This window comes from Nucisporomicrobium flavum (assembly GCF_016464385.1).
GTDB classification, from domain to species: Bacteria; Actinomycetota; Actinomycetes; order Mycobacteriales; family Micromonosporaceae; genus Actinoplanes; species Actinoplanes flavus_A.
Window position 1 is genome coordinate 1 of the sequence record NZ_JADMLH010000029.1, and the last position, 82,933, is coordinate 82,933.

Annotated in this window: 77 protein-coding genes; 40 read left to right on the forward strand and 37 right to left on the reverse strand. The window is 72.6% G+C overall.

Annotated features, from left to right (window positions below; all coding sequences use genetic code 11):
* The first annotated feature begins 179 nt into the window (after nt 1-179).
* Both IT780_RS38825 and IT780_RS38830 read left to right on the forward strand, forming a co-directional pair.
* Nucleotides 180-701: a TetR/AcrR family transcriptional regulator gene (locus IT780_RS38825; protein ID WP_199516880.1), complete on the forward strand. Its 522-nt coding sequence runs from the start codon at nt 180-182 to the stop codon at nt 699-701.
* 14 nt (nt 702-715) lie between these two features.
* A complete protein-coding gene (locus IT780_RS38830; protein WP_199516947.1) occupies nt 716-1,450 on the forward strand; it encodes a YlbL family protein in 735 nt (244 codons plus the stop codon).
* 39 nt (nt 1,451-1,489) lie between these two features.
* Here the strand turns inward: IT780_RS38830 and IT780_RS38835 are convergent, their stop codons facing one another.
* The 3 genes from IT780_RS38835 to IT780_RS38845 are packed head-to-tail and all read right to left on the reverse strand — an operon-like array spanning nt 1,490 to nt 5,541.
* Nucleotides 1,490-3,196: a glycerol-3-phosphate dehydrogenase/oxidase gene (locus tag IT780_RS38835; protein WP_199516881.1), complete on the reverse strand. Its 1,707-nt coding sequence runs from the start codon at nt 3,194-3,196 to the stop codon at nt 1,490-1,492.
* Nucleotides 3,189-4,706: a glycerol kinase GlpK gene (glpK, locus tag IT780_RS38840; RefSeq protein ID WP_199516882.1), complete on the reverse strand. Its 1,518-nt coding sequence runs from the start codon at nt 4,704-4,706 to the stop codon at nt 3,189-3,191. The genes IT780_RS38835 and glpK (IT780_RS38840) overlap by 8 nt, the downstream gene beginning before the upstream one ends.
* Nucleotides 4,699-5,541 (reverse strand): MIP/aquaporin family protein, encoded by an 843-nt coding sequence (locus IT780_RS38845; protein ID WP_199516883.1) that lies wholly within the window; start codon nt 5,539-5,541, stop codon nt 4,699-4,701. The genes glpK (IT780_RS38840) and IT780_RS38845 overlap by 8 nt, the downstream gene beginning before the upstream one ends.
* Nucleotides 5,542-5,647: 106 nt before the next feature.
* Here IT780_RS38845 and IT780_RS38850 point away from each other — a divergent pair, with 106 nt between their 5' ends.
* Together IT780_RS38850 and glpK (IT780_RS38855) are read left to right on the forward strand one after the other, a co-directional pair.
* On the forward strand, nt 5,648-6,403 hold the full coding sequence (locus IT780_RS38850) for an IclR family transcriptional regulator (RefSeq protein ID WP_199516884.1): 756 nt from the start codon (nt 5,648-5,650) through the stop codon (nt 6,401-6,403).
* Between the two features lie 25 nt (nt 6,404-6,428).
* A complete protein-coding gene (gene glpK / locus IT780_RS38855) occupies nt 6,429-7,922 on the forward strand; it encodes a glycerol kinase GlpK (RefSeq protein WP_199516885.1) in 1,494 nt (497 codons plus the stop codon).
* A 4-nt stretch (nt 7,923-7,926) separates the two neighbouring features.
* Here glpK (IT780_RS38855) and IT780_RS38860 read toward each other — a convergent pair whose 3' ends face one another.
* The 4 genes from IT780_RS38860 to IT780_RS38875 all read right to left on the reverse strand — a co-directional run bounded on the left by IT780_RS38860 (nt 7,927) and on the right by IT780_RS38875 (nt 12,341).
* Nucleotides 7,927-9,813: a hypothetical protein gene (locus IT780_RS38860; RefSeq protein ID WP_199516886.1), complete on the reverse strand. Its 1,887-nt coding sequence runs from the start codon at nt 9,811-9,813 to the stop codon at nt 7,927-7,929.
* A gap of 159 nt (nt 9,814-9,972) precedes the next feature.
* Nucleotides 9,973-10,485: a hypothetical protein gene (locus IT780_RS38865; RefSeq protein WP_199516887.1), complete on the reverse strand. Its 513-nt coding sequence runs from the start codon at nt 10,483-10,485 to the stop codon at nt 9,973-9,975.
* A gap of 78 nt (nt 10,486-10,563) precedes the next feature.
* The gene (locus IT780_RS38870; RefSeq protein ID WP_307831616.1) at nt 10,564-11,217 is read right to left on the reverse strand and encodes a response regulator; all 654 of its coding nucleotides are present in this window, start codon (nt 11,215-11,217) and stop codon (nt 10,564-10,566) included.
* Complete coding sequence (locus IT780_RS38875) at nt 11,211-12,341, reverse strand: sensor histidine kinase (RefSeq protein WP_199516889.1); 1,131 nt, start codon at nt 12,339-12,341, stop codon at nt 11,211-11,213. The genes IT780_RS38870 and IT780_RS38875 overlap by 7 nt, the downstream gene beginning before the upstream one ends.
* Before the next feature lie 104 nt (nt 12,342-12,445).
* Here IT780_RS38875 and IT780_RS38880 point away from each other — a divergent pair, with 104 nt between their 5' ends.
* Nucleotides 12,446-14,086, forward strand: coding sequence for a glycoside hydrolase family 27 protein (locus IT780_RS38880; RefSeq protein ID WP_199516890.1), 1,641 nt, complete (start codon nt 12,446-12,448; stop codon nt 14,084-14,086).
* A 14-nt stretch (nt 14,087-14,100) separates the two neighbouring features.
* On the opposite strand, the gene IT780_RS38885 is transcribed toward IT780_RS38880, so the two are convergent.
* Nucleotides 14,101-14,811, reverse strand: a complete 711-nt coding sequence (locus IT780_RS38885) for a hypothetical protein (protein WP_199516891.1) — start codon at nt 14,809-14,811, stop codon at nt 14,101-14,103.
* 118 nt (nt 14,812-14,929) lie between these two features.
* On the opposite strand from IT780_RS38885, the gene IT780_RS38890 reads away from it, so the two are divergent.
* From IT780_RS38890 to IT780_RS38900, 3 genes are all read left to right on the forward strand, one after another.
* Nucleotides 14,930-15,625, forward strand: a complete 696-nt coding sequence (locus IT780_RS38890) for a glycoside hydrolase family 16 protein (protein ID WP_199516892.1) — start codon at nt 14,930-14,932, stop codon at nt 15,623-15,625.
* A gap of 97 nt (nt 15,626-15,722) precedes the next feature.
* Nucleotides 15,723-16,094 carry a PRC-barrel domain-containing protein gene (locus IT780_RS38895; protein WP_199516893.1) on the forward strand — a complete coding sequence of 124 codons (372 nt, stop codon included), beginning with the start codon at nt 15,723-15,725 and terminating at the stop codon, nt 16,092-16,094.
* A 28-nt stretch (nt 16,095-16,122) separates the two neighbouring features.
* Complete coding sequence (locus IT780_RS38900) at nt 16,123-16,464, forward strand: cupin domain-containing protein (protein ID WP_199516894.1); 342 nt, start codon at nt 16,123-16,125, stop codon at nt 16,462-16,464.
* 12 nt (nt 16,465-16,476) lie between these two features.
* Here IT780_RS38900 and IT780_RS38905 read toward each other — a convergent pair whose 3' ends face one another.
* Nucleotides 16,477-17,628 carry an acyl-CoA dehydrogenase family protein gene (locus IT780_RS38905; RefSeq protein WP_233414233.1) on the reverse strand — a complete coding sequence of 384 codons (1,152 nt, stop codon included), beginning with the start codon at nt 17,626-17,628 and terminating at the stop codon, nt 16,477-16,479.
* Between the two features lie 44 nt (nt 17,629-17,672).
* On the opposite strand from IT780_RS38905, the gene IT780_RS38910 reads away from it, so the two are divergent.
* Nucleotides 17,673-20,636: a glycine--tRNA ligase gene (locus tag IT780_RS38910; RefSeq protein ID WP_199516895.1), complete on the forward strand. Its 2,964-nt coding sequence runs from the start codon at nt 17,673-17,675 to the stop codon at nt 20,634-20,636.
* Nucleotides 20,637-20,754: 118 nt separating this feature from the next.
* On the opposite strand, the gene IT780_RS38915 is transcribed toward IT780_RS38910, so the two are convergent.
* From IT780_RS38915 to IT780_RS38930, 4 genes are all read right to left on the reverse strand, one after another.
* Nucleotides 20,755-21,336: a hypothetical protein gene (locus IT780_RS38915; RefSeq protein WP_199516896.1), complete on the reverse strand. Its 582-nt coding sequence runs from the start codon at nt 21,334-21,336 to the stop codon at nt 20,755-20,757.
* A 177-nt stretch (nt 21,337-21,513) separates the two neighbouring features.
* Nucleotides 21,514-21,876 carry a carboxypeptidase-like regulatory domain-containing protein gene (locus tag IT780_RS38920; RefSeq protein WP_199516897.1) on the reverse strand — a complete coding sequence of 121 codons (363 nt, stop codon included), beginning with the start codon at nt 21,874-21,876 and terminating at the stop codon, nt 21,514-21,516.
* A gap of 74 nt (nt 21,877-21,950) precedes the next feature.
* Nucleotides 21,951-22,910 carry a trypsin-like serine peptidase gene (locus IT780_RS38925; protein ID WP_199516898.1) on the reverse strand — a complete coding sequence of 320 codons (960 nt, stop codon included), beginning with the start codon at nt 22,908-22,910 and terminating at the stop codon, nt 21,951-21,953.
* Nucleotides 22,911-23,163: 253 nt separating this feature from the next.
* A complete protein-coding gene (locus tag IT780_RS38930; protein WP_199516899.1) occupies nt 23,164-24,063 on the reverse strand; it encodes a hypothetical protein in 900 nt (299 codons plus the stop codon).
* Between the two features lie 198 nt (nt 24,064-24,261).
* Here IT780_RS38930 and IT780_RS38935 point away from each other — a divergent pair, with 198 nt between their 5' ends.
* The 4 genes from IT780_RS38935 to IT780_RS38950 are packed head-to-tail and all read left to right on the forward strand — an operon-like array spanning nt 24,262 to nt 26,975.
* On the forward strand, nt 24,262-25,215 hold the full coding sequence (locus IT780_RS38935; protein WP_443678603.1) for an RNA polymerase subunit sigma-70: 954 nt from the start codon (nt 24,262-24,264) through the stop codon (nt 25,213-25,215).
* The gene (locus IT780_RS38940) at nt 25,215-25,658 is read left to right on the forward strand and encodes a DUF6069 family protein (protein ID WP_233414234.1); all 444 of its coding nucleotides are present in this window, start codon (nt 25,215-25,217) and stop codon (nt 25,656-25,658) included. The genes IT780_RS38935 and IT780_RS38940 overlap by 1 nt, the downstream gene beginning before the upstream one ends.
* Before the next feature lie 20 nt (nt 25,659-25,678).
* Nucleotides 25,679-26,524, forward strand: coding sequence for an SAM-dependent methyltransferase (locus IT780_RS38945; protein WP_199516901.1), 846 nt, complete (start codon nt 25,679-25,681; stop codon nt 26,522-26,524).
* A 10-nt stretch (nt 26,525-26,534) separates the two neighbouring features.
* The gene (locus IT780_RS38950) at nt 26,535-26,975 is read left to right on the forward strand and encodes an SUKH-3 domain-containing protein (protein ID WP_199516902.1); all 441 of its coding nucleotides are present in this window, start codon (nt 26,535-26,537) and stop codon (nt 26,973-26,975) included.
* Nucleotides 26,976-27,068: 93 nt separating this feature from the next.
* Here IT780_RS38950 and IT780_RS38955 read toward each other — a convergent pair whose 3' ends face one another.
* Nucleotides 27,069-28,043, reverse strand: coding sequence for a carboxypeptidase-like regulatory domain-containing protein (locus tag IT780_RS38955; protein ID WP_199516903.1), 975 nt, complete (start codon nt 28,041-28,043; stop codon nt 27,069-27,071).
* Nucleotides 28,044-28,114: 71 nt separating this feature from the next.
* On the reverse strand, nt 28,115-28,759 hold the full coding sequence (locus tag IT780_RS38960; RefSeq protein ID WP_199516904.1) for a DUF6392 family protein: 645 nt from the start codon (nt 28,757-28,759) through the stop codon (nt 28,115-28,117).
* Between the two features lie 270 nt (nt 28,760-29,029).
* Between IT780_RS38960 and IT780_RS38965 the strand changes: the two genes are divergently transcribed.
* On the forward strand, nt 29,030-30,151 hold the full coding sequence (locus IT780_RS38965) for a glycerophosphodiester phosphodiesterase (RefSeq protein WP_199516905.1): 1,122 nt from the start codon (nt 29,030-29,032) through the stop codon (nt 30,149-30,151).
* Here the strand turns inward: IT780_RS38965 and IT780_RS38970 are convergent.
* Entirely contained in the window at nt 30,148-31,257 is a 1,110-nt protein-coding gene (locus IT780_RS38970) for a LuxR family transcriptional regulator (protein ID WP_199516906.1), read from the reverse strand. The genes IT780_RS38965 and IT780_RS38970 overlap by 4 nt on opposite strands.
* Before the next feature lie 35 nt (nt 31,258-31,292).
* On the opposite strand from IT780_RS38970, the gene IT780_RS38975 reads away from it, so the two are divergent.
* From IT780_RS38975 to IT780_RS38985, 3 genes are all read left to right on the forward strand, one after another.
* On the forward strand, nt 31,293-32,267 hold the full coding sequence (locus tag IT780_RS38975; RefSeq protein ID WP_199516907.1) for a hypothetical protein: 975 nt from the start codon (nt 31,293-31,295) through the stop codon (nt 32,265-32,267).
* A gap of 134 nt (nt 32,268-32,401) precedes the next feature.
* Entirely contained in the window at nt 32,402-33,058 is a 657-nt protein-coding gene (locus IT780_RS38980; protein WP_233414235.1) for an esterase/lipase family protein, read from the forward strand.
* A 59-nt stretch (nt 33,059-33,117) separates the two neighbouring features.
* Nucleotides 33,118-33,642, forward strand: a complete 525-nt coding sequence (locus tag IT780_RS38985) for a 2'-5' RNA ligase family protein (protein ID WP_199516909.1) — start codon at nt 33,118-33,120, stop codon at nt 33,640-33,642.
* A 94-nt stretch (nt 33,643-33,736) separates the two neighbouring features.
* On the opposite strand, the gene IT780_RS38990 is transcribed toward IT780_RS38985, so the two are convergent.
* Genes IT780_RS38990 through IT780_RS43370 form a run of 3 tightly spaced genes read right to left on the reverse strand, consistent with a single transcriptional unit; the run spans nt 33,737 to nt 37,122 of the window.
* Entirely contained in the window at nt 33,737-34,816 is a 1,080-nt protein-coding gene (locus tag IT780_RS38990; protein ID WP_199516910.1) for a Gfo/Idh/MocA family protein, read from the reverse strand.
* On the reverse strand, nt 34,816-35,544 hold the full coding sequence (locus IT780_RS38995) for a ThuA domain-containing protein (protein WP_199516911.1): 729 nt from the start codon (nt 35,542-35,544) through the stop codon (nt 34,816-34,818). Before IT780_RS38995 ends, IT780_RS38990 begins: the two co-directional genes overlap by 1 nt.
* Nucleotides 35,545-35,601: 57 nt before the next feature.
* Nucleotides 35,602-37,122 carry a diguanylate cyclase domain-containing protein gene (locus IT780_RS43370; RefSeq protein ID WP_307831620.1) on the reverse strand — a complete coding sequence of 507 codons (1,521 nt, stop codon included), beginning with the start codon at nt 37,120-37,122 and terminating at the stop codon, nt 35,602-35,604.
* Between the two features lie 128 nt (nt 37,123-37,250).
* Here IT780_RS43370 and IT780_RS39005 point away from each other — a divergent pair, with 128 nt between their 5' ends.
* Both IT780_RS39005 and IT780_RS39010 read left to right on the forward strand, forming a co-directional pair.
* Nucleotides 37,251-38,621, forward strand: a complete 1,371-nt coding sequence (locus tag IT780_RS39005) for a UDP-glucose dehydrogenase family protein (protein WP_199516912.1) — start codon at nt 37,251-37,253, stop codon at nt 38,619-38,621.
* A 51-nt stretch (nt 38,622-38,672) separates the two neighbouring features.
* Nucleotides 38,673-38,861 carry a hypothetical protein gene (locus IT780_RS39010; RefSeq protein WP_199516913.1) on the forward strand — a complete coding sequence of 63 codons (189 nt, stop codon included), beginning with the start codon at nt 38,673-38,675 and terminating at the stop codon, nt 38,859-38,861.
* On the opposite strand, the gene IT780_RS39015 is transcribed toward IT780_RS39010, so the two are convergent.
* Complete coding sequence (locus IT780_RS39015; RefSeq protein WP_307831621.1) at nt 38,833-39,501, reverse strand: copper homeostasis protein CutC; 669 nt, start codon at nt 39,499-39,501, stop codon at nt 38,833-38,835. The genes IT780_RS39010 and IT780_RS39015 overlap by 29 nt on opposite strands.
* Nucleotides 39,502-39,738: 237 nt before the next feature.
* Between IT780_RS39015 and IT780_RS39020 the strand changes: the two genes are divergently transcribed.
* Nucleotides 39,739-42,252, forward strand: coding sequence for a LamG-like jellyroll fold domain-containing protein (locus IT780_RS39020; protein ID WP_199516915.1), 2,514 nt, complete (start codon nt 39,739-39,741; stop codon nt 42,250-42,252).
* A gap of 7 nt (nt 42,253-42,259) precedes the next feature.
* On the opposite strand, the gene IT780_RS39025 is transcribed toward IT780_RS39020, so the two are convergent.
* Together IT780_RS39025 and IT780_RS39030 are read right to left on the reverse strand one after the other, a co-directional pair.
* Nucleotides 42,260-43,060 (reverse strand): hypothetical protein, encoded by an 801-nt coding sequence (locus IT780_RS39025; RefSeq protein WP_199516916.1) that lies wholly within the window; start codon nt 43,058-43,060, stop codon nt 42,260-42,262.
* A complete protein-coding gene (locus tag IT780_RS39030; protein WP_199516917.1) occupies nt 43,057-43,605 on the reverse strand; it encodes an RNA polymerase sigma factor in 549 nt (182 codons plus the stop codon). Before IT780_RS39030 ends, IT780_RS39025 begins: the two co-directional genes overlap by 4 nt.
* Nucleotides 43,606-43,707: 102 nt before the next feature.
* On the opposite strand from IT780_RS39030, the gene IT780_RS39035 reads away from it, so the two are divergent.
* Nucleotides 43,708-45,093 carry an OFA family MFS transporter gene (locus IT780_RS39035; RefSeq protein WP_199516918.1) on the forward strand — a complete coding sequence of 462 codons (1,386 nt, stop codon included), beginning with the start codon at nt 43,708-43,710 and terminating at the stop codon, nt 45,091-45,093.
* Complete coding sequence (locus IT780_RS43620) at nt 45,090-45,197, forward strand: MFS transporter small subunit (protein ID WP_423436694.1); 108 nt, start codon at nt 45,090-45,092, stop codon at nt 45,195-45,197. Before IT780_RS39035 ends, IT780_RS43620 begins: the two co-directional genes overlap by 4 nt.
* A 55-nt stretch (nt 45,198-45,252) precedes the next feature.
* Here the strand turns inward: IT780_RS43620 and IT780_RS39040 are convergent, their stop codons facing one another.
* Nucleotides 45,253-47,007, reverse strand: coding sequence for a glycoside hydrolase family 6 protein (locus IT780_RS39040; RefSeq protein WP_307831622.1), 1,755 nt, complete (start codon nt 47,005-47,007; stop codon nt 45,253-45,255).
* A gap of 206 nt (nt 47,008-47,213) precedes the next feature.
* On the opposite strand from IT780_RS39040, the gene IT780_RS39045 reads away from it, so the two are divergent.
* Genes IT780_RS39045 through IT780_RS39055 form a run of 3 tightly spaced genes read left to right on the forward strand, consistent with a single transcriptional unit; the run spans nt 47,214 to nt 49,377 of the window.
* Complete coding sequence (locus IT780_RS39045) at nt 47,214-48,062, forward strand: methyltransferase domain-containing protein (protein WP_199516919.1); 849 nt, start codon at nt 47,214-47,216, stop codon at nt 48,060-48,062.
* A gap of 40 nt (nt 48,063-48,102) precedes the next feature.
* Nucleotides 48,103-48,582, forward strand: coding sequence for a GNAT family N-acetyltransferase (locus IT780_RS39050; RefSeq protein WP_199516920.1), 480 nt, complete (start codon nt 48,103-48,105; stop codon nt 48,580-48,582).
* Nucleotides 48,583-48,591: 9 nt separating this feature from the next.
* Nucleotides 48,592-49,377 carry an arginase family protein gene (locus IT780_RS39055; protein ID WP_199516921.1) on the forward strand — a complete coding sequence of 262 codons (786 nt, stop codon included), beginning with the start codon at nt 48,592-48,594 and terminating at the stop codon, nt 49,375-49,377.
* 183 nt (nt 49,378-49,560) lie between these two features.
* Here IT780_RS39055 and IT780_RS39060 read toward each other — a convergent pair whose 3' ends face one another.
* Nucleotides 49,561-50,382 carry a hypothetical protein gene (locus IT780_RS39060; RefSeq protein WP_199516922.1) on the reverse strand — a complete coding sequence of 274 codons (822 nt, stop codon included), beginning with the start codon at nt 50,380-50,382 and terminating at the stop codon, nt 49,561-49,563.
* A gap of 455 nt (nt 50,383-50,837) precedes the next feature.
* Here IT780_RS39060 and IT780_RS39065 point away from each other — a divergent pair, with 455 nt between their 5' ends.
* From IT780_RS39065 to IT780_RS39090, 6 genes are all read left to right on the forward strand, one after another.
* The gene (locus IT780_RS39065) at nt 50,838-52,661 is read left to right on the forward strand and encodes a translation initiation factor III (RefSeq protein ID WP_233414236.1); all 1,824 of its coding nucleotides are present in this window, start codon (nt 50,838-50,840) and stop codon (nt 52,659-52,661) included.
* Entirely contained in the window at nt 52,658-54,130 is a 1,473-nt protein-coding gene (locus IT780_RS39070) for an NADH-quinone oxidoreductase subunit NuoF family protein (RefSeq protein WP_199516924.1), read from the forward strand. Before IT780_RS39065 ends, IT780_RS39070 begins: the two co-directional genes overlap by 4 nt.
* A 49-nt stretch (nt 54,131-54,179) precedes the next feature.
* Nucleotides 54,180-54,632, forward strand: coding sequence for a redoxin domain-containing protein (locus IT780_RS39075; RefSeq protein WP_199516925.1), 453 nt, complete (start codon nt 54,180-54,182; stop codon nt 54,630-54,632).
* Nucleotides 54,633-54,635: 3 nt separating this feature from the next.
* Nucleotides 54,636-55,502, forward strand: a complete 867-nt coding sequence (locus tag IT780_RS39080) for a cytochrome c biogenesis CcdA family protein (RefSeq protein ID WP_372443907.1) — start codon at nt 54,636-54,638, stop codon at nt 55,500-55,502.
* A gap of 2 nt (nt 55,503-55,504) precedes the next feature.
* Complete coding sequence (locus IT780_RS42415) at nt 55,505-57,406, forward strand: serine/threonine protein kinase (RefSeq protein WP_307831623.1); 1,902 nt, start codon at nt 55,505-55,507, stop codon at nt 57,404-57,406.
* A 157-nt stretch (nt 57,407-57,563) separates the two neighbouring features.
* Nucleotides 57,564-59,300 carry a serine/threonine protein kinase gene (locus IT780_RS39090; protein WP_199516926.1) on the forward strand — a complete coding sequence of 579 codons (1,737 nt, stop codon included), beginning with the start codon at nt 57,564-57,566 and terminating at the stop codon, nt 59,298-59,300.
* A gap of 7 nt (nt 59,301-59,307) precedes the next feature.
* Here IT780_RS39090 and IT780_RS39095 read toward each other — a convergent pair whose 3' ends face one another.
* The 3 genes from IT780_RS39095 to IT780_RS39105 all read right to left on the reverse strand — a co-directional run bounded on the left by IT780_RS39095 (nt 59,308) and on the right by IT780_RS39105 (nt 61,392).
* Nucleotides 59,308-60,012: a DUF427 domain-containing protein gene (locus tag IT780_RS39095; protein WP_199516927.1), complete on the reverse strand. Its 705-nt coding sequence runs from the start codon at nt 60,010-60,012 to the stop codon at nt 59,308-59,310.
* Between the two features lie 79 nt (nt 60,013-60,091).
* Nucleotides 60,092-61,033, reverse strand: a complete 942-nt coding sequence (locus tag IT780_RS39100) for a hypothetical protein (protein WP_199516928.1) — start codon at nt 61,031-61,033, stop codon at nt 60,092-60,094.
* A gap of 68 nt (nt 61,034-61,101) precedes the next feature.
* Nucleotides 61,102-61,392, reverse strand: a complete 291-nt coding sequence (locus IT780_RS39105) for a hypothetical protein (protein WP_199516929.1) — start codon at nt 61,390-61,392, stop codon at nt 61,102-61,104.
* Nucleotides 61,393-61,482: 90 nt separating this feature from the next.
* Between IT780_RS39105 and IT780_RS39110 the strand changes: the two genes are divergently transcribed.
* Nucleotides 61,483-62,310 (forward strand): pentapeptide repeat-containing protein, encoded by an 828-nt coding sequence (locus IT780_RS39110; protein WP_233414237.1) that lies wholly within the window; start codon nt 61,483-61,485, stop codon nt 62,308-62,310.
* A gap of 48 nt (nt 62,311-62,358) precedes the next feature.
* Here the strand turns inward: IT780_RS39110 and IT780_RS39115 are convergent, their stop codons facing one another.
* Entirely contained in the window at nt 62,359-64,944 is a 2,586-nt protein-coding gene (locus IT780_RS39115; protein WP_199516931.1) for a Tex family protein, read from the reverse strand.
* Between the two features lie 71 nt (nt 64,945-65,015).
* Entirely contained in the window at nt 65,016-65,972 is a 957-nt protein-coding gene (locus IT780_RS39120; RefSeq protein WP_233414252.1) for a helix-turn-helix transcriptional regulator, read from the reverse strand.
* 96 nt (nt 65,973-66,068) lie between these two features.
* Here IT780_RS39120 and IT780_RS39125 point away from each other — a divergent pair, with 96 nt between their 5' ends.
* The 3 genes from IT780_RS39125 to IT780_RS39135 all read left to right on the forward strand — a co-directional run bounded on the left by IT780_RS39125 (nt 66,069) and on the right by IT780_RS39135 (nt 68,017).
* Nucleotides 66,069-66,794, forward strand: coding sequence for a PP2C family protein-serine/threonine phosphatase (locus IT780_RS39125; RefSeq protein WP_199516933.1), 726 nt, complete (start codon nt 66,069-66,071; stop codon nt 66,792-66,794).
* Between the two features lie 2 nt (nt 66,795-66,796).
* Entirely contained in the window at nt 66,797-67,345 is a 549-nt protein-coding gene (locus IT780_RS39130) for a GNAT family N-acetyltransferase (protein ID WP_199516934.1), read from the forward strand.
* Between the two features lie 255 nt (nt 67,346-67,600).
* Nucleotides 67,601-68,017 carry a VOC family protein gene (locus tag IT780_RS39135; RefSeq protein WP_199516935.1) on the forward strand — a complete coding sequence of 139 codons (417 nt, stop codon included), beginning with the start codon at nt 67,601-67,603 and terminating at the stop codon, nt 68,015-68,017.
* A 210-nt stretch (nt 68,018-68,227) separates the two neighbouring features.
* Here the strand turns inward: IT780_RS39135 and glgB are convergent, their stop codons facing one another.
* The 5 genes from glgB to IT780_RS39160 all read right to left on the reverse strand — a co-directional run bounded on the left by glgB (nt 68,228) and on the right by IT780_RS39160 (nt 76,465).
* Nucleotides 68,228-70,393: a 1,4-alpha-glucan branching protein GlgB gene (gene glgB / locus IT780_RS39140; protein WP_233414238.1), complete on the reverse strand. Its 2,166-nt coding sequence runs from the start codon at nt 70,391-70,393 to the stop codon at nt 68,228-68,230.
* Between the two features lie 21 nt (nt 70,394-70,414).
* Nucleotides 70,415-71,725, reverse strand: coding sequence for a maltokinase N-terminal cap-like domain-containing protein (locus IT780_RS39145; protein ID WP_199516936.1), 1,311 nt, complete (start codon nt 71,723-71,725; stop codon nt 70,415-70,417).
* The gene (gene treS, locus IT780_RS39150) at nt 71,722-73,497 is read right to left on the reverse strand and encodes a maltose alpha-D-glucosyltransferase (RefSeq protein WP_199516937.1); all 1,776 of its coding nucleotides are present in this window, start codon (nt 73,495-73,497) and stop codon (nt 71,722-71,724) included. The genes IT780_RS39145 and treS overlap by 4 nt, the downstream gene beginning before the upstream one ends.
* 47 nt (nt 73,498-73,544) lie before the next feature.
* Nucleotides 73,545-75,512: an alpha-1,4-glucan--maltose-1-phosphate maltosyltransferase gene (locus tag IT780_RS39155; RefSeq protein ID WP_199516938.1), complete on the reverse strand. Its 1,968-nt coding sequence runs from the start codon at nt 75,510-75,512 to the stop codon at nt 73,545-73,547.
* 137 nt (nt 75,513-75,649) lie between these two features.
* Entirely contained in the window at nt 75,650-76,465 is an 816-nt protein-coding gene (locus IT780_RS39160) for a spermidine synthase (RefSeq protein WP_199516939.1), read from the reverse strand.
* 92 nt (nt 76,466-76,557) lie between these two features.
* On the opposite strand from IT780_RS39160, the gene IT780_RS39165 reads away from it, so the two are divergent.
* Entirely contained in the window at nt 76,558-77,130 is a 573-nt protein-coding gene (locus tag IT780_RS39165; RefSeq protein WP_199516940.1) for a hypothetical protein, read from the forward strand.
* Between the two features lie 3 nt (nt 77,131-77,133).
* Here IT780_RS39165 and IT780_RS39170 read toward each other — a convergent pair whose 3' ends face one another.
* Nucleotides 77,134-77,646: a DUF2231 domain-containing protein gene (locus IT780_RS39170; protein ID WP_199516941.1), complete on the reverse strand. Its 513-nt coding sequence runs from the start codon at nt 77,644-77,646 to the stop codon at nt 77,134-77,136.
* A 119-nt stretch (nt 77,647-77,765) separates the two neighbouring features.
* Between IT780_RS39170 and IT780_RS39175 the strand changes: the two genes are divergently transcribed.
* The 3 genes from IT780_RS39175 to IT780_RS39185 all read left to right on the forward strand — a co-directional run bounded on the left by IT780_RS39175 (nt 77,766) and on the right by IT780_RS39185 (nt 81,088).
* Nucleotides 77,766-78,443, forward strand: a complete 678-nt coding sequence (locus tag IT780_RS39175; protein WP_199516942.1) for a response regulator transcription factor — start codon at nt 77,766-77,768, stop codon at nt 78,441-78,443.
* The gene (locus tag IT780_RS39180; RefSeq protein ID WP_199516943.1) at nt 78,440-79,666 is read left to right on the forward strand and encodes a sensor histidine kinase; all 1,227 of its coding nucleotides are present in this window, start codon (nt 78,440-78,442) and stop codon (nt 79,664-79,666) included. Before IT780_RS39175 ends, IT780_RS39180 begins: the two co-directional genes overlap by 4 nt.
* A gap of 165 nt (nt 79,667-79,831) precedes the next feature.
* Nucleotides 79,832-81,088 carry a globin domain-containing protein gene (locus IT780_RS39185; protein WP_199516944.1) on the forward strand — a complete coding sequence of 419 codons (1,257 nt, stop codon included), beginning with the start codon at nt 79,832-79,834 and terminating at the stop codon, nt 81,086-81,088.
* Between the two features lie 8 nt (nt 81,089-81,096).
* Here the strand turns inward: IT780_RS39185 and IT780_RS39190 are convergent, their stop codons facing one another.
* On the reverse strand, nt 81,097-81,558 hold the full coding sequence (locus tag IT780_RS39190; protein ID WP_199516945.1) for a PPOX class F420-dependent oxidoreductase: 462 nt from the start codon (nt 81,556-81,558) through the stop codon (nt 81,097-81,099).
* Between the two features lie 4 nt (nt 81,559-81,562).
* Nucleotides 81,563-82,375 carry a polyphosphate--glucose phosphotransferase gene (gene ppgK / locus IT780_RS39195; RefSeq protein ID WP_199516946.1) on the reverse strand — a complete coding sequence of 271 codons (813 nt, stop codon included), beginning with the start codon at nt 82,373-82,375 and terminating at the stop codon, nt 81,563-81,565.
* Nucleotides 82,376-82,650: 275 nt separating this feature from the next.
* Between ppgK and IT780_RS39200 the strand changes: the two genes are divergently transcribed.
* The coding region (locus IT780_RS39200) for a sigma factor (protein WP_267910250.1) at nt 82,651-82,933 on the forward strand (283 nt) is incomplete at its 3' end.

The following is an 82,933-nucleotide window of genomic DNA, read 5'->3' on the forward strand; positions in this document are numbered from 1 at the left end:
CCAAGCGGTGATCGCCCTGGCCCGCCGCCTGATCGACGTTATTTGGGCCCTGCTGCGCGACGGCCGTGAGTTCCATCCCTCACCACCGCTCACCGCGAACGCGGCTTGACATGGTCATTGAAACTCCTCGGCTAAGATGAGTGGCGACTCAACTTGTACCACGGCGGATGGAGGCCGTCATGCGGGCGGACGCGGAGCGCAACCGCGCGCGCATCCTGGACGCCGCGGAGGAGGTCTTCGCCGCGCAGGGCGCCGCCGCCTCCACCGAGGAGGTCGCCCGCCGGGCCGGCGTCGCCGTCGGCACGGTGTTCCGGCACTTCCCGGCCAAGGACGACCTACTCACCGCCATCATGAAACGGATGCTCGCCGCGCTGGTCGAACAGGCCGGCACGCTCGGCGGCCCCGACGGGCTCTTCACGTTCTTCGCCGGGATCCTCGCCCGCGCGGCGGAGCAGCGGACCGTCATCACCCTCACCGGCGTCGACCTCGGCGCGGCCATGCAGGGCCTGGAGGGCCCGGTCGGTCAGCTGCTCGACGACGCCCGGGCGGCCGGGACCGTGCGCGCCGACGTCGCGCTGCCCGAGGTGCTCGCCCTGCTCACCGGCCTCTGTCACGGGGCGCTGCACGGCGGCTGGGACCCGGAACTGCAGGCGCGTACGTTGGCGGTCGTGTTCGCCGGCCTGAGAGGATCCACGCCGTGACGAGAAAACGGGCCATCGTGCTCCTGACCGGCGTCCTGGCCACGGCGCTGCTGGCCGGCGGGGTCGCGGCGTACCCGATCCCGTACGTCGTGCTGGAGCCCGGGCCGACGGTCGACACCCTGGGCAAGGACGTGATCAAAGTGACCGGCGCGGACACCTCGGCGTCGGCCGGGCAGCTGCGGCTCACCACCATCGGTGTCCGCACGGAGATCACGCTCCCCGAGGCGCTCGGCGCGTGGGCCGACGACGACCGCGCGCTCGTGCCGCGCACCGTGGTCTACCCGCCCGGCCTCAGCGACCAGCAGGTCGAGGACAAGAACGCGGAGTCCTTCAGCACCTCCCAGCGCAACGCGGAAGCGGTCGCCCGGCGCGAGGTCGGCCGCCCCTTCCAGGTGACGTTCGGCGCCGAGGACATCGGCGGTCCCAGCGCCGGCCTGATGTTCACCCTCGGGCTCATCGACAAGCTGACCCCGGCGGACCTGACCGGCGGGCGGATCATCGCGGGCACGGGCACCGTCGACGAGGCCGGCAAGGTCGGCCGGATCTCGGGCATCCCGCAGAAGCTCCTCGGCGCCAAGGCGGCCGGCGCGCAGATCTTCCTGGTGCCGGCGGACAACTGCGCGGAAGCGGTCCGCAACGCGGTGCCCGGCCTGCCGATGGCCAAGGTCGCCACGGTGGACGACGGGCTGGCCGCGCTCAGGACCTTCACCGCCGGCGGCACCCCGCCGCCGTGCCCGGGTTCCCCGTAGCGGGTTCCCCGGGCCGGCGGGCCGGTCACTGAAAAAGGTTCACTGCAGTTGCAGGGGTACGACGTCCGGGGCGCCCAGGCGCGCCGCGTCCGCCGTCTCGTCGTCCGGCTGTTCCTGGGAGGCGCGTTCCGCCTCCACGCGCAGCCGGTAGTGCTCGACCTCGCGTTCGCGCTGCTCCTTGGTCCAGCCCAGCACGTCTCCCATCAGGTCGGCGACCATCGGGGCCGCGCCGACGCCGCGGTCGAAGGTCTCGATGGAGATGCGGGTACGGCGGGTGAGCGCGTCCTCGAGGTGGCGGGCGCCCTCGCGTGCCGCCGCGTACGTGATCTCGGCGCGCAGGTGGTCCTCGGCGCCCTCGAGGGGACGGCCCAGGTCGGCGTCCTCGCGGATCAGGTCGAGGACCTCGTGGACCAGCGAGCCGTACCGGCCGAGCAGGTGCTCGACGCGGGCGACGTGCAGGCCCGACTCCTCGGCGAGGACCCGGCGGCGGTTCCACAGCGCCTGGTAGCCCTCCGCGCCGAGCAGCGGGACGCGGTCCGTGCACGAGCGGGGCACGGAACGGCCCAGCCCGTGCACCGCAGCGTCGATCGCGTCCTTGGCCATCACCCGGTACGTCGTGTACTTGCCGCCCGCCACCACGACCAGCCCCGGCACCGGGCTGGCGACAGTGTGCTCGCGGGACAGCTTCGAGGTCGACTCCGACTCGCCGGAGAGCAGGGGGCGCAGGCCCGCGTACACGCCCTGCACGTCGGCGCGGTCCAGGGGCGTCGCGAGGACGTGGTTGACCTGGCCCAGCAGGTAGTCGATGTCGGTGCTGGACGCCGCCGGGTGTGACTTGTCCAGCCGCCAGTCGGTGTCCGTGGTGCCGATGATCCAGTGCCGGCCCCACGGGATGACGAACAGCACGCTGCTGGGCGTACGCAGGATCAGGCCGGTGGACGACTGGATCCGGTCGCGCGGCACCACCAGGTGGATTCCCTTGCTCGCGCGGACGTGGAACTGCCCGCGCTCGCCGACCAGCGCCTGCGTGTCGTCGGTCCACACCCCGGTCGCGTTGACGACGAGCTGCGCGCGGACCTCGAACGTCCGGTCGTGCTCGAGGTCGTGCACGCGCACGCCGGTGACCCGTTCGCCCTCGCGCAGGAAGCCGACCACCTCCGCGCGGGAGGCGACGTGCGCGCCGTACGCGGCCGCGGTCCGGGCCAGGAACATGGTGTGGCGGGCGTCGTCGATCTGGGCGTCGTAGTACTGCAGCGCCCCGACCAGCGCGTCCTTCTTCAACGCCGGGCAGGCCCGCAGCGCGCCGCGGCGGGTCAGGTTCCGGTGCCGGGGCAGGCCGCCCTGCGTGGTCGCCATGAGGTCGTAGAGCTGCACGCCGGTGCCCGCGTACAGCCGTTCCCACACGCGGTGCTGCAGCGGGTAGAGGAACGGCACCGGGCGGGCCAGGTGCGGCGCGAGGCGTTGCAGGATCAGACCGCGTTCCCTGAGCGCCTCGCGGACCAGGGCGAAGTCCAGCATCTCCAGGTAGCGCAGGCCGCCGTGGATGAGCTTGCTGGAGCGGCTCGAGGTGCCCGAGGCGAAGTCGCGCGCCTCGAGCAGGCCCACGGACAGGCCGCGGGTGACGGCGTCGAGGGCACACCCGGTGCCCACCACGCCGCCGCCCACGACCAGCACGTCGACCTCGTGATCGGCCAGCGCGGCGAGCGCCGCGTCGCGGCCGGTGGGGGAGAGATCGGTGTCAGTCAACGTCAACCCAATCGAGAGTTCGCTCCACGGCCTTCTTCCACCGTCCGTACCCGTGTTCCCGCTGCTCGTCCGTCCACGCCGGCTGCCAGCGCTGGGACTCGTTCCAGTTCTCCCGCAGCTCGTCCGTGTTCTTCCAGAAGCCGACGGCCAGGCCGGCCGCGTACGCGGCGCCCAGCGCGGTCGTCTCCGCCACCACCGGGCGGCTCACGGCGACGCCGAGCACGTCCGCCTGGATCTGCATGCACAGGTTGTTGACGGTGATGCCGCCGTCCACCTTGAGCACGTCGAGCCGCACGCCGGAGTCCTGCGCCATCGCCTCGACGACGTCGCGGGTCTGGTAGCAGATCGATTCGAGGGTGGCCCGGGCCAGGTGCGCGTCGGTGTTGAAGCGGGACAGGCCGACGATCGCGCCGCGCGCGTCGGAACGCCAGTACGGCGCGAACAGGCCCGAGAACGCCGGGACGAAGTAGACGCCGCCGGTGTCCGGGACCGAGGCGGCCAGCGTCTCGCTGTCGGAGGCGGCCTTGATGATGTGCAGCTGGTCGCGCAGCCACTGCACGGCCGAGCCGGTCACCGCGATCGAGCCCTCGAGGGCGTACACGGGTGCGGCGTCGCCGAACTTGTAGCAGACCGTCGTCAGCAGGCCGTTCTCCGACCGTACGAGCTCCGTACCGGTGTTGAGCAGCATGAAGTTGCCGGTGCCGTACGTGTTCTTGGCCTCGCCGACGTTGAAGCAGACCTGCCCGACCGTGGCGGCCTGCTGGTCGCCGAGGTCGCCGGTGAGCGGGACCTCCCCGCCCAGCGTGCCCGGCCAGCGGGCCATGCCGTAGGTGTTCGGGTCGGACGACGGCCGGATCTCCGGCAGCATCTGCCGCGGGATGCCGAAGAAGCCGAGCAGCTCGTCGTCCCAGTCGAGGGTCTCGAGGTTCATCAGCATGGTGCGGCTGGCGTTGGTGACGTCGGTGATGTGGTTGCCGCCGTCGACGCCGCCGGTCATGTTCCACAGCAGCCAGCTGTCGGTGTTGCCGAAGATCGCGTCGCCGCGCTCGGCGGCCTCGCGCACCCCGTCGACGTTGTCCAGGATCCACTGGATCTTGCCGCCGGAGAAGTACGTGGCCGGCGGCAGCCCCGCCTTGCGCCGGATCACGTCGCCCCGGCCGTCGCGGTCCAGTGCGGAGGCGATCCGGTCGGTACGCGTGTCCTGCCAGACGATCGCGTTGTAGTACGGCCGCCCGCTGCGCCGGTCCCACACCACCGCGGTCTCGCGCTGGTTGGTGACGCCCAGCGCCGCCAGGTCGGTCGCACCCAGGTTCGCCTTCTGCATCGCCGTCCGCACGACCGAGACGGTCCGCTCCCAGATCTCGACCGGGTTGTGCTCCACCCAGCCGGCCTGCGGCAGGATCTGCTCGTGCTCCAGCTGGTGGCGGGCCACCTCGTTGCCGCCGTGATCGAAGATCATGAAACGGGTGCTGGTGGTGCCCTGGTCCACTGCGCCGACGAAGTCAGCCACGACGTGCCTCCATGGTCTCGGGGGTGTCCTGGGTGGGGATGCGGCCCGGCTCCGGCGGCTCCGCCACGGGCAGGAAGCGCCCGACCAGCACCTGGTAGAGCCCGGCGCCGAGGAGACCACCGAGGACCGGTGCCACGATCGGTATCCAGAAATACAGGTAGCCGGTCTGGTCGCGCCACGCCCCGCCGTACCCGGTGAAGAAGCTTGCCAGGCGGGGGCCGAAGTCGCGGGCCGGGTTGATGGCGTACCCGGCGTTGGTGCCCCACGCCATGCCGATCGCGACAACGATCAGGCCGATGATGAACGGCGCCATGTTCGCCGCCGGCGGCGTCCCGGCCACGTCCGTGATCGCCAGGATGAGGAACAGCAGGATGGCCGTGCCGATGATCTGGTCACGGAACGCCCCCCACTCGCCGACCGGCAAGGTCCCGTTGCCGGGCAGCGTGGAGAACACGCCCTGCGTCTTGACCGTCAGGTTCGGGTCGGCCTGGTGCAGGACCTCGGTGTAGTTCCACCGCACGAGCAGCGCGGCGACGAACGCGCCGAGCGTCTGCGCGATCGAGTAGGGGATCACCTTGCGCCACTCGAAGCCCTTGAAGGCGGCGAGCGCGATGGTGACGGCGGGGTTGAGGTGGGCGCCGCTGATGCGGCCGGCGACGTAGACGCCCAGCGTGACGCCCAGCCCCCACGCCCAGGCGATGGAGTCGTGATCGCCGATGCCGCCGCCGACCACCTGGGCGACGACACCCGTGCCGAAGAGGATGAGGATCATCGTCCCGGCGAACTCGGCGGCCAGCTCGGCCGCCAGCGGCGGGACTTTCCGTTGTGCTGCCATGACGCGACGCTATGGACGGCGGTCCGCCCGGACAATGAACGCCGTTCGGCATTGTCGAACACCGACGTCTGTGCCGGGCGTCACACGCTGGCATAGGCTCCGAAACATGCCCGGCACGGTGCAGTCGATCGAGCGGGCCGCGGCGATCCTGCGCATGCTGGCGGGCGGGCCCGGCCGGCTGGGCCTCGGCGAGATCGCCCGATCACTGGACCTGGCCAAGGGCACCGTGCACGGCATCCTGCGCACGCTGCAGCACGTCGGCTTCGTGGAGCAGGACCGGGTGTCGGGCCACTACCAGCTCGGCGCCGCCCTGCTGCACCTGGGCACCAGCTACCTCGACATCAACGACCTGCGGTCCCGCTCGATCAACTGGGCGGACCCGCTGGCCGCCCGCTCCGGCGAGGCGGTCCGGATCGGCACGGTCCTGCAGGGGCGGGTCCTGGTCGTGCACCACGTGTTCCGCCCCGACGACACCTTCCAGACCCTCGACATCGGCGCGCTGCTGCCGCTGCACGCCACCGCGCTCGGCAAGGTGCTGCTCGCGTACCGGGCGGCCCGGCCGGGCGCGTCGCTCGACCGCTTCACCCACCGCACCGTCGTCGGCGCCCGCGAGCTCGCCGCGGACCTGGACCGGGTCCGGGAGGCCGGCTGGGCCACCGACATCGAGGAGTACACCGTCGGCGAGGCGGCCGTGGCCGCGCCGATCCGCGGGTACGGCGGCCTCGTCGTCGGTGCCATCGGCATCTCCGGCCTGGTCGAACGCATCTGCGACAACCGGTACCGGCCGCACCCGCGGCTGGTCGGCTACGTCCGGGACGCCGCCCGGGCGGTCTCCCGCGACCTGGGGGCGGCCCGGCACTAGAGCACAGGCAGGGGAGGGACCGCCCATGACCGAGCGCTACGTGGTCGCCATCGACCAGGGAACGACATCGACGCGGTGCATCGTGTTCGACCGGCGCGGACAGCTCGTCTCCCTCGCCCAGCAGGAGCACAAGCAGTACTTCCCCAAGCCGGGCTGGGTGGAGCACGACGCGGCGGAGATCTGGCGCAACGTCGAACGCCTCGCGCCGCTGGCGCTGCGCCGCGCCGGCATCACCCTGGACCAGGTCTCCGCCGTCGGCATCGCCAACCAGCGGGAGACCACGGTCGTCTGGGACCGGCGTACGGGCGCCCCGGTCGGCCGCGCGCTGGTGTGGCAGGACACGCGTACGGACTCCCTGGTGCACCGGCTGCTCGAGGCCCCCGGCGCCGCCGAGGTGCAGGAACGCGCGGCGCTGCCGCTGGCCACGTACTTCTCCGGGCCGAGGCTGCGCTGGATGCTCGACCACACGCCGGGCCTGCAGGAGCGCGCGGAGCGCGGCGAGATCCTCTTCGGCACGATGGAGACCTGGCTGATCTGGAACCTCACCGGCGGCCTGCACGTCACCGACGTGACCAACGCGAGCCGCACCAACCTGCTCGACGTGCGCACCCTCGACTGGTCGCCGGAGTCGCTCGACTTCTTCGGCATCCCGCGGGCGATGCTGCCCGAGGTCCGGCCCTCGGTGTCGGTGCTGGGCACGGCGAAGGAGGCGTTCCCGGGCGTACGGATCGGCGCGGCGCTCGGCGATCAGCAGGCCGCGCTGTTCGGCCAGACCTGCTTCACCCCGGGCGAGGCGAAATGCACGTACGGCACCGGCAGCTTCCTGCTGCTCAACACCGGCGCCGACCTGATCCGCTCCGACAACGGGCTGCTCAGCACGGTCGCGTACCAGATCGAGGGGGAACCGGCCCAGTTCGCGCTCGAGGGCTCGATCGCGATCACCGGCTCGCTCGTGCAGTGGTTCCGCGACCAGCTCGAACTGATCACCACCGCGCCGGAGATCGAGACCCTCGCGCGGACGGTCTCCGACAACGGCGGCTGCTACATCGTCCCGGCCTTCTCCGGCCTGTACGCCCCGCACTGGCGCTCCGAGGCCCGCGGCGTGATCGTGGGGCTGACCTCGTACATCACGAAGGGTCACCTGGCCCGCGCGGTGCTGGAGGCGACGGCCTGGCAGACCCGCGAGGTCGTCGACGCGATGAACGCCAACTCGGGCCTGACCCTGAAAACCCTCAAGGTGGACGGCGGGATGACCGCGGACAACCTGCTCATGCAGTACGTCGCGGACGTCCTCGACGTGCCGGTCGTCCGGCCACTGGCGGCGGAGACGGTGTCGCTGGGGGCGGCGTACGCGGCGGGCCTCGCGGTGGGCCACTGGCCGGACCTCGAGGACCTGCGCCGCAACTGGCACCGCGCGGCGCAGTGGCTCCCGGCGATGGACCCCGGCCTGCGCGCCTCCGAGTACGGCAACTGGCGGCGCGCGGTCGAGCGGACCTTCGACTGGATCCAGCCCGCCTAGCCGGTCATCGCGTCCACTTCGACCGCACCTTGGCGATGACCCGGTCGACATCCTCCAGAGGCAGGCGCAGGTACACGTCGTCCCGCTTGCACCGGCCGATGTCGTCGATGATGAAGGTCCGCTCCCAGCCTCCCGACCGGTCCAGCTCTTCCTCGTCGTAGAAGCCGGCGGACACGCCCGACACACGAACCACCTGCCAGGCCTCGTCGATGGACGGGTGGTCGTCCGGCGCGATGGCGTAGTACCGGTAGATCCTCGGTGCGTCCGGGGCGAGGAGGCGCTGGGCGCGGGTGAGGTCAGCTGCCGCGGCCGCCCGTACGGTGTCCCACCGCCACCGCAGCGTGTCGCCGGCCACCGTCATGGCGGGCCACAGCGTCATTCCGGCATCCTCGATGATCGTCTCGAGGACGAAGGGCCGGTCGGCGACCTCGGCGGCGGTGGACGGCCTCGTGGTGAAGACCTCGAACTGCTCGGTCACCTCAACCGCGGTGGTGTTGTCGAGCGCCAGCTCCAGCAGCCGCCGGAAGGTCAGCCACCACCGGCGGGCAGAGCCCGGATCGAACTGCAGCGGACCGCCCGACCGTGGCGGGGCGGGGACCTGATCGATCCGGACGCCGCCGTCGCCGGGGGTCAGCGCGAGGAACGGTCCGGCCGGAGCGCCGGGCACCGGCCGGTCCAGGGCCAGCACCGTGTCGTCGGTCCAACCGGCCGCCACCGTGGCATCGCATGGCCACTCCGCGCACATCCACGGCGTGGGGTCCGCCTCCGCGGGGTCGGTCAGCACCAGCACCAGCCGGCCGGCCCGATCCAGGTACGCCTCGCGTACGGTCCCCGGGCGCTTGGAGACCGGGAACTCCAGGAGGCGGGCGACGCGCGGCAGCCGCAGTGTCGCAGGCAGGTCCGCCACCGGGGTCAGGGTGCGCTGCCACTCGCGGACCACCGGCCCGGCCCAGGTGGCGGTCACGGGGACGATCTCCGCCGCGTCCAGGTTCCCCACCGATGGGCGGGGCGCGTGCTGAGCCAGCTGCGCCATCTGCTCCTGCAGGGCCGACGTCGCGAGCTTCTCGGCGGCGCGGCGCAAGAGGTCGCGGAGTGGATCGTCACCGGCGACGGCCTCCGCGGCCGTCCGCAACGCGGCGACGTCGGCGACCGCCCGTTCGCCGTACCCGGACGGTGCCTGGGCCGCGGCGAGCAGCCGGCGCAGCGGCTCCGGGGGTTCCGGCGGCCGGGGCCGTGCCACCAGGTACCACCCGTCGCCGCTGTCGGTCAGCTCCGCGTGGGCGGCGACGAGCTCGTCGAGCTGCGCAGCGGCCTCCACCGCCAGCAGCGCCCACCCGAGCGGGTACCTCTGCGGGAACCCTGCACGCAGCGCCATCAGCAGCGACGCCTCCGTGCGCGGCCACCCGGTCGGGTCGGCGACGCTGAGGGTGCTGCCCGACTCGCCCGGCGCGACGGTGGCCGTCGCCACCGTCTCGGTGCCCCGGACCCAGACCGGCAGGACGGCCCGCAACGTCCGGGCGACCTCCGAGACCGGGTGGTCGTCGCCGCGCTTCAGGCGGGCCCGCGCCCGTGCCGGGTCCATGCTGGACTCTGCCGGGTGGACGCGTACGCGCGGGCCGCCGGCACCGGGAACCAGGTCGATCGGCACCGGCTCCAGCAGCAGCGCCCGCTTCCACTGCCCGGGATCGAGAAGCCGCTCGCACAGCTGCCGCACCAGGCTGTGCCGGCCCACGGACGGCGCCGGCTCCAGCGGCACGAAATACAGCACCGGTCCGGACGGGGTGTCCCACACGATGACGAAGACGGACACGGTCACGCCGTCGACCGTGACGTGCACCAGCTCCCGCACCCGCCGGCGAGGTGGCTCGGCCAGCCGTGCCCGCTTCGTCAACCACAGGTTCCGTCGCCCCGCCACCCGACCTCCGCCCACCGGACCACATTGTGAACCTGCATCATGTCCGCCGGAGTCCACCGGCGGTGGACCGGACTCCGGCGGGCGGTCAGCTCGGCGGGGGCGGGTCAGGTAGGTGAGGCGGACGTCCGCGGTCGCTCAGTGGCGGGGCGGGCCGGGGAAGGGGAACCATTCGACCGCGCGGAAGTCGCCCGTCTCGACGTACTCGTACGGCGCCCCGCTCACGCACTTCGGCACCGATTCCGTGCTGCCCGGGTCGAGCACCCAGCTGTAGCCGACGCGGTCCTTGCGGCCGTGGTCGTACACCGTCATGCCGCGGCGCACGCCGATCCATTGCGGCTGGCTGCTGTCGGTGATGACGCCCGTGACGACGGCGACGTCGCCGCCGACCACCAGGCAGTCGATGTTTCCTTTCATCCAGGCGCCCTCGCCGTTGAGGTAGTGGCTGACGGCGAAGGTGCCGCGCACGTCCAGGCCGAAGCCGTGCGCGTCGAAGGTGAAGCGGATGTCGTCGCCGGTGGCACGCCACAGGGTGGCTGTGCCGACGAGGCTGGCCTCGGTGGGTTCGGGGCGGGTGGCGGCGGCCGCCGGGGAGGCGGAGGCGGTCAGGACGGCGGTGGCGGCCGCGAGGGCCAGGATCGCTTTCTTCATGCGTTCAGCCTCGCCGCCGGCCCGCCGCGGCGGTTCCCGCCCGCGCGGGAACCGTTCTCCCTCGCGCGGGGGAGGGGCTCAGGACCCGGGGACGACGAAACCCGTCTCGTACGCGGCGATCACGGCCTGGGTCCGGTCGCGGGCGCCCAGCTTGGCCAGCACGTTGCCGACGTGCGTCTTGACGGTCTCCACGCCCAGCACCAGCCGGCCGGCGATCTCCGCGTTGGACAGTCCGTCGGCCATGAGCCGCAGGACCTCGCCCTCCCGCTCGGTCAGCGCGGCCGGTGGGGCGGGGCGGGCGTACGCGGCGGCGAGCCGGCGGATCGCGGCCGGGAACAGCAGCGACTCCCCGGCCGCCACGACTCGCACCGCCGCCAGGATCTCCTCCGGGCGGGAGCGTTTGAGCAGGAAGCCGCTCGCGCCGGCGTGCAGGGCGGCGTACACGTACTCGTCGTGCTCGAAGGTGGTGATCATCAGGATGCGCGGCGGGCTCGGTGAGGTCGCGAGCACGTGGCGGGTGGCCTGCAGCCCGTCGATGCGGGGCATCCGCACGTCCATGAGCAGCACGTCGGGCCGGGTACGGGCGAGCAGCGGCGGCACCTCCGCGCCGTCGGCCGCCTCGCCGACCACGGTCAGGTCGGCCGCCGTGGACAGGATCGCGGTCAGCCCCACCCGCACGAGCGCCTCGTCGTCGACGACGGCCACCCGGACCGGCGGCGCGGCGTTCACCACGGGAGCTCCGCGCGGACGCGCCATCTGTCCCCGTACGGTCCTGCGTCGAGCACGCCCCCCAGCAGGGTGACCCGTTCGCGCATGCCGGTGAGCCCGCGCGAGCCGCCCGGCTCGCCGCCGTCGCGCAGCGCGTTGCCGACCTCCAGGGTGACGCGCCGGGCCGCGACCGCGAGGCGCAGCTCGACCGGGCCGCCGGGGTCGTGGCGCAGCGCGTTCGTGACGGCCTCCTGCGCCAGCCGGTACGCCTCCCGCGACACCGCCGCCGGCACCTCGTGCAGCGGTCCGCTCGCCTCCAGGGTGACGGGCAGCCCGCTGGTCAGCTGATCCACGTCCGTCAGGCCGGGCCCGTGCGTACGGGTCAGCTCCCCGTCCCGCAGCACGCCCAGCACCCGGTCGAGGTCCTCCATCGCCGCCCGCCCGGTCTCCTCGATGCTGGTCAGCGCCCGCCGCACGAAGGCCTCGTCGCGCCCGAGCAGCCGGCCCGCGGCGCCCGCCTGCAGCACGGTCACGGTCAGCGCGTGTCCCACCGAGTCGTGCAGCTCGCGGGCGAGCCGGTTGCGGGCGGCCAGCAGCAGCGTCTCCGCCTCCAGCGCCGCGATCCGCTCCGCGCCCGAGGGGCCGAGCAGCACGGGAGCCATCACCGCGGCGAGCGCGCCGAGGCCGGCGATCGCGTACACCGTCGCGGGCAGCAGGATCAGGCCGAGCGGGATCAGCCGGCCGGGGCGGGTGACGAGCACGGCCGCCGCGGGCAGGGCCAGGAACAGCGCCGAGCCGACGACCGCGCCGACGGCGAGGTGCACGCCGAACCACAGGGCCGTCCGCAGCCGCGCCTCGCGCTCGATGCGGCCCGGCGGATCGGGCAGGTCCACGCCGAGCAGCCCGCGCACGGCCACGATCTCCAGGGTCCGGGTGCCGTGCAGGAACGGGGGTACGAGCCCGATCGCCGCCGCCGTGAGGATCAGCGGCACGACCACGGCCGCGGGGGTCGACCCCTCGCGCACCACGCGTGCCAGGCCGACGGTGACCAGTGCGTACGGCATCACGACCACCCCGCCGAGCAGCAGGTACGTCCCACGCCGATACGTCGTGGCGGCCACCAGGGGTCGCAGGAGCCGTACCGCCATGGTTCGGACCCTACCGTCCACGGTGCACTGTGAGGTTTCTTGTTTATTTCTGTGACATCATGCAGACTCACGGCTACATAGACGCCTGACGATGGATGGTCGCCATGTCGCCTCGTACCCGCCGTATGACCGCCGCCCTCCTCACCATGCTCACCCTGATCGCCACCGTCGCGGTGGACGCCCGGTTCCGGCCGGCCGCCGCGCTCGACAACGGCCTCGGCCGCACCCCCGTCATGGGGTGGAACAGCTGGAACCGCTACACGTGCGGCATCGACGAGGCGCTGATCCGCCGGCAGGCCGACGCCATGGTCAGCACCGGCATGCGCGACCTCGGCTACCGGTACATCAACCTGGACGACTGCTGGCAGACGAGCCGCGACAGCGCCGGGAACATCGTGGCCGACCCGGCCCGGTTCCCCAGCGGGATGAAGGCGCTCGGCGACTACCTGCACGCCCGCGGCCTCAAGTTCGGCGTCTACTCCGACCGCGGCACCCACACCTGCGCCGGCCGGCCCGGGTCCCAGGGGTACGAATACCAGGACGCGCGCTCGTACGCGTCATGGGGCGTCGACCTGCTCAAGTACGACAACTGCAACGCGACGCTCGACCAGCAGACCCAGTACGAGACCATGCGCGACGCGCTCGCCGCCTCCGGCCGGCAGATCCTCTTCAGCGTCTGCGCGTGGGAGTTCAAGCCGTGGGCGCCCAAGACCGGTAACCAGGCGCGCACCACCGGCGACATCGGCGACGACTACACGGTGGCCGCACCCGGGCTGCAGTCCGTCGAGCAGATCATCGACCGCAACAACGACTACGCGATGTACGCCCACCCGGGCTACTTCAACGACCCGGACATGCTGCAGGTCGGCAACTACGGCACCGGCGCCACGGCCGGCAACGGCATGACCGACACCGAATACCAGACCCACTTCAGCATGTGGGCGCTCATGTCGGCGCCGCTCATCGCCGGCAACGACCTCACCGCCATGAACGACGCCACCCGGCGGATCCTCACCAACCCCGAGGTGATCGCCGTCGACCAGGACCCGCTCGGATCGCAGGGCCGCCGGGTCCGCGACCTCGGCGACCGGGAGGTCTGGTCGAAGAAGGTCCAGGGATCGGGCGTACGGGTGGTCGCGCTGTGGAACCGCGGCGGGTCGGCGGCCTCGATCCGCGTGGACTGGCGTGACCTCGGGCTCGGCACGGGCGCGGCGACCGTACGCGACCTGCACGCCCGCGCCGACCGCGGCAGCTTCACCGGCGGCTACTCCACCACGGTCCCGGCCCACGGCGTCGCCCTGCTCCGGGTCGCCGGCACCGAGACGCCCGACGCCGTACGCATCGCCAAGACCGACCCCCGTGCCATCACCGACCTGCAGATCCGCACCGAGTTCCTGATCAACGACGAGTGGCACGACGACACCGAGGCGGTCGGCGCCTTCGACCGTACGGTGACGATGACCCTGGACGGCAACGGCGCGACCTGGAACGGCTCGCGGTGGGTCGGCGACCTGCTGCGTACCTCGGGCAGCACGGCCGGCTCCCCGGTGATCACCGTGAACCGCACCGACCCCCGGGCGATCTACGGCATCCGGGTGAACGCCACCTTCACCATCGACGGTCAGCCGCACCACGACTTCGAGGACCTCAACCTGCTGTCCGGCACGGTCAACCTGCAACTCGACGCGAACGGCGGCACCTGGAACGGAACCCAGTGGGTCGGCGACTTCCTGCGGGCCGGCTGACGCGCTTCAGGGCCTCACGCCAGGAGCTGCTCGCGCATCGTCCGGCCCGGGTTGAAGCCGCCGGCTACCCGGTTGGCCGTCAGGTCGTACACGTCGACGGTGTTGTTGCGCCGCATCAGTTCGCGGACCGGGGGCGGCAGCGGCGGCGGGTCGTCCATCGCCGCGCGGACGTCGCGTGCGGCGCCGATCAGCCCGGTTGCCAGGGCTGCGGCGTCGGCGTCCACCCGGACGAGGCCGAACTCCCAGCCGGCGATGGTCAGGTCGAGGACTTCGAACAGATGCCCGAGCAGCGGGTACGGATCGAGCACCCGTACCGTCCTCCGCGACTGCCCACCGACGGCCGTGACGGCCCCACGCACCTGGATGTACGGATGAAGCCGGCCGGGGAGCGCGAACAGCGGCCACCGCAGCGCGCTGCCGGCCTCCTTCCACAACGGCCGGTAGTTGCGCCGGTCCACGGTGACCGGCCGGCCGGTCCGCCGGTAGAGCTCAGCCGCCTGCGCCAGCAGGTCGGCATGGGCGGCGTCGGCGACCTCCCGCAGCGCTACGGCCGCGACCACCAGGCCGTCGTCGCCCTGCAGCTGCCCGGCGACGGCGGCGGCCTGTTCGTCGAACCGGGCCTGGACGTGCGGGCCGAAGCGCTGCCGGATGTCCAGCAGCAGAGCCTCCTGCCGGCCGGGATCGTGCTCCACCTGCCTGCCGGATCCCCGACGGAACCACCGCATGTCGCCTCATCTCAGCCGCCCGACGAACCCGGCCATGCTAATGGAGATCACCCCGCGGCGGCGTCCCGGTGGCGCCGCCGGGCTCGTTCCGCGCGGGCCCGGCGGGCACAATGGCGGCATGCCACAGGCCTGGTCGGACGAGTTCGACGGCCCGCTCGACCTCGGCGTCTGGACGCCGGAGACCGGGGGCGGCGGCTGGGGTGACGACCAGCTGCAGGTGTACGCCGCGGCCAACGCGTCGGTCACCGCCGACGGCCGCCTCGCCCTGGTCGCGCGGCGGGAGAACGGGACGATCACCTCGGCGCGCCTGATCACGAAGGACCGCGTGCACGTCCGCTACGGACGCGTGGAGGCCCGCATCAAGGTGCCGCCCGGGCCGGGTGTCTGGCCGGCCTTCTGGCTGCTCGGCGCGGACCTCGACCGGGTGGGCTGGCCGGCCTGCGGCGAGATCGACGTGATGGAGTACGTCGGTAGCCGGCCCACCACCGTCCACGGCACCCTGCACGGCCCCGGCTACGCGGGCCTCGGCGCCGGCATCGGCACGGCGTACGACCTGGGCCGGGACCTGAGCGCCGGCTTCCACGTGTACGGCGTGCAGTGGGCGCCGGACGAGATCCGCTGGCACGTCGACGGGGTGGAGTACCAGCGGCTGACCCCGGGCGACGTACCGGGGCCGTGGCCGTTCCGGCACCCGTTCTACCTGCTGATCAACCTCGCGGTGGGTGGCAGGTGGCCGGGGAACGACGCCCGCGGGATCCGGCTGCCGGCCACCGTGCTCGTCGACTGGGTCCGCATTCACGACGCCGAGATCTGAGGCGACCGCGCTTCGTGTCGCGGCCGCCGATGCGCGGCTCCTGTCGTTTGTCTCCCTCCGGCACGGGTAGCTGTTGATGTGACGAGGGGAGACGTTGATGACCCGCCGCACCGTCACGATGATCAGGTTGACCGAGACCGGTCACCGCACCGCCGCGCCCGGCCGCATCCTCGGCTGCCGGGTCACCGACCGCGACGGCAACCCGCTCGGCACGGTGGACGACCTGCTGGTCGACGCCGAGGCGCAGCGCCTGCGGCTGATCAGCGTCGAGCACGGCGGCGTGGTCGGCTTCGGTGCGACGCCCTCGTTCATCCCGGTCGAGGCCGTGGACGAGGTCACGGGCGAGGGAATCCGCATCGCGCTGCCGAGCGCCCAGGTCGCGGACGCGCCGCTCTACGACCCGACCGTCATGGAGCCGCGCGAGTTCTGCGAGAGCCTGTACGGCTACTACGGCTGCCGGGCGGCCTGAGCGTACGCCGGCCCCCTACTGTGCCGGGGTGGAGATCGTGTCGTTCGACGGGCCGGCAGCGCGGCCCATGGAGGCTTTCGGCAGCGTCGGCGTGACCGCGCAGGTGCTGTTCCAGGGCGACGCGGCGGTGGTCACCGTGCTGCGCGTGGCCGCCGGCGGCGAGATCGGCCGGCACCCCGCACCGGTGGATCAGCTTCTCGTGGTGACGCGGGGCCGCGGCGCCGTCCGGGCCGGCGATGGTGACTGGCAGAGCGTGCGCGCCGGGCAGGCGGTGGTGTGGCGCTCCGGTGAGGAGCACACCACCAGGGCCGACGAGGACATCGAGGCCGTGGTGGTGGAGGTGGCGGCCTCGCGATCAGCGCACGGGTAGCGGACGCGCCCGTCAGACGAAGGCGCTCAGGCCCGTCACCGCGCGCCCCACGATGAGGCTGTTGATCTCGCGGGTGCCCTCGTACGAGTACAGCGCCTCGGCGTCCGCCACGAAGCGGCCGATGTCGTAGTCGAGCACGATGCCGTTGCCCGCCAGCAGCTCCCGGGCCCAGCCGACCACCTCGCGCATGCGGGTCGTCGTGTACGCCTTCGCCAGCGCCGAGTGCTCGTCGCGGAACTCGCCCGCGTCCTGCAGCTGGGCCAGGCGTACGCACATGCCGAGCGAGCCCGTCACGTTGCCGAGCATGCGTACGAGCAGGTCCTGGACCAGCTGGAACTTGCCGATCGGGCGGCCGAACTGCTCGCGCTGCTTGGCGTACTCCAGCGCGATCTCGTACGCCGCGAGCATGACCCCGACCGCCTGCCAGGCCACGCCGCTGCGGGTCTGGCGCAGGATCTTCGCGGTGTCCTTGAACGTCCGGGCGTTCTGCAGCCGGTCGGACTCCGGCACCACGCAGCCGGTCAGCGTGATGTCGGCGTTCTGCACGATGCGCAACGCGATCTTGTTCTCGATCTTCGTGGCCGTGTACCCGGGATTGTCCTTGCCGACGACGAAGCCCTTGACCTGGTTGTCCTGCTCGTCGCGGGCCCAGACCACGATGAGGTCGGCGAACGTGGCGTTGCCGATCCAGCGCTTCTCGCCGTTGAGGACCCAGTGGTCGCCGTCGCGGCGGGCCGTGGTGCGCAGGCCGGCCGCCACGTCGGAGCCGCCCGTGGGTTCGGTGAGCGCGAACGCGCCGATCTGGTCGAACGTCGTCATCCGCGGCAGCCAGCGTTCCTGCTGCTCGGGGGAGCCGCACGTCTCGATGCTGCCCATCGCCAGGCCCGAGTGCACGCCGTAGAACGTGGCCATCGAGGCGTCCGCGTGGGCCATCTCCAGCGCGAGCCAGCCCGAGCACAGGTTGGAGTACGTCTTCCCGGCCAGCCCCAGGCCGGCGTACCCCTTGATCAGCTGGAACGGGAACTCGGCGCGCGCCCAATGGTCGTTGGCGATGGGGATCACCTCGGCCGCGAGGAAGTCGCGGACCCGGGCGACGGTGTCCGCCTCCTCCCGGCTCAACAGGTCCTGGAAGCGGTAGAGGTCACCCACGAGCAGCTCGGACATGATCGGGTCATACCCGCGCCGGGGGCTCATTAGACTTCCGCCTCATGCTCACCATGCAGGACGCGCTCGCCCGGCTCACCGCGTACTGGAGTGATCAGGGTTGCCTGGTCGTCCAGCCGATGAACACCGAGGTCGGGGCGGGCACCCTGAACCCGGCCACGTTCCTGCGCGTGCTGGGGCCCGAACCGTGGCGCGTGGTGTACCCCGAGCCGTCCGTGCGGCCCGACGACGCCCGCTACGGCGAGAACCCGAACCGCCTGCAGACCCACACGCAGCTCCAGGTCGTGCTCAAGCCCGACCCGGGCAACCCGCAGGAGCTGTACCTGGGGAGCCTGGCCGCGCTCGGCATCGACGTCGCCGCGCACGACGTGCGCTTCGTCGAGGACAACTGGGCCTCGCCGGCGCTCGGCGCGTGGGGGCTGGGCTGGGAGGTGTGGCTCGACGGCCTCGAGATCACCCAGTTCACGTACTTCCAGCAGGCCGGCGGGCTCGAGCTCGACCCGGTCTCGGTGGAGATCACGTACGGCGTGGAGCGCATCATCATGGCGCTGCAGGGCGTCACCCACTTCAAGGACATCGAGTACGCGCCCGGCGTCAGCTACGGCGAGGTGTTCGGCCAAGCGGAGTACGAGATGTCGCGCTACTACCTGGACGACGCGGACGTGACGGCCAACCGCCGGCTGCTCGAGCTGTACGCGGGCGAGGCACAGCGGATGATCGACGCCGGCCTGCCGGTGCCCGCGCACTCGTACGTCCTCAAGTGCTCGCAGGCGTTCAACGTGCTGGACGCCCGAGGCGCCGTCTCCACCGCCGACCGGGCCGCCGAGTTCGCCCGGATGCGCCGCCTCGCGGGTGACGTCGCCCGGCTGTGGAAGGCCCGCCGCGAGGAGCTCGGGCACCCGCTGGGCGAGGCGGAGCCGCTCCCGGAGGCCGCCGTGCCGCTGGCCGCGCCCGCCCTGTCCGGCGACGACCGCGCCCGGACGCTGGTGTTCGAGATCGGCACCGAGGAGATGCCGCCGTCCGAGGCCCGTACGGCCCGCGAGCAGCTCCGGCGCGACCTGACCGAGCAGCTCGGCCGGACCCGCCTCGCCCACGGCGACGTCCGCGTGCACGCCACCCCGCGCCGGCTCGTCGCCGTGGTCACGGGGGTGGCGGCGCGCGAGGAGGACTACACGCACACCGTGAAGGGACCGCGGGAGGGAGCGCCGGAGAAGGCCCGCGAAGGTTTCGCGCGTTCTCAGGGCGTACCCCTGGAGTCGCTGGAAACCGCTGACGTCGGCGGCGTCGCCCACCTGGTGGTCCGGCGGCACGTCGCGGGCGGCGCGGCGACCGCCGTGCTCGGCCCGGTGCTGGCCCGGGTCGTCGCCGGCCTGCGCTCGGCGAAGAACATGCGCTGGAACGACCCGCGCCTCGCCTTCACCCGGCCGGTCCGCTGGCTGGTCGCGCTCTGGGGAGACCAGGTCGTGCCGGTCGCGGTCGGCGCGCTCGAAGCCGGTCGCGAGACCCGCGTGCTGCGCACCGCGCAGGCGCCGCAGCTGCGCATCGCCTCCGCGGAGACGTTCATGGAGACCATCTCGGTCAACGGCATCGTCGCCGACCCGGACGACCGGCGCGAGCTGATCATCTCCGGCGCCCAGGACCTCGTGTACGGCGAGGGCCGCGTCGACGTGGTCGCCGAGGACGCGCTCATCGACCAGATCAGCTACCTCGTCGAGCAGCCCACCCCGCTGCTGGGCCGCTTCGACGACAGCTACCTGGACCTGCCCGGCGCGGTGCTCACGACGGTGATGCGCAAACACCAGAGATACCTTCCCGTACGCGACGACGCCGGCGCCCTGCTGCCGATGTTCGTGACCGTCGCCAACGGGCCCGTCGACGTGGACCTGGTCCGCGCCGGCAACGAGGCGGTGCTGCGCGCCCGCTACGAGGACGCGGCGTTCTTCTACCGCGCCGACCGCGACACACCGGTCGCCGAGATGCGGGAGAAGCTGCACCGGCTCACCTTCACCGACAAGCTCGGCTCGATGGCCGACCGCGCGACCCGCATCGCCACGCTGAGCGCTTTCCTCGCCACGGCCGCGGACGTGCCCGAGGCCGACACCGAGACCACCGCACGGGCCGGCGAGCTGGTCAAGTTCGACCTCGGCTCCCACCTGGTCACGGAGATGACGAGCCTGGCGGGCGTGATGGCCCGCGACTATGCCACCCACGCGGGCGAGTCCCCGGAAGTCGCGCAGGCGCTCCACGAGACGGAGCTGCCCCGCCAGACCGGCGACGACCTGCCGGAGTCCGTACCCGGTGCCCTGCTGTCGCTGGCCGACCGCCTCGACCTGATCGCGGGCCTGGCGGCGACGACCGGCCTGCCGACCGGCAGCAGCGACCCGTTCGCGGTACGCCGGGCCGTCCTCGGCCTGCTCGCCGTGCACCGCGCCCACCCGGACCTGTCGGCCATCGACCTCTTCGAAGCGCTGGACCGGGCGGCGTCGCTGCAGCCGGTCGAGGTCGATCCGGCGGTGAAGGCCGAGGTGCGGGAGTTCCTGACGCGCCGCCTCGAGCAGGTGCTGACCGAGGAGGGCCACCCGGTGGACCGGGTCCGCGCGGTGCTGCCCCACGCCGGCCGCCCCTCGGTGGCGGACCGCCTCCTGGCCCAGCTCGGCCGGCTGGTCGCCGACGGGACCTTCCGGGACCTGGCGGAGGCCATCCAGCGGGCCCGCCGCATCGTCCCGGCCGGCACGGCCGCCACGTACGACCCGGCGCAGCTGAAGGAACCGGCTGAGGTGGCGCTGCACGAGGCGGTGTCGCAGGTCCGTGAGCGGCTCGACGGGCGGCCCGACCTGGGCTGGTTCACGGAAGTCGCGGGCACGCTGACCGCGCCGATCAACACCTTCTTCGCGGAGGTGTACGTGATGGCCGACGAGCCCGCGGTCCGGGAGGCGCGCCTGGGGTTGCTGGCGGCGGTGCGGGATCTGGGGGAGGGGCTGCTGGACTGGGCCCAGCTGCGGCTCTGACCCTTGTTGCGATAGTCATCGGACTGCGCAGCCGACTATCGCCACGCCCGTCGGCACGCCCCGGCGGCGCCGCCCCGGCCGCGGCCGGGGCGCCGCCGGAGCGGGAGAAACTCGTCGACTAACGCCTGCCGTATTCGGTTCCCGTGTTCGCGTTGTGCGTTATGTCGATGGCGTAGACGACGACGGCGCCGATCCCACCGCGGCAACAGCTGCCGTCCAGGGTGAAGCCATTGAAGAAGTAGTCCGTCGAACCCTTACCCCGGGTATCCATGAGGAACGTCTTACTGTCCAGCAAGTTGTTCAGCTCGGGATCCGCATAGGCCGCGAAGAGGATTTCGCATTGGTGATTCGCTATGCAGTAACCGTGCGGACCGGCAACAGAAACGGAACGTTCCAGGAAGTTTCCGCTGGTCGTCACCTTGACGGCCAGTGCCCCTCCGGCGTGAGAATACGACACGGAGATAGGAAATGACGACGCCATGGCGGGCTGTGCGAAAACGAAGCTGCCGGAAAGTCCCAGGATGAGCGCCGCGAACCAAGCTGCGGCACGCCGCTTGGCATCGCCCCCGCGGGCCGCGCTCGACGTGCCCAGCGACCAGGACCGAGTAAATCCGATCACATGCGATTTCAGACGCCTTGACATATCACTCCCCGATTTGTAGATCACTGAGCCGCCATTGAACAGGGCTTGTCGACGCATGTCAATGAACCCATCCTGCGTAGCGGTTGGCGTCGACGTGGTGAAGGGCCGGGATGGCTCGCGCGACCGGCGTGGCTCGACGTGGGCGGCAGCGCGGCTTGGCGAGGGTCTTCGAGGTCTTCATGACGTCGTCCCGGCCACCACTTTCACGCTGTCGGCAGGAGCGCGATGGCCGGCTCAGTCGATGGTGAGGTCCGCGTACGCCCGCTGACCCGCCGTCACCGTCACCGTCACGCCCGCCGACGCCCGATCCGCGTGGCGGGCCACCATGACGTACCGGCCGGGCATCAGCTGCCACTGGTACCGGCCGGCGTCGTCGGTGAAGATCGCCTTCTCAGGCGCCGCAGGTGTGGACGCGTCGGCCGGCGCCGGCACCACGAGCACGCCGGGAGTAGGGCTGCCGGCGGTGTTGCGGACCGTGCCCGTGACGGTTCCCCACACCGCGCTGGCCGCCGGGGGCCGGGGCTGATCGGCCGTGCACGCGGCGAGTAAGGCGATCGTCAGCACGGCCACTGAGGTGCGTCCCGTCCAGGTCGCCATGGCGTCCCCCCATCAGCAGCGGAAACACTGCGGTGGGGACGGGCCGGGGCCCGCCCCCACCGGACCAACCGCCGCTACGGCTGGTTCACCCAGTAGTTGATGAAGGACATGACATCCGGGGTGAACCGGGTGCCGCTGTTCTGGTTGTTGACCGCTCCGTTGGTGTGGATGCCGGTCACGCACCAGCCGCCGCAGAGCCCGGCCGTGGTGGAGTTGTAGTGGTAGAGCGGCGAGCCGCTCTGGCCGTTGTAGGTGTCGATCTGGTACGACAGGCGGGTCGCGGACTGGCTGGAGATCGGGTCGCCGTCCCACCACATCGTCGCGTACGGCTTGTCGCCGGGGTAGCCCTCGACGTAGAAGTACTGCCCGGTCAGCGTCTCACCGGTGTTGTACCACCAGCCGAACCAGCCCACGGTGTTGCCGATGTCGCACGTCAGCTTGACCAGCCCGTAGTCGTAGTCCGGCGAACCCGTGGAGATCCAGTTCGAGGTGGTCCACACGTCGTTGATGCCGCCGCTGCACGACCCGTACGGCTGGCTGCTGCCGTTCTTGCCCGGGACCGCCGTGTACGAGGTCACCCAGCCGCCTTCGTACACGCAGTGGCCCGCGGTCACCACGACGTCGCGGCTGAGCATGAAGCCGGTGCACTGACCCTGGTTGGTCGACAGGTAGACGATCGAGCGCCACGGGTAGTCCCCCGGCACGCCCTCCCGCACCCGGTCATCGCCGCCGATCACCGAGCCGGCCATGCCGGGGTTCGGCTTGGTGGCACCGGCCCGGGCGCCCACCGCACGACCGGCCGCGCCGGCCGAGGACTTCGCCAGCGCCGCCGCGGCCAGCGACGGCGGGATGGTGATCGTCCTGCCGGCACCGTTGACCATGGTGACCGCGCCGTCCCCGGCCGGTGCCGGGGCTGCCGCTTCGGCGCCGGCCGGAGCGGCGGCCATGATCAGCGCGGTGGCGGCCGTCGCGGTCAGCGCGGCGATGCTCCCGCGACACCAGCGCGTCCACGTCTCACGGTTTCCCGATCGCATAGGAGCTCCCCTCGTTCGCCTCGTCCCGGATCCATTTCCGGGATCGCAGCCGTGGCTTTCGCCACGCGAATGAGGGAAGTCAACGATCAATGGCGTCGAGCAACAACCGCTATGTCGACAGCGAATCTTTCGTGACTGTTCGTATCAGCGGCCCGGAAACGGACTCCGCGCCCGATCTGCAGTGCCGAATTCGCGAGATGAATGATCCACGATTGATGTCCAGGCGGCCGGCGATCGGAAACAGCGGCAGGGATCAACGGAGGGTGGGTGCGGCCTTCGCGAGCTTGGGGGAGAGCTCCGCGCCGGAGCCGAGCACCCGCTTGATCGTCCGGCTGTTGTCCCTCAGGCAGGCGACGGTTTCCTCCACCCCGGGGCTGTCCGGGACCGTGGCCTCGCCGCTGTCGTAGATCTCGCTCCAGAAGTAGCCGTCGCCCTCGCGGAGCGAGAGCGGCAGGGTCACCACCGCGGTGCCGGCGGGAATTCTGGTCCTGCTGCCGTCGGCCTCGAGGTCGAAACGCAGGCGGTACAGGTGGACCGCGGTCGGGGTCGCGCGCTCGGAGGTGCCGAGGAGCAGGGCGAAGCGGTCCGCCTCGTCGGCCGCCTGCTGCTGGCTCACCGGGACCCGGAACACGTCGCCGGCGGCGGGGGCCGGGGGGAGGACGACGTCGTACGTCGCGGACACGGGTACGGAGTTGCCTTGCGCGCCGCATTGAGAGATCACCGCGGTGTCCTCGACGGTGATGCCCACGCGGGTGATCACGGATCGGCGGGTGCCGCTGTTGTGGACGGTGATCTCGACGGCGGGCGGCGTGAGGGGCGCGTCCGGGTCGTCGGGTTCGCCGGTGTGGAGCGGGTCGCGGACGACCAGGTCGAGGGCGCGGACAGCCGCGGTCTCCACGGGGTAGGAGGACGGTGCCTCCGGTCGCAGCGCCTGGACGGCGGGTGGTGGGTCCCCGCTCGAGAGCATGTCCCGCCAGTCGGGCACCGCGGCCAGCACGCCGACCCCCAGGGCGGCGAAGGACGCCAGGGCCACGAGGGCGGACAGGCCGGGGCGGTTCTCGAGCCGATGGAGAAAACCGCTGCGCGGCGGGGCCGGGCGGGCATCCTCGTCGGGGCCCGGCGGGGAGTCCTGCTCGTCTCCGTCGGCTCGCATCAGCACCACCCGTCCTCGTCGCCCCCGGCTACGACGCCACCAGGCTAGAGGACGGCATCGATCCCCGGGCACCCGGTTTCGCCGGTGGCCGGCGGTGATGAGTTCTGACGCCCGCGCCCGTCATACCAGGGACAGAGCATGGTGAGGCGGAAGGATGGCGCGATGGACACGGACCTGCGGGTGGGGGAGCTCGACGTGATGGGGTTGGATGAGCCGGGCTTCTCCGGGATGGCCGAGCGGCACCGGCGGGAGCTGCACGTGCACTGCTACCGGATGCTCGGGTCGTTCGAGGACGCCGAGGACGCCGTGCAGGAGACGTTCCTGCGGGCCTGGCGGCGCCGGGAGACCTTCGAGGGGCGGTCGACGTTCCGGGCCTGGCTGTACCGCATCGCCACGAACGCGTGCCTGGACCTGCTCGCCAAGCGGCGGCCGGAGCCCGCCACCGGGGGCGAGGTGCGGTGGCTGCAGCCGTACCCGGACCGGTTGCTCGACGAGGTGCCCGCGGGTGACGCGGACGCTCCGGAGGCCGTCGCCGTCGCGCGGGAGACGATCGAGCTGGCGTACCTGGTCGCGGTCCAGCATCTGGCGCCACGGCCGCGGGCCGCGCTGATCCTGCGGGACGTGCTCGGGTGGCCGGCGAAGGAGGTTGCGGAGCTGCTCGGGGACTCGGTCAACTCCGTGAACAGCGCGCTGCAGCGGGCCCGGGCCGGGATGCGGGAGCATCTGCCCGCCGAACGGCAGGACTGGACCGGCGGCGAGGAGGATGCCGGGACGCGGGAGCTGGTACGCCGCTTCACCGAGGCGAGCGTGGCCAAGGACGTCGGTGGGCTCGCCGCGCTGCTGCGGGACGACGTGCGCTGCTCGATGCCGCCCACACCGGGCCTGCACCTCGGCCGCGACGCGGTGGTGAACGACTGGATCCAGGACGGCTTCGAGAGCCTCGGGGCGCTGCGGGCCGTACCGGCCTCGGTGAACCGGCAGCCGGCCGTCGGCTTCTACCTGTGGCGGGAGGACGAGGGCGCGTACGTGCCACTGACGCTCGACGTCCTGCGCATCACCGGCGGGGCGATCACGGAGATCGTGACGTTCCACGCCGACCAGTTCCCGCGGCTCGGCCTTCCGGAGCGGCTGCCGGCGGAGGGTACGGCGTGATGCGCCGCCTCGTCGTCAGCGGCGTCGTCGCCACGCTCGCGGCCATGGCAGCCACCGTCCTCGCCGCAGCGCTCGCCCGGGCCGCCGGTGTGACCTTCGAGATGCCCGCCGGGGGCGAGCCGATCCCGTTGCCGGGGTTCGCGGTGGTGACCGGCTTCTTCTCCGTCGTGGGCCTCGTCATCGCCGGCGCCCTGCAGCGGTGGAGTGCCCGGCCGGTACGGCGGTTCCTGGGGACGGCGACGGCGCTGACGGCTCTCTCGCTGGTCCCGCCCGTACTGTCCGGGTCGGACGCCGCCACTGTCGCCGCACTGATCGGGCTGCACCTCGTCGCCGCGGCGGTGATGATCCCGGCCCTGACGCGCGGCCTGCGGCCGGCCCACGGGGGCGGCGCTCCCGCCATGGCCGTCGTCGATGCTTTCTGCGAAGATCAGGCCCGCACGTAGCGGCGAAGGGGGCTCCACGGATGGCCGAGCAGCGTGAGACGAACGGCGCCGGCGTCGACCTGGGCACCGATCGGCCGCACCCCGCCCGGGTGTACGACTACCTGCTCGGCGGCAAGGACAACTTCGCGGCCGATCGCGAGGCGGCCCAGCGGGGGTTGCAGGCCAACCCGGACAGCCGGATCCCGCCCCGGGAGAACCGGCTGTTCCTGCGCCGGGCCGTACGGTTCCTGGCCGAACAGGGCATCGATCAGTTCCTCGACATCGGCACCGGGATCCCCAGCGCGCCGAACGTCCACCACGTGGCGCAGGAGATCAATCCCCGGTCCCGCGTGGTCTATGTGGACAACGACCCGATCGTGCTGGCACACGCCCGCGCCCTGCTGACCAGCCACCCCGACGGCAGGACCGACTACATCGATGCGGACCTGCGCGACGTCGACACGATCCTCGGTTCGGCGACGCTGCGCGACACCCTCGATCTGGACCGGCCCGTGGGCCTGCTGCTCATCGCGATCCTCCACTTCATCGGCGACGAGCACGATCCGGGGGCGATCGTGGAGCGGCTCCTGGCGGCGCTCCCGCCCGGCAGCTACCTGGCCCTGTCGCACCTCACCGGGGACTTCCGGCCGGAGGCGTGGGAGCAGGTGGCGCAGATCTACCGCCGCCAGGGTGTCACCATGCAGGTCCGCCCGCGGCCGGTGATCGAGCGGTTCTTCACCGGCCTGGAGCTGGTCGATCCCGGGCTGCGGATCCTGCCCGCCTGGCGGCCCGACCTCGGCGACCCCCGTGACCAGCCGGCGCCGGCCGACGACCAGGTCTCCGTCTACGGTGGCGTCGCGCGCAAGCCCGTACCGGCCGCGGACTAGCAGCTCAGCCGTGCGTTGGCGGACCCGCCGCATCCTGACGAAGGCCGGATGGCACGCCGGGCGCTCCATCGACACGTCACCGTGGACGGAAGAATTGACTGCCGACGGATTCCCGCGGCCGCATCCCCTCGCGGTCGCCTTCCTGGCCGAATACGGTGGGCTGCGGATTCCGTACGGCGGGCCGGGGGTGACGCGCGCTCGCGAATCGGTGTCGCTGGTGCCGACGGACTGCACGGGCGAGGGCGACCGGTTCGTCGACTGGAGTCACAGCACCGGCCGCAGCATCGCTCCGATCGGGGTGCTCGCCGGTGACACCCACTCGTGGGCCAACCTCGGCCTCGACGAACACGGCGAGATGTACGCGGTGATCGACGGGCTCGCCACCTTCGGGCGCATGCCGGCGGCGCTCGACCGGCTCGTCCTCGGTTACATGCCCGCCGACATCGCCTGACGCCGCTCCACAGGCGGATGACCCGCGTCGTGCCGATGGCCGTGATCCCCGCCCCGGCGCGGAGCCTCCGGACCGGGGATCGTCGCGGGGTGATCAGTCGGCGGGGGTGAAGCGGGTCCGCCGCTGCCGTGCGAGCAGGAACGCCGCCGCTCCGGCCATCAGCAGTCCCACGCCCGTCACGGCGACCACCGTCGTGGCGGAGCCGGTGACCGGCAGGCCGCCGTCGTCGCCACCGCCGGAGCCGGTGCCGGGAGCGGGGGCCGACGCGGAGGGGCCGGCCGTGGCGCCCGGCTGGTCACCGCCGGCGGACGGGGACGGCGTCGGCGCGCTCGGTGCGGCCGTCGGCTCGCCGGTGCGCTCGAGCTTGAAGGTGAAGTCGTCCGGCTCCACCTTGACGTTGACCTGCGCGTGGGACACCTCGCCCGTCCGCCAGCCGGCGGGCGCGGTGACCTTCAGGTCGTACCGGCCGACCTGGGTGCCCGTCAGCCGGGCGTTGCCGGCGGCGTCGCTGGTGATCCGCGCCGAGACGTTGCCGGGGCTGTTGGAGAGCTCGGTGAACTCGACGACGGCCCCGGGGACGCCGGCGTTGGTCCCGGCGTCGACGACGTGGACCGTGTAGTCGCCGGCCCGGCCCGGGACCCGGATGCTGCGGTACGCGATGTTGTCGTTGATGTTCTTGTCGGTGTTGGCGGCGGCGAGGAAGTACAGCACCTGGATGTACCCGTCGGTGAGCGCCTTCTCCGGGATGGTGCCGGTGCGGGTGAGCACCTTGGACTCCCCGGCCGCGAGGTCGAAGGCGGGGCCGCCGGCGAGGGCGGGCGACGTCCAGGTCAGGGCGTCGTCCCATTCCCGCCGCACCGACACGTCCTCGGCCGTCGCGGTGCCGGTGTTGGACACCGTGACCGTGACCGTCACCGTGTCGCCGACCTTGCCGGTCTCCTGGCTGAACGCGACGGCGGTCCTGACGTCGGGCTGCGCCTCCGCCGCGCGTGCCGGCGAACCGAGCGCCACCGACGCGAGTCCGGCGGTCACGGCCAGCGCCGCTCCGGTCAACGTACGAACGGACATCCATTGCTCCCCGTGATCGATCGACGAACCGGTGCAGCGTAGACCAACCGCCGTCGATGGGGAGCCGGTGGTCAGGCGGCGCGGGGGAAGTGGTCCGGCGGAGAGACGGTGATCCGGTCCAGGGTCTCCGCGTCGGTCGCGTACTGGGCGTGGAGGGTGAAGCTGGTCAGGAGCCACCTGTCCCAGGGACCGTAGTCGCCGAGGAAGCGGTCGCGGTACGGGTCGCCCGTCTCGTCCGGGCGGCCGAGCATCGCCCACAGGCTGCTGCGCCGGGCCACGTGCCCGCCGCCGCCGGGAATCTCGCCCCGGTACGCCTCGAAGCCATCGTCGCCGTGGAAATGCAGGAACACGGTTGTCACCGTGCCGTGGGCGTCCGCCGCGAGCTCCACGCCGGTCTCACGGGCGAGGTACGAGCGGGAGAGCGCCGCCCCGGAGCTGGGCACGAGGCCGTACTCCGCACAGATCCGCTGGGTGCGGGCCTCGAGCACGCTGCGGCCCAGCAGCTGGGTGACATCGGTACGCCCGACCCGCCGCGCGGCGGCCGGAGCCGGAGCCGGGGTGGGGCGCTGGCTGGGGGCGTACAGGGGCTCGTTGGAGCAGCCGGAACGCGGGCCCGGCTTGGCGCCGTACCGGTCCTCGGAGCGCGAGGCCCGCGTCCCGTGCTGTTCGGCACGACGCTCGGAACCAGGCTCGGCTCGACGCTCGGGGAAACCCATGGTGACACTCCACGACGGTTGATCACGGTGAGCGTTCGGGCCACCACCGTAAGCCGCGTCCGGATCCGCCTCAACCGGACGAACGGGCGATGACCGCCATCATTTGGTTCCCCCTGGACGGCCGGCTCAACCGTGGCGTCCGGCCGCCGATTCCTTTCCGCGCCGTTCGCGTACCCGTCACGGCGTCGTCGCCACCCGGTCGCGGTGATCGTTTGGACTCCTGGCGGGAGGCTGGCGAACCGCGCCGGCGCCCGCGGACAGGAGGAGAACGTGGCAGACCGCCGACAGGTGCTGCGCTTGTCAGCGCTGGCCGCCGGAGCGCCCGCGGTGCTGGGAGCGACCGCGGCTCCCGCGCCGGCCGGACCGCACCCGCACGGGCCCGGCCACGGCCGGCAGCCGTCCCTGGTCATCGGGCACCGCGGCGCGTCCGGGTACCGGCCCGAGCACACGCTGGCCTCGTACGAGCTGGCCGCCCGCATGGGCGCGGACTTCATCGAACCGGACCTGGTGGCCACCAAGGACCACGTGCTGGTGGCCCGGCACGAGCCGGAGATCGGCGGTACGACCGACGTCGCGTCCCGCCCGGAGTTCGCGTCGCGGCGGCGCACGGTGGTGCTCGACGGCGTCACGACGACCGGCTGGTTCACCCACGACTTCACGCTCGCCGAGCTGAGGACGCTGCGGGCCACCGAGCGCATCCCCCAGGTGCGCCAGCACAACACCCTCTACGACGGGCTGTTCCGGGTGCCGACCTTCCAGGAGGTGCTGGACCTGCGCAAACGCCTCTCCCGCGAGCTGGACCGGGAGATCGGCGTGTACCCGGAGACCAAGCATCCGACGTACTTCCGCGGGCTCGGGCTGGAGCTGGAGACGCCGCTGGTGCGGACGCTGCGCCGCAACGGGCTGGACCGCCGCGACGCCCCGGTGTTCGTGCAGTCGTTCGAGGCGGGGAACCTGCGGCTGCTGCACGAGCAGTACAAGCTGCGCACGCCGATGGTGTTCCTGACCAGCGCGAGCGGTTCCCCGTACGGCGATCCGCGCAGTTACGCCGACTACCTCACCCCGGCGGGCCTGCGCGAGCTGGCCCGTTACGCGCACGGCATCGGGCCGGACAAGAACCAGGTGATCGGGCGCAACGCCGACGGCACCCTGGGTACGCCGACCAGCCTCGTCGGCGATGCGCACGCGGCCGGGCTGGTGGTGCACCCGTACACGTTTCGCGCGGAGAACCAGTTCCTGCCGGCTGACTACCGGGTGGGCACCGACCCCGCCGCGTACGGGCGCGCCATCGACGAGCAGGTCGCCTTCCTGCGTACCGGAATCGACGGCCTCTTCACCGACCAGGCCGACATCGGCGTCCTGGCCCGCAGCGTGGCGTTCCAGCCGGCCTAGGGCGAGAACCGCCTCGCCAGCTCGGTGCGGGAGCGGACGCCGAGCCGCGCGAACACGTTACGCAGGTGGTGGTCGACGGTCCGCGGGCTCAGGTAGAGCTGCTGGGCGATCTCCCGGTTGGTGGCCCCGCCGGCCACCAGCCGGGCGATCCGCTCCTGCTGGGCGGTGAGTTCCGCGGTCGGCGGCCGATCGGGTACGGGGGCCCCGGCCGCGCGCAGCTCCACATCGGCCTGTGCCGCCCACGGCCGCGCGTCGAGCAGGGTGAACGTCTCGGCCGCGCTGCGCAGGTGCTCCCGGGCGGCTCCCGGGCGTCGGCGGCGGCGCAGCTCCCGGCCGTAGAGCAGCTCGGTGTGGGCTCGCGCGAAGTCGCCGTCGCCGCGCAGGTGCTGGGCCAGCGCCTCCCGGAAGTGGCCGTCGGCGGTGTCGCCGTCCGCCGCGACCAGCGCCCGGCACCGCGACCGCAGCGCCAGCCACGGCGGCTGCCCGGTGCCGGTCGTCCACCGCTCGAACGGGACGAGGGCGGCCAGGATCCGCGGTCCGGGCCCGGGACGGCCGCCGCGCCACGCCGCCTCGACGAGGTGTGGGGTGGCCGCGACCTGCAGCACCGCGTTGCCGTGCCCGGACCGGGCGACCATGATCCGGTCGAGCCGCTCCACCGTGGCGGCGGGGCGTCCCTCGATGAGGTCCAGCAGGGCCAGCGCCCACTCGCACAGCGCCCGCGCCTGGCCCGGCCCGGCCGTGCTGTCGTGGGTGCCGGCCTGGCGTACCCGTAGCGTCGCGGTCTCCCGGTCGCCCAGCAGGGCGGCCAGTACGGCCAGGATGCCGAAGTGGACCTGCGCCGGCCCGGGCTGGCCGGTCGCCGCGGCCAGGGTGGCGCCCTCGGTGGCGTCGGCGGTCGCCGCGTCGTAGTGGCCGGCGGCCAGGCCCGCGAAGGCGGCGATCTCCAGGCCGTGCGGCACGAGCGCCAGCTCCCCTCGGGTACGGGCGATCCGCACGGCCCGCGCCGCCAGGGCGTGCGCGGCCGGGCCGTCACCGACGAGGATGCCGGCCGTGGCGGCCCGGACGAGCGCGGCCGGGTCGTCGACGCGGGTGGCGAGGCGCAGCACGTGCCGCAGGTGGCGAGGCGCAGCACGTGCCGCAGGTGGCCGAAGCCGGTCGCGTAGTCACCGGCGTACAGCTCGGACAGGCCGGCCACCTGGTCGAAGGCGAGTTCCAGCGCGGGCGGCTCGGTGCCGCGGCGCAGCGCGAGGACCCGCCGGGCCACCTCGGCGTACCGGGCGTGGTCGCCCGCGCGCTGCAGGGCCTCGCCGGCGAGCAGCAGGGCGTCCAGCGACGCGGCGATGTCGTCCGCGGCGAGCAGGGCCGCGGCCGTGAGCAGGTCGTCGAGGCCGTCGCCGGGGCCGCCCGCGCGGACCTCCATCTCGCCGGTCAGCCGCCGGGACCGGGCCTGCGTGCGCGGGACGTGGGCCACCTCGCGCAGCAGCGCCCCGGCCTCGTGCGGCCGGCCGGCCATCCAGGCCTGCCGGGCGGCCGCGACCAGGGCGTCCGCGGACACGTCCGGCGCGGTGGTCAGCCGGGCCGCGTGGCGCAGCGCCGTGGCCGCGTACGCCGGAGGGGCCGCGCGGGCGGCGGCCAGCAGCTCCCCGGCGAGCGCGTCGTCGCATCCCGGCGTGGCGGCGGCGCGGTGCAGCAGCGCGCGTGGACCGCCGGCGTGGGCCAGCCACGCGTGGACCGCGCGTCGCTCGTCCGCGGGAGCGTCGTAGTACACCACCCACCGCAGGACGGCCGGGACGAACTCCACCTCGTCGTCGTGCACCCGGACCAGCCCGGCGTCCTCGGCGAGGCGCAGCTCGCCGTCCGCGTGCTGCGGATCGGCCGCGGCGATCAGCAGTGCCGAGCGGACGGTCCCGGGCAGCGCGGCGAGGGCGGCCCGCAGCCGGCGGCCCAGGGCGCTCGCGGGCGGCAGGGTCACCGGCGGCGGCGCCTCGCCGCGGATCTGCTGCGGCGTGAGCGCCGCGGCCAGGTCGGCCAGCGCGGCCTCGTCCCCGCCGGCCAGTTCGAGCAGCGCGCCGGCCAGGTCCGGCGGCAGCGTCGCCGCCACAGATTCCTGCACTAGAGGTGCAAAGACCATGTCGACAAGTGTCGATGCTGCGAGGCCGGGCGGCAAGGCCGGTGATTTCACCGATGTGTCAAAACCATTGCCGCCGCAGGCTGCGAGGAACCCGATCCCCTGGAGGTTCCATGCGCCGGATGTTCGCTCTCGTGATCGCCGTCGTGGCCGCGCTCGCCGCCGTGCCGGCCACCCCGGCCGCCGCGGCCGCCCGTACGCCGGTCGTGTTCGTGCACGGCTACACCGGGAACGCCTCGAACTGGACCACGGCCGAATCGCTGTTCCGGGCGGCCGGCTACAGCAGCAGCGAGCTGTACGCGTACGAGTACAACTCCTACGGCGACAACGTCACCAACGCCCGCGGCCTCGCCACCTTCGTCAGCCAGGTCCGCAGCCGCACCGGGGCGGCCAAGGTCGACATCGTCAACCACTCGATGGGCGGCCTGGTCAGCCTCTGGTACGTCAAGCAGCTCGGCGGCGCCCAGTACGTGAGCCACCTGGCCTCGCTGGCCGGCGCCAACCACGGCACCACCTCGGCGGGCGCCTGCCTGATCTTCATCACCTGCCAGCAGATGTACCCGGGCTCCTCGTTCATCGCCACCCTCAGCGCGGGCGACGAGACGCCGGGCAGCACCCGCTACGCCACGTGGTACTCGCCCTGCGACGGCGTGATCATCCCGTACACCAGCACGGTCCTCAGCGGGGCGACGAACAACTACGTGCTCTGCGAGAACCACCTCACGTACCTGACCGACACCTCGATCCTCACCCAGGTCCGCACCTTCCTGGCCAGCTGAGCACCGCCGCCGGGCCGCGCGTCCTCACCGGGCGCGCGGCCCGCCGGTACGGTGTGGCGGTGGTCGCCGCACTCGAGCTCTACCTGGACGTCGACGCCACCCGGCGCATCCGCACGCTGTGGCAGGCCCTGGAATCCGAGGGCGTCCCGACCATGGCGTCGCTGCACGAGCGCCACCGCCCGCACGTGTCCCTCGCCGCCGCGCGCACGCTGCCGCCGGAGACCATCGCCGCCGCGCTGCGGGGCATGGAGGTCGGCCGCGGGCTGACCCTCGACCTGGACTTCGCCGGTCAGTTCGTCGGGCGCGTGCTGTGGCTGGGCGTCACCGTCACCGAGGAGCTGCTCGCGCATCACCGGGCGGTCCACGACCGGCTGGCCGCGGCCGGGGTCGAGGTCTGGGACCATTACCGGCCCGGGCGGTGGGTGCCGCACTGCACGGTCTCGATGCGCGTGCCCAACCCCGTGATGGGCGCGGCCGTCCGCCGCTGCCTGGAGATTCTTCCCGTACGCGCACAGGTCGTCGGCGCCGCCGTCACGGACCACGCGAACGACATCTCGCACCCGCTGCAGGCGGTGGCGCGGTGAGCGTACGGCGCACGTACGACACGGTGGCGCGGGCGTACGACGAGGCGCTGCGCGACGAGCTGGAGCACAAGCCGCGTACCTGGTCGCCCGCCGGTCAGCCGAGCCCTAGCCGGTCCCGGGCGGACGGCCAGCCGCGCAGTGCGGCCCGGACGTCCGGATGCTGCTCCCCGGTCACCGCCTGCGCGTACGCGTCGTCCAGCACCTCGCCGATCGTCACCGGGCGGCCGCGGTCGCTGGAGTGGATCGCCGCTTCCACCATCGCCAGGCTCGGCACGTTCTCGTGGATCTCGCCCATCGGGGTGGTCCCGGTCGCCAGCGCGTCGGCGAAGACCCGCAGCGCGCCCGCGATCCCCTCGTACGGCGGCACCGGCCCGTCCACCGCCGGCCCGGCCGGCTCGTCGGCCGCGGGCCCGGCCGGCTCGTTCTCGCCGTCCCACGTCGCCGTGCCGTGCTCGCCGTTGATCCGCCACATGCCGTTCCACGACGTCTCGGAGCCGGGCGTGCACCAGCTGCCGTGGTAAACGTAGCGGGCGCCGCCGGTCATCTCGAAGACGGCGGCCGCGCAGGCGTCCCCGGCGTACCAGCTCCACGACGGGTTCCAGGTCCGGCAGCTGACCTCGACCGGTTCGGCGGCGAGCACGAACCGGGCGGCGTCGAAGGCGTGGACGGCCATGTCGGTGAGCAGCGGCTGGGCCATCTGCTCGCGGAAGCCGCCGAAGTGCGGCGCGCGGAAGAAGTCCGTGCCGGCCGAGGCGACGCCGCCCAGCCGCGCGGTCATCGCGCGGAGCCGGAACAGCCGGGGGTTCCAGCGCCGGGACTGGCTGACCATGAACAGCTGCCCGCTCACCTCGGACGCCGCACACAGCGACAGGGCCCGGGCGAGCGTGTCGGCGGCGGGTTTCTCGCCGAGCACGGGGAGGCCGGCGAGGAGCGCGGCCGTGGTCACGGGGTGGTGCGCCTCCGGGACGGTCACGTCGATCACGGCCCGCGCGCCGGTCTGCGCGGCCAGCGCCACCACGTCGGTGCCGACCGGCAGGCCGGGGGCCGCGCGCCGGGCCGTGCCGAGGTCGAGGTCGGCCACGCCGGTGAGCTCGACGGCCGGGTCGGCGGCGATCGCGGCGAGCCACGCCCGGCCCATCGCGCCGGCGCCGGCCAGGACGACCGGGAGCGCCATCAGGTGAAGTCCCCGGTCGCGTGGCGGCGCAGCGCCGGCAGGTCGCGGCCGGGGCGGTCGCTGCGGGCCCACCGTACGCCGTTGGCGATGACCCGGCGCACGTCCGGATGGTGGTAGGTGGGGTAGTCCTGGTCACCGGGGCGGAAGTAGAAGATGCGGCCGTGCCCGCGGCGCCAGGTGCAGCCGCTGCGGAACACCTCGCCGCCGCTGAACGAGCTGATGAAGACGAGCTCGTCGGGCGGGGGAACGTCGAAGAACTCGCCGTACATCTCGTCCTCGTCGATGACCAGCGGCTGCGGGACGCCCTGCGCGATGGGATGGGTGGGGTCCACGGTCCAGATCAGCTCGCGGTCGTGCTCGTTGCGCCAGCGCAGGGTGCACGTGGTGCCCATGAGGCCGGTGAAGACCTTGGACCAGTGCGCGGAGTGCAGCGCGACCAGGCCCATGCCGGCGAGCACGTGCCGGCGTACCCGCTCGGCGACCTCGTCGGACACCTCGTCGTGCGCGGCGTGGCCCCACCAGGTCAGCACGTCCGTGGCGGCGAGCACGTCCTCGGTGAGGCCGTGCTCCGGCTCGTCGAGGGTGGCCGTACGGATCTCGCCGTCGAGGTGTTCGCGCAACCCGGCGGCGATCGTCTCGTGCATCCCGGCCGGATAGATCGCGCGGACGTGCTCCTCGGCGCGCTCGTGCCGGTTCTCGCCCCATACCGTGACCCGGATCGGCGGCACAGCAGTCTCCTCCCGTTCGATCGTCGAAGCGTATCGACGATTCCCGGGAGCGGCCCGTCAGGCGGCCAGGCGTACCCCGCCGCCGTTGCGCTTGGCCTGGTACATCGCCGCGTCGGCGCCGCGCATCAGGGTGGCCATGTCGCCGGCGTCGGACGGGAACAGCGCGATGCCGATGCTGGCGCCGACGTGCACCTTGCCGCCGTCGATGTCGTACGGCTGCCGCAGCCGCTCGTGGATGCGCCCGGCGATCGCGGCGGCCGACGTCTCGTCCGGGTTGCGGGTCAGCAGGATCGCGAACTCGTCCCCGCCCAGCCGCGCGACGACGTCGTTGTCCCGTACGGCCGCCTGCAGCCGCTGGCCGACGGCCTGCAGCAGGGCGTCGCCGGCGTGGTGCCCGACGGTGTCGTTGACCCGCTTGAAGCCGTCCAGGTCCAGCAGGAGCAGCGCGATCCGGCCGCCGGTGGCCATCGCGATGTCGACCTCCCGCTCGGCGCGGTCCAGCAGGTGGGTACGGTTCGGCAGCCCGGTGAGCGCGTCGTGGTACGCCTGCCGGGTCAGCTCGGCGACGTGCATCTGTTCCTGCTGGCGCATGCGGGCGCTGTCGACGATCAGCGCGCCCTCCATGGCGACCTGGCGGGCCAGCGTCTGGTCCCGGCTGGTCCACGCGCGCGGGCCGCTGGAGTCGCCGCACATCACCACGCCGACCGGTCCGGCCGCCGACAGCAGGGGCATGGACAGGAACGAGCGCAGCTGCAGCGTCTCGACGAAGCCGCCGTGGCGGAACTCGCCCTGGGTGGCGTCGCCGACGAGCACCGGCCCGTTGGTGGCCATCATCGCCTTCCACACCGGCGAGTCCGTGGCCAGCTTGCCCAGCAGGTTCCCGCGCAGCCGGGCGCTCACGTCCTCGTTCAGGCCGACCCCGCCGACGTACCGGATGGTGTTGTCGGGGCCGATGAGGTGCACGGCGGCGTACTCGGTACGGAACGCCTCCCCGGTGGCCTTGGCGAGCAGCATCCCGGCGGCCTCGACCGAGGTGGCCGTCGAGCCCTCCTCGAAGAGGCTGCGGATCGTGGCGTTGGCGCGGGTGGTGAACTGCTGGTGCACCTCCGCGGAGAGCACCTGGAGGGTGGCCGCGACCTGCAGGGCCGTACCGGCGGCGGTCTCCGGGCGCAGGTGCTCCAGGGCCGTGCCGGTGAGCACGAGCACGCCCACGGTCTGCCCGCCGATGCGCAGGCGGATGGCCGTACGATCGCCGACCTGCACGGGCGGGGCGCCGGCGGAGACCCGGAAGACCCGGCCCGCGATGCGCAGGTCGTCGCCGGCGGGCGAGCCGATGGTGGCGGCGGGGCGCAGGCTGCCGTCGTCGGGGTCGAGCGTGAAGACGGTCGCCGCGGTCATCCCGCACGGGTCGCTGAGCCGGCGGTCGATGATCCCCAGGATGTGGCCCAGCGAGGGGATGTCGCGGGTCATGACCTCCACGAGGTCGGCCAGCAGCCGGGTCTGCTCGTCGAGGGCGAGCGGGGATGCGGACAGGGTGAGGTCGCCACCACCCGTACGCATCTCGCTGCCGACCGTCACGGACCCAAGGATCGGCAGCCGGGCGACGCGCCTGAGCATCCGGGCGGCGCCGTGGTGCGAGACACGACGGATTACCGTTCCAGGATCCGGGCACGCGTGCGCCCGGCAACCACGAGAGGGAGTACGACATGAGGGTGTGCGTCGTCGGCACCGGCTATGTGGGCCTCACCACGGGTGTCTGCCTGGCGTTCCTCGGCCACGACGTCACCTGCGTCGACCTCGACCAGGCCAAGGTCGACCTGCTCGCCTCCGGGCGCTCGCCCATCTACGAGCCGCACATGGACGCGCTGCTGGTGGACTCGGCCGACCGGCTCACGTTCACGACCGACTACAGCGCGGCGGTGCCGGACGCCGACGTCGTGTTCATCGCCGTGCAGACCCCCTCGCTGCCCGACGGCAACCCGGATCTCACCTACCTGCGCTCGGCCGCGGAGAGCGTCGGGAAGCACATCGCCGGCGAGTTCACGGTCGTGGTGAACAAGTCGACCGTGCCGATCGGCAGCAGCAACTGGGTCGACTCGATCCTGCGGGAGTCGTTCGAGCGTACGCACGAGCGGCGCAGCGACGGCGAGTTCTCGGTCGCCTCGAACCCGGAGTTCCTGCGCCAGGGCGCCGCGATCCAGGACACCCTGTACCCCGACCGGGTGGTCGTGGGCTCGGACAACCCCCGCAGCCTCGACGTGCTCAACCGCCTCTACCGCACCCTGCTGAACCAGACTTTCACCCCGCCGACGTACCTGCCGCGCCCGGGCGAGCTGGGCGCGGTGCCGATGGTCTCCACCGACCTGGCCTCCGCCGAGCTGATCAAGTACGCGGCCAACGCCTTCCTCGCCCTCAAGATCAGCTTCGCGAACGAGATCGGCCAGCTCGCCGGCCGGGTCGGCGCGGACATCACCCAGGTCACCCGGGGCATCGGGCTGGACGCGCGGATCGGGCCGCGGTTCCTGCAACCGGGCATCGGCTGGGGCGGCTCGTGCTTCGGCAAGGACACCGCCGCGCTGATCGCCACGGCGGCCGAGTACCACCACGAGATGCCGATCGTGACCGCCGCCCGGCAGGTCAACCAGCTCCAGCGGCGCCTCGTCGTGGACCGGCTGCTCGAGGAGCTGCGCATTCTCAAGGGCCGCCGGATCGGGCTGCTCGGGCTCGCGTTCAAGCCGGACACCGACGACCTGCGCGACGCGCCGGCGCTGGACATCGCCCGGATGCTGCTGGACCGGGGCGCGCGGATCCGGGTGCACGACCCGGTGGCCGCCGAGCGGTTCCGGCGCGAGCAGCCGGACCTGGTGCCGTACCTGGCCGACGAGGTCGAGGACGTCTTCGACGACAGCGACGCGGTGGTGCTGGTGACCGAGTGGGCGCAGTACCAGGACCTGGACTGGGGCAAGTTCGCCGGGCTCATGCGGACGCCGGTCGTGCTGGACGGCCGGCACATCCTGGACCCGCAGCGGCTCACCCGGCTGGGTTACCGCTACCTGTCGGTCTCCGGCTCACACTGAGCCGGCCGGAACCGCACAGGTTCCTGACATCGCGGTGCCATTCTGCGCCGCATGCGATTCACCGTTCACGTCCTCACCGCGGGATTGGCGGCGTTGCTGCTCGCCGCCGGCCTCGTCGCCGTCCGGCTGCAGGCGTCGGCGCCGGAGATGCCGCAGGTCGTCGTGTACATCCCGCCGGCCGCCGGCGCCGCGGACGGACCCGGCGGCCCGGTCACGGCAGGAGGTCGCGCCACGCCCTGACCAGCGCCGCGTCCACCGGGGCGTCCCAGCGGCCGTCCGGGCGTACGGCGCCCCCGGTGTGGAAGGCGTCGACGCCGGCGGCGGCCAGCGGCGCGACGTGGTGCGGCCGCAATCCGCCCCCGGCCAGCACGCGCGGGGTGCGCCCGGCCTCGGCGCACAGCGTCGCGAGCCCGGCGCCGACGCCCCCGGGGCCGCCGCCGGTCAGCACGAAGTCGAGCCCGGGCAGACCCCGCAGCGCCTCCCACGCGGCGACGCGGTCGGCGGCGTGGTCCAGCGCCCGGTGGAACGTCCAGCGGCAGCCGTCGATCGCGCCGAGCACCGCCTCGACGGCGGCCACGTCGACCGCGCCGGCGGCGTCGAGGAACCCGAGCACGAACTCGTCCGCGCCGGCGTCGCGCAGCTCGGCCGCGGCCCGGGTGAGGGCGGGCGCGTCGCTGAGGGCGTACCCGTCGTGGCTGCGCAGCATGACCCGGACCGCGAGGCCGGCGACCTGCCGGACCTGCACGAAGGTCTCGACGGCGGGCGTGAGGCCCTGCCGGCTCATGTCGGCGACCAGCTCGACCCGGTCGGCGCCGCCGTCGCGCGCGGCCCGCGCGTCCACGACGTCGAGCGCGATGACTTCCAAGATCGATTCCGGCACGGCGGCATCGTCGCACACCGAGCTGAACGACGAACGCTCAGTGGTGCGCGTCCATGTTGGAAAGTGTCGAAGCATCGAAGTTCTTCGCACGAAATCTTGACGTTACCTGAGCAACCTTGTTGAAATGTGTGAGCTCATGGGTGGTCCACTGACACGCCTCGCGGTGATGCCCATCGTCCACCGTGGGGTGTCGATCTGCGCTGCCCGCGTCACTTCCGCTCCGAAGGGACCACGCGCGTGAACAGACCCCGGACCCGCCGGCGGCACGCCATAACAGTGGCAGCCGTCACCCTCCTGGCCGTGGGAGCCGCCGCACCCGGCGCCGCGCCCGCCGCCGCGGCCGCCGAGCCCACCTGGCACAAGGGCGTCCCGCCGATCGCCACCCCCTGGACCGCGGCCGTGGGTCCCGACAACGCCCTGCCCGAGTACCCGCGCCCGCAGCTGGTGCGCAGCCGCTGGCAGAACCTCAACGGCGTCTGGGAGTTCGCCAAGGCCGAGACCGGTCAGGCCGTACCCGCCGGCCAGTCGCTCGGCGAGCGCGTGCTGGTGCCGTACCCGATCGAGTCGGCGCTGTCCGGCATCGAGCGCCACGAGGACCGCATGTGGTACCGGCGCACGTTCACCGTCCCGTCGGACTGGAAGGTCGGCCGGGGGCAGCGCCTGCTGATGCACTTCGGCGCGATCGACTACGACTCGAAGATCTTCGTCAACGGCAAGCAGGTCGCGACCCACCGCGGCGGCTACGACGGCTTCGACGTCGACGTCACGGACGCGCTGGTCAAGACCGGCCCGCAGGAGCTCATCGTCTGGGCCGAGGACCTCACCGACGCCACCGGCCAGCCCATCGGCAAGCAGCGCCGGGTCGGCGACCGCGGCATCTTCTACCAGGGCAGCTCCGGCATCTGGCGCACGGTGTGGATGGAGCCCGTCGGCGCCTCCAGCATCGCCGACCTCAAGCTGACGCCGGACCTGTCCGCCTCGGCGCTCAAGCTCACCGCGAACACCCTCCGCGGCGAGGGCCTCAAGGTACGCGCGGTCGCGCGCAGCAAGGGCAAGGTCGTCGGCAAGGTCACCGGCGCCGCGGGTACGCAGCTCACGGTGCCCGTACCGAACGCCCACCCGTGGACGCCGGACGACCCGTACCTGTACGACCTCGAGGTGACGCTGCTCAACGGCACCCGCGTCCTCGACACCGTGCAGTCCTACTTCGGCATGCGCGAGATCGGCACGAAGAAGGGCGCGGACGGCAAGCTGCGGATCGCGCTCAACGGCAAGATCCTGTTCAACATGTCCACGCTGGACCAGGGCTTCTGGCCGGACGGCCTGAACACCGCCCCGACCGACGCGGCGCTCAAGTTCGACCTCGAGCAGCACAAGGTCATGGGCTTCAACACGGTCCGCAAGCACATCAAGGTCGAGCCCGACCGCTGGTACTACTGGGCCGACAAGCTGGGCCTGCTGGTCTGGCAGGACATGCCGGCCGCCAACACCGGCCCGATCCCGCCGGAGTGGCGCGACCAGTTCGAGGCCGAGCTGCACGAGATGGTCCGCGAGCACCAGAGCTGGACCTCGATCATCGCCTGGATCCCGTTCAACGAGGGCTGGGGCGAGTGGGACCGGACGGCCACCGGCCGCATCGCCGAGGACGTCAAGAAGCAGGACCCGAGCCGCCTGGTCAACGCGCACAGCGGCGTGAACTGCTGCAACTCCAAGGGTGACTCGGGCAAGGGCGACGTCATCGACTTCCACGAGTACAACAACGGCGGCCCGGCCTCCCCGTCGCCCGACGCCACCCGGGTGTCGATCGACGGCGAGCACGGCGGGTACGGCCTCAAGGTCTCCAACCACATGTGGTTCGGCACCGGGCAGGCGTACGAGATGGAGCCCGACTCCGAGACGCTGACCCGCAAGTACGTCGAGAACCAGCGCAAGGTCATCACGGCGGCGCAGTCGTGCGGTATCAGCGCGGCGATCTACACCCAGATCACCGACGTGGAGGGTGAGCTCAACGGGTTCTGGACGTACGACCGCCAGGTGCCCAAGATGGACTTCACCCAGGTCCGGGCGATCAACCAGGAGATCATCGCCAAGGCGGACGGCAGCGCGTCCAACGTGCCGCAGCCGCCGGCCGGCACGCCCGGCCTGACCGGCGTGTCGTTCTACCCGCTCGACGGCACCGCCGAGGACGCGGCCGGCGACCACGACGGCACCCTCGTCGGCGGCCCGCAGTACGTCGACGCGAAGAAGGGCCAGGGCCTCGACCTCAACGGCTCCTCGCAGTACGTCGACACCGGCGCGCCGATCCTCGACACCGCCTCGGACTACACCGCGTCGGCGTGGGTGAAGCTCGACAAGGCCGACGGCGCGTTCCAGACGATCGTCAGCCAGGACGGTCCCAGCACCAGCGACTTCTTCCTGCAGTACTCCGGCGCCGACCAGCGGTTCGCGATGAGCTTCGCCGGCGTCCGGGCGCTCGGCCCGGTCAAGCCGGAGGCCGGCCGCTGGTACCACCTCACCGGCGTGCGCGACTCGGTCAAGGGCGAGCTGCGCCTCTACGTCGACGGCGAGCTGGCCGGGCGCACCAGCGCCTGCCTGCCGCAGGCCGCGCCGACCGGCAACACGGTGATCGGCCGGGGCAAGTACGGCGGCAACCCCGTCGACTACCTCGACGGCACGGTCGACCAGGTCCACCTGTACGACCGCGCCCTGTCCGCCACCGAGATCAAGGCCCTGTACGACTCGGGCAACTGACCGCTCTCTAACGGTTCCAACGCTCGGCGGGACGACATGTCCCGCCGAGCGTTCCGTATATCACCGTGCCGGCCGGGTCGGTCCAGCAGTTCTCGTCCCGGCGGGGCCCGGGGAACAGCGGCCGCCGGTCTATCTCGCGGCCGGCGGCGTCATAGCTGACCAGCTCGGCGTCCTCGCGGACGTCCGAGGTGCGGGTGACGATGCCGAACGCGCCGTCGCGCAGCCGGGCGTCGGTGGTCCGCCCGCGGCCGTGCTCGAGCACGAGCCGGTGCACCCGGGCGCTGACCCGGCCCAGCACCGACACCGCCCCGCCGTCGGCCTCCGACGACGAGAGGCTCAGCCGCTGCACCGGCCCGGGCAGCCAGTCCCGGTGCTCCCACGGCTCGGCGTTGATCCCGCCGCTCGACTCCCGGTCGCCGAGCACGAAGTCGCAGGCCGCGTAGCCCGCGCCGGACAGGAACAGCACGGCGGCCCGGTCGCCCTGGCGGGCGCTCACGGCGAGATCACCCAAGCCGAGGCGTACGCGGAAGCCACCGTCCCGGCCGGCCCACCCCAGGCACTCGTCCGCGGCGCGGCGCAGCGTGCCGTCGAGCTCGCCGGGCCCCATCGCGAGCACCTGTACCCCGGGCTCGTCGCGGACGTGGGCGACGACGGCGCCGGCCGCCACCAGCGTGAGAACCGTGGCGACGGCGGCGCCCATCCACCGGCGGGCGCGGCGGGGCCGCTCGCGGGTGGCGCGCAGCAGGTCGTCGCGCATCCGATCCGCGCGGCCCGGCGGCAGGTCGCGTTCTGCGGGCAGGTCGCTCATCGCTCCTCCTGGAGGTCGAGGAATCCGGTGAGGCGCGACCGGGCGCGGCTGACCCGCGAGCGGACGGCCGCCTCCGTGATGCCGAGGACGGCGGCGGCCTCGGCGTACGAGACGCCGGACCAGAGACACAGGGCGACGGCCTCCCGCTCGGCGCGGGGCAGCTTGCGGACGGCCGCGAGCACCTCGCGCATCCGGCGCTCGTCGTCGAGGCGGCCGGCCACATCGTCGGCCGGGTCGCGTTCGTCCTCGTACGGCACCCGGTGCAGCAGCGCGCGGCGCCGGCGGGCAGACCGGTGTTCCGTACGGGCACAGTTGCCGGCGACGACCAGCAGCCACGGCAGGGCGGAGCCGTCGACGAGCCGTACGGCGCCGCGTTTGCGCCACGCGAGCAGGAACGTGGCCTGGGTGACGTCCTCGGCCACGCTCCACGAGCCGGTGAGCCGGAACGCGTGGTTGTACACGGCCCGGCAGTGCCGGTCGAACGCGGCGGCGAAGCCGGCCTCGTCGCCGAGGTCGTCGTCGCGCCGTTCGGTCTGCGCTGTCACGTCTGCTTATGTCCGCCCGCCCGCTATTTGTTGCGGCAATATTTGCGTGGGTTGATGATGGCGTCCTATCGATCACCGTGATCGGCCCAGGGAGGCGCCGTCATGCTGTCCGCGCTCGACCGCAAGCACTCCGTGGCGCCGCCCGGCTTCAGCCGCTGGCTGATCCCGCCGGCCGCCCTGTCGGTGCACCTGTGCATCGGCCAGGTGTACGCCACCAGCGTCTACAAGAACTCCTTCGTGCAGCACTTCGACGCCGGCCAGACCGCGGTCGGCGTGATCTTCAGCATCGCCATCGTCATGCTCGGCCTGTCCGCGGCGGTCGGCGGCACCTGGGTCGAGGCGAACGGCCCGCGCAAGGCGATGTTCGTGTCCGCCTGCTTCTGGACCGCCGGCTTCCTGGTCGCCGCGCTCGGCATCAGCACGAAGCAGTTGTGGCTGGTCTACCTCGGGTACGGCGTGCTCGGCGGCATCGGCCTGGGCATCGGCTACATCTCCCCGGTGTCCACGCTGATCAAGTGGTTCCCGGACCGCCCCGGCCTCGCGACCGGCCTGGCCATCATGGGCTTCGGCGGCGGCGCGCTGATCGCCAGCCCGCTGTCGCGGCAGCTGCTGTCGTACTACGACGCGGGCTACGACCCCAACGTGTCGACGTCGGTGGCCTCCGGCGGCGCGCTCGTGGCGCTGTTCCTGACACTGGGCATCGGCTACTTCGTCGTCATGATGTTCGGCGTGCTCAACATGCGCGTACCCGCCGACGGCTGGCTGCCGGACGGCTTCCACCCGGCCTCGGTCAAGGAGAAGGCGCTGATCACCACCGCCAGCGTGTCGGCCGCCAACGCGATCAGGACGCGCAGCTTCTGGCTGCTGTGGGTCGTGCTGTTCTGCAACGTGACCGCCGGGATCGGCATCCTCGAGCAGGCCAGCCCGATGATCCAGGACTTCTTCCGCGGCTCGGACGGCAAGTCGGCGGTGGCCGTGGCGGCCGCGTCGGGCTTCGTCGGGGTGCTCTCGCTGTTCAACATGGCCGGGCGCTTCGTCTGGTCGACGACCTCCGACGTCCTCGGCCGCAAGCGCATCTACCTGCTCTACCTGGGCGTCGGCATGATCCTGTACGCGCTGCTGGCCAGCGTCGGGCACACCGCGGTCGGCCTGTTCGTGGTGCTGGCCGGCGTGATCCTGTCCTTCTACGGCGGCGGGTTCGCGACCGTGCCGGCGTACCTGCGGGACCTGTTCGGCACGTACCAGGTGGGCGCCATCCACGGCCGCCTGCTCACCGCCTGGTCCGCCGCGGGCGTCGCCGGCCCGCTGATCGTCAACGGCTTCCTCGACGCGCAGGGCAAGCCGGGCACGCTCACCTCGTCGGCGTACCAGCCGGCGCTGTTCACGATGGTCGCGATCCTGGCCGTCGGATTCGTCGCCAACCTGCTCGTGCAGCCGGTGCCCGCCCGCTTCCACGAGCAGCCGGAGAAGGAGGAGGCGGTCGCATGAAGACCTCGCCGGTCCGCATCGCGCTCTCCTGGGCGCTGGTCACCGTGCTTCTCGGGTACGGCGTGATCCAGACGGCGATCACCGCCGCCAAGCTGTTCCAGTAGGCACACGCAAAGGCGGCCCGGCGTGATGCCGGGCCGCCTCTTCGTGCTCAGTCGATCAGGAGAGCGGCGGGTACGCGTTCGCCATCAGCTGGCGGAACTGCGCGGAGAACCACGCTCCGGAGATCGGCGCGTTGGGCAGGGCGCCCGTCGCGTTGTTGCCGTTGCGCTCGTTGCCGGTGTAGGTCGGGTCGCACATCCGGTCGAAGCCCTTGCCCTCGTCGTTCGGGATCAGGCTGCTCGAGCCGTCCGACTCGCCCGGGGGCTTGACCCAGACGTAGGCGTCGATGCCGGTGGCCGGGTTGGCCCGCGGCCGCTCGCCGAGGCCCGCGCCGTCCTGGTTGCACCAGTTGCCGGCGTGGATCCGGCGGTCGATGCGCGACTGGTTGACGAAGGTGTCGACGTTGGTGGAGGTGCTCGCCGCGGCGGGCCGGTTGGCGCCGCCCCAGCCGTTGCGGGAGGTGTCGATCAGCATGCCGATGCCGGAGTCGAAGCCGACCTGGACCAGCTTCTGCCGGAACGCCTGGGCGAACGTCAGCTCGTCGACGTAGTAGTTCCAGTCGACCCACTTGGACTGCCGCACCGAGGTGCCGTTCACGTTGGTGTTGATCGTGAAGTACGGCTCGGTGAGCGCCGAGTAGTTGGCCGTGTTGGTGATGAAGCCGGTCACGTTCTTCACGTTGCCGGAGGCCTTGGCGGCTTCGAGCATGATGTCCGCGGTCGGACCGAAGTTCGTGTCCCAGCCGATCCAGCCGTGGTGCGCGGCGTCGACGTAGTTGTAGACGTTGGAGATCGCGCCGAGCTTGTTCAGCGCGTACCCGACGCCCTGCACGTAGCCGCCGTTGGACTTCATCGTGGCGCAGGTGGCCACGTTGGTGTTGGTCACCAGGTTCGGCAGCGAGTCGATCTCGACCACGTTGATGATGCGCAGGTTCTTGTACTTCGCGTCGCCCTCGATCGCGGCGATCGGGTCGATGTACTCCGACTTGTACCGCGGCAGGTCGTTGACGCCCAGCTCGCCGTTGGAGGCCAGCGCCGAGCAGTCACGGCCGGGCAGGTTGTAGATGACCAGCTGGATGTAGCCGGCGCCCTGGGCAAGGGCGGCGTCCAGGTGGTCGCGCAGGCCCATCGCGCCGTTGGAGCTCGAGTCGCTGGTGCCCTCGATCGCGGCGATCCGGTCCAGCCACACGGCGGTCGGGTTGCTGGAGACCCGGCTGCCGCCCGGCTCCGCGTCCGCCTTGGCCTTCCACTCCGGGTTGACGTAGCCCTTGGCACCCGCGTACGGGTTGTCGACCTTGGTGCCGGCCGGCGGCGGGCTGGTCGGGCCGCTGGGCGGCGTGCTCGGGTTGGACGGCGGCGTGCTCGGGTTCGACGGCGTGCCGGGCGAGGTGGGAACCTGTCCCGTGCACTGCGTGCCGTTGAGCGTGAACACCGTCGGCGCGGCGTTGGTGCCCGAGTAGTCGGCGTTGAAGCCGAACGAGGCCGACGCGTTCGTGGCGAGGTTGTTCGCGTACGACGGGCTGGCGACGCTCACGTGCTGGCCGGACTGGGTGAAGGTGCCGCTCCAGCCCTGGGTCACGCGCTGGTTGCCGGCGAAGTCCCAGGCGAGGTTCCAGCCGCCGGAGATCGGGTCGCCGAGGTTGGTCACCGAGACGTTGGCGGTGAACCCGGTGTTCCACTGGTTGACCGAGTAAGTCACCCGGCATCCGGCCGCGGCGCTGGCTTGGCTGGCGACGGCTATACCGGCGCCGGTGAGGAGGGTGACGGCGGCGGCGGCTGTCAGGCCGCGCACCATGTGGGGACGAGGTCTCATGCGCGAGCGCTCCTGGGAGACGTGGCTGTGCCCGGGGCAGGCACGGCCTCAGGGATCGCCGGATCGAAGTGTGTCACTGACCCGTCGACGGCTTCAGAGTATGGGAGCGCTCCCATGACATCAATACGTAATGGCAGCGAAACTTTTTGGCGTCGATGCCGGTGCGGGCGGGATCCGGGTCCCGGCCCTGGTCGTAGCGTGGTCCGATGACGACGGACAAGTGGGCCGCCTGGCTGCAGCACCGGCGCGACGGGGGTGACGCCGGGCTCCGCGCCGGGTTCGCGCCGGCGCTGGCCGCGTACCGCGACGGGGTGCTGGACCGGGCCCGCATCGCCGCCGGCGACACCGTGCTGGACGTGGGCACCGGGACGGGCCTGCTGGGTTTCGGCGCGCTCGAGCGGGTGGGCGCGAACGGCCGGGTCGTCTTCAGCGACATCTCCGCCGACGTGCTGGAGGCGTGCCGCAGCGCCGCGGCGGGCGACGACCGGTGCTCCTTCGTGGTCGCCGCCGCGGACGACCTGAGCGCCGTGCCGGACGCGTCGGTCGACGTGGTCATGACCCGGTCCGTGCTGATCTACGTGCCGGGCAAGGCCGCTGCCTTCGCCGAGATGCTGCGGGTCCTGCGCGCCGGCGGACGGCTGTCCATCTTCGAGCCGATCAACCGGTTCGGCGTCGGCGGGCGCCTGTTCGGGCTGGACCTGACGCCCGTGGCGGAGCTGGCGGCCCGGGTCGTCGCGGCGTACCCGGTGGTCGAGGCCATGGTGGACTTCGACGAGCGGGACCTGCTGCGGCTGGTCCGGGAGGCGGGGTTCCGCGACGTCGTCATGGACTACCGCGCGGAGGCCGACGTGGCAGGGCCGCCGATCGCCGACTGGGAGGCGCTGCGGCACACCGCGCCCAACCCGCTGGCGCCCACGTACGCCGAGGCGATGGCGGCCGCGCTCACGCCGGAGGAACAGCGGCGGCTGGAGGCGTACATCCGGGAGCTGGTCGCCCGCAGAGAGCCGACGCGCCGCACCTCCGCGTACGTTCACCTGGCCGCCGTCCGCCCCTGAGGAACGGTAGGCTGCCGCCACATCATGGACGGGGGAGCACATGGCGGAGATCGAGCTGCGTCCGGTACGCGACGACGACCTCGACAGCCTCTTCGACCAGATGCGTGATCCCGTGGCCGTGCGGATGGCCGCCTTCACCGCCGACGACCCCGACGACCGGGCCGAGTTCGACGCGCACATGCGCCGGCTGCGCACCTCGCCCGAGATCGACCTGTGGGCCGTCACGGCCGGCGGCGAGCTGGCCGGGACCATCGCCAGCTTCCCCGTCGGCGCCGACACCGAGATCACGTACTGGATCGGCCGGTCCTGGTGGGGGCGGGGCGTGGCCACCGCCGCGCTGCGCCTGTACCTGGGCAGGCTCGCCGTACGCCCGATCACCGCCCGGGCGGCCAGCGACAACGCCGGCTCGCTCGCGGTGCTGCGCAAGGCCGGCTTCCGCAAGGTCGGCACCGAGGTGGCGTACGCGACGGGCCGCGGTACGGAGATCGAGGAGACGGTGCTGCGCCTCGACGGCCCGTAGGCTGGCGCGATGGCGACGACGATCGTGGTCCCGTACCACCATGACGACCGGCTCCCGGACGGCCTGGTCCCGGCGCCCGGCACCGAGCCGCCCACGGTGGTCGACCCGGAGCTGCCCACCGGCGACCGCTGGACCCGGATGGCGGCCCTGCACGAGGCGGTGGCCGCGACGGTGGCGAGCTCGCCGCTGCCGGTGACCGTCCTGTCCGGTGACTGCCTGGTGGCTCCGGCCGTGCTGACCGGGGCCCAGCGGGCCGGGCTCGACCCGGCCCTGATCTGGTTCGACGCCCACGGCGACGTGCACACGCTCGAGACCACCACGTCGGGCTACCTGGGCGGGCTGTCGCTGCGGCTCGCCATGGGCGCGCACCCGGAGCTGCTCGCGGAGCGTTCGGGCATGCGGCCCGTCCCGGAGGACCGCGTCGTGCTGGTCGGTGCGCGCGACCTCGACCCGCCCGAGACTGCGTATCTGGAGGCAAGCCGCGTACGCCGGTCCCCTGTCGCCGACCTGTCGGCCGCCGACCTGCCGGAAGGGCCGCTGATCGTGCACGTGGACGTCGACGTGGTGGACTCGGGTGAGCTGCCCGGCCTGCTCTTCCCGGCACCGGACGGCCCGGCCGGGCCGGAGGTGGCGGCCGCGGGCGCCCCGATCCCGGCGACCGGCCGCCGGGCGGCCGGGCGGGGGGGGTGGGGGCGGCGGCGGCCGCCCGGCCCCGGCCCCCCGGCCGCGTGGCCATGCTCGACATCGCGTGCACGTGGCGGCCGGCGGGGGAGCCGCACGAGCGGGCGGAGCTGATCGCGGCGCTGCTGGGGACGGGCGGCTGAGATGAAGATGCCGGCACCCCGCCGCATCGGCGGGGCACCGGCATCCGGCCCCTCGGAAAGGTCTCGGGTAGCGCTCGACCCACCCTAGGGCTACGTTCCGCGACGGTCTCTTAACTCTGCATGAAGTCTTCCGCAGGTTTACCCCAAGCCGGGGTCATCGGCCGGCGGGGAAACCGGTGGGCAGGGCGCCGTGCCGCGAGGTCCCGCGGCCACGCATCCGCAGGCGGAGCAGCAGCCCCACGCCCAGGAAGACCAGCACCGCGCCCACGATCAGGCCGGGGCCCAGCAGGCTCGGCCCGTCCCCGTCCCCGCTCGCGGACGCGGGCACCGCGCCGAGGTCGTCGGACTCGGCCGGGCCGGGCGTGGCGGTGGCCTCGCCGCCGCCGTCGATCGCCTCGTCACCGGAGTCCCGCGTCTCCTCCGCGGTCGGCGTGGGCGTCGGCTCGGCCGTCTCGGTGGGCGCCCCGGTGGCGGCGGGTTGCTGGCCGACGACCGGGCTCTGCCCCGAGGCCTGCTGCAACAGGGTGCCGGCCGCGTCGAACGCCTGCGGCTGGAACTCGACCCGGCCGGTGCCGGCGTCGTCGTCGAAGCCGATCCGGTAGCGGGCGGTCACCGTACGGCCCCGGCACAGCTGACCGGGGTCGACGTTCACGTCGGTGATGCGGGCGGTGTTCCCGTTGCTCTGCACGCGTACGGGGAAAGCGCCGTTCTCCTCGACCCGCTCCACCTCGATCTGGTCGAGGGCGGAACCCTCGGCCCGCAGCACGAGCGACCACCGCACCTTCAGGCAGCGGACCCGATCGGTGGACGCGACGACCGTCAGCGTCCGGCTCTCGGCGCCCGCCCCGAAGGTCGCCGGCAGCTCGGTGATGCGTACCGCGAAGCCGGGCTCCACCGCGGAAGCCGGGCCCGGCAGGGCGAGCGTCGCCGCGGCCGCCGCCAGGGCGGTCGCCGCCAATGCAGCGCGATGCCGCACAGCAATCATCTCCTCACAGAATGTCACCGGAGTGCCCGCACGTGAGGTAGTTCGGCGCGCGGTCGCGAAAGGTTCACCGCTCGCACAGGATCACCGGCACGGGCCACATTATTTTTGCCTTAGCGCCCGGTTTCGAGACGGTGTCTTCCCTGGTCAAGACCGGTTTTTCGGGGTGGCGTAGCAGGGCGGCGCAAACTTCGCCGCAAAAGAGTGCCCGAACGTTCATCCGATCCGGCCCCCCGCACGTAGATGGGGGAGGGCAGGGACCGGGGACGACAGACCGTGATGGAGAGGAAGGCAGCACCGGACCGCCCGACAGTAACGAGCGCGGGGCATCCCCCACGGATGCCGGCGTCGGCGAATGCCCACGACGGACGCCAGACCGCTGCGGAGAACGAGGAGCCATGGCCCGGACGAAGACGAAAGAACGATCCGCCAGTCGTGTGGACGTCGAGATGGGTGCCACCGGTGGCCGGACACCACCGTCGAAGCTCACCATCGCCCTGTTCGCGGTGTCGATCCTGGCCGCCGTCTGGTCGGTGATGATGCTGATCCCGCAGGGCCGGGTCGCGTACGTCTACATCTTCTATTACCTCGAGTACTACATGGGCGTGCTCGCGCTCGTGTCGCTCTCGATCACGATCATGATCGGGCTGGTCTCCACCGACCGCCTCGTGCTCTCGATCCGCCAGCGCCTGCTGCTCCAGTCGGCGCACCGCACGACCGGCGTGATGGCCGTCTCCGCCCTGTTCATCCACCTCTGGACGAAGTTCGCCGAGAGCCACATCCGGCTGCTGGACGTGTTCATCCCGTTCCTGTACCCGGGCCTCAACAAGATGTTCGTCGGGTTCGGCACGATCTCCGCGTACGTCATGGTGATGACGATGTGGACCGGCATCATCCGGGCGCGGTTCATCGGCCGCGGCAAGCCGTGGATGTGGCGGGCCGTGCACAGCATCTCGTATCTGACGTGGCCGATCGCCCTGCTGCACGGCCTCAACGCCGGCCGCCCCGCCGCCGTCTGGGTCATCGTCAGCTACGTCGTCTGCGTGCTCGGCGTGCTCATCGGGCTCGCCGTACGCCTCGCGGTCAGCCTGAACCGCAAGAAGGACTTCGCCTCGCAGGCCGGCACCGCAGGCGGCACCGGCGGCATGAAGCCGGTCGGCAAGCTCGCCCCCACCACCGGCGTGATCGCCAAGGGCCGCGGCCGGGGCCGCAGCCGCGGCGAGGACCCGATCGTCTCGGACCGCGGCAACGCCGTCGAGCCGTGGCAGCCCGCCGCGCCCGCCCGGACCGCCGCGCCGGTCCTGGCCGAGCCGCCCGCCCGCCCGGTCAGCCCGGCCGCGCCCGCGCCGGTCAGCGCCGCCCCCGCGGCCGAGCGCCCCCTGCGCCGGCGCCCCGACGAGGACGAGCGGGCCCGCCGCCGCCGCGACTTCGACGACGCGCCGACCCAGCACTGGCAGTTCGAGGACGAGGACGACATGCCGGCCGCGCGGTCGCGCCGCTACGCCGAGGAGGAGGTGCCGGCTCCCCGCCAGCGCCGCGCCGAGCGGTTCGACGAACCCACCGGCGCCTACTCGCGCCGGGCCCTCGAGGACGGCCCGCGCCGCTACGACGACGAGGACGAGGTGCCCGCTCCCCGGGGCCGCCGCCGGGCGGAGGACGAGTACGAGGAGGCGCCGCGGCCCCGCTCCCGCCGCTACGCCGACACGGACCTGGACGACGAGCCGGCTCCCCGCCCCCGGGGCCGCCGGTACGCCGACGAGGACGAGGACGTCGTACCCGTCCCGCGTAGCCGCCGGGCCGCCGAGGACCTGCCGCTCTCCCGGTACGCCGACGACGAGCCGCCGGCCCCGCGCCAGCGCCGCTACGCCGACGACGACCGGTACGACGACGCCCCGCCGCGCCGCCGTGCCGCCCGGTACGCCGACGACGAGCCGCCGCGCCCGTCGCGCTCCTCCCGCTACGCCGAGGAGGACGAGGATGCGCCCCGGGCCCGGCGCGACCGGGGCGCCGACGTCGACCGCGCCGACTCGGGGCGGCACAGCCGCAGCGAATTCGTGGACCTGGCCGGCGCCGGCGCCGACCCGAACTACCTCGAGCCCGACGAGACGCCCACCCTCGTCGACATGGCCCAGCGCCGGGCCCGCAGGGCAGCACAGCAGGAACCCGTGCGTTCCGGATCGGGCCGGGGGGCCCGCAGGGGATCCCGGAGCCGCACGGCCGACGATGCAGCTGACGACATGTACTGGGCGCAGCTGCGAGGGGAAGCACAGTGACCTCGGCCAAAGTTCCACCGGTCACCGCCATCGGGACGCCGCGGATCACCGCGGGTTTCGATGAGTACGGGCGGCTCGACCTGCTCGCGCACCAGGAGGTGCACGGCGGGTTCGCGGCGCTGTCCAGCGGCGAGCTGATCGGGCTCGCCGACCGCATCGAGCTGCGCGGGCGCGGCGGGGCCGGGTTCCCGTTCGCCCGCAAGCTGCGCGCGGTGCTCGACTCGTGCCGCCGCCAGGACCTGCCGCCGATCATCGTGGTCAACGCCACCGAGGGTGAGCCGCCCTCGTGGAAGGACAAGGCGATCCTGACCCGCGGCCCGCACCTGATCCTCGACGGCGCCGCGCTGGCCGCGGCCGCGCTCGACGCCGAGGAGATCGTCATCGGCGTCGCCGACGACGGCATCGGGATGGACTCGCTGGCCGAGGCCCTCGCCGAGCGCCGGATGCCGGTGCCGACCCGGATCGTCACCGTGCCGCACCGCTTCATCTCCGGCGAGGGTGGTGCGCTCGTGCGCGGCATCAACGGCGAGGCGCACATCCCGCCTGGGCGCAAGGTGCGCTCCAGCGACAACGGCGTGGCAGGCCTGCCCACGCTGCTGTCCAACGCTGAGACGTACTCGCAGCTGGCGATCGCCGCCCGGCTGGGGCCGTGGGAGTACAACGCGGTCGGCATCCCGGAGGAGCCCGGCACGGTCATGCTGACCGTCGGCGGGTCGTCGACCGCGCCCGCCGTCGTGGAGGCGCCCACCGGCACCCCGCTGATGGAGGTGCTGGAGATGTGCGGCGCCGACATCGGCCCCGGCCTGCTGGTCGGCGGCTACCACGGCAAGTGGATCAGCGCCGAGGCGGCCAAGACCGTGACGATCTCCCGCAAGGGCTTCGCCAAGGTCGGCGGCACGCTGGGCGCCGGCATGCTGATCCCGATCGGCTCGCAGACCTGCCCGCTGGGCGAGGTGGCGCAGGTCGTGCAGTACCTCGCCGGCGAGTCCGCGGGGCAGTGCGGCCCGTGCCGGCTCGGCCTGCCCGACCTGGCCCGCGCGGTGACGCTGGTAGCGCTGGGCGGCAGCGCGCTGGAGAACGTGCGCCAGGCGGCCGGCGTGGTGAAGGGCCGCGGCGCGTGCAGCCACCCCGACGGCACCTCCCGCTTCGCGCTGTCCGCGCTGGAGGTCTTCGCCCGCGACGTCGAGCTGCACGCGAACGGCGAGGGCTGCGGCAAACAGGTACGCGGGATCCTCCCGCTGCCGTACCACCAGGCGCAGGGCGCCCGGAAGCTGGCGCTTGATTGGTCCCGCTGCGACGGCCACGGGCTCTGCTCGGCGGTCGCCCCGGAGATCATCCGGCTGGACGCGAACGGCTTCCCGGCGTTCCCGCAGACGCCGCTGCCGCCGTGGCTGGAGAACGGCGCCCGCAAGGCCGTGAACGTGTGCCCGGCCCTGGCCCTGCGGCTGACGGAGGCGGGCAAGAAGTGAGGGTCAAGGTCCTGCTCGCGACGATCGCCGCGGTGGCCCTCCTGACCGGGTGCGGGGTGCGACCCCCGCGACCCCCGCGGCGCCGGCGGCCGCTGCGGCTCCCGCGGCCCTGGCCTTCACGGGCAGGACCTTGGACGGTACGCAGTTCGACGCGGCCACGCTGGCCGGCAAGCCCGCGATCCTCTGGTTCTGGGCACCGTGGTGCGCCACCTGTGCCAGCGAGGCGATGTCCATCGCGGACATCCACGACGAGTACGGCGACCGCCTGAACATCGTCGGCATCGCGGGCATGGGCGGGAACAAGGAGATGCACGAGTTCGTCTCGGACCTGGAGGTCGGTGCCGTACCGCACCTCGACGACCAGCCCGGCGCGATCTGGAAGAAGTTCGGCGTCACCGAGCAGAGCACGTACGTGATCCTCGACCGGTCCGGCCGGGTGGTGGTCACGAGCTACCTCGACGACCTGCAGCTGACCACCCGGGTCAAGGCTCTGGTGGCCTGAGCCGTGCGGGCGCCGGTGCTGCTCGCGCTGACCGCCGGCATGCTCGGCGCCGTGAACCCGTGCGGCTTCGCGTTGCTGCCGGCGTACCTGTCGGTGCTGGTGGCGGGGGACCGCGCCGCTGATGAGGGGCCCCGGGCGAGCCTGGCGGCCGTCGGCCGGGCGCTGCGCTGCACGGCCGCGCTGACCCTCGGGTACGTCGCCGTCTTCGGTACGTTCGGCCTGGTCCTGGCGCCCCTGGCGGGCCGGCTCGTGCCGCGGCTGCCCTGGCTGACCGTGGTGTTCGGCCTGGCGCTGGCCCTGCTCGGCGGATGGCTGCTGGCCGGCCGGTCGCTGCCCGCGCCGGGGCGGGGCCTGCGGGCGCCCCGGCTGACCGGCTCGGCCACGTCGATGGTGCTGTTCGGCGCCGCGTACGCCGTCGCCTCGCTGGGCTGTGCGGTCGGACCGTTCCTGGCGATCGTGGTCTCCAGCCTGCGGGCCGGCTCCCTCACCGAAGGGCTGGCGCTCTTCGTGAGTTATGCCACGGGAATGGGTCTGGTCATCGGTGTCACGGCCACGGCGGTGGCGCTGGCGCGGCTCTCCGCAGTGGCGCGGTTGCGCAGGGCGGCCGTTCTGGTGCCCCGGGCGGGCGGTGCGATCCTCGTGCTCGCCGGAGCGTACGTGGCCTACTACGGATGGTATGAACTGCGGATTGTCAAGAATGTGAGGACTTCCGGGCAGGATCCTGTGGTGAATCTTGCCTCGAATCTCCAGCACGAGTTGAGTGGTCTGGTCGGACGGCTGGGCGCGAGCTGGTTCGGCCTGCTGCTGGTCGTCCTCATGCTGGCAGCGCTCCTGCTGTCCCGTCGCCGCCGTACCTCAGTGGGGAGTTGATCGTGGACACCGCGTACCGCGTGAGTCCACTACGCCGCGACGATCCGGAATGGCTGGGCCAGTACCGGCTGACCGGCCGGCTCGGATCCGGCGGCATGGGCGTGGTCTACCTGGCCCGCGACCGCGACGGCGGCTACGTGGCGATCAAGCTCGTGCACGCGACGCTCGTCAACGACCCCGAGTTCCGCGGCCGCTTCCGCAGCGAGGTGGACCGGGCCCGGCAGGTGCCGTCGTTCTGCACGGCCGAGGTGCTCGACGCCGACCTCGACCACTACCCGCCGTACCTCGTGGTCGAATACGTCGACGGGCCCAGCCTCGCCGAGGTGGTCGAGGACCGCGGGCCGCTGCGGGCCGCCGCGCTGCACTCGCTCGCCGTCGGCGTGGCCACCGCGCTGACCGGCATCCACGGCGCGGGCGTCATCCACCGCGACCTCAAGCCGGACAACGTGCTGCTCGCGCCCGGCAGCCCCAAGGTCATCGACTTCGGCATCGCGCGGGCGTTCGAGGCGACCAGCCAGCACACCCGTACGGACCAGATGGTCGGTACGGTCGCGTACATGGCGCCCGAGCGCTTCTCGTCCGAGCCGGGCACGCCGCTGACCGCCGCCGCCGACATCTTCGCCTGGGGCTGCGTGGTCGCGTACGCCGGAACCGGCCGCACCCCCTTCCACGGCGACTCGCCCCCGGCCACCGCCGCCCGCATCCTCACCCAGCCGCCGCACCTCACCGGCCTGCCCGAATCGCTGCGCGACGTCGTGGAGCTGGCGCTCGCCAAGGACCCCGACGACCGGCCCACCGCGCGGGAGCTGCTCGACATGCTCCTCGGTGACCGGCCCGCGCCGCGCCGCGCCCCGGCGGGCCCGCGGGTCCCGGCCGCGCCGCGCCGCGCCCCGGCGGGCCCGCGGGTCCCGGCCGGGCCGCCCGGCGCTTTCTCGTCCGGCGCTTACCCGTCTGGTGGTGCTTTCCCGGCCCGTCCGCTCACTTCGACCGGGCCCACCGGCCCGTTCCGCGACGATCTGCTGGTGGCGGCCGCCGCGGACGCCCGCTACGACGGGTACGACCCGGTGCCCGGGCGGGAGGCCCGCGCCCGCCGGCACAAGCTGCTCGCCGCGCTGGCGGTGCTGCTCGTCGTCGCCGGCCTCACCACGGTCGGCCTGGTGATCAACGCGCAGACGCAGCTGCGCGACTCGTTCACCGCGACCGCGCCGCCCGACGGGGGAGAAGCCGCCGGGCAGGCGGAACCGGACGTGGAGCCCACCGGCGCGACGGCCCAGCCCGAGGGGACCCGGCCGGCGTCCCCGAAGCCGAGCCGCACCCGCACCCCGACGCCCGTACCGCTCGAGCCGCGCGGCGGGGAGCCGATCATCCAGGACCCGCTCAGCGAGCCCGGCCAGTGGCTCGACAGCGAGATCCGCGAGCAGAACGCCCGCTGCTTCACCGACGGCGTCATGCGCGCCGAGCTGGCCGACCGCGGCACGTTCCGCTGCGCCGGGCCCCGCGAGGAGATCGAGGACGACTTCGGCGTCGAGGTCACCACGGCGCTGCAGACGGCCGGCAGCTGCGCGGGCATCTGGTTCCACTGGGACGACGAGCGCGGCGGCCAGGTGCTGCGGATCTGCCAGGACGACATCTCGATCGCCGCCGACACGCCCGGCGACCGCCGCATCTACGACCGGGTGGAGCTCGCCGACCGGATCCCGCTGCAGAAGCCCACCCGCGTGCACCTCGTCGTGCGCGAGGGGGAGGCGGAGGTGTTCCGCGGTGGCAAGTTCGCCGGCGAGATCGACCTGCCGGTCAAGGGGCCGCACGAGGGCGAGGTCCAGCTCGGCATCAGCGTCGACGCGCTCGACACCGACCCGCCGTACGCGGTGACGTTCGCCGATGTGGACATCCGCTCGTTGTAGGCGGTGGTGTCGGTTGGGCGGCAACCGGCGTACGGGGCTTCGCAGGCACTATGTCGCCCGATAGGGTGCCTTCCTGACGGGGGAAACGACCCGCGCCGTGACACCGGCGCGGGGACGGGCGGCGAACAGGCCGCCGGGGGGGCGTAGGAGCAGCGGCATGGCGGACGAGCGGACCAGCCCGCTGCGCCCGCGTGACCCGCGCCGGCTCGGCCCGTACGAGCTGCTCGGCCGGCTCGGCGAGGGCGGCATGGGCACCGTCTACCTGGCGCGCAGCGCCGCCGGGGTGCTGGTCGCCGTCAAGATGGTCCGCGCCGACCTCGCCCCCGACGACGCGTTCCGGCGCCGCTTCCGCAGCGAGGTCGCCCGGGTCCGGCAGGTCCCGCCGTTCTGCACCGCGGAGATCCTCGACGCCGACCCCGACCACGAGCACCCCTACCTCGTCGTCGAGTACGTCGACGGGCCCAGCCTCGCCCAAGTCGTCGACGAGCGCGGCCCGCTGACCGCCGCCAACCTGCACAGCGTGGCGATCGGCGTGGCCACCGCGCTCACCGCCATCCACGGCGCCGGGATCATCCACCGCGACCTGAAGCCGCGCAACGTGCTGCTCGCCCCCGGCAGCCCCAAGGTCATCGACTTCGGCATCGCGCGGGCCATGGAGTCCACCACCGGCCACACCCAGACCGACCAGATGGTGGGCACGGTCGCGTACATGGCGCCGGAACGCTTCGGCGACGACACCTCGGTGCTCACCCCGGCGGCCGACGTGTTCGCCTGGGGGGCTGTCGTCGCGTACGCCGGCAACGGCCGTACCCCCTTCCAGGCGGACTCCCCACCGGCGACCGCGGCCCGCATCCTGACCCGGCCGCCGGACCTCGGCGGCCTCAGCGGGCCGCTGCGCGACCTCGTCGCGCACGCCCTCGAGAAGGACCCGGCCGACCGGCCCACCGCCCGCGAGCTGCTCGACCTGCTGGTCACCGGCCCGCAGGAGACCGGACCGGCCGCGGCGGCGCTGGCACACCAGCCCGGCCTGCGGGTCGCCGCGGAGGAGGCGCAGGCCGCCACCGGCTACCACACCGGCCGTCAGCTGACCGCGCTCGCGCCGGCCGGCGACCTGGTCGGCTACGACGAGGACTCGATCGTCACCCAGCCGGTGTCCGTGCCCCCGGCGGGCCCGGCCACCCCGTTCAGCCACGACCCGCACCCGCGCCGCCCCTGGGTCCTGCCCGTCGCGGTGGCGCTGCTGGTGCTGGCGATCCTCGCGGTGGGCGGCCTCGCGGTGACGTTCTGGCCGCGCGGCGGCGACGACCCGGCGGTGCAGACCGAACCCGACGTGCCGCCGCTGATGGAGGACTCGCTGCGGCAGCAACGGCTGTGGAAGGCCTACTACGACCGCGACGAGCGCGCCGGTTGCTCGTTCTCCGACGGCCTGGTGGTGCGCCGCGAGACCAAGGGCGTCTACCGCTGCCGCGGCCCGGCCGACGCCGAACCCGACGACCTGCAGGCCCAGGTCGGGGTGCGGCTGCTGAGCCCGGACAGCTGCGCGTCCATCTGGCTGCGCTTCCGCGGCAACCAGGGCTACCAGGTACGCGTCTGCGAACGCAACGTGTACGTCGGCACGCACAAGAACTCGGACATCGAGGTCCTCAAGACGTTCCCGCTCGACGACGCCCCGATCGCGGTGGGCGCGCCCCCGACGACGATCACGGCCAGCGTGGACGGCACCACCCTCGAGGTGCTGCGCGACGGCGAACTGGTGGGCACGGTGCCGGTGCAGGACCCCGACATCCAGGGCGGCCGGGTGGCGCTGGGCATCTACACCGAGCAGTACGCGCCGGTGGACGGGCCGTACGAGGTGGCGTTCACCGACATCAAGATCTGGGGCATCAACCGCTGATCCGTGCTCAGAACGGCGACTCGGGCCGCTCCTGCCGCATCCCGTCCACCACGAGATCGACCCGCTCGTTGTAGAAGCAGATCAGGTCGCGGACCTTCGGCAGCTCCGGCACCGGGTCGGGGTAGCTCCACGCCACATCCGGCACGCGGGCGTGCGACCAGTACCGCGCCTGTCCCTTGTACGGGCATGCCGTGACGGTCTCGCTCGCGGTCAGCAGGTCGGTACGCACATCGGCGAACGGCAGGTAGTAGCGGGTCGGCAGGCTGGTCTCGTACAGCAGCACCGGGCGCACGCTGTGGGCCAGCCGCTCCCCGTCCACGAACACCTCCACCCGCCGCGACGCCCGTACGGTGTCGACGCGGTGGTGCGGGTCCCGGGCGTGGACGTGGACCGGCTCGTCCTCCTCGTACCAGTCGAGGGTGTCCCAGGAGAAGGTGACGTGGCCCTTGAGCTCGGCGAACCCGTCCTCGACGGTCGCGGCGGCCTCGGCGCGGCGCCCACCGGCCTCGACGGACCAGCCGTCCGGGGTCTCGTCGACGAGCACGCCGGGGCGGACGTCCTCGAGCGGGACGAAGTACGTGGGGAAACCCTGCGGGCCGTATCGGATCAGCAGCTGGGCGCGCTGGGTGTCGGCGACGACTGTGCCGCCGAGGCGGACGCGGACGCGGCGGGGGGAGGGCTCGACGGACGGCTGCGGCGGTGTCCAGACCATGGGGTCCGGTCTACACCGTCAGCGGGTGGTACGCGAGGGGCGGTCGCTGTCCGATGTCGGTCTCGCGAAGAATCTGTGCTCAGCCTGCCGGCGGTTGATCCACGCCGGGCACGGCCACCGGCTGGTTGCCCGGTGGATGCTTGAACGCCAGCTTCTGCAACGGCGTCAGGTCGTGCATCGGCTGGAGGCGCTCGTGCAGCCTCCGTTCCTCCAGAACGTTGTCCGGCAGATGGAGGCGCAACCGCTCGTAGAGCTTGAAGCGGTTCATGGCGATGACGTTGGCCATGGCGTTCCCGTAGTCGTGAGCTTGCACGACAGCGCCGCGGTACGACAGATACGACAGGGTGTAGGGGACGAGAGCCGCGAGGAGCCAGAGTCCGTCGTCCCAGAGGAAGACGACTGTCAGCAGGAAGGCGATTCCGAAGTTGGCGGCGGTGCGGACGGACAGGTCCATCGCCGACCGCCGGTCGTTCAGGTAGGTGAGCTCGTTGGCTGGTGCCACCAGCGCGACCAAGGGAAGAAGCGCCGTGGCGGGCAGGCCGAACGGTTCACCGGCACCGACCTCGTACCTGCGCAGGACGTTGCCGAGGCGGGTGGGCATCACGTCGTCGTCGGCCCCGGGATAGGACGCACTGAGCCGGGACGCCTCGTAGTGCAGGGTCAAGAGCCTTTGCTGCACTCGATCCTCCGGCGGATCGTCAGCGTCGTCGATCAACTCCCGCAGCTCGGCGGCGTCCTTCGCCAGGTTGACCACGGCGTCGCGCCTCCGGCGGTGCCGGTCGACCGCCAGCTCCCGCATGCGCCGCGACAGGTTCCCCAGCCCCCAGTAACCCTCCGCCCACTGCACGATCATGAACTGCAGTGGATGCGTGACGACGCCGACGACCATTGCCACAAGTGCGAGCAGGGCGGCTTCGCCGAAGTCGAGCCCGGACAATGCCGCCCGGACAGTGCCGAGATCGGGGGGCCCGGACAACGCGCCACTGCTGAACAGGACGAAGCAGTACGCCACCAGCAGCACCGACGGCAGGAGGCTGACGAGGCTGAAGTACCGTCCGATCGCCTGCCGGACCCCCGACAACAGGCCTGTCATGGCGCCAGCGGATTGCTGTCCGCTATCTCGTCGTTGCGTACGTAACGTTTGCAGCCGGGGCGGTCGCAGTAGTACCGGTTCCTCCGGATGGTCAGCAGGCGCTGGCACGAGGGAACGTTATGCCGCTTGCGCGGTCCGCCGATGCCCTTGCCGGGTGGGTGGATGCCCGGGGGCGGCAACGGCGGATCATTGGTCATGAGGTGGAATACCACCATGGCGAGCAGGACGGCACTCCACCCGAGAGGGCCCGCCGTCGCGGCGGGCGAAGGGGAAGAACCGGCGCGCATAGCGGCTCCTTCGGTCCGATGCATGGTAACCGGGCCGAGCGGGCTCCCTCACGACAATCCGGATGCCGCCGCCCGTCCCGGAGGCACCGGTTGACCGGGCCGGGCGCGGCCCCGGAGCCGCCCTGGCTGCAACGGCTGAACCGGTTCGCCGACGACAGCGTGAGATCCCGCTCCTGGTGGACCTGGGGTGTCGCCGCCGTGGTCGCAGCAGCGCTCGCCGGTGCCGTCTTCGGCGTGGTGGGGACACTCGTCATCATCGGGGTGATCGCCGCAGTGGGCACCGTTCGCCTGGGCGAGCTGTTGTACGCGGGCCGGGGACAGACCGTCCGCGGCCTGCTCGGCATCGGGGTGGGGTTCGTCGTCGCCGTAGGCCTCCTCGCCCTGGCCGGAGGGCTGCCGGACCACCCGCAGCCCGGTGCGGACCTCCGCGGCAAGGAGATCAAGGAGCTGAGCGGGAAGAACCTTCGAGGTGCGCGCCTGTCCGGCGCCACGCTGGAAGGCCTCACGCTGACCGGCCGCGACTTCTCGGGTGCCGTGGCGCAGGGGGCGTCGTTCCGCGGCTCGAAGCTGAGCGAGGCTGTCTTCCGCGGCGCCGATCTGCGCGGCGCGGACTTCACCAGGGCCTGCCTTCGCGGAACGGACTTCTCCGGCGCGAATCTCGACGGCGTGACGCTCACCGGGGCCGACGTCCGCGACGCGGTGCTTCCCGCTGACCTCCCATCGGCCGAGCCGTCGGAACGCCCGTCGGCCACGTCGGCGCCGTCCGCGGGCTCCGCCGGACCGGCGATCTCCGCGGCCCCTGCCGCACCGGCGGTGTCCGTGACGCCGGGATCTCAGCGGACTTCGCAGCCATCGGCGCCCGGTCCTGGTGGCGCGGGGCCCAGTCCGTCGACGTCACCGCCCACCGACGTCTGTTGATCGACGATCCGGGCGGCCGCGGGGAAGGGGCCGCCCGGATCGTGTGCGTCAGTCCTTGGTCAGCCCGGCCCGGCGTAGTGCGTCGGCCATCGCGCCGCCGTTGAAGCTGCCGCCGGACGAGCCCTGCCGCTGCTGGTCGCCCTGACGGGGCTGCCCGCCGCGCCGGTCACCACCGCCACCGCCGCCGCGTCGGTCACCAGCACCGCCACCACTGCCGCCGCCGCGCCGGTCTCCGCCACCGCCGGTGCCGGCGCCGCCGCCCTGCCGCGGCTGGCCGCCCCGCTGCCCGCCGTCACGCGCAGCGCCGTCACGCGGCGTGCCGCCGCGGGTGCCCGCGCCGTCGCGGCCGCCCTGGCGGGGCCGGTCTGCGCCGCCCTGCCCCTGCCGGTCGCCGGCAGCGCCGCCGGCGCCGCCCGGGCCGCGCCGATCGCCGCCGGCGCCGCGCCGATCGCCGCCGCCCTGGCGGGGCTCGTCGGTGAGGCGCATCGTCAGCGAGATGCGCTTGCGGGCCTCGTCGACCTCCACGACGCGGACCTTGACCACGTCGCCCGACTTGACCACCTCGCGTGGGTCCTTCACGTACGTGTTGGACAGCGCCGAGACGTGCACGAGACCGTCCTGGTGGACGCCGATGTCCACGAACGCGCCGAACGCCGCCACGTTGGTCACCACGCCCTCGAGGACCATGCCGGGCTGCAGGTCGGCGATCTTCTCGACGCCCTCGGCGAAGGTGGCGGTGGTGAAGGCGGGGCGGGGGTCGCGGCCCGGCTTCTCCAGTTCCTTGAGGATGTCGGTGATCGTGGGCAGGCCGACGGCGTCCGTGACGAACTGCTCGGGGCGCAGCGCGCGAAGGATCGGGCCGTTGCCCATGGCCGTCCGCAGGTCGGTGCCGGCCGTGGCGAGGATCGTGCGGACCACCGGGTACGACTCCGGGTGCACGCTGGAGGCGTCGAGCGGGTCGTCGCCGTCGGGGATGCGCAGGAAGCCCGCGCACTGCTCGAACGCCTTCGGGCCGAGCCGGGGCACCTTCTTGATCTCCGAGCGGCTGCGGAACGGGCCGTTGGCGTCGCGGTGCAGCACGATGTTCTCCGCCAGGCCCGCGCCGATGCCGGAGACGCGGGTGAGCAGGGGAGCGGACGCGGTGTTCACGTCGACGCCGACCGCGTTCACGCAGTCCTCCACCACCGCGTCGAGCGAGCGGGAGAGCTTCACTTCTGACAGGTCGTGCTGGTACTGCCCGACGCCGATCGAGCGCGGGTCGATCTTCACGAGCTCGGCGAGCGGGTCCTGCAGGCGGCGGGCGATGGAGACCGCGCCGCGTAGCGAGACGTCCATTCCGGGCAGTTCCTGCGATGCGTACGCCGAGGCCGAGTAGACCGACGCGCCGGCCTCCGACACCATGACCTTGGTGAGCTTCAGCTCGGGGTGCCGCTTGATGAGATCGGCGGCGAGCTTGTCCGTCTCCCGCGACGCCGTGCCGTTGCCGATCGCCACCAGGTCGACGTTGTGCTGTTTGGCCAGCTCCGCCAGCGTGTGGATCGACGTGTCCCACTTGTTCTGCGGCACGTGCGGGTAGATCGTCGACGTCGCGACGCACTTGCCCGTGGAGTCGACGACGGCCACCTTCACCCCCGTACGGAATCCGGGGTCGAGGCCCATCGTGGTGCGCGTGCCGGCGGGCGCGGCAAGGAGCAGGTCGCGCAGGTTGGCCGCGAAGACCCGCACGGCCTCGTCCTCGGCCGCCTGCCACAGCCGGACCCGCAGGTCGGCGCCGAGGTGGATGAGGATGCGCGTGCGCCACGCCCAGCGCACCGTGTCGGTCAGCCAGCGGTCGCCGGGGCGTCCCCCGTCGGAGATGCCGAAACGCCCGGCGATGGCGGCCTCGAACGACGGCGCGTCGGCCTCGTCGGCGGTCGGCTCCATCGTGAGGTCGAGGACCTCCTCCTTCTCCCCGCGGAACATGGCGAGGATCCGGTGCGAGGGCAGCTTCGTGTACGGCTCGGCGAAGTCGAAGTAGTCGGCGAACTTGGCGCCCTCGGTCTCCTTGCCCTCGCGGACCTTGGCGACCAGCCGGCCCCGCGTCCACATGCGCTCGCGCAGCTCACCGATCAGGTCGGCGTCCTCGGCGAAGCGTTCGATGAGGATGGCACGCGCGCCGTCCAGCGCCGCCTGGGCGTCCGCCACGCCCTTGCCGGCGTCGACGTAGGCCTCCGCCTCGGCGCGCGGATCCTTGCCCGGGTCACCGAGCAGCAGGTCGGCGAGCGGCTCGAGGCCGGCCTCGCGGGCGATCTGCGCCCGGGTCCGCCGCTTGGGCTTGAAGGGCAGGTAGATGTCCTCCAGCCGGGCCTTCGTCTCGGCGGCCATGATCTGGCCCTCGAGCGCCTCGTCGAGCTTGCCCTGCGACCGGATCGACTCCAGCACGGCGGTGCGCCGCTCCTCGAGCTCGCGCAGGTAGCCGAGCCGTTCCTCGAGGACGCGCAGCTGCTGGTCGTCGAGGGTGCCGGTCACCTCCTTGCGATACCGGGCGATGAAGGGCACGGTGGCGCCGCCGTCGAGCAGCTCGACGGCCGCGGCCACCTGGCCCTCACGGACCCCGAGCTCCTGGGCGATGCGCTGATGGATGGCTGTCGTCACCCGCACGATTGTGCCCGGGGGGTCCGACACTTGTCGCGGCACCCCGCTCACGGCGAGCCGATGATCACCCTTCAGAAGGCGGCGCTCCGCGGCTGGACGGCCCAGAGCGCGGCCTCCGTCCGCGACGCCGCACCGGTCTTGCGCAGCAGGTTGGAGACGTGGACTGTGACCGTGCGCACCGAAATGCCCAGGGCGCCCGCGATCTGCTTGTTGGACATGCCCTCGGCCAGGCAGCCGAGCACCTCGCGTTCCCGGGCGGTCAGTTCCACCGGCTCACGCAGCTCCCCGGCGAGCTGCTCCGGGTCACCGGCCACCGCCAGCAGCTCGGTCAGCCGGTACGGGTTGCCGCCGGTGCGCCGCCACACCGCCTCCGCGACGTCCCGGGACGGGGCGCTCCCGCCGTACACATGGTCGAGGATCTTGTGCACGTCGCCGGCGCCGAGCGGGCCCAGATGGCGTCGCACCGCACCCGGGGACCCGGCCAGCCGTTCCAGCGTGCGTACCGTCAGAGCCGGGTTGACGGCCGCGTCCGGCGGCCGTGAGGTGACCAGCAGCAGCGCGGGAAGATCCGCGCCGGCCAGCTCGGCGATCAGGCTCAGGCTCGCCGGGTCGAGCGCGTGGAGATCCTCGACCACGAGGACGGCGGGACGCCCGCCCACCAGTCCCCGCACGGTGGTGACGGCGAGGCGCAGCAACGCGTCGGGCGTGTACCGCTCCCGGGGGACATCCGGGTCCTGCGCGAGCCATGCCAGCGCGTCCGGCGGCACGGGAAGGTCCGGGCGCGGACCGATCGTGGCGAGCACCGCCGCGAGCCAGTCGTACGGTGCGGGCGAGTGCAGCCGCGCCGAACCGGCCAGCGTCACCTCCGGGGTCGCGACCTGCACCGCGGCGGCCGCGAGCGTGCTCTTCCCGGTGCCGGGCAGCCCCGTGACGACGGCGGGAACGCATCGACCGCCGCCGCGCACCCGCTCCCAGGCGTGCCGCAGCTCCTCCAGCGCGACCGCCCGGCCGACCATCGGTACCGGCATCACCGCTCAACACTACGTAGTACGTACTACAGACATGCCCGCCGCCCTTTGGCAGTCTTGTCGCATGACCTTCGTGCAACGCGGCAGTCTTGTGTCATGAGCTTCGTGCTACGTGCGGTCGCCGCCTCCGATCAAGGGCTGGTCCGGTCCAACAACGAGGACGCGGTCTTCGTCGGCGAGCGGCTGCTGGTGGTGGCCGACGGCATGGGCGGCCTGCCCGCCGGCGAGCTGGCCAGCGACATCCTCGTGAAGGCGGTCGCCGTCGTCGACGACATGCCCGACTCGGGAGAGCCGCTGCAGGACCTGGTCGCCGCCCTCGGCACGGCCAACCAGCGCATCGAGGAGGCGGTCGCCGACGACGACGCCCGCGACGGCATGGGCACGACGGTCACGGCGCTGCTGCTGACCGGCGACCGCGTGGCTGCGCTCAACGTCGGCGACTCCCGCTGCTACCTGCTGCGCGACGGGACGCTGACCCAGCTCACCCGCGACGACACGTACGTGCAGGCGCTTGTCGACCAGGGCGTCCTGACCCCCGACGACGCCCGCCGGCACCCGCAGCGCGCGCTGGTCACCCAGGCGGTGCAGGGCGGGCCGTTCCGCCCGGCGGGCCGGATGATCCCGGTACGGGCACAGGACCGGTTCCTGCTGTGCAGCGACGGCCTCAGCGACTACGTGGACGACGAGGTGATCGCCACGACGCTGCGCTCGTACGCGGACCGGCAGGTGTGCGCGGCGGAGCTGATCGCCCGTACGCTCGAGGCCGGCGCGCCGGACAACGTCACCGTGATCGTCGCCGACCTGGTGGCGGACGAGGACTGAGGGTGCTCATCACCACCGACCGGTTGGTGCTGCGGAGGTTCCGGCTCGAGGACGCGGCGGCGCTGGCGGCGTACCGGTCGATCCCCGAGGTCGCGCGCTACCAGTCCTGGTCCGCGCCGTACTCGCTGGACAAGGCCCGCTACTCGGTCCAGACGATGGTCGCATCCGACCCGGCGATGCCCGGCTGGTTCCAGTACGCCGTCGAGCTGGCCGCCGACGCGACGCTGATCGGCGACGTGGGCGTGAATCTGGCGGACAACCTGATGCAGGCCGAGATCGGCTACACGCTGCGGCCGGACCACCAGGGCCACGGGTACGCGACCGAGGCGGTGCGCGCGGTGCTCGACCACCTCTTCCGGGCCCGGCACCTGCACCGGGTGTCGGCGGAGTGTGACGCCCGGAACGTACGGTCGGCGCGCCTGCTGGAACGGGTCGGCTTCACCCGCGAGGGGCTGCGCCGGCAGCACACGTGGATGAAGCACGAGTGGACGGACGACCTCCTGTACGGCCTCCTCGCCGCCGAGTGGCCGCCACCGACCCGCTCGGGGTGATCGGGCGCTTTGCCATCCCGCTCTGCGGGCGTTGGCCGTCCTGCTCTGGGTGGCGGGCGCCGGGCCTTCCTGCTCTGGGGGTGGGCGGGCGCCGGGCCTTCCTGCTCCGGGAGTGGCCGGGTGCCCTCGGGCCGGGTTCCGGGGCGCGGCCCGGCGGTTGTCCACAGGCCTTGCCGGACGATCCCCGCGGGCCCGGCGCGAGCGCTATGGTGCGAGGGATCCATCGGCACCCTGACCTCGGCAAAGGAGCCGGTCATGACAGTCCGCCTCAACCCTTACATCGCCTTCACCGACGGCAACGCCCGCGAGGCGATGGAGTTCTACGAGTCTGTCTTCGGCGGCACCCTCACCATGAACACCTTCGGCGACTTCGGCGCGCCGGACCCGGCCATCGCCGACAAGATCATGCACGCCATGCTCGAGACCGGCGACGGCCTCGCGCTGATGGCCTCCGACCCGCCGCCGGACATGCCGGTGCAACCGGGCAGCAGCATCTCCATCAGCCTCAGCGGCGACGACGCGGAGCGGCTGCACGGCTACTGGGCCAAGCTCTCCGACGGCGGCACGGTGACGGTGCCCCTGGAGAAGCAGATGTGGGGCGACGAGTTCGGCACGTGCCGCGACCGGTTCGGCGTCGAGTGGATGGTCAACATCGCCTCACCCCAGCCGTAGGCCGGCGCGGCCGCCGGTCCGGGCGGCATCCGTCCGGCATTGCTGCAGCGGGCCCACGTGAGGGTTGATCCCGGCCGCCGGGCTTCGCTGCCCGCCGGCCAGGTCGGTCACCGCCGACCCGCGCCCAGGCACGGCAAAGCGGGCGCCCCCTTGCAGGGACCGCCCGCCCGAGCGATCGGACCTCAGCCCTCGGACCTCAGCCCTCGAACCTCAGCCCTCGAGCCGCAACCAGACCGCGCCCAGCGGCGGCACCCGCAGCGACGCCGACGCGTTCAGGCCGTGCCACGGGACGTCCTCGGCGTGCACCTCACCGAGGTTGCCCACGCCCGAGCCGCCGTACAGCGTGCTGTCGGTGTTGATGACCTCGCGCCAGACGCCTGCTCGGGGGAGGCCGATGCGGTAGCCCTCGTGCGGGACCGCCGCGAAGTTCACGATGCAGGCGAGGGTGTCCCCGTTGGGGGCGAAGCGCAGGAACGAGAACGTGTTGTGCTGCGAGTCCTCGGAGGTGATCCAGCGGAAGCCGCTCGAGTTCGTGTCCTGGGTCCAGATGGCCGGGGTCTCGCGGTAGGTGCGGTTGAGGTCCTTGACGAGGCGGTGGATGCCGCCGCCGCGGGACTCGTCGGCGAGGAGGTTCCAGTCGAGGCCGCGTTCCTCGCTCCACTCGCGTTCGTCGCCCATCTCGGCGCCCATGAACAGGAGCTGCTTGCCGGTGAAGGCCCACATGAAGCCGAGCAGCGCCCGGGTGTTGGCCAGTTTCTGCCAGAGGTCGCCGGGCATCTTGCCGGTGAGCGAGCCCTTGCCGTGCACGACCTCGTCGTGGCTGATCGGCAGGATGTAGTTCTCGCTCCAGGCGTACACGGTGGCGAAGGTCATCTGGTGGTGGTGCCACTGGCGGTAGACGGGCTCCTTCTCCATGTACGAGAGGGTGTCGTTCATCCAGCCCATGTTCCATTTGAAGCCGAAGCCCAGCCCGCCGAGGTGGGTGGGGCGGGTGACGCCCGGCCACGCGGTGGACTCCTCGGCGATGGTCACCACGCCGGGGTTGTTCTTGTAGACGGTCGCGTTCATCTCCTGCAGGAAGCTGATCGCGTCGAGGTTCTCGCGGCCGCCGTACTGGTTGGGCGTCCACTCGCCGTCCTTGCGGGAGTAGTCCAGGTACAGCATGGACGCGACCGCGTCGACCCGCAGGCCGTCGGCGTGGAACTCCTCGCACCAGTAGAGGGCGTTCGCGACCAGGAAGTTGCGGACCTCGCGGCGGCCGAAGTCGAAGACGTACGTGCCCCAGTCGGGGTGTTCGCCGCGGCGCCAGTCGCCGTGCTCGTAGAGCGGGGTGCCGTCGAAGCGCGCGAGGGCCCATTCGTCCTTGGGGAAGTGGGCCGGCACCCAGTCGAGGATCACGCCGATGCCCGCCTGGTGCAGCTTGTCGACCAGGTAGCGGAACTCGTCGGGCGTGCCGAAGCGGGACGTGGGCGCGAAGTAACCGGTGACCTGGTAGCCCCAGGAGCCGCCGAACGGGTGCTCCATCACGGGCATCAGCTCGACGTGCGTGAAGCCCGCGTCGACGACGTAGTCGACCAGCTGCTCGGCCAGCTCGGTGTACGAGAGCCCCGGCCGCCACGAGCCGAGATGCACCTCGTAGGCGCTCATCGGCTCCTGGTGCCATTCCTTCGTCGCCCGCGACGCCATCCAGTCGCCGTCCTGCCACTCGTACGAGGACTCGAAGACGACCGACGCCGTCGCCGGCGGCACCTCGGTGTGCTGGGCCAGCGGGTCCGCCTTCTCGCGCCACACGCCGTCGCGGCCGAGGATCTTGAACTTGTACTTGGTGCCGGAGGCCGCGCCGGGGATGAACAGCTCCCAGACGCCGCTGCTGCCGAGCGAGCGCATCGGCCAGCCGTCGTACGGGCCCCAGCCCGAGAAGTCGCCGATGACCTGCACGCCACGCGCGCCCGGCGCCCACACCGCGAACGCCACGCCATTGTCGCGGGGGTGCGCGCCGAGCACCGTCCACAGCTTCTCGTGCCGGCCCTCGCCGATGAGGTGCAGGTCCAGCTCGCCCAGCGTGGGCAGGTGCCGGTACGGGTCGTCGCAGACGGTGCCGTCCACGTCGATGCGGTAGTCGAGCACGGTCCCGGGCAGCTCGGCGGCGAAGATGCCGTCGGGGTGGACCTGCGTCATCTCCGTACGCTCGTCGCCGACCACCACCGCGACCGCCTTCGCGCCCTTGCGCATCGTGCGCACGACCGTGCGGTCACCCGAGGGGTGGGCGCCCAGCAGCGAGTGCGGGTCGTGGGTGTCGCCGGAGATCACGGCGTGCATGAGCCGCTGGTCGCCGCCCCCCACCGGGGACGACGCTGGCGTGGTCTGGCCGATCATGTGGATCTGTCCTCCGGGGTGTCAGCCGACGAGCCGGGCGATGGACCGCAGCGGGATCCGCAGCCATCCGGGCCGGTGCCGGGCCTCGTATGCGGCCTCGTAGACCGCCTTGTCCAGCTCGTACGCCGCGAGCAGTGCCCCGTGCTCGCGCGGGTCGGCGCCCGCGGCCGCCGCGTACCCGTCGCAGAACGAGGCGCGGTTGCGGTCGACCCATTCGCGGGCCCGCGCCGACAGGTGCTCGTCGTCGCCCTGGTCGACGAGCAGCTGGTACGCGGCGTACTCGTAGCTGCGCAGCACGCCGGCGACGTCGCGCAGCGGCGAGTCCGGCAGCCGGCGCTCGTCCAGCGGCTGGCCGGGCTCGCCCTCGAAGTCGATGAGCAGCCACGCCTGCGGGGTGCGCAGAACCTGGCCGAGGTGCAGGTCGCCGTGGACGCGCTGCACGGTCACCTGTTCGCCGGTGAGCTTGCGGAATCGTTCCTCGATCACCGCCACGTACTCGCGCAGCTCCGGCACGCCCGTGGCGGCGGTGTTGAGCCGCGCCACCACCGCGTCGACCGGGAACGGCGACGGGCCGCTGCCCAGTTCCTCGGCGAGGGTGCGGTGCACCGACGCGACGGCCTCGCCCAGCCGGTACGACTCGCCGGCGAAGTCGCCGCCCATCTCGTCGGCACGCAGGTCGGGGTCGGCGAACAGGTCGCGGGCGCTGGCCGTGGCCATCGCCCAGCCCTCGGCGGAGTTGGCCGCGTACGCGGTGACCATGCCGAGCGGGCACGGCTCGCCGTCCGAGGCGGTCTCGAACGAGCCGAGCAGCCGGGCCACGTGCGGGTTGCCGGCGCGGCCGAGGACCCGGTTGAGCTCGATGTCGGGGTTGATGCCGCAGTCCACCCGCCGGAAGATCTTGAGGATCGCCTGCTCCTCGAAGATCACGCTGGTGTTGCTCTGCTCGGCGTCGAAGACCCGCGGCCCCGCGTCCAGCGGCAGCACGGCGTCCGGCTCGCGGGTGAAGACGATGTCGCCCCGGGTCTGCGACTCGTCGATGAGGCTCAGCAGGAAGCGGGCGGCGCCGGCGTCGTACAGCGCGTCGTAGCCGGTGCGCTCGCCGTCGGTGCCGATCGTGGCCACCGTGCTGTACTCCGAGATCGGCCCGTCGTTCCATGCCACGACGACCTGGTAGCGCTCGGTGCTGCCGTCCTCGTACGCCGCGTCGACGAGCATCAGGTCCATGTCGTCGCGCAGCGGGGTCACCGAGGACGGCTCGGCGGAGACCAGGGTGCGGCTGCGGCCCGCGTACCAGCGTTGCTGGGGCAGCCATTCGGCGAAGGGCAGCGTCATTGCTTCTCCTCGGACCCGCACAGCTGGAACCAGTAGAACCCGTGCCCCGGCAGGGTCAGCAGGTACGGCAGCTGACCGATGCGCGGGAAGTTCACGTGGCCGGTCAGCTCGACCGGGGTGTACCCGTTCCAGTGCTGCAGGTTCAGCTCGATGGGCTGGGGGAAGCGCGAGAGGTTGTTGACGCAGAGCACCACGTCGTCCCCGGCCTCGCGCAGGTACGCCAGCACCGACGGGTTGGAGCCGCCGAGCTCGCGGAACGTGCCGACGGCGAACGCCTCGTGCCGCCGCCGGACGGCCAGCATCGTGCGGGTCCAGTTGAGCAGCGACGTCGCGCTGTCACGCTGGGCCTCCACGTTGACCGCCTGGTAGCCGTACACCGGGTCCTGGTTGGCGGGCAGGAAGAGCCGGCCCGGGTTGGCCGTGGAGAAGCCCGCGTTGCGGTCCGGCGTCCACTGCATCGGGGTGCGGACGCCGTCGCGGTCACCGAGCCAGATGTTGTCGCCCATGCCGATCTCGTCGCCGTAGTACAGCACCGGCGAGCCGGGCAGCGACAGCAGCATGGCGGTGAACAATTCCATCTGGTTGCGGTCGTTCTCCAGCAGCGGGGCCAGCCGGCGGCGGATGCCCACGTTGGCCTTCATCCGCGGGTCCTTGGCGTACTCGCCGTACATGTAGTCGCGCTCTTCGTCCGTGACCATCTCGAGCGTGAGCTCGTCGTGGTTGCGCAGGAAGATGCCCCACTGGGCCATGTCGGGGATCGCGGGCGTCTGGGCCAGGATCTCCGAGATGGGGAAGCGCGACTCGCGGCGTACCGCCATGAAGATGCGCGGCATCAGCGGGAAGTGGAACGCCATGTGGCACTCGTCGCCGCCGGTCTCCGCGTCGCCGAAGTACTCCACGACGTCCGCCGGCCACTGGTTGGCCTCGGCCAGCAGCACCCGGCCGGGGAACTCGTCGTCGATCACCTTGCGGCAGTGCTTGAGGAACGCGTGCGTCTCGGGCAGGTTCTCGCAGTTGGTGCCCTCGCGCTCGTACAGGTAGGGCACCGCGTCCAGCCGGAAACCGTCGATGCCCAGGTCCAGCCAGAACCGCAGGACGTCGAGCATCGCCTCCTGCACGGCCGGGTTGTCGTAGTTCAGGTCCGGCTGGTGGCTGAAGAACCGGTGCCAGTAGAACTGCCGGCGCACCGGGTCGAACGTCCAGTTCGACTCCTCGGTGTCGACGAAGATGACCCGCGCGTCCTTGTACTTCTCGCTGGTGTCGCTCCAGACGTAGAAGTCGCCGTACGGGCCGTCGGGGTCGCGCCGCGACTCCTGGAACCAGGCGTGCGAGTCCGAGGTGTGGTTCATGACCAGGTCGGTGATGACCCGGATGCCGCGCTTGTGCGCCGCGTCGAGCAGGGCCACGAAGTCCTCGACCGTGCCGAAGTCCGGCAGGACCTTGTAGAAGTCCCGGATGTCGTAGCCGCCGTCGCGCAGCGGGGAGTCGTAGAACGGCGGCAGCCAGAGGCAGTCCACGCCGAGCCACTGCAGGTAGTCCAGCCGCTCGATCAGGCCGCGCAGGTCGCCGGAGCCGTCCGCGCTGGAGTCGTAGAACGCCCGGACCAGCACCTCGTAGAAGACAGCGCGCTTGAACCAGGTCCGGTCCGCGGGCAGCGCGCGTGCGTGCCCGAAGTCGTCGGCGGTGGGGTGCTCCACCACACCGTCCTCGACGTGACTGCCCTCCGCGGGATCGTGCTCGACGCTTTCGCCGAGGTTGTTCGTCAACTCCATCAGACGTTCACCTACCCCACCCCGCAGGAACTGAATCGCATGCGCCGTCAGCGGCGCGGGTGCACCACGAAGATGTGCGCCGGCTCGACGTACGGGTCGATCCGGACCGCGTTGTGCTGCCCCCACTCGTACGATGCACCGCTGATCTGGTCCACCACGTCGAAACGCTCGTGCCAGTCCATCCCGAGCGCCGGCATGTCGAGCGTGGTGTTGCCCCACTGCACGTTCGCCGAGTCGAACGAGCAGATCACCAGAACGGTGTTGCCCGTCTCCGGGTCGCGCTTCGACCAGCACAGCAGCTCGTTGTTGTCGATCTCGTGGAATTCGGTGTTGCGCAGCCACTGCAGCGCCGGGTTCTCCCGCCGGATGGCGTTCAGGCGGGTGATGTACGGCGCCAGCGACCGTCCCGCCCGTTCCGCGCCGGCCCAGTCCCGCGGCTTGAGCTCGAACTTCTCGTTGTCGACGTACTCCTCGGAGCCCGGCCGCGGCACGTGCTCGAAGAGCTCCAGCCCGGAGTACATGCCCCAGGACGGCGACAGCATGCTCGCCAGCACCGTACGGATCTTGAACATCGGCGGGTCGCCGTGCCAGAGGTGCTCCGGCAGGATGTCCGGCGTGTTGGGCCAGAAGTTCGGGCGCATCCAGTCGATCGAGGACTTGAGCTGGTTGACGTACTCGCGCATCTCCCACGCGGTCGTGCGCCAGGTGAAGTACGTGTACGACTGGGTGAAGCCGATCTTGCCCAGGCCGTTCATCATCGCCGGGCGGGTGAACGCCTCGGCGAGGAACAGCACGTCCGGCTCCACCGCCTTCACCTTGGCGATGCACCACTGCCAGAAGTTCAGCGCCTTGGTGTGCGGGTTGTCCACGCGGAAGATCTTCACGCCCTGCTCGACCCAGTGCAGGACGATGCGCAGCACCTCCTCGCGCAGGCCCTTCGGGTCGTTGTCCCAGTTCAGCGGGTAGATGTCCTGGTACTTCTTGGGTGGGTTCTCGGCGTAGGCGATGGTGCCGTCGGCGCGGGTGGTGAACCACTCCGGGTGCTCGCGGACCCAGGGGTGGTCGGGTGCCGCCTGCAGCGCGAGGTCCATGGCGACCTCGAGCCCGTTCTCGTCGGCCGTACGGATGAAGGCCCGGAAGTCCTCCAGCGTGCCCAGCTGCGGGTGGATCGCGTCGTGACCGCCCTCGTCGGAGCCGATCGCCCAGGGCGAGCCGACGTCCTGCGGACGGGCCACCAGCGTGTTGTTGCGGCCCTTGCGGTTGATCTTGCCGATGGGGTGGATCGGCGGCAGGTACAGCACGTCGAAGCCCATCGCGGCGACGGCCGGGATGCGCTTCGCTGCGGTCTCGAAGGTGCCGTGCTTGATCGGGGTGGCGTCGGGGCCGATCTCGGCGCCCTCGGAGCGCGGGAAGAACTCGTACCAGGAGGAGAACAGCGCGCGCTTGCGGTCGACCCAGATCGAATACGAGCGCGTCGTCGTCACCAGCTGGCGTACGGGGTTGTGCCACAGCAGCGGCTGCAGGTCGAGCGCGGGGGAGACCCGGGAGAACAGCGAGCGGTTGTCGTCGCGCAGCGCGGCGGCGGCCGCGCGCACCCGCTCCTCGTCGGCCTGCGGCACGATCTTCGCGGCCAGGTCCAGGACCTCGGCGCCCTCGGCCAGGTCGTTCGCCAGGTCCTCCAGGCCCTGCCCGGCGCCGATCTTCTTGGTGACCGCGTTGTGCCAGGTCAGGTACGGATCGTCGAACGCCTCGACGGTGAACGTCCAGCGGCCGACCCGGTCCGGCTTGATCACGCCGTGCCACTGGTCCAGGCCGGGCTCGCCCGGATCGAGCCGGGTGAACGGCTCGGACTCGCCGTCGGGGCCCTGCCATACCACGTTCACGCCGAGCGCGTGGTGGCCTTCCCGATAGGACACCGCCGAGATCGGCACGAGCTCACCGACCACCGCCTTCGCGGGGTAGCGGCCGCAGGATACGGACGGTGTCACGTCTTCGATGGGAAAGCGACCGGTCATGATCTCCACCGTAGTCAGGTAGCGCGGGGGCGGGCTGGCGACGGGCGAAATGCAGCGGCCGTCCTCGCCAGTTTCTCCGCAATGGAGGAACCGCAAACGGCCTTGCACCCGGTGCCTCACAACCTACCGGAGCGGCTTCACGCGTACCCGTCGAGGCGCGCCTTTGCACCACCCAGAAATACGGTCAGCTCGTCGCCGTGCCAGACGCGGGCCGGCTCGGCGTCGCGCGCGACCGCGGCGGCCAGCCCGGCGACCGGCAACCCGCCGGGAACGGCCGCCGCGGCGAGCACCACGTTGCCCGCCTTGCGCCCGCGCAGCAGCCCCGGCGGCGCGATCATCGCGACCTCCCCGAACGCCGCCCGCAGCGTCGCCGCCTGGATGCGCGAATAGGCCAGCGGCGGCACGTCCGTGAGGTTCATCGCGAGCACGCCGCCGGGCCGCAGCAGCCGCGCCGCGGCCCGCGCGAAGCCCACCCCGGCCACGCTCGCCGGCATCGCCGCGCCCTCGAACACGTCCGTGACCACGACGTCGTAACTCTGCGGATCGCCGGCCTCCACGAACTCCCGCGCATCGGCCACCTCCACCCCCACCGATGCGGGCCATGGCAGGTGCTTCGCCACCACCGCCAGCAACAACGGATCGCGCTCCACCACCGTCTGCGACGACCCGGGCCGCGTCGCGGAGACCCAGCGGGGCAGCGTCAGCCCGCCGCCACCCAGATGCAGAACCCGCAACGGTACGGCCGCAGGAGCGCACAACCGCAGCACCGTGGCCAACCGGCGCACGTATTCGAACGCCAGCACCGTGGGATCGCCGAGATCGACGTACGACTGCGGCACCCCGTCCACGCACACGGTCCAGCCCTGCCCCCGGGCGGGATCCGGCTCGAGGGTCGCCGTCCCCGAGCTCACCCGCGCGAAGATCGTTGCCCGTCGGTTGCCGTGCGGTGCCATCCGGGGCAGGCTACTCAGGGCCCGCCGCGCCGCGCCGAGTGGTAGCGGTGACGCACCCCAGGCAGGGGAGCACCGATTCCTGGGGGAACACCATGGCGGGTCCGTCGACCGCGTTGTCGCCCGTCATCGCGGCCAGCACGCACTGGCTGGTCCGCGCGTACCCCTGCACCGGCCCGGACCCGGTGGCCGTGACCCTCAACGAGCTCCAGGCCCGGCAGGCCGTCACGGTCGCCGCCTGGCTGCGCTACCCGACACCCGTCGACGCCGAGCTGGTCGCCATCGCCGGGCCGGGCGGCTCGGCGACGCTGGACTGGCGGGTGGGCAGCGAGCCCGACGACGAGCTGGCCGAGGACGAGGGCTGGCGTACCTGGGTCGACGAGGTCGTGGTGAGCTGGGCCGCCTGCCTGCTCGCCGACCCGCTGCTGGCCGCGCGCGCCGTCGACGCGGTGGCCGCGGCCGTACCGGCGGGGCAGGACCCGGCCGGCGACCGCCCGCGCCCGCGCCGGCGTCCCGGCGACCTGCCGGCGGAGTTCCGCCGCCTGACCGCCCCTGACGAGCGCGAGCGCGCCGCCGCGGTGCTGCTGCGCCACCCCGACCTGCTGGAGGCGGTGGCGGAGCTGCACCGCGACGACCTCGTCTACCTGCTCCCGGGCGTCATCGCCTGAGCCTCAGTCCCCGTCCGGGCCCTCCGGTGCGGGGGTGGAGCTGACCTTGTCCGTCCACGCCGCCTTGGCCCCCGAGTCGCCGATCCGGTACGTGTCGACCGCGGCGAACCCGGCGATGAGCACGGCAAGCACGGCGACGATCCGGGTGACCGTGACCGACAGCGGCGCCAGGTACGTCCGCCGCCCGGTCGTGGTGGTCTCGCGGTGCCGCCACCAGATCACCAGGGCCAGCAGCGCCACCGGCAGTGCCGCGAAGACCGCGGTGTCGCCCAGTTCGGCGTGCTCGTGCAGCAGCTCCGTACGCGGAAGCCGTTCCTCCAGCCACTCGCCGGCGCTGGTCGTGAGCGGCACCAGCGCGAGCACGAGCACGGACAGGATCGCGTTCGGCCCGGCGAAGCGCCGTCGCGCCGCCGGCCAGACGGCGGTCAGCAGGAGCAGCAGCGCCGCGAGCGGCAGCAGAACCACGACGGCGTGCACGAGCAGGATGTGTGCCGGCAGCCCGTTGACGGTGCCCATGGGAGTCCTTCCGAACGACAGATGAGGACGAACGCCGCAAAGGCTAGGCCGGTGAATCTTCGAATCCTCCCATCTCTCCCGCGGACGCTCGGGCGGTGCGGGCCTGCGAGAGTGAACCCATGACCGATGCCGTCCCGGGCCCGGCCCGGGTGCTGGTGGTCGAGGACGACCGCGAGCTGGGCCCGCTGCTGACCCGCCTGTTCCGCGGGGCCGGCTACGAGGCCGACCTCGCCCCGGACGGCCAGGCGGGGCTGCACCTGGCGCTGACCCGCCGGTACGACGCGATGATCCTGGACCGGGGCCTGCCCGCCATCGAGGGCCTCGACCTGCTCGGCCGGCTGCGCCGCTCCGGAGTCACGGTCCCCGCCCTGGTGCTGACCGCGCTCGGCACCGTCGCCGACCGGGTGGCCGGGCTGGACGGCGGCGCCGAGGACTATCTCGTCAAGCCCTTCGAGGTCGACGAGCTCCTCGCCCGGGTACGCGTGCTGCTGCGCCGGCGCGGTACGGCGGGGGAGCGGCTGGCGGTCGGCGACGCCGAGTTCGACCTGATCAGCCGGACGGTGACCGGCCCGGACGGCTCGGTGGTGGCGCTGTCCGGGCGGGAGAGCGATCTGCTGCGGCTGCTGGCCCGCAACCCGTCGCGGGCGTACACCCGGGAACAGATCGTCGCGCAGGTGTTCCCCGACGCCACCACCGTCACGCTCGTCGACACGTACGTGCACTACCTGCGGCGCAAGCTCGGTGCGGCGGCGATCTCGACCGTCCGCGGCGTCGGCTACCGGCTCGGCCGCCCGTGAGGGCCGGGGGAGCGCAGCAGGACCCGGATCAGGTGCTGCTGCGCCGGGCCCGGCGGGTCATCGCGCTGCAGACGGCGGGCGCGATCACCGTCAGCCTGCTGGTGGTCGGCGTGCTGGCGCTGATCGTGGTGGCGCGCAGCCAGAACGCCGCCGCCACGGCGCTGCTGCGGGACACTGCGGCGGCCGCCGACGACGTGGAGGATCCGCCGCGGGGCGTGTGGATCTTCAGGCAGGGCGCCGGCGGCGCGGTCGAGGCCACCCCCGGCGGCCCCGGGGGCTTCCCTGATCGCGGCGCGCTCGACCGGGTCCGCGCGGGCGGCGCGAGCGAGACCACCCAGGTCGACGGGCGTGAGGGCGGCTACCTCGTGCTGACGCAGCGGCGGGACGGGCGGGCGGTGCAGGTCGTGATGAGCCGGCACGAGCAGCACGACGAGCGGGAACGGCTGGCCGGCGCGCTCGCCGCCGGGGAGGTGGTGGGCCTGCTCATCGCGCTGCTCTCCGCGACGCTGCTGGCCCGCCGGGCGACGGCCCCGCTGGCCGACGCCCTGGCCCGGCAACGCCGGTTCGTCGCCGACGCCAGCCACGAGCTGCGCACCCCGCTCACCCAGTTGCACACCCGCGCGCAGCTGCTCCGGATGGACCTGCAGGCCGGCGAGGGCGCGCCGAGCGTCGCCGACGACGTCGACCGGCTCGTCGCCGGGTCCCGGCATCTCGGCGAGGTCGTCGAGGACCTGCTGCTGTCCACCCAGCTCAGCCGGCGCGACGACGCGCGCGTACCGGTCGACCTGGGGGCGGTCGCCGCGGACGTGGTCGCCGAGCACGCCGACCGGGCCCGTGACCAGGGTGTGGAGCTCACCCTCGTCCCCGCCGCCGACGGACCCTCCGTGGTACGCGGCCACCGGGCCGCCCTCCGGCGCGTGCTCACGGCCCTGGTCGACAACGCGCTCAGTCACACGGCGAGCGGCGGGCACGTGAGCGTGAGCCTGGGCCGGGAGCACGCCGTGGTCACCGTCGTGGTGCGCGACGACGGCACCGGCTTCGACCCGGCCGACACCGAGCGGCTGTTCGCCCGCTTCGCCCGCGGCGGCCACGGCGACCAGCGCCGCTTCGGGCTCGGCCTGGCGCTGGCCCGCGAGGTCGTGACCGGCCACGGCGGGACGATCGAGGCGTGGGGACGCCCGGGCCAGGGCGCCGCCTTCACGATCAGCCTCTCCGCAGGCTGATCATTGCCGCGCCGCGCCCGGCTTCTCCACGCCCGGCGAGAGGTACATCACGGTCGAAAAGCCCCGGGCGGGACCTTCGGCACTCATCCGGTGCGTTCTGCGCCCATACGGTCGCCCGGGCGGTCGGTGATCCGGTCCGCCCGTCCGCGCGACCGAAGGAGAACCGTGCTCACACCGTCGTCGGCAGCCGTCGTGACAGCGACCCTGCCCGCAGTGCGCAGCCATGCCGAGGCCATCACCGGGGCCTTCTACCCCCGGATGTTCGCCGCCCACCCCGAGCTGCTGGACCTGTTCAACCGGGGCAACCAGGCGACCGGCAGACAGCGCCAGGCCCTCGCGGCGGCCGTCGTCGGGTACGCCGAGCACCTCGTCGGCGAATCCGGCGTCCCGTGGACCCCGATCTTCGAGCGGATCGCCCACAAGCACGCGTCGCTCGGCATCACGCCGGCGCAGTACCCCATCGTCGGGCGGCACCTGCTGGCCGCCGTGGGGGAGGTCCTCGGCGACGCGGTCACAGCCGAGGTGGCCGCCGCCTGGGACGAGGTGTACTGGCTGTTCGCCTGCGAGCTGGTCGCCCGGGAGGCCCGCCTCTACCAGCACGCCGGCGTCGGCGACCCGGCCGAGGTGTGGCGTTCCTGGCAAGTGGCCGACCGGGTGGCGGAAACCGACGACGTGGTGACGCTCGTGTTGGCGCCGGCGGACGGCCGGCCCGCCGGTGACTTCATCCCGGGCCAGTACGTCTCCGTCGTGGCCGAGCTGGGCGCGGGCTCAGCCTTCAGTCCGTTCGTGGGTGGCGGTGGGGTGGTCGGACGGGGTCGTCAGATCCGGCAGTACAGCCTCTCCGGCCGGCCCGGCGCCGGCACCTGGCAGATCACCGTCAAGCGGGTCCGGGCCCTGGACGGTGCCCCGGAGGGTGTCGTGTCGTCGTACCTGCACGAGCACGTCGCCGTCGGCGACCAGTTGCGCATCAGCCCGCCGTTCGGTGACGTCAGCAGCGTGCCGGGCGACGGCCCGCTGGTGCTGGTCAGCGCGGGCATCGGGGTGACGCCGGCGATGTCGGCGCTCGAGCACCTCGCCGAGCACGGGCCGGACCGGCCGGTCGTGCTCGTGCACGCCGACCGGGCCGGCTCCACCCACGCGCTGCGCCGGCACCTGCCACGGCTCAGCCGCAGCCTGCCCGGGCTGAGCGTCGACCTCTGGTACGAGCACAGCGCCGACCCCGAGCCGGTGGCCGTCGACCGGGCCCGGGTGAACGCCGGCCGGGTCGACCCCGACGCCATCCCGCTGCCGTCGGGCGCGTACGTGCACCTCTGCGGCCCGCTGCCGTTCATGAACCTCGTCCGGAGCACCCTGCTGCGCCGGGGCGTACCGGGCGACCGGATCGCGTACGAGGTGTTCGGTCCCGAGATGCTGCGGTCCTGACGCTCCGATCAGGCCAGCCGGGCCGGGAAGCCGCCGGTGGCGATCGGGCCCCACGACTCGATCGTCACCCGGATCAGCGACTTGCCCTGCTCGCGCATCGCCTGGCGGTACTCGTCCCAGTCCGGGTGCTCACCGGAGATCACCCGGAAGTACTCGACGAGCGGCTCCAGCGCCTCCGGCAGATCCAGCACCTCGGCCGTCCCGTCGACCTGCACCCAGGCGCCGCCGAAGTCGTCGGAGAGCACGCACACGCTCACCCGCGGGTCGCGGCGGATGTTGGCCGCCTTCGCGCGTTCCGGGTACGTGGAGATGACGATGCGGCCTTCCGCGTCGACGCCGCACGTGTTGGGCGACGACTGCGGGCGGCCGTCGCGACGGGTCGTCATGAGGATCGCGTGGTGCCGCGGGCGCAGGAACTCGAGCAGCTCCTCGCGGCTCACCTTCGTGTTCGTGGCGATCGTGCGGGGCATGCGCTCAGCCCTCCCCGCCCGCGAAGGCCGCGCCGGGGACGCCGGGCCGGTCCGCCCGCGTCTGCACCGCGCCCGGGTGCCCGGCGGCCTGCTCGGCGGTGACCGCCGCGCCGATGATGCCGGCGTTGTTGAGCAGCGTGGCGGGCACGATCGGGGTACGGATCTCGAGCAGCGGCAGCCACTTGTCCGACTTCTTGCTGACCCCGCCGCCGACGATGAACAGCCGCGGCGACAGCAGCATCTCCACGTGGCGCAGGTAGTCCTGGACCCGGCCGGCCCACTTCTCCCAGCTCAGGTCCTCCTGCTCGCGGGCGCGGTCGGAGGCGCGCAGCTCCGCGTCCTTGCCGTCGAGCTCGAGGTGGCCGAACTCGGTGTTCGGCACCAGCGTGCCGTCGAGGAACAGGGCGCTGCCGATGCCCGTACCGAAGGTCAGCATCATCACCAGGCCGCGCTGGTCGTGCCCGGCGCCGAAGGCGACCTCGGCGACGCCCGCGGCGTCGGCGTCGTTGAGCACGGAGACCGGCTTGCCCAGGCGGTCGGCGAACAGCCGGGCGGCGGGCGCGTCGATCCAGGACTTGTCGACGTTCGCGGCCGTCCGCGTCACGCCGTCCACCACCACGCCGGGGAAGGTGACGCCGACCCGCTCGTAGTCGCCGAACTGCCCGGCCACCTCGGCGACCGCCTCGACGACGCTCGCCACGTCCGAGGGCTGCGGCGTCGGTACGCGGACCCGTTCCGCGAGCAACTCGCCGCGCACCGTGTCGACCGGTGCCCCTTTCACGCCCGACCCGCCGATGTCGATGCCGAGGATGGCCATCTGCTGTTCTCCGTCTCCGTGCGTTTCGAAGGTGTCTACCCACGCACACCCGTGGTCGAATCGTGCCACCGGCGCCGGGGCACCGCGCGCGGGGCCCGGGGCGCCCGTGGTGGGGCGGTTCGTCTATGTTTCCCCTGGTCGCCGAACCCGACACGGAACGTGACTCATACTTTCGGCTAGTCAAGGGTGGTCCGAGCGGCTAGCGTGGGGTGACAAGTGAACGGTCGCCGCGTGCGGGCACGGCTCTCTGCCCGCTGATGGAGGACCTCCCTCGAATGACTGTCACCGCATTGCGAACCGGCAAGCCGTCGCCCTCGAGCACGGACAGTGCCGCCGATCTCCTCGCCGCCATGGGCGCCGTCGCGCCGGCGGACCCCCGCCGCGCCGTGCTGCGGGACCGGGCGATCGAGGCCTGGCTGCCGCTGGCCCGACACCTCGCGCACCGCTACTCCGGCCGCGGCGAGCCCACCGACGACCTCGTCCAGACCGCCACCGTCGGCCTGATCAAAGCCGTCGACAAGTTCGACCCCGAACGCGGCGTCGACTTCGCCGGCTACG

What these genes read in the sequence shown, in the direction of transcription:
- IT780_RS39010 (WP_199516913.1), top strand. Translation starts at nt 38,673, where the DNA reads ATGCGATTCACCGTTCACGTCCTCACCGCGGGATTGGCGGCGTTGCTG.
- IT780_RS38865 (WP_199516887.1), bottom strand. Translation starts at nt 10,485, where the DNA reads ATGAAGAAAGCGATCCTGGCCCTCGCGGCCGCCACCGCCGTCCTGACC.
- IT780_RS38875 (WP_199516889.1), bottom strand. Translation starts at nt 12,341, where the DNA reads ATGGCGGTACGGCTCCTGCGACCCCTGGTGGCCGCCACGACGTATCGG.
- IT780_RS38845 (WP_199516883.1), bottom strand. Translation starts at nt 5,541, where the DNA reads ATGGCAGCACAACGGAAAGTCCCGCCGCTGGCGGCCGAGCTGGCCGCC.
- IT780_RS38990 (WP_199516910.1), bottom strand. Translation starts at nt 34,816, where the DNA reads ATGGCGCTCCCGGTCGTCCTGGCCGGCGCCGGCGCGATGGGCCGGGCG.
- IT780_RS39145 (WP_199516936.1), bottom strand. Translation starts at nt 71,725, where the DNA reads ATGACGCTGCCCTTCGCCGAATGGCTGCCCCAGCAACGCTGGTACGCG.
- IT780_RS39035 (WP_199516918.1), top strand. Translation starts at nt 43,708, where the DNA reads ATGCTGTCCGCGCTCGACCGCAAGCACTCCGTGGCGCCGCCCGGCTTC.
- IT780_RS38890 (WP_199516892.1), top strand. Translation starts at nt 14,930, where the DNA reads ATGCCACAGGCCTGGTCGGACGAGTTCGACGGCCCGCTCGACCTCGGC.
- IT780_RS38825 (WP_199516880.1), top strand. Translation starts at nt 180, where the DNA reads ATGCGGGCGGACGCGGAGCGCAACCGCGCGCGCATCCTGGACGCCGCG.
- IT780_RS38945 (WP_199516901.1), top strand. Translation starts at nt 25,679, where the DNA reads ATGGCCGAGCAGCGTGAGACGAACGGCGCCGGCGTCGACCTGGGCACC.
- IT780_RS38910 (WP_199516895.1), top strand. Translation starts at nt 17,673, where the DNA reads ATGCTCACCATGCAGGACGCGCTCGCCCGGCTCACCGCGTACTGGAGT.
- IT780_RS39125 (WP_199516933.1), top strand. Translation starts at nt 66,069, where the DNA reads ATGAGCTTCGTGCTACGTGCGGTCGCCGCCTCCGATCAAGGGCTGGTC.
- IT780_RS39155 (WP_199516938.1), bottom strand. Translation starts at nt 75,512, where the DNA reads ATGACCGGTCGCTTTCCCATCGAAGACGTGACACCGTCCGTATCCTGC.
- IT780_RS43620 (WP_423436694.1), top strand. Translation starts at nt 45,090, where the DNA reads ATGAAGACCTCGCCGGTCCGCATCGCGCTCTCCTGGGCGCTGGTCACC.
- IT780_RS39135 (WP_199516935.1), top strand. Translation starts at nt 67,601, where the DNA reads ATGACAGTCCGCCTCAACCCTTACATCGCCTTCACCGACGGCAACGCC.
- treS (WP_199516937.1), bottom strand. Translation starts at nt 73,497, where the DNA reads ATGGAGTTGACGAACAACCTCGGCGAAAGCGTCGAGCACGATCCCGCG.
- ppgK (WP_199516946.1), bottom strand. Translation starts at nt 82,375, where the DNA reads ATGGCCATCCTCGGCATCGACATCGGCGGGTCGGGCGTGAAAGGGGCA.
- IT780_RS39175 (WP_199516942.1), top strand. Translation starts at nt 77,766, where the DNA reads ATGACCGATGCCGTCCCGGGCCCGGCCCGGGTGCTGGTGGTCGAGGAC.
- IT780_RS38935 (WP_443678603.1), top strand. Translation starts at nt 24,262, where the DNA reads ATGGGGTTGGATGAGCCGGGCTTCTCCGGGATGGCCGAGCGGCACCGG.
- IT780_RS39095 (WP_199516927.1), bottom strand. Translation starts at nt 60,012, where the DNA reads ATGGTCTGGACACCGCCGCAGCCGTCCGTCGAGCCCTCCCCCCGCCGC.
- IT780_RS39055 (WP_199516921.1), top strand. Translation starts at nt 48,592, where the DNA reads ATGGCGACGACGATCGTGGTCCCGTACCACCATGACGACCGGCTCCCG.
- IT780_RS39050 (WP_199516920.1), top strand. Translation starts at nt 48,103, where the DNA reads ATGGCGGAGATCGAGCTGCGTCCGGTACGCGACGACGACCTCGACAGC.
- IT780_RS38850 (WP_199516884.1), top strand. Translation starts at nt 5,648, where the DNA reads ATGCCCGGCACGGTGCAGTCGATCGAGCGGGCCGCGGCGATCCTGCGC.
- IT780_RS39120 (WP_233414252.1), bottom strand. Translation starts at nt 65,972, where the DNA reads ATGCCGGTACCGATGGTCGGCCGGGCGGTCGCGCTGGAGGAGCTGCGG.
- IT780_RS38960 (WP_199516904.1), bottom strand. Translation starts at nt 28,759, where the DNA reads ATGGGTTTCCCCGAGCGTCGAGCCGAGCCTGGTTCCGAGCGTCGTGCC.
- IT780_RS38925 (WP_199516898.1), bottom strand. Translation starts at nt 22,910, where the DNA reads ATGCGATCGGGAAACCGTGAGACGTGGACGCGCTGGTGTCGCGGGAGC.
- IT780_RS39170 (WP_199516941.1), bottom strand. Translation starts at nt 77,646, where the DNA reads ATGGGCACCGTCAACGGGCTGCCGGCACACATCCTGCTCGTGCACGCC.
- IT780_RS38955 (WP_199516903.1), bottom strand. Translation starts at nt 28,043, where the DNA reads ATGTCCGTTCGTACGTTGACCGGAGCGGCGCTGGCCGTGACCGCCGGA.
- IT780_RS38940 (WP_233414234.1), top strand. Translation starts at nt 25,215, where the DNA reads ATGCGCCGCCTCGTCGTCAGCGGCGTCGTCGCCACGCTCGCGGCCATG.
- IT780_RS38980 (WP_233414235.1), top strand. Translation starts at nt 32,402, where the DNA reads ATGTTCGCTCTCGTGATCGCCGTCGTGGCCGCGCTCGCCGCCGTGCCG.
- IT780_RS39005 (WP_199516912.1), top strand. Translation starts at nt 37,251, where the DNA reads ATGAGGGTGTGCGTCGTCGGCACCGGCTATGTGGGCCTCACCACGGGT.
- IT780_RS38905 (WP_233414233.1), bottom strand. Translation starts at nt 17,628, where the DNA reads ATGTCCGAGCTGCTCGTGGGTGACCTCTACCGCTTCCAGGACCTGTTG.
- IT780_RS38885 (WP_199516891.1), bottom strand. Translation starts at nt 14,811, where the DNA reads ATGCGGTGGTTCCGTCGGGGATCCGGCAGGCAGGTGGAGCACGATCCC.
- IT780_RS38915 (WP_199516896.1), bottom strand. Translation starts at nt 21,336, where the DNA reads ATGCGTCGACAAGCCCTGTTCAATGGCGGCTCAGTGATCTACAAATCG.
- glgB (WP_233414238.1), bottom strand. Translation starts at nt 70,393, where the DNA reads ATGATCGGCCAGACCACGCCAGCGTCGTCCCCGGTGGGGGGCGGCGAC.
- IT780_RS39040 (WP_307831622.1), bottom strand. Translation starts at nt 47,007, where the DNA reads ATGAGACCTCGTCCCCACATGGTGCGCGGCCTGACAGCCGCCGCCGCC.
- IT780_RS38880 (WP_199516890.1), top strand. Translation starts at nt 12,446, where the DNA reads ATGTCGCCTCGTACCCGCCGTATGACCGCCGCCCTCCTCACCATGCTC.
- IT780_RS39165 (WP_199516940.1), top strand. Translation starts at nt 76,558, where the DNA reads ATGGCGGGTCCGTCGACCGCGTTGTCGCCCGTCATCGCGGCCAGCACG.
- glpK (WP_199516885.1), top strand. Translation starts at nt 6,429, where the DNA reads ATGACCGAGCGCTACGTGGTCGCCATCGACCAGGGAACGACATCGACG.
- IT780_RS38930 (WP_199516899.1), bottom strand. Translation starts at nt 24,063, where the DNA reads ATGCGAGCCGACGGAGACGAGCAGGACTCCCCGCCGGGCCCCGACGAG.
- IT780_RS39025 (WP_199516916.1), bottom strand. Translation starts at nt 43,060, where the DNA reads ATGAGCGACCTGCCCGCAGAACGCGACCTGCCGCCGGGCCGCGCGGAT.
- IT780_RS39090 (WP_199516926.1), top strand. Translation starts at nt 57,564, where the DNA reads ATGGCGGACGAGCGGACCAGCCCGCTGCGCCCGCGTGACCCGCGCCGG.
- IT780_RS39190 (WP_199516945.1), bottom strand. Translation starts at nt 81,558, where the DNA reads ATGCCCCGCACGATCGCCACGAACACGAAGGTGAGCCGCGAGGAGCTG.
- IT780_RS39045 (WP_199516919.1), top strand. Translation starts at nt 47,214, where the DNA reads ATGACGACGGACAAGTGGGCCGCCTGGCTGCAGCACCGGCGCGACGGG.
- IT780_RS39105 (WP_199516929.1), bottom strand. Translation starts at nt 61,392, where the DNA reads ATGCGCGCCGGTTCTTCCCCTTCGCCCGCCGCGACGGCGGGCCCTCTC.
- IT780_RS38920 (WP_199516897.1), bottom strand. Translation starts at nt 21,876, where the DNA reads ATGGCGACCTGGACGGGACGCACCTCAGTGGCCGTGCTGACGATCGCC.
- IT780_RS38895 (WP_199516893.1), top strand. Translation starts at nt 15,723, where the DNA reads ATGACCCGCCGCACCGTCACGATGATCAGGTTGACCGAGACCGGTCAC.
- IT780_RS39160 (WP_199516939.1), bottom strand. Translation starts at nt 76,465, where the DNA reads ATGGCACCGCACGGCAACCGACGGGCAACGATCTTCGCGCGGGTGAGC.
- IT780_RS39065 (WP_233414236.1), top strand. Translation starts at nt 50,838, where the DNA reads ATGGGTGCCACCGGTGGCCGGACACCACCGTCGAAGCTCACCATCGCC.